Origin of the sequence: Providencia xihuensis, assembly GCF_041953405.1 — a bacterium.
In the GTDB taxonomy this organism is placed as follows: Bacteria; Pseudomonadota; Gammaproteobacteria; order Enterobacterales; family Enterobacteriaceae; genus Providencia; species Providencia vermicola.
The window spans coordinates 2,364,530-2,479,872 of record NZ_CP169565.1 but is presented as its reverse complement, the minus strand read 5'-3'; the positions used below and the strand labels follow the sequence as shown (position 1 = coordinate 2,479,872).

The following is a 115,343-nucleotide window of genomic DNA, read 5'->3' as shown; positions in this document are numbered from 1 at the left end:
CGCAGCTTCTCCACCTTCAGCTAACAGAGCTCGCCCTGCATCTGAATCGGCTGGAACAACAGCTTCCTCATTAAGAACTTGGCGTTTTGGCGCGTCTTTCTTATAGATATAAGCTGTTGCTAATGTATTACCACCATCATTCATTGCGATATTACGAACGACATAAAATGAAGCCGCATTCTTTTTGAGAGCTTGTTTCGCGATGGCTTCATATAAATCGGGTTGAGAAGGGTAAAAACCACTTACAGTGACAGTATCGAATGGTTCGTACTGTGCTGCATCGGTTTTCGACATTTCTTCAACACCACCGAATACTCGGCGTTTTGGTTCATCGACACTTGGTGCATCTTTGGCATAGACATCAGCAACAACACGCATGTTGCCGCTATCGCCTATATCGTCAAGGCTTTGAATGTAAAAGGCATACGCCCCCATTTTATCAGCCCTACGGGAGACGGCATCGGATGCTTCATAGATAGCATTAAAGCGCCCGGTGACTGTTATACGCTCATAAGGTTTTAATTCAGTAGCCTGTTTTGGCGTCAACTCAACAGCCGCCTGAGTAGCAGTTATACTAGTTAATGATAGCACCGCGGCTGCGATGACCGTAGTTTTCAGCTTCATACAAAATCCTTCCGCCTTGCGCAATTTATTATAAACGTGCTGAATCTTAGTTGTATCACATGTACGTGATTATTACACGTAACTGAACCTGTTGTCTCATGATTTTCTTTTTATAAGAAATAAATAATTATTGACTAGTCAAATTTACCAGATTTTTTAAAGTATCCAGTATTTTATTGACCTAAAACTAAGATTTTCACTGTGAATTCCATTTACTGTCTAAGAATCGCGATCAATTATGGATCAAGAAGCATATTTTCAGTAGGTTATTAGGACATTTAAAATCTGTTTATGCACAAAATAAGACTTTTCTCTGTGATAATGGTCATTATTTTAGCAAACACCTATAAACAACATTACATTAGGCTTTAAAAAGGGAACATTATGCGTATTGGTATACCAAGTGAACGACTTGCCAATGAAGCGCGTGTTGCTGCTACACCGTCAACAGTCACTCAACTTCTTAAGTTGGGTTTTTCTGTTTGTGTAGAACACAACGCTGGTCATTTAGCGAGTTTTGATGATACCGCCTATGAGCAAGCTGGGGCTGAGATTGTCGATCGTGACACCGCTTTTGCCGCGGATATTGTTTTTAAAGTCAACGCACCATTTGAAGATGAAATCCCGTTGTTAAAAGAAGGGGTGACACTGGTGAGTTTCATCTGGCCAGCACAGAATGCTGAGCTAATGGATGCTTTAAAAGCACGTAATATCAACGTGATGGCAATGGATGCTGTACCTCGTATTTCTCGTGCCCAATCATTAGATGCATTAAGTTCAATGGCCAATATCGCAGGGTATCGTGCCATTGTGGAAGCGGCTCATGAATTTGGTCGTTTCTTTACAGGGCAAATTACTGCCGCAGGTAAAGTACCGCCAGCGAAAGTCATGATCATCGGTGCAGGGGTTGCAGGGCTTGCGGCCATTGGTGCTGCGGGTAGTCTTGGTGCAATAGTGCGTGCATTCGACACTCGTCCAGAAGTGAAAGAGCAAGTTCAAAGCATGGGCGCTGAATTCCTTGAACTCGATTTCAAGGAAGAAGCGGGTAGCGGCGACGGTTATGCAAAAGTCATGTCTGAAGCCTTTATTAAGGCGGAGATGGAACTGTTTGCTGCTCAAGCAAAAGATGTTGATATCATTGTGACCACCGCATTGATTCCAGGTAAACCAGCACCAAAATTGATCACCAAAGAAATGGTCGAGTCGATGAAGCCAGGCAGTGTTATCGTGGATTTAGCTGCTCAAACTGGTGGCAACTGTGAATTAACACAAGCGGATAAGCTGGTTGTTACTGACAACGGCGTCAAAATTATTGGCTATACCGATTTACCAAGTCGCTTACCAACGCAATCTTCACAGTTATACGGTACTAATCTTGTTAACCTGATGAAATTGTTGTGTAAAGAGAAAGACGGCGAAATTAATATTGATTTCGACGATCTGGTTATTCGCGGTGTGACTGTCATCAAACAAGGTGAAATTACGTGGCCTGCACCACCAATTCAGGTATCTGCACAGCCGCAGGCGAAACCGAAAGCAGTGGAGAAAGTTAAAGCACCTGAGAAGAAAATGTCGCCAACGCTGAAATATGGTTTGATGGCGTTAGCGATTATTCTTTTTGGTTGGTTTGCAAATTCTGCACCAAAAGAATTTTTATCACACTTTACCGTATTCGCGCTTGCGTGTGTCGTAGGTTATTACGTGGTGTGGAACGTGACACATGCGTTGCATACACCACTGATGTCAGTGACCAATGCAATTTCAGGGATCATTGTTGTTGGTGCGTTACTGCAAATTGGCAGTGGCGGCTGGGTAAGCTTCTTATCCTTTATTGCCATATTGATCGCAAGTATCAATATTTTCGGTGGGTTCACTGTAACTCAGCGTATGTTAAAAATGTTTCGTAAAGGGTAAGGGGTAACTTATGTTGTCGAGTGGAATTGTGACAGCGGCGTACATTGTTGCTGCTATCCTATTTATTTTTAGTCTAGCGGGGCTATCACGCCATGAAAGTTCTCAACGAGGGAATACTTATGGCGTGATTGGTATGGCGATTGCACTTATCGCGACCATTTTGGGGCCACACAGTGCCAATGTAGGCTGGATGATCATTGCGATGGTTATTGGGGCCGTTATTGGTATCCGTTTAGCAAAAAAAGTTGAAATGACCGAAATGCCAGAGCTGGTTGCTATTTTGCATAGCTTCGTCGGTTTAGCGGCAGTACTAGTTGGTTTTAACAGCTTTATCGCAAGTGAAGGCCATGCTGATGCTGTGATGGAAAATATTCATTTAACTGAAGTTTTCCTCGGTATCTTCATTGGTGCGGTGACCTTTACGGGTTCAGTGGTGGCTTACGGTAAGTTATCAGGCAAAATGTCATCTAAACCAATGATGTTGCCAAACCGTCATAAACTCAACTTAGCTGCGCTGGTTGTTTCATTTATTTTATTAGTGATTTTCGTTAAGACGCAAAGCGTTGGCTTGCAAGTGTTCTTAATGTTAATCATGACGGTGATTGCATTAGCCTTTGGTTGGCACTTAGTGGCTTCTATTGGTGGTGCAGACATGCCAGTAGTCGTTTCAATGCTGAACTCCTATTCAGGTTGGGCAGCGGCAGCGGCAGGCTTCATGTTAAGTAATGACTTGCTGATTGTGACAGGGGCATTAGTGGGCTCATCGGGTGCTATCCTGTCTTACATTATGTGTAAGGCGATGAACCGTTCATTTTTCAGTGTGATAGCGGGGGGCTTTGGTACAGATGGCTCTTCAACAGGTACTGAAGAAGAAATGGGTGAGTACCGTGAAAGTACCGCCGAAGAAGTCGCTGAAATGTTGAAAAACTCAACTTCAGTGATCATCACACCAGGCTACGGTATGGCAGTAGCTCAAGCACAGTATCCTGTAGCAGATATTACAACCAAACTGCGCGAACGCGGTATCAATGTCCGTTTTGGTATTCACCCAGTTGCTGGGCGTTTACCAGGCCATATGAACGTGTTATTGGCTGAAGCAAAAGTCCCTTATGATATTGTATTAGAAATGGATGAAATTAATGATGATTTCTCTGACACTGATACGGTATTAGTTATTGGGGCGAATGATACGGTTAACCCTGCGGCGCAAGAGGATCCAAATAGTCCAATCGCTGGAATGCCAGTTTTGGAAGTTTGGAAAGCGAATAATGTGATTGTATTTAAACGTTCTATGAATACGGGATATGCAGGTGTGCAGAATCCATTATTCTTTAAAGAAAATACGCAAATGTTGTTTGGTGATGCGAAAGACAGCGTTGATGCTATCTTACGTGCGTTGTAATCACTGAATAATTAAATAAATATTGTGGGGTTATTGGCCTATGCCAGTAACCCCATTTTTTAATCATTTATTGGTGCAAAAGCGAGCGCAATTGGTTAAACCGCGTGCAAAGGTAAAGACCAATAAGAAAGCAAGCGTCGCAATCGTTAACATACTGGCCATGAGAACGCCACCATTGAAGTGATCCATCACATAGCCCCCAACTAAACTACCGATCGTAATTAAAATTAAAAACATAAAAGTAATTAAGGCGGAACCTTTTTCTGTTAGCTCAGGCACATGGACATGCATCCACATATTAATCGTGGCAGGAACCATACCCGCCGCTACACCCCATGAAAATACGAATATTACGCTCGTTGCCCAATTAAAATCTAAGGCAGATAATGCTAAAAATGCTAAAGCTAACAGTAATGCGCTGATGGCAAAATTATAGCGAACGTTATATTTCCCCACGTAACCCGCTAAAATGTTGCCTACGACACTGGCAAGGCCAAAAAATAGCAATAATGCAGAAATTTGCCCTTCAGCAAATCCCGCGGTTTGTTTGAAAAATACGGTAAAATAGTTATAAGCCGAAAAATGTGCTAAGAAAATCAACGTGAATATGATCAACCCTTTACGTGCAATAGGGTGTGACGGCATGAGTAATAATTCATTCCACTGCATGGATGAAGAAGGCTTCAATGAAGGTAACGAAAAATATTGCATCAATAGCGCTGCAATACCCGCAATAACTAGCGCGATGTATGGCATTCTCCAACCGTAGTTGTCAGATAACAACGCCCCTAAAGGAACTCCAATGACGGTCACTAATGTCACCGCAGAAAAGAAGATAGTTACAGAAGTGGTAATCGCCATATTTTTAGGAGCCAAACGGATCACAAGGCCAGCAGCAACCCCCCAGAAACCACCTAATGCGATTCCTAGTGCAAATCGGCCTAGTAGAACTAACCCAAAACTGGATGCAAACGCAGTAATTGCATTGGCGAATATCATCAGTGCAACTAAAAAGAGTAATACTTGGCGTCTATCAATATTTTTTGCATAAATTGGGACGAATAGTGCGGAAACCATCCCTGCAATTGACGTTACGGTAACTGTAAGGCCCGCTGTTCCTGTTGAAATTTGAAAATCGTGAGCGATGTCATTTAGCACACTAATGGCTAAAAATTCACCAGTCACAATAATGAAGCAGGCAAAAGTTGCAGATAAGAGTGAAAGCCAGTTACCATTGTGCGAAGAAAGATTAATTGTTGTCATGTGCTTTCCATGGAAAATTGAATAAAGTGTAAATATATAATTTTATAGTGACCGCTATAGAATTATTGCGCTATTCTTTATGCTAATTTAGATGCTGTCAATTGTTTTTATAGTGATCGTTATAAAATGTTTATGGTACACTGTATCGATGACTGGTGAAGTGAGAATATGAATCAGATAAAACGTGGGCGACCTAAAGGGTTTGACCAGCAAGACGCATTAGAAAAAGCCATGTTATTGTTCTGGCAAAATGGTTATGTGGCGACATCGATTAGTGATTTAACCCAAGCACTAGGCATCACTGCGCCCAGCCTTTATTGTGCTTTTGGTGATAAAGCATCATTGTTTAATCAATGCATTGAATATTATTTAACTAATGAAGCGTGCCCCATTTTGTCTATCGTGAAGCAAGCGAAAACAGCGAAAGTGGCGATTGAATTGTTGATGTATGAGAGCGCAAAGAAGCTTATTCAACCAGGTAAGCCCGCAGGTTGTATGTTAATTACTGCGACCATGAATGGTTCTAAGCAAATTGAAGATGTGCAATTGAGTGTGCAAGAAAAGCGCAAAAGCTATCAAGAAATTTTGTTGCAGCGTATGAAAAAAGGCATTGAAGATGGTGATGTTGCGCCTGATGCCCCTATTAGTGCCATTGTAGATTTTTATATTACGGTGATTGATGGTTTTACCATTCAAGCTTGTGATGGCATCGAGCTTGAAAGATTAAACCAAGTTATTTTTAATGCGATGCAAGCCTGGCCAATACTCAATACAAATTTACAGCAACAATAATAATGCTCTTAATAGAAAACCCCCAAAAGTATGGGGGTTAAATACTTAAGGTAATGGTTTAGTCATCATCAGCGGCATTAATAGGGCACACAAAACCATCAGGTTTTATTGCTAATAAGTCACATTTTAGTTTATCAATAACGTGTTCAGCGGTATTTCCTAAGAACGCTGCGGATAGGCCAGTACGGCCTAAAATGCCCAGTACAACGACACCCGCTTGTAATTCCTCACACATTTCTGGAATGATTTTCTCTGGTAATCCTTCGCGAACATGCGTGTATTTCTCATCGATACTGAATTTTTGTCTTAATTCTTTCATGGCAATTAGGTGCTGACCACGTAGCGCATTATTATAAAGGCTTGGGTCAAAATCAGGCAGCTCAATTGCAATATTCATCGGGGCGACAGGGTAGGCGCTGACAAGATGAATTTCTTGTTCCTTAATAATTCGTGTCGCTAAATCACGCGTTTTTTCCACTAACTTAATATTTAAGTCGTCATGGTAGGATTCTTCATTAGACAAGTTAACCGCAACCACCACCGACCCGTGATCAGGCCAAACTTTATCTTTTACCATCCAAACGGGAGATGGACATTTTCTGAGTAAATGCCAATCTAGAGGTGTGAAGATAATGGATTCAAAGTTATCGGTCTGATGAGCCATTTTTAATAACAAGTCGTGTTCACCGCTGATGACCTCTTGAATAATGGCCTCATAAGGCTTGTTATGCCAGATCACTTTTATTTCGATATCAATACCCGCTTCGAGGTAGAAGTGGGCTTGCTGTTTAATCCACGCCGCTTTTTGGCTGATGACACCTTTACGCATAGCGTTACGTTCTTCAGGAGAGAGCAGCGTTGTCATGTCATAAGACAAGTCATAGATGGGTAAAAACGCTTTTATCCGTCCACCATTACGCTGCACGATGTAGACAGCTCGTCTTAATGCAGGTTGATCATCCTGATTTGGGTCAATTGCAACTAGCAGGTTTTTATAGTTTGCCATATTGAAGTCCTCTCGATACACGGATATTTCCACATAGATAAACTAAGATATTGGCGTTAAATAGGCAAGAAATCTGGGGAAAAAAACGAAAACGGATCACCATTAATGTGATCCGTTTGGGGAAGCTAGCAAGTAATTGCTGAAACTTTACCTGCAATATCAGTCAATTTAGTCATATCTTCGATAGTGATATATTTGCCTTTTACGCTAAGCATGCCACTTTTTTGGAAGCGGCCTAATAGGCGACTAATTGTTTCGACGGTTAAACCGAGGTAATTACCGATATCACCACGAGTCATGGTTAATCTGAATTCTCTTGGTGAAAAACCACGTTCAGCAAAACGATGAGAGAGATTAAGAATAAATGCAGCTAAACGCTCTTCCGCATTTTTCTTGGATAATAAAAGGATCATTTCTTGATCGCCTTTAATCTCACCACTCATTAAGCGCATTATTTGTTGACGTAGATTCGGCATTTTGCCTGATAAATCGTCTAACGTTTCAAATGGAATTTCACAAACCATAGATGTTTCAAGTGCTTGTGCAAAACTTGGGTGCTGTGTATGAATAATAGCATCAAAACCGACGAGGTCGCCTGCTAAATGGAAACCTGTGATTTGCTCATCACCTTCTTCCGTTATGGTGTAGCTTTTTATCGTGCCTGAGCGGATGGCATATAAAGAACGTAATTCATCCCCAGCCTTAAATAATGCTTGGCCTTTTTGAATCGGTTTTTTACGCTCAATGATATTATCAAGTTGATCCAGTTCATGTTCATTCAGAGTAAAAGGAATGCAAAGTTGACTAATACTGCAGTCCTGACAATGAATTGCACAACCACCAGACTGGATGCGACGAACAACTCTTTTTTCTGGGATCATATTAAATGCTCAATCAAGTTAAAATTATTGATATGAGTCAATTTTAACATAAGATAAGGCGGCTGGTAAGTAGTAATATAGGACAGAATTGACTAATTAGACAAAATAGCCAGACAAGTAGGGGCCATCAAATTAGTTAATTTAGACATTAATGCTAAATTAACTCAGATTATTAAATATTATGTTTGATATAGATTAAATATTAGCACCTAAACAATAAAAAGCTGACTTACGTCATTATTAGAATTAATACTTAAAAATGCAATTTTAAAGCACGATTCATTAAACTAATTAGCATTAATTTAACACAAAAATAAATTTAAAAATATCAATTTTTCAAATTAACCTCTAAAAGGAGACCATGATGACACATGTTCAACAGCCTTTACCCACTACAATGACGGTTGTGAATATTATTGAACCAGGTGGCCCTGAAAAGTTGCAATTAATTGAAAAACCGCTGCCCAGAATTTCTGCAGGATATTTACTTGTTAAGGTTGAAGCTGCAGGGGTTAATCGCCCCGATATTTTTCAGCGAAAGGGTTCTTACCCACCTCCTGCCGATGCATCTCCAATTATGGGGTTAGAAATAGCAGGTACAGTTGTTGCAAAAGCAGACGATGTTGATAATTGGCAATTAGGTGACACACTTTGTGCATTAGTAGCAGGTGGAGGTTATGCAGAATATTGCTTAGTACATAAGGATATTGCATTGCCGCTAGGCAATTTGTCATTTATTGAAGGTGCCGCTATTCCTGAAAACTTTTTTACTGTTTGGGCAAATATGTGCCAGATTGGCCAACTTAAAAAAAATGAAACGGTGCTCATCCACGGGGGAACATCGGGTATTGGTAGTGTGGCCATTATGATAGCAAAAGCAATGGGGGCAACAGTGATCACCACCGTCGGTTCGGAAGAAAAAGCGAATGCTGCAAAAATATTAGGGGCAGATTGCATTATTAACTATCGAACTGATGATTTTGTCGAAGCCACGCAGAATTTCACGTTATCACGTGGTGTTAATATGGTAGTTGATATTATTGGTGGCGATTATGTGGAAAAAAACTATTTAGTTGCTGCAAAAGGTGGGCGAATAATTCAAATTGGCATGATGAAGGGAAACCCAGAACGACTTAATATGATGCCTCTTATGGTTAAACGGTTAACTCACACAGGTTCAACCATGCGTTCACGCTCTATTGATGAAAAAATACAGATAGCGACAGAACTAAAAGAACATATTTTGCCAATGTTGCAAAATGGTAAAATAAAACCAATTATTAACAAATTGTATCTGTTATCACAAATAAAAGAGGCTCATCAATATATGGAGTCGGGTGACCTGATTGGAAAAATAGTTTTAAAAAATAGCTAGTTGTGCATTTTCTTTATAAGGCTGACGGCTTTCTATCTGCGAATGGGAAGTCGTTGGGATTCATTTTCTCTATAACAAATGATTTACATTATCAAGCTTTTTCAGCGTAAATATCTCTTTACAGCTAAATAAATTTTGATTTTTTGTGCCTGCCCACAATTCCAAACAAAATCCTGACTAGTTTGTTAATAATTAAATAAAAATGAATTATATCTATAAGTAAGTTGGCCATTAACGGTTTGTTTATCAATAATTAATGCTTAAATGATATTTTTAAATGCATATCATTAATATATTGATATCTTTTATATGCATACAGCCCGTTATGCACTTTCCAATGATATTAAGTGAATTAACTTAAGTGCAATTAAGCGTTGCCTAATTGTAATTTGAAGGTGTAGTTAAATGAATAATTTTAATAATTCGAAAATGAATGTGGATGCACTTTTCTTAGGCCCAAAATCTGAAAATGCAGTCTTTTTTAAAGAGATGATGGAGTATTCTGTTACGGAACACATGCATTGGCGTTCAAGTTACCATCCTGAAGATCCTGACCATATTACGACTGTTGACCGCTATGCCCCTGAGTATAGAGATACATTGTATCGAACGGAGGGGATCCTTAATCAATTATCCTCAAAGTTAAAAAGTACATCTGTTCCTTGGTTTTCACCACGTTATATGGGGCATATGAATGCGGATACACTCATGGTTTCAAATCTCGCTTATGTGATGGCGATGATGTACAACCCCAATAATTGTGCTCAAGAGTCCTCTCCTACGACCACCGTACTGGAAATCGAAGCAGGATTAGACTTGTGCAACATGTTTGGTTATAGCGTGAATCAATCCTGGGGGCATATTACATCAGGCGGAACTGTTGCGAATTATGAAGGTCTGTGGGTTGCACGAAATCTTAAAAGTTTACCTATAGCCATTGCCCAACATGAAAAATCTCAGCATTTGTTAATTGGAAAATCAGAAAAAGAACTGCTCAATTTACCAGTCGCTGCCGTTTTAGAACTCATTGATGAATTAAAAAAGTTAAATACTTTTGAAGAGGTGAGAGAGCTAACAGCACGCGGTACAGGTGTATCATTACATACCTTGGGGAAATTGTTAGTCCCTCAATCTAAGCACTATTCATGGATGAAAGCGATGGATATTTTGGGGCTTGGTCAACAAAATATCGTGCAATTGCCCGTTGATACAAGCTATCGAACCGATGTGCAGAAAATGCGTGAAACCGTGTTCTCATTAATAGAGCAAGGAGAGCCAATTCTTGCCGTTGTTGCTGTTGTCGGTACAACAGAAACAGGTGCTATAGATGATGTAAAAGCCGTTATTGATTTGCGTCGTGAATGTGAAGAGCAATACGGAGTGTCTTTTTATGTGCATGTTGATGCAGCGTATGCAGGTTATGCGTGTGCGATGTTCCGTGATGAAGATAACCAGTTTATAGAATATGACGCACTTATTCATCGTTATCATCAGGAAGGTATTTTCCCTCAAGATGTTATTTGGCCAAAATTGGATGTGTATGAAAGCTTTAAAGCACTAAATCAAGCGGATTCAATTACAGTAGACCCTCATAAAGTAGGCTTTATTCCATATGGTGCAGGGGCTATTTGTATGAAGGATAAGCGTATTGTTGATTTGATTTCTTATCATGCAGCTTATGTATTTGAAGACGTTCAGGAAAAACATCATAAATTAGACAAGCAGCACAATGTTATTTTAGGCTCATCGATAATGGAAGGTTCAAAAGCAGGGGCGACAGCAGCCGCTGTTTGGGCTGCACACAGGTTAGTTCCGTTAAATCTTTTGGGGTATGGCAAAGTGCTTGCTGCGGGTATTACAACGGCTAACTGGATGATTGAAAAAATCAATCAGTGCAAGGCATTTAATATTGATGGGCGTAAGTTTACAATTTTTGCAATGCCAGATCCTGATTTTCACATGATTAACTTTATGTTCCGTGAATTAGGAAATCCCTCTTTAGAAAAGCAAAACCGCTTAAACAAACGGCTTTATGAACTGTGTTCTTATGCAGCAGGTCGCACCTATTCAAACGACTTTTTAACCTCGTCAACATCATTAACCTACGAAGAATATGGTGATAATCCATTGAATTTATGTCGAGATGCTAACTTTACTGACAGTGAATGGCATAACGTTCAGTCTGTGTATGTATTACGAGCAGCAGTAATGACTCATTGCTTACGTGATAAGCAGCATTTTGAAAATTACTGGGGTGCATTAATCGCAACGTTTGAAGAAAAATTACAACAACTCGTTGATGAAGAAAATAAAATAAATCACTCCAATTATAAATTAGCCTCTAATTAATTTGTTAGGATCTCAATATGAAAAATCGCACATTGGGTAGTATTTTTATTGTTGCAGGTACGACGATTGGTGCAGGGATGTTGGCAATGCCAATAGCGGCAGCGGGTAACGGATTTTTAGTTAGTTTAGGCATGTTATTAGCCTTATGGGCCTTGATGTGCTACACCGCACTTCTTTTGGTTGAAGTTTACCAGCATGAATCCTATGAAACAGGGATTGGTAGTGTCGCTCAGCGCTATTTAGGATCTGGGGGCAAATTTATTACTGGTTTTAGCATGATGTTTCTTATGTACGCCTTAACCGCGGCTTATGTGAGTGGGGCGGGTGAAATCATCACGTCAAATCTTAAAAGCAGTTTTGCGGTTGACATGGCGGATTGGATGGGAATACTCCTGTTTACGGTGATTGGTGGTGGGGTCGTCTGTTTTGGGACTTCGTCAGTAGACTTTATTAATCGTATATTATTCACTGCAAAAATTATTTTCTTAGTCATTATTTTGGCGTTAATGATGCCGCATGTAGAGCAACAAAATTTATTGGCTGCTCCAACGGAGAAAGTCCTGATTTTATCTGCGATCCCTGTCTTCTTTACATCGTTTGGTTTTCACGGCAGTGTCCCAAGTATTGTGAAATATATGGGGGGAGATGTTAAAAAACTGCGAGTTATCTTTATTATTGGTAGCGCCATTCCCCTTATTGCTTATATTTTATGGCAAATTGCGACGCTGGGGAGTATCGGAACAACGACGTTTGTGGGTATTTTGGCAGAAAATGTAGGGCTTAATGGCTTATTAGATGCGATTAAAGATGTGGCACAATCAGGTCGCACAGAGTTAGTTGCACAGATGTTTATGAGTTTGGCGCTAGCAACATCATTTTTAGGCGTCGCGTTAGGGCTATTTGATTTCTTAGCGGACTTATTTAAGCGACAAGATAACGCGGTAGGGCGTATACAAACAGGTTTGTTGACGTTTGGACCACCTTTAGTATTTGCGTTGTTTTATCCGAAAGGGTTTGTGATGGCACTGGGTTATGCCGCAATCGCCTTATCAATTCTTGCGTTATTATTACCAAGCGCAATGGCATTTAAGTCTCGCACATTAAATCAGCGTCGATACCAAGTATTAGGTGGCCCGATTGGATTGCTGGTCGTATTTTTATGTGGAATAGTCGTGATTGGTGTTCAGCTGGGTATTGTATTTAACGTATTACCCAATATTGGTTAATAAATTGGATAATACCGATCTAACCTGCAGTCAAACCTAATCGGTTTGTCAGCAGTCTTAAGCCAGTCTACGGACTGGCTTTTTTATGCTCAAAAGCGAGCAATTCAGATAATTTACAGCACAATAATGACTGCTTTAAGTTATATCAATGCGTATAATCTAACTAAGAATGATTATCATTAGCACGTTATGCACAAAAACAGATATATCTAAAGCTAGCATTTTTTGTAGAAGTGACTATTATATCCGATATATCGGTTTTGGCATCAAAACAAACACTGAGAATTTGAATGGCAAACGAACAACAACTTGATCCTTGCTTATGTAATGGTAAGAGTGTGAGTCGAATGTTTAACCCTAAACAGTTAAGAATATATATTCTACACTTACTGACTGAGGGAATAAATTACGGCTATGACCTGATCAAAAAAATTTCAGAGGAAACGGCAGGGTTTTATTGCCCAAGCCCTGGGGTTATTTATCCTACACTAACATTATTAGAAGAATTAGGTTTTATTACTGCGGGAACGGGTAAAGAGAATGACAAAGGTCGTAAGTGTTTTGTCATCACTCCAGAAGGGCGGTGCTTTTTATTATTAAAAGCTGAACTTTTGGCAGAAGTTCAACTAAAGTTAAATTATGCACAAGAGCTTAAAGCGGGAAACCAATTTGCTAATGAGATTGAATGTGCAGTGGATAAATTTAAATCACTTTTGAGGCACAAAATCGTTTTACAGCAATTAAGTAAAGACGAGTCAGCAAAAGTCGTTGAAATCATTAACCAAGCAGTTGAACGAATAGAAGAGGTCAACGCGGTATTAGTGACGGAAGGAAAATCAAATGGCTAAAACTAATGATATAATTCAAGCAAAAGAGCACTCATATATGACAGATAATCGTAAAGCGGCACAGGATAATACTTCTACATCTAACGAAGCCGAAAAAAGCACAAAGAAAGATGATAAATTTAAAGAAGTTGTCTGCCCAAATGTGCCTACATCTTATTTTAAGCGCGCAAAAAAACAAAAAATCAAATAATAAGATGAATGGTTTACAAAATCTTTATTCAACAGTGGACTGAATTGGTGGTTAACTACTACTAGATGAATGCATGCCATATTTTAAATAAATCTATTTTGATGTTTAAGAAAAGCCAAATGGCTTTAACTAAAAATATAATTATTTTGTAAACTCTGCATATCCTTTGATTGATATCTGCTCTATATTTTATTTGGATTAAAAAAAACCCTGACTACATCAGTAATCAGGGGGTAAGCTTACAACCCTAATTGGGCATGTATTTGTGCTATTTCATCAACCCATTGTTGTTGTAACAATGGTTTTTGGTGGCTTAATTTACGCTGCTTATCAGCTTCTAATTTTTCCTCTAACACCAATAGTTTTTCTAACAACTCATCTTCATGGGAGATGACCTTTGGGGGAGTATTTACAGTATGGCTGTGTTTAACAGGATCTGTATTACTGTGAGATAATAATTGCGCTTGTTGTTCAATTTTATGATAAATATCATCGATATTAAGGTATTCCTCTAATCGATTCTCATCAATAAACCAAAAACGTTGGCAGCTATTTTCAATTAGCCACCTGTCGTGACTAACGACTAATAATGCCCCTGAAAACTGGCTAATTTCTTCACTCAATGCCTCTTTTCCTTCTAAATCAAGGTGGTTAGTTGGTTCATCCAATAAAATAAGTTCATATTGTGCCAAGCTTAGACCAATAAAAAGCAGTCGTGCACGTTCGCCACCACTGAGTGTTCCCACGGTTTGTTGGTGACGTGCATAAGCAAATCCAGCGCCAATAAGTGCCATTTTACGCTGTTCATCCGTAATGGAGGCAAAAGGGCGTAGCGCATCCACGAGGCTATCATTATCATTTAGCTGCTCTAGCTGTTGGTCATAATATCCCGCACGAATTGTGGGATGAAACTTTAAGTGTTTGCTATAGCGTAAGTCCTGCTGATAATGTTGCCAAAGAAGACGCAATAAGGTTGATTTACCGCAACCATTTGCTCCCATAATGGCGATGCGATCACCACTTTTCACCTGATGAAACGCAGTTTTAAACAAATTTTCTCCCGCAGGCGTTGAAACTTCAGTTCCTTCGAGCTCGAGAACTCGGTCTGCAGGGATTGGTTTACCATTTAATGCCAATTTCCATTGATAACCTTCAGTGAGCTCTGTTTGAGTTTCTTTAAGTCTATCAATGTGTTTTTCCATTTGTTTCGCTTTGCGAGAAAGACCCTCGTTATCATAAACATGCCCCCAAATAGCCAAGCGTTTTGCGCTAGAGGCGATTCGGTCAATCTCTTTTTGCTCCGCCTGATTTCGTCTTTCATCGGTAATGTCTTTTTCAGCCATGGCACGGCGTGCCTCGCTACAAGGTAACCGATAAAAATGTAACGATTTATCACGTAAAACCCACGTACAGTTAGTGACTTTATCAAGTAAAGCTTGGTCGTGGGAAACCAGTACAAAACTGCCCCTCCAAGACTGCAGAAAATTACCTAACCAAATTAAGGTGGGCAAGTCCAAATGGTTACTGGGTTCATCTAGCAATAATAAGTCAGGCTGTTCAATTAAGGCTCGGCCTAACAAGAGACGAGTATGTTGGCCGCCACTCATTTCATTGGCTTTTTGTTCCCATTGCTGGGTAGTAAAACCTAATTCTGACAGTAATACTTCAGCCCGCCAGCGTTCAGTGACCTTGTCTTGTTCTGACATTTTTTGAACCAGTGCTTCAATTAGTGTCAGATGGGCAACATCTTCGGGTAAATGTTGTTCGATATACGCCGTGACACAGTGATTTGCGTAGGTAATGCTACCGCTGTTGGGGGATAGCTGGTGGGTAAGTAACTTTAATAGCGTACTTTTTCCACTGCCATTATGGCCAATTAAGCCGATGCGGTCGCCTTGTTGCAAGGTGAATGAAACATCATTTAATAGCGTGTGGGTAGAAATGTCGTAATTTAATGATTTTACAGATAATAAAGTGCTCATAGCTTACTCAAATTTTAGGCATGACAATGCCTTGGATAGTCATAACGACAACCCAGTAAGCTGAGGGAAGATCTCTTTGTGGCTTCGCTCAGGCGGGGTTATCGCAGTATAAAACTGTGAAAGCCTGAGCTCTGGCGATTACCAAAGAAGTGTGAGTATTCAATGAGATCACACAACAGCATAAATTAGCCTCCTTATTTTTCGTTAGGTTGAACAATGTACGAATCATAACAAACAGAGGGGAAGGATCAAAATCCAGAAATGCGTTTTTTCATAACGGTTATAGTAATAGGTAGGATTACAGGTATAAATATCGCTTATATCGTGTGAGTTCATATGAATTAAATTGCTAAGTGTTGGGCGTTCAAGATGTAAGGCATAAAATTGCCGTTCAAATAACAAGAGAGCCGCAAATGAACGTAGAAATAAAGCCAGCAACAATGCAAGATGCTACATTGATTTTAACGATGATAATTGAATTAGCAGAGTATGAAAAAGCTCGTCATGAAGTTAAGGCCAGTGTTGCTGATATCGAAAATTCACTATTTGGCGCAGATTCTAAAACAGAAGCCCTTATTTGTTATGTGGATGATAAACCTGCAGGGTATGCGGTTTTCTTTACTAGCTATTCAACTTGGTTAGGTAATAACGGTATTTACTTGGAAGATCTCTATGTATCTCCCGATTTTCGTGGCGCAGGTGCAGGAAAAAAACTGCTAAAACATATCGCTGTATTAGCCGTAGAAAGGAAGTGCCAACGTCTTGAATGGAGTGTTTTAGATTGGAATCAACCAGCAATTGATTTTTATAAAAGTATCGGCGCGCAACCACAAGATGAATGGGTTCGTTACCGTATGGATGAAAAAACAATTGCAGAGTTTGCACGTTAATCGCTAATAATTAAACGAATATAAAGTTTGTCTGAAAAAGCCAGTAAAATAAATTTACTGGCTTTGTTTTTATATTCTTTCATCTAAAGTTGTACAATTAATGCCTTCTGATGAATTTTGTTAATTTATTCAGATTTTTTGTGATGCAAGGCAACTATACTTAATCCAAATTTTGATAAACTTCCGTTAAATTAGATAGATAGCTGATAGTTGAATAGCAATGACACTGATTTAACCTATTTTAAAAATATAATTTTGTTTTTTCGTATTTGGCCGTATTTATTTCGCATATTAACAATTATATGGCTTTATTAATTTCACCAGGTTAATAAAAATAATTGTTGTTCATTGTTTTCTCATTTAATGGAAAAGGGATGGTATGAAAATAAATAAGCAAAAAATATCTTTTTACATCATTTTAATACTCATTATTGCAGCTGGTGGTTTTTACTACTGGAGCATAAATTCAGGTGGGTTACCCTCTGGTTTTGCGCAAAGTAATGGGCGCATAGAAGCGACAGAGATTGATATTGCGACTAAAACTGCAGGTCGAATTGAAACCATCAATGTAAGAGAAGGGGATTTTGTCAAAGAAGGGCAAGAATTAGCCCGTATGGATACTCGTGCGCTTCAAGAACAACTCCATGAAGTCCAAGCACAATTACGCCAAGCGATTAGTGCTGTCACCACCGCAGAGTCTGCGCTTGCTCAACGCAAAAGTGAAAAAGTAGCCGCTCAGGCAGTGGTACGCCAACGCGAAGCTGAACTTGATGCCGCACAAAAGCGTCTTAATCGTTCAAGAGCATTGGTGAGAACTAAAGCGGTTTCTCAGCAACAGGTTGATGATGATACCGCGCAAATGCAGGGCTCACGTGCAGCTTTAGAAGCATCAAAAGCCCAAGTTGCTGCAGCAACATCTGCGATTGACTCTGCAAGTGCTGGCATTGTTCAAGCTAAAAACCGAGTCGATGCAGCAACTGCTACAGAGCGCCGCATTATGGCTGACTTAGACGACAGTATTTTAAAAGCCCCTCGTAATGGGCGTATTCAATACCGTGTTGCAGAGCCTGGAGAAGTCCTTGGCGCTGGGGGGCGAGTATTGAATATGGTGGATTTAAGTGATGTATACATGACGTTCTTCTTGCCAACAGAAGATGCAGGAAAAGTGGCTCTGGGAAGCGATGTGCACATTATTCTTGATGCTGCACCTAATATTGTTATTCCTGCTAAAACGACCTTTGTTGCCAGTGTTGCCCAGTTCACACCCAAAACCGTTGAAACACAAAATGAACGCTTAAAACTGATGTTCCGCGTTCGTGCGCGTATCTCCCCTGAATTACTCGAACAACACCTTGAATATGTGAAAACAGGTCTACCAGGTAAAGCTTATGTCCGTTTGGACTCAAATGAATCTTGGCCTACTGAACTTGAGGTGAGATTACCACAATGACCAATAAACTGATGGATGATGTGATCATTGATATACAGCATGTCAGCCAGCATTATGGTGAAAATTGTGCATTGGATGACATTGTGCTGTCGATTCCAGCTCGCAAGATGGTTGGGTTGATAGGGCCTGATGGTGTGGGGAAATCCAGCTTGATTTCGTTGATAGCAGGGGCGCGGGCTATTCAACAAGGTAATGTGTTTGTACTTGATGGCGATATGAATGATGCTGAACACCGTCGCGCAGTATGCCCTCGAATTGCCTACATGCCGCAAGGGCTTGGTAAAAACCTCTACCATACCTTATCCGTGTATGAAAACGTCGACTTTTTCGGTCGTTTATTTGGCCAATCAAAGGCGGAAAGGGAATATCGTATTCAGGATCTACTTGAAAGTACGGGGTTAGCGCCGTTTAAAGACAGACCTGCGGGTAAATTATCAGGGGGCATGAAACAAAAACTTGGTTTATGTTGTGCATTAATCCATGATCCAGACTTGTTAATTCTTGATGAGCCTACCACAGGGGTTGACCCCTTATCCCGTGCTCAGTTTTGGGATCTCATTGATCGTATCCGTTTGCGTCAAACTAATATGAGTGTATTAGTGGCAACAGCCTATATGGAGGAAGCGGAGAGATTCGATTGGCTGGTGGCAATGGATGATGGAAAAGTATTAGCTACAGGGCATGCATCGGAATTAAAAGCCCAAACACGATGTGATGATCTAGAAGCGGCTTTCATTGAACTATTGCCTGAAGAAAAACGCAGTGGCCACAAGAAAGTGGTGATCCCTCCGAGAGACACTTCAAAAGATGATGTTATCGCAATTGAAGCGCAAGATTTAACGATGCGTTTTGGCAATTTCGTTGCTGTTGACCACGTGAATTTTAAGATCCCAAAAGGGGAAATATTCGGTTTTTTAGGTTCAAACGGTTGCGGTAAATCAACAACGATGAAAATGCTGACTGGGCTTTTGCAGGCGAGTGAAGGGCAGGCTTGGTTATTTGGGCAAGAAATTGACCCGAAGGATATCGAAACGCGTAAACGAGTTGGGTATATGTCACAGGCTTTTTCTCTGTATAGCGAACTGAGTGTGGAACAAAACTTAGTTTTACATGCAAAACTGTTTCATATTCCAGAAGACAAAATTGCTCGTCGTGTTGATGACATGTGCCAACGGTTTGAACTTGATGAAGTCAGGGATACGATGCCTGATGATTTACCATTAGGTATACGCCAGCGCTTATCTTTAGCGGTTGCGGTGATCCACGAACCCGAGATGCTAATACTGGATGAACCCACATCGGGTGTTGACCCTGTAGCCAGAGACATGTTCTGGAATTTAATGGTTGATCTATCAAGACGTGACGGTGTCACAATATTTATCTCTACGCACTTTATGAACGAAGCGGAGCGCTGTGACCGTATATCCTTAATGCACGCAGGTAAGGTACTTGACTGCGATACCCCAGTTAATCTCACCAAAAAGCGCGGTTTGGCGACACTCGAGGAAACCTTTATTGCATACTTACAAGATGCCGTGGGTGATGCAGGACAAGGAACCGAAACCGCACCTGAGTTCCATGTTGATCCAGAGCTAAAAGAGCAAGCCACAGAAGCCTTAAAAAAACGCTTTAGTTTACGTCGCTTATTCAGCTATTCCATCCGTGAAGGCATGGAGTTGCGACGAGACCCAGTGCGCTCCACACTTGCTTTGCTTGGTACGGTGATCTTGATGTTTATTATGGGCTACGGGATCAGTATGGACGTTGAAAACTTACGTTTTTCTGTGCTAGACCGTGACCAGACAGGCCTAAGCCAAGGTTATACGTTAAACCTTGCAGGTTCCCGTTATTTTATTGAACAGCCACCTCTTCAAGATTATGACGCACTTGAAGAAGGCATGCGCAGTGGTCAAATCACTGTCGCTATTGAAATACCCCCAAATTTTGCTCGTGATATTGCCCGTGGAAGTAATGTGAAAATCGGTGTTTGGATTGATGGTGCAATGCCAAATCGTGCAGAAACGGTTCGCGGTTATGTTCAAGCAATGCACCTTGCATGGTTAAGTACCATGGCGGCTAGGCAGCCTGTAGGGGTAGCGGGTATGCCTGCTATTGATATAGAAACACGGTATCGTTATAACCCTGACGTACGCAGTTTACCTGCGATTGTTCCTGCCGTTATCCCATTGTTATTAATGATGATTCCAGCAATGTTAAGTGCATTAAGTGTGGTGCGTGAAAAAGAGTTGGGTTCAATTATTAACCTTTATGTCACCCCGATCACCAAATTAGAGTTTTTACTGGGCAAACAGCTCCCCTACATTTTATTGGGGATGTTTAACTTTGTACTGCTTTGTATTTTGTCGGTGTATATTTTTGGTGTGGAATTTAAAGGCAGTTTTTTAACGTTGACCTTGGCTGCATTTTTGTACGTTAGTATTGCAACAGGGATTGGATTACTCATCTCTTGCTTCATGAAAAGCCAAATCGCGGCCATTTTTGGTACGTCGATCATCACATTAATTCCCGCAACACAGTTTTCTGGAATGATTGACCCAGTTTCATCATTAGAGGGAATTGGGCGTTGGGTGGGCATGGTTTATCCAACCTCACACTTTCTCACTATCACGAGAGGGACTTTCTCCAAAGGCCTTAACTTGTTTGATTTACAGGCATCATTTATCCCGTTGTTGATTACAGTTCCTCTTGTCATCGGGCTGAGTGTATTGTTCCTGAAAAAACAGGAGTCCTAATGATGATACGTAAAATTCAAAATATCTTTAATTTAGGTGTTAAGGAGTTACGAAGCTTAGGGCGTGACAAAGCAATGCTGGCTTTGATTGTTTTTGCTTTTACGGTTTCGATTTATTCATCCGCAACGGTGACACCAGGGTCTTTACATAACGCCCCGATAGCCATTGCAGACCAAGATAAGTCGCAGTTATCAAACCGGATTATTAATAGCTTCTATGCCCCTTATTTTTTACCGCCTGCGGATATTACGCCTGATCAAATAGATGGCTTGCTTAACCGAGGTTCATATACTTTTGCCTTGGATATTCCGCCTAATTTTCAACGGGATGTCTTAGCGGGTAGGAGCCCTGAAATTCAAGTGAATATTGACGCAACACGTATGAGCCAAGCATTTTTAGGGAATAGTTATATTCAAAATATTACCCTTGGTGAGGTCAATGAGTTCTTAGCGAAATACCGCAGTAATGCGAACTTGCCTGTTGATTTGGAAGTACGGATGCGCTTTAATCCTAACCTAACCCAATCGTGGTTTGGTTCCGTGATGGCAATTATTAACAATATCACTATGTTATCGATTGTTTTAACGGGGGCAGCGTTGATCCGTGAACGAGAGCATGGCACGGTTGAGCATCTAATGGTGATGCCATTGACGCCTTTTGAGATCATGATGTCTAAAATATGGTCAATGGGATTGGTGGTGCTGATTGCATCAGGAGTTTCATTGATGCTAGTAGTGAAGACACTGTTGCAAGTCCCAATCGAAGGCTCGATTTTGCTCTTTATGTGTGGCGTTGCTTTAAGTCTTTTTGCGACAACATCCATAGGTATTTTTATGGGGACAATCGCCCGTTCAATGCCACAGTTTGGGTTATTAATGATTTTAGTCTTATTGCCATTGAATATGCTTTCTGGTGGGATGACGGCGCGGGAAAGTATGCCACAATTAGTGCAAGATATTATGTTAACGATGCCGACCACCCACTTTGTGAGCCTTGCACAGGCTATCTTGTATCGCGGAGCAGGCTTCCAGATTGTTTGGTCACAGTTTGCTATTTTACTGGTTATTGGCAGTGTTTTCTTTGCACTCGCCTTAATTCGTTTTCGCAAAACCATTGCCACAATGGCGTAATAACGTCCTAAATTGCCTACCTAAAAAGAAAACGCTTGCTGAATGCCTCAGTAAGCGTTTTAATAATTTGCCTATCAATTATTAATAAATGATTAGATTATGCCTATCAAATCGATAGCGCGTACTGATTGGATTAAGTCGCTGTAAAACAGTAACTTAATAGGCAACCAAACAGGAGAACATCATATGTCATTAATTAATACTCAAATCAAACCTTTTACTAACCAAGCATTTAAAGATGGCAAATTCATCGAAGTTTCTGAAAAAGACGTTGCGGGTAAATGGAGTGTTTTCTTCTTTTATCCAGCTGACTTTACGTTTGTTTGCCCAACTGAACTGGGTGACGTTGCAGACCACTACGAAGAATTCCAAAAATTAGGTGTTGAAATTTTCTCTGTTTCTACCGACACACACTTTACACATAAAGCATGGCACGCAAGCTCAGACACTATTGGTAAAATCAAATATGCGATGATCGGCGACCCAACAGGCGCATTAACGCGTAACTTTGAAAACATGCGTGAAGCTGAAGGCTTAGCAGACCGTGGTACATTTGTCGTTGACCCTCAAGGTATTATCCAAGCGATTGAAATCACTGCTGAAGGTATTGGTCGTGATGCAGCAGACTTACTGCGTAAAGTGAAAGCGGCTCAGTACGTTGCAAGCCACCCAGGTGAAGTTTGTCCAGCTAAATGGAAAGAAGGTGATGCAACATTGTCTCCATCTTTAGATTTAGTCGGCAAAATCTAATTAATCTTTTGATTGAATATTAGATGACTCGAGTTACAGGCATTTAGTGCAATGATGCCTTGCCTGTAACTTGCAGTATGGCGGGTATATGTACCCGATTTTAGGATTAAAATTAAAGGGGATTACATGCTCGACAACAATTTACAGGCCCAATTAAAAGCCTATTTAGAACGTTTAACTAAACCCGTTGAATTAGTTGCCAATTTAGACGACAGCCAAAAATCAAACGAAATTAAGCAATTGCTCGATCAAATTGCCTCGTTGTCTGACAAAGTGAGTGTACGTGAAGAACGTAACAGTGCGATAAGAACGCCATCATTTTTAATTACTAACCCAGGTATTGATAGTGGTTTGCGTTTTGCAGGATCGCCACTGGGACACGAATTTACCTCTCTTGTGCTAGCACTATTGCAAATTGGTGGGCATCCATCGAAAGAAGCGCAAGAGTTATTGGAACAAGTAAAAGGCCTTGAAGGCGAGTTCCAATTCGAAACATATTATTCATTATCTTGCCATAACTGCCCTGACGTTGTTCAGGCATTGAATTTAATGGCAGTTTTAAACCCAAATATCAGCCATACCGCCATTGATGGTGCGCTTTTCCAACATGAAATTGATGAGCGTAACGTGATGGGCGTTCCAGCCGTTTACCTAAATGGCAAAGAATTTGGCCAAGGCCGTATGACATTGAGTGAAATTGTCAGCAAAGTTGATACTAACGCAGATGCACGTGCCGCTAAGTCATTGACTGAACGTGAACCTTTTGAAGTGTTAGTGATTGGTAGTGGTCCCGCGGGCGCATCAGCTGCAATTTACACAGCACGTAAAGGTATCCGCACAGGTGTTATCGGTGAGCGCTTTGGTGGCCAAGTGATGGATACCGTTGATATTGAAAACTATATTTCCGTTATCAAAACGGAAGGAGCCATTTTTGCTGGCGCATTGAAAAATCACGTTGATAGCTATGATGTTGATGTTATTGATGGTCAATCAGTGGCTAAACTGATCCCAGCCGCTGAAGAAGGTGGTTTACACCAAATCGAAACAGCATCTGGTGGTATTTTAAAATCACGCAGTATTATTATTTCGACAGGTGCGCGTTGGAGAAACATGGGCGTTCCTGGTGAACAAGAGTATCGCACCAAAGGGGTGACATTCTGCCCACACTGTGACGGTCCGTTGTTTAAGGGCAAACGCGTTGCAGTTATTGGTGGTGGTAACTCAGGTATTGAAGCTGCCATTGATTTAGCGGGTGTGGTTGAGCATGTCACTGTGCTTGAGTTTGCGCCAGAACTTAAAGCAGATTCTGTATTACAACAAAAAGCACGTAGCTTGAAGAATGTCGATATTATTGTAAATGCCCAAACCCTTGAAGTAAAAGGTGACGGTAGCAAAATGACTAGCCTTGAGTATAAAGACCGTACAGACGAAAGTGTGCATTCTTTAGAGGTTGCAGGTGCATTCGTACAAATCGGTTTATTGCCAAATACCAATTGGTTAGGTGATACAGTTGCAAGAAACCGTATGGGCGAGATTGAAATCGACGCACGTAATGAAACCAGTGTGAAAGGCATTTTCGCAGCAGGGGATTGTACAACAGTGCCTTACAAGCAAATTATCATCTCTGCTGGAGAAGGGGCAAAGGCCGCACTTAGCGCATTTGATTACCTAATCCGCACTAGTACCAGAACCGCTGAATAGATGTAATTTACTTTATATTCAGTGAGTTGTAGTCAAAAGGCACTCGGGGGCGAGTGCCTTTTTTTTGTGCATAATCTGTACAAAAAAGGCTCAAAAGTGCCTAAAAGTGTTCAAGTGTGGACAACTTGTGGACATGCAAAAGTTAAATTTGTATTGCTTTTCGTCGTCAAAATCATCCTAAAACGAACAATCTATTAAGCTAACTAATAAGCCGTTGAGCGCTGATATCACTTTAAGTGCTGGTGATGTGGGCGCTTATACCAAAGCAGAAACCGACACTAAAGTCGCCGATGCGAAAAAAACGGGTACAGATGCACAAGCTACCGCTAACGCAGCTAATACTGCAGCAACTAATAAAAGTCCAAAAAAGAGAAGTCGAGCAAAAAAGAGGGCGATTATATCGAGGGTGCCGAGGGTAACGTTTTTGTGATGCGGCAAACCTTTAAAAACGAACAATCCGCTAAGCGTGCCGCTGCGGCCAAGTGGTCAAAACTACAAAGGGGCGTGGCAGAATTTAATATTACGTTGGCCGAGGGGCGCGCAGACCTTTACCCTGAAATGCCCGTCACGGTAACTGGCTTTAAACCGACGATTGACAGTCACCAGTGGGTGATAAGCCGTGTTGTTCATCAAATCGATGGTCACGGCTTTATCACAAGTTTGGAGTTAGAAATAAGGATCAAAGATGTTGGTATTGAATGAGGAGTAAACTCATTAGAGGTTCGGTTAATATTATAAACTTATCCTTTTCAACTAGACTTACATCGTCATTGTTGACAAATATACATTTAGGGGGAGTTTTTTCAGGTCTAAAGAAATCAAATTCAATTCTTGTGGTTAATGATTTAATATCATCATAGTTACAAAAGATAGAATGCGTTGGTGTTTGAAATGCATTGAAAGCAGTCATTTGAATTTTATTCAGTGTTGCAGGAATAGGTGTGTCAGCATCATGCCATTTTTTTGCTGTTATTTCGATTTTGTTTTTATTAATGAAATGTATGGAGTCAAAGGTTTTATAAGCCAGAAGGTTAAGAATATTAGTGGTGAAGGATAAAAATATTAAATACAGTGAGAGATAAACAGTCTTTTTTATGATTCCAATGTTTGGGAGTAAAAGTATCACGTTTGGAATTGTATATAAGATAAGGCACAAGCTAACAAATGGTATGAAAGCATCTTCTAATTGCATTTCACCATCAAGGTTATTTACTAATGCAGAGATAGATAGTATAGACATAGGAATGATAAGCAGTGAAAACAATAATAGCATTATAAATCTATCACGATTTGTTATTCGGTTGTTGCCTTTTTTACTTCTAAAAATATCTTTAAATTCATTAGGGTGTGTCATGAAATAAGGTATTTTTGTTATTGTTTGGAAGGTCTTTTTTACTAAGCTGAATAATGCTTTTTGGGCTTTTTTGAAATTAAAAACAGTTTCGGTTAGTACAAATGAAAGGCAAAGAAAGTAAGGCACAGATGCTAAATGATATTTTTTCTCGCTAAAATAATTATAAACCATAATAAAAACAATTGTTAAAAATAAAATACTAATAGCTTTGTATAAAAGAATTTTGTAAAAATTTAATTTTATTTTTATGATTTTAACATTGTTCTTGTATCGTAATATTAGTAGCACCATTACTATAAATGTCATGAATGCCATGAGTGTCACATATTTGGGATGATCCACCGTTAAATAAATCATAGAAAATATTACAATTGGACTTATACATATTGATAATAAATAACTCCAAATAGATAATCTAAAGTTTTGCTTTATATTATTATCATTGGTTATTTCAATGGATAGATTAATAAATTTAAATGTTAAAAATGGAAGGCTATAAAATATAAACGTAAAAACAAACCAAGCGATAGAAATAAATATCAGATAAGGGAATAAGTAGCTCTCTTGTAATAAAAAAGAAAAGAAATTTTGAGCATTCAGTGTACTAAGATAAATAAATAATATTATGGGTGATATAAGGACAGATACGGATATCAATAATGTGATTTTAGAAGAATATGAACCTTTAGACATATAATAAAATCCTTTTAATTGATTTTTGTTATGAATAGATTAACCTAACTTAAGGCATACTCCAAACCCAAGGTTAAAAAATGGCGTTCAATTGTCCCCTGTGTGGTGCTGTGACCTATACCAAAACCAGTAAATCCATGAGCAGTGAAACCCGTAGAAGCTATCACCAATGTCAAAACATGCTGTGTGGCTGCTCTTTTACGACAATAACCTCAGTGGAGGTCTATCTAACAAAAACAATTCCACAAGAGTTACCAGAAGGTTTTGAGATCCCGATGGAAAAGTTACCTAAATCACATCGGGGAGAGAAACAGATGGAGATGTTTTGATCTATTCCATCTGAATTAACCAACTCAAAGAGTACATCAAGATTGCTTATTAACGTCATCGACTAACATTGATAGCTTTTTAAGCTATCAATGATTTTATCAAATATAAAATCTAACGAATTACTATAATCTGATGGCAAAGTTGCGCTATTAAAGCCAAGATTAGCTAAATGTTCGATAGATATAATTACCTGATTATTAGCTCATAGCATCACTAAAACAGCTATTTAAAACCTATCGTACATTTGCTGGTGTCATCTTTAACTACTTCCTCTTGTACGACCAGCTTTGATGTATGTCATAGCTCCGTTATTAAATTACAGAAATATTTTATTTCTTGGTGTAGGATTGATTTATTTTATTAGGTGACTAAAAGGCATTGGTTATGGAAAATCCAAAAGAATTAAACTCTATACTTCCTTCTGAATCAATATTAAAAAGTTTTTCTAGGCCGGTAAAATTCACAGAGTATGGACTTGGGCGAATAGAATACCTTGTGAGAAATAAACCAAATGATCTTTTTCAGATAGGCATTGCGGCTTGGGATCGTTTTTGTAATGTTAATCCTGACCAAGATAAATTTATATTTGGAAAGGAATGTCAGAGTAGCAATCCACTATTGTATAAAAAAGTATCCAGACACATAAAAGAAAAAGTTATTAAAGATATTTTATACGTGCATGGAGAAATTCAGGATCCAGAGCTAGAAGATAAAGAAACGGTTGAACTGATTTTAGCTCATACTTACCCTAACATTTTAATGATCGTTGATGTAAAACTGGTGAATCCTTATAAACCAGTAACCCCGCAGAAGTATGATTTCCAAGAATATCATGGCCTCGGGCTTTTTGCCGAACTTCTGGAAAATGCTATAGAGTATTGTAAGCAACAGGGTATTGCGGAAATATATCTTACTGCTGCCGATTTACCACTTAAAAAGCATTTTGAGAAATATGGATTTATCGTTCATGATACGTGGATGGGAAGAGCAGCTCTTGAGGTAGGGAAAGGCATACCTATGAGTATGTGCTTTTAATTTTGATTTACATTAATCTAATCCTATCCCCCCATTGAAAAATAAGCAAAAACAAAGCCTCTTATCAAAAGAGGCTTTATAAGTGTGGTCAATATGTGGACATCAACCATTGACTAAATCCATTTAAATCAATTGTTTAAATCACTTTTAGAACGCCGCACTTAGCGCATTTGATTACCTCATCCGCACTAGTACCAGAACCGCTGAATAGGTGTAATTTACTTTATATTCAGTGAGTTGTAGTCAAAAGGCACTCGGGGGCGAGTGCTTTTTTTTGTGTGTAAACTCTGAACATTGAAATATCAAACTAGGCTCCTCGTAAGTTCAACACCTATCAATAACCAGGCTTATCTCATCTTTTTTACTTATACCTTTTTAATCTAAATTATGTGATACAGATCTAAATACTGCACAAAGCCAGTCATATCCATGATCATGAATTTCATTCATGTTGTAGTGAAATTAAGTCGCTTTCACTCATTCAGCGGCTCTGGCATAAATGAATTAACGCTAACAAGTTAACTTATTTACAACATAAAGATTGATGAATGAGAAACAAAAACTTCTAAAAAATCAAGAAGTCAATTTAGTTTCCATCTTGGAATTTAGGGTGCGACAAGACGATGAACAAAAATTTTACATTTACGATTAAAAGTAGTCTTTTTGATGAAAATTATAATCCTTCTGAAAATACACGGATCACAACTAACTTTGCTAATTTAGCTAGAGGGAAAAATCGTCAAGAAAATTTGCGTAACACGCTTGCCATGATGAACAACCGTTTTAATACGTTAGCCTATTGGGATAACCCGAAAAGTGACCGATATGCAATTGAGCTTGAAATTATTTCTGTGGAAATGCGTGTTGAAAATAATGCCGATACCTTCCCTGTGATTGAGGTATTAAAAACAAACATCGTTGATAACAAGACGGGGCAACGTACAGAGGGAATTGTCGGTAATAATTTTTCTTCTTATGTCCGTGATTATGATTTCAGTGTTTTATTGTTAGATCACAATAAAGACCAAACAAACTTTAGTATTCCTGAAAAATTTGGCGATTTACATGGAAATATCTTTAAATGTTTTGTTAACTCGAACGAATACAAAGCACATTTTAATAAGCCGCCAGTTATTTGTTTAAGCGTCTCAAATAAAGATGTTTACCATCGCACGGGTAATCAGCACCCAGTATTAGGTATCGAATATCAGCAAAATGGAGCTTCATTAACGGATCAATATTTTAAAAAGATGGGATTACAAGTTCGTTATTTTATGCCACAAAACAGTGTTGCTCCATTAGCCTTTTATTTTACGGGAGATTTGCTGAGCGATTACAGCAATATTGAACTGATTAGTACGATCAGTACGATGGAAACATTCCAGAAAATTTATCGCCCAGAAATTTATAATGCAAATTCAGTTGCAGGGCAATGTTATCAACCGAGTTTAACGAACCAAGATTATTCGTTAACAAAAATTGTTTATGACCGCGAAGAACGTAGCCGATTGGCTATTGAACAGGGGAAATATACAGAAGAGCATTTTATTGAACCCTATAAGCATATTCTAGAACAATGGTCTGCTAGCTACGCACTTTGATTAATGATAAAAATTTAAGGTCAATTATTATGAAAACATTATTACCAACATCTACCGCTGGCAGTTTACCAAAACCTTCTTGGCTTGCTCAGCCTGAAACCCTTTGGTCGCCTTGGAAGTTAAAAAATGAAGAATTAATTGAAGGGAAACAAGATGCGCTGCGTTTATCCCTCGAAGATCAATTGCGTGCTGGGATTGATATTGTGAGTGATGGTGAGCAAACTCGCCAGCATTTTGTGACTACATTCATTGAACATCTCAGTGGCGTTGATTTTGAAAAGCGTGAAGTGGTTAAAATCCGTGATCGTTATGATGCGAGTGTTCCGACGGTAGTTGGGGCTGTTGAGCGTCAAAAACCAGTCTTTGTTGAAGATGCTAAATTTTTGCGCCAGTTAACGAAACAGCCGATTAAATGGGCATTACCAGGCCCAATGACTATGATTGATACGTTGTATGATAACCATTATAAAAGCCGTGAAAAACTGGCATGGGAATTTGCTAAGATCCTGAATCAGGAAGCAAAAGAGCTCGAAGCCGCAGGCGTTGATATTATTCAGTTTGATGAGCCTGCGTTTAATGTATTTTTTGATGAGGTGAACGATTGGGGGGTGGCGGCGCTGGAAAGGGCGATTGAAGGCCTGAAGTGTGAAACAGCAGTGCATATCTGTTATGGATACGGCATTAAAGCCAATACAGACTGGAAGAAAACGTTGGGTTCTGAATGGCGCCAATATGAAGAAGCATTCCCTAAGCTGCAGACTTCGAGTATCGATATTATTTCACTGGAGTGCCATAACTCCCATGTTCCAATGGATTTAATTGAGCTCATTCGTGGCAAAAAAGTGATGGTCGGGGCGATTGATGTGGCAAGTAATGTCATCGAAACGCCAGAAGAGGTCGCTAATACGTTGCGTAAAGCACTTCAATTTGTGGATGCAGATAAGCTTTATCCATCAACTAACTGCGGAATGGCACCACTGTCGCGCCAAGTTGCGACGGGTAAACTCAATGCCTTAAGTGCAGGGGCAGAGATTATCCGTAGAGAGCTGTTAAATAAGTAATCTATTCGAATAATAGCGAATCAAGAGAAACCCAGAATCAATATCTGGGTTTTTTGTTGCCTTAGATTTCTTATTTCAGTCTAACTTGAGGTATATTAGATGAATTATCATTAAATAATTTTTTGAAATAGGAATGTCGGCAATGGCTCTAATCCCTAAAAACTACGCACGTTTAGAAAGCGGCTACCGTGAAAAAGCCCTAAAAATTTACCCTTGGGTGTGTGGACGTTGTACTCGCGAGTTTGTATATTCTAATTTACGCGAGTTAACGGTTCACCATATCGACCATGATCATACCAATAACCCTGAAGATGGCAGCAATTGGGAGCTATTATGTTTATTTTGCCATGATCATGAGCATTCAAAATACACAGAAGCAGACATGTATGGCACCAATGTTGTGGCGGGGGAAGATGCACAAAATGATATCGAAGCGGCAACTTATAACCCATTTGCTGATTTGAAATCGATGTTAAACAAGAAAAAATAATAACAAGTCACCTATCGAAAAATAAGCTAGAGTCTTTAGCTTTATCTTATTTGCCTTTAACTAAGCCTCTGATAAAGAGGCGTTTTTGTTTTAGGCGAGCTGTTTTCAATGGATTAGAATCTTTCACTATTTGATTGCATATCAAAATAGAATTTAGTCATTAGCACAAAATGGTCAAGCAAGGGTTTGACTTTATCTCTCAATGCGGACTATATTTAATTCATTCAAATGAATTAAATATAAATAAGAGAGGAAACAGATGAATAACCTAACGATACCAAGTCCATTTTCGTTTGAAGAACGCGATAGACGATGGGGGATTGCGCGGAAAATCATGAAACTGCATGATCTTGAAGTCCTTATGGTTTATGGGGACAGGGAATCAGCGGCACCTGCACCGTTTTGTATTGATCACTATTTCACCAATGATCGTTTAGGGTCGGTTGTGATCTTCCATCAAGATAAAGCCCCACTGGTAGTCACATTCGCCCCCATGATGGTAGCTGATCATATGCAAGCACAAATGCGAGGTGATAGGCAGTGGATATCACCAGAGCAAATAGTTGTAGGGAAAACAGGGCGTAATATTGCGCAGGTATTTGTTGATTTAGGTGTGTCTGCAAATGCGAATGTTGGTGTAGTGGGGTTAGAGCCTTACCCGCCATTTTATTTCGATGGTGCAATGCCGTATAACACATTGACGGGAATAAAAGCGCGTTTACCTCAGTTAAATTTTGTCCCTGTTTACCGCTCGTTTTTTCAACTCGCCTCCGTGAAAAGTGCAGAAGAACTTGAGCATGTAAAATATGCTGCAATGATAGGTGAGGCAATGAGTGAAGCGATGCGTTCTACAGCTATTGTCGGTAATTCAGAGGCGGATATTGCGGCGGCAGTCACCGCGAAATGTTTATCTATGGGGGGATTCACTGCCGAAATTTTGATGGGTTCAGGACCTGAATATATTGGGTGGGGTCAGCCTGCGTGGCAATACCGTTCACAAACGCCACGAAAGATACAGCAAGGTGATATTGTGTTAACAGAAATATTTGCTCTGTATGGCATGTATGAAACACAGCACCAAGCTGCGGTTGCGGTGGGGAAAATTCATCCCAATATCGAAAAAGCGGCAGCTGTTGCAAGGGAATGCTATGAAATTGGTGTTGAGTACCTTAAAGAGGGGGTCACATTCGGTGAAGTGGTGGATGAAATGGAAAAACCGCTGTTAAAATCGAAGGGGTGGCATGTACATCCATTGATCCACAGTATTAATCCTTATGGGCCTATTGGCTTTGGCACAGCCCCTGGTATTGAGTCATTACCTATTGCCCAAAAATACCGTCAATTGGAACGGTTGCCAAATCCAGGGCGTGAATTAGTTTTGCAGGAAGGGATGACGTTTGCCTTTGAACCTAACTGCGCATTTGGCTATCATTTATGTAATCTCGGTGGCACAGTGGTTGTCGGTAAAGATAGGGGGATTGAACTGAATAATAATTCTACTTATCTTATGCGCGCGGACATATAATTTTAGGAATAACAGCAAGATATGAATGACACAAATAAAAACATACTTTCATCAGAGTTAACGAAAGAAAAGTTAATTAATGAAGGGATTAAACAATTTGCGATTCATGGCATCAATGGCGTTCGTACGCGACAATTGGCTGAAAGTGCGGGTGTTAACCAGTCTGCAATTCCCTATCATTTAGGGGGAAAGCTAGGTGTTTATTGCGCTGTTATTCAAAAAATTGCGAGCGATTTATCTCGGGAAAGTAATGTTCAGGCGTTTGATGCACAGCTTAAACTAGCTATGCAACAAACACCTATTGAGCAGGCGCAAGCAAATCAGTTAATTAGTTTATTGATAACAGGGTTAGGGAATGCGTTGTTATTACCAAAGCATGAATATTATTCCGTGCTTATTCTTCGTGAGCAACTTGAGCCTACAGAAAATTATGATGTTATTTATCGGGACTTTATCGAACCTTTCCATACACGTTTGTCAGGGCTGATCCAAACGATTAATCGCATTGATAAACAAACCGCGATTATCCGAGCTCATGTATTGATAGGACAAGTATTAGGTTTTGTTGTCGCGCGAAAACCTTTTCTTAAGCGACTCAATGCTCAGCAAATTGATGAACGTTTATTGAGTGATATATTGCAGCAAATCAGCTTGATGGCAATTCAAGCTTTAATGATAGGGAAATAGTGGCTTAGTATACTAAGCCACTTTTAGGCGACGTTCGGTGACTTCGCTAATATTCTATTCTTCAATTAGTGGATATCTTCGTGGCTGCGGTAAACTAACGATAGCTCAGGATGATTCCACAGACTGGCGGGCGTTACAGTAGTGCGTTCCCAAGGTATTTGACCAATAAACCAAAGTTTCCAAAAATTTAATTTTGCATTCGGATTCTTTGTTAATAATTCTTCAAACGTTTCAATTTCACCAATTTGTACAGATAAGGCAGATTGGTAAATATCAAAGACAAATTTAGAACAAAATTGCCTTGGCGACTCATAATTAAACCCCGTATGGTAAAACTTATTTAAACGGGCAGGGACTTGTGCAACCAAGGCATTTTTTTGCTCTTGTGTTAACGAGTTGGCGAAACGGCGCACACTATAACGCTTATCTGAAGAACGAGCGATAAAACGTGAAAGTGTCGTGGTTGTGGATAAAGGCACACGGCTTTCGGCAATTAAATAATCTTCACCATCGTGCCCGATGATCATACCGACATGGTTGCTCCAACATAAAGAGGCTGAAGCAATTTGACGAAATAACTCGGTACCAATACTGGTAAAAACAATATCACCCACTTCATATTCATAGGGGTAGTTTGTTTGCATCATTACAATACCTCAATATAAATGAAAGAATATCATTAAGGTATAGTTATAAAGCTTAGCAAAAATCTGACTATCAGATAAAAGCGTAAAATCTTCTTTGTTTAGCTTGGGTATATCTTATTCATCTGCTCACTTAGTAACTTCACATTGTGCACAATATCAGTTTCAGTATGTGCTGCATAACCAAATAAAATGGCGTTTTGCTTGGTACTTTTAATGCAATATCGTGATAAAGGTTGTGCACCAAAACCTAATAAGCGGCACTGTTCAAGTATAAGATTAATATCGTACCCAGCCTTTATCCAACATACAGTGTGTATTCCTGAATCTGTCATTTGTACTTCAAATAAATGAGGGAGGTACAGGTTAATCGCATTGAAAAACGCGTTCTGCCTATCATGGCATATTTTGCGTATTTTACGCACATGGCGAGCATAGTGGCCCTCTTGAATAAACTGGGCTAGAGAGGCTTGCTCTAGGTATCCACAATGGCTATCACTGTAGTATTTCATCATGGTAAATGCTTCACTCAGAACTTCTGGCACAATTAAAAAACCTAAGCGAAACCCTGGGTACATCATTTTTGAAAATGTGCCAGCATAAATGACTCTTTGCTGGTTGTCTAAGCCTTGTAATGCTTGAATTGGCTTAGATAAAAAACGGAACTCGCTGTTATAGTCATCTTCAAAAATCCATGCATTATTATGTTGTGCCCAATCAAGCAATGCTAAACGGCGGGATAGACTTAATGTAGTGCCTAAAGGAAATTGATGGGAAGGAGCGGTATAAACTAATTTGGCATCTCCATGGTGTTTCGCACCATAAGCGATATCCATGCCTTCGGAATCGGATGGTATCGGTGAAACTTCAGCCCCTGCTGCAGTTAAAATAGCGCGAGCGCTGTCATAGCCTGGGTCATCAAGCCAAACTTTATCACCTTGTTGTAACAGTACTTTCGCAGCTAAGTTAATTGCCTGTTGTGTTCCATTGACAATGATAATTTGTTTCTCTTTGCAGTGAACGCCGCGAGTGGAGTGAACATAATCCACCAGCAATTTCTTAAGGGGCGTAAACCCATCTGGATGATTGAAAAAAGGGATAGTTTGTTTCGATTTACGCCAAACACGGCCTAATAATCTTCCCCATAGTTCATGAGGAAACTGATCAACACAACCAATACCAATATTAAACATTTGGCGCGATTTTGTATTTGGTCGTGATTGATTCCACAAACTTGTCAATATTGCGACTTTAGGATTAAGATTAAGTGCATTATATTCAGGCTGCTTAATTGTTTGTGAAGTCGATGCTGTACGAACTAATTCGTCAGGAATATTTGCTGACACATAAGTGCCAGAGCCTTTTTTGGAATACAAATAGCCTTCATCAATTAACCTCTCAAAGCCTGCAATGACTGAGTTACGCGAAATAAACATCATCTCAGCTAAAGCCCTTGAGGACGGTAGTTTCACACCTGAAGCTATACGACCATCTAAGATTGCATTGCGGATCGTGTGATACACATTTTCTTTTATATATCCCTTATCAAGTAGGAGCAATGGAAACTGAGCTTGTTGTTTACGTCGCATAAGTGGATCCTAAATAAATAACAAAAGTGTATCTTATACAGCACCAGATGGGATTGTACTATAACCACATTATGTAATATATCTACAAATGGAAGGGTTATTATGAATAAAGCTACATTACCAGTTACGATTGAGTTTGTTGCCCCAGAACATTATCCAGAATGGTTAGTGTATTGGTTGGAATACCAAAAGTTCTATCAAGTTGAATTAAGTGAAGAGGTAACATTAAAAGCTTGGGAGCGTTTTTTTGACGATAATGAGCCTATGCACTGCGCAGTCGCTCTTGAAGATGGCAAAGTGGTTGGTTTCGTCAACTATTTATTTCATCGTTCAACATGGGCAAAAAATGACTTTTGCTATTTAGAAGATTTGTATGTCACGCCAGAAATGAGAGGGCGTCACGTTGGTAAGCAGCTTATTGAATTTGTTCAAGTGCAAGCACAAGATAAACAATGTGGTCGCTTATATTGGCATACACAAGAAACTAATTTACGCGGGCAAAAACTGTATAACTGGGTGGCAGAGAAACCAGGGGTGATTGAATATAGAATGCCATTGTAATCAATGTAGTAGCATATCCTACATTTCAGTGACTGACTGACCCGTTGTTTGATAACAACGGGCTTTTTAGTGGAGTGGGATTAAGTGCAAAAAATATGTTTAACTTGCAAGTTGGGAGCGAACTTCCATTAAAGCAAAACCTAAAAGATTTAATCCTTTCCACGTGAGTGGATTTTCGATATTTTCTGCATCTTCGGCAAGGCCTATTCCCCATATCTTATCAACAGGGCTGGCTTCAACTAATACGCGCTCGTTGGTTGAAAGTAAAAATGTTTTAAGTTGTTCGTTTTGGCTAAACTTGGCCATATTCGCGGCAACAATAATTTCGAAACGTTTATCATTCCAAACATCTTGTTTAAATCCACGAACCTCGCGACCAAACGCTTTTGCTGCTCCTGGGTTAGGCGCATGAATGATTTTTCCTAACGTTTCAATATCACCAAATAAACGTGCTTTTTCTGCCATCATAAAATGCTCTGCACTTGCGAATCGGTGCCCATCGACAATAAACGGTGAAGGGTACCACTGACTAAAGCAGCTTTTCGTGACTTGATTTTGTTTGGTTTGGTGCCCCCAGAAAAAAACATATTTGAATTTTTTCCCTGAGCGGTAATGCTTACAAAGGCTTTTAATATCCATAGGTTAAGTTTAATTATATAAGAATAATATTCTTAGCATACGGAGAAAAAAGGAATTGAGCTATCAGAAAAGCCTGCTTATGTTGATAAGCAGGCGGGGTAATTAGAGAACTTTGCTTAAAAACTCTGCAGTACGAGGGTTTTTAGGTGCTGAAAATAGTTGTTCAGGAGGACCTTCTTCTTGAATGATGCCTTGGTCAATAAACATAACGCGATCCGCAACCTCACGGGCAAAGCCCATTTCATGTGTGACAATAACCATCGTCATACCTTCAGTTGCTAACGTTTTCATAACAGACAATACTTCACCAACTAACTCGGGATCCAGTGCTGAAGTCGGTTCATCAAATAATAAAATAGACGGCTGCATTGCTAATGCTCGTGCAATGGCAACACGTTGTTGCTGCCCACCAGAAAGGCTTGCAGGCCACGCATCAATTTTATCTAATAGGCCAACTTTGACTAAAAGCTGCTCAGCTTGTTTTAACGCTTGCTCTTTTTTTAAACCTTTAACGAGTGTCGGAGCCATCATCAAATTTTCAAGCACTGTCATATGTGGAAATAAATTAAAGCGTTGAAAAACCATACCAACATTTTCACGCATTTTATTGAGATCTGTTTTTGGGTCATGAACATCAAATCCATTGACTTTGATTTCACCGCCGTCAGGGCGTTCCAGTGCGTTTAAACAACGTAAAAAAGTACTTTTCCCTGAGCCAGAAGGACCAATAACACAGATAACTTCTTGCGGATGGATCTCACAAGAGATTCCGCGTAAAACATGGGTATCCCCAAATTTTTTTTGTAAATCATTAACGTAAATCACTTCTGCCCAACCTTCTTTCCATATATTGCACTAACTGAGCGAGTATAAATGTCAGCATCCAATAAATTATTGATATTGTTAAGTAGGGTTCCCAGTATGTGGCATATGCCCCAGAAACAGTTCGCGCAGCATAGGCGAGATCGGCCAAACCAATTGCGGAAGCAAGTGATGAATCTTTGACAATAGCAATCGCGTTATTACCTAAAGGAGGTAGAATTCGGCGGAAAGCTTGCGGAAGAATGACCTTACGCATTGTTTTTGCCCAACTCATTCCTAACGCCCGCGAGGCTTCCATTTGCCCTTTATCAATTGATTGAATGCCTGCACGAAAAATCTCAGAAACATAAGCCCCTGAATTTAAAGTAATAGCAATGACACAAGATAAAAATGCACCATAGTCAGAACGTAGCATTTTGGCGGTATCAACGGACATTAACCCTGATGTAACGAACAACCCATCACGCGGATTAATAAATAATGGAACCAATGCAAAATGAACAACCATTATTTGTACAAATAATGGTGTACCACGAAAGGCGCTAACATAAAAACGCACGGGCCATTGTACGAAATAGCGTAAAATGGGTTTCCAAATCCCTTGTTCCGCTTTGGCCGTTCTCCCCAGCCCAAGCGTGAGCCCCCACAAAGAGCCTAAAATAACGCAAATAATGGTGGCCTTTATGGTCATTAATGCGCCTTCAGCAAATAGTGGGGCGTACTCTTCAATTATTTCCCAACGAAACGCAGACATCTTAATTTCACCCTGATTTATAACGAGAAAAAGCCACCTAAAGATGGCTTTAAATTAAATAAAGCTATTGTTTTGGTAATTGCGGAACATTTGCATCAAACCATTTTTGGTAGATTTGGTTATAAGTGCCATTTTCAAGGATGGTATTTAAACCATTATTAATCTTTTGTTGTAATTCACTATTTCCCTTAGCAACCGCAATACCGAAATATTGTTTTTCAAAATGGTTATCGTAGATTAATTTAAATTTTTTCTCTGGGTGAGTTTTGATGTAATACTTAATGACACCAACGTCACCAACTGCTGCGTCAATGCCGTCTTCATACAGTTCTTGCAACAATAAAGGTGTATTATCGAAACGTTTAATTGATGTGCTGTTTTTACCAATTACATCGGAGACCACAATATCCCCTGTACTGGAATTAACAACACCAACGTTTAAATCTTTTAAGCTATTTAAATCGGTAACATTGGAAGACTCACCGATCACGATAGCTTGTTCAGCAGGAAAATAAGGATTGGAAAAATCAACCATATTTTTGCGTTTGTCTGTGATAGTTATCCCTGAAATTAAAATATCTCTATCCCCTGAGGATAAAGTGGCAAAAATACCTTCCCATGGTGTGTTAACCAGTTTGACGTCAAAACCTTCTGCATCAGCAATGGCTTTAATAATATCAATATCAAAACCTTCCAATTGTTTTTGGCTATTTTCAAACTCAAATGGTCGATATGTTCCACCAGCACCTACGGTATAACTGTCTTTTGCGTAAACATTCCCTGCGAATGCAGCCAGTGTCATACAACCAGCAAAAACGAGCTTTTTAAACATTTTAAACCTCTTTAATTATGCATTTATAGTGAATAAAAATACATAAAATTAATCAGGCAAGCAAATAGTATTTCAAAATTAAGGTTGGATAATGTCATTTGCTGATTTACTGATGCACGGTCGACCTTGAATCTGGCTAAAATACGAACAAAAGAGTAAAGGGGAGATACGCTGTATGATATTTTTGTTAAACCAATCATAAAATCGGAAGGATATGGTTAATGAGGGCTTTTTTTACCTATCCGTTACAAAAAATTAACGTTAAACTCTGGAGTAACTTCTTATAATGGACTGATATAAAAAGATAAATCATAATGAGTAAAATATTGTTAGTGCTCTGGCCACTATTTGCATTGATTGCGATAGGCTTTATATTAAGACGTACTCGGTTATTTTCGCCTGATTTTTGGCCTGGAGCCGAAAAACTCAACTATTTTATTTTATTTCCCGCCTTATTAATTAATAGCTTAGCAAGTGCTCCTTTAAATAATCCTAAGTTAGCTTATTTAGGTAGTGCGATCCTCTGCATTTTAGCGATAAGTTCATTATTAGTGCTGATAAGTAAATATTTATGCAAAATAACTGTCCCTCGATTTGGTGCGCATATTCAAGGGATCACGCGTTTTAATACTTATTTAGGCTTAGCTATTGTGGCCGATTTATTTGGTAAAGAGGGGGTTGCCGTTGCCGCAGTTATTATGGCAATTTTAGTGCCAAGCTGTAATGTTATCGCGGTGCTGGCGTTATCTTCAGGGAAAAAAGTGTCAGTAAAACAACTCTTATTACCCATCATTAAAAACCCGTTAATACTCTCTTGTGTTATCGGAATTTTGTTAAATTTATCGCCTGTGGGGCTACCTTTTGGTTCTGAACAATTATTAAAATTACTCGCAGCAGCAAGTTTACCATTGGGATTGATTTGTATTGGTGGTGCGCTGCAAACAACAACACTGCGTAAAGAATTCAAACCAATCATACTATCAACATTATTACGCTTGCTTGCTATGCCTGTATTAACGTTAATAATGGCTAAATTGTTTTCTTTGCCAAACTTAGAAACGATTTTATTGGTGATATTTTTTGCCATCCCTACTGCACCAACGGCCTATATTTTGACTCGTCAGTTGAATGGTGATAGCCAATTAATGGCTGGGATCATTACATTGCAAACTATTATCGCCGTGTTCACCTTGCCTATAGTTTTATCATTCGTCATGCATTAATGGTGATATGTTTTGCAACTGTCACATTGATACTCTATGTTATCGGGAGATTACTTCATCTGATTAGGAGTTGTGTGTGTCTTTGGAAAAATGCCAGAAAAATGAAAACTTATCTATTGAAGATGTTTTGGATAAACTTTCGTTGTTATATTCAAATGCCATTCAATCATTAAGAGATGCCATTGCTGTTTATGTCACAAAAGGGCAGATACCAAATACAGACGAGAGAGAAAATGGGTTATTTGCTTACCCTGAGCTTTGTGTGACGTGGGAAGGAAAAATTGATCACTGTGAAAAAACCCGTGCCTATGCACGCTTTGTAAAAAAAGGAAATTATTCCATCACTGTGACTCAACCAGAGTTATTTCGCCATTATTTAACGGAACAACTTTCTATTTTACAGCAAGATTATGATGTATCTTTTGCAGTTCGTCCGTCTAAGACGGAAATTCCATATCCGTTTGTAATTGATGGCTCGGATTTAGTCCTTGATAGAAGTATGAGTGGTAGCCTTGCCGCTCATTTTCCGATAACAGATTTAGCCCATATCAGTGATGATATTACCGATGGCTTATATACCGTTTCGGAAGAAATGCCTTTATCGCATTTCGATGCGTTACGTGTAGACTTTTCACTTGCACGCCTTAAACATTATACTGGTACGCCACCAGAGCATGTGCAACCGTATATATTATTTACCAATTATAACCGTTATGTGGATGAGTTTGTCAGTTGGGCTTGTGAGCAAATCCGTGATCCTGAGAGCCGTTATATTGCGTTGTCTTGTGTTGGTAATAACTACCTGACGGTTGAAAATGCGGATCCACAAATTGCTATTTCAGACATGACGTGGAAAAAATTCCAAATGCCTGCATATCATCTGATTGCACGAGATGGCTCAGGAATAACATTAGTGAATATTGGTGTTGGCCCATCAAATGCAAAAAACATTTGTGATCACTTAGCGGTATTAAGACCACACGCATGGTTAATGATTGGTCATTGTGGAGGGTTAAGGGAAAGCCAAAATATTGGTGATTACGTTCTTGCGCATGCTTATTTACGTGATGACCATATTTTGGATGATGTATTACCGCCAGATATTCCTATTCCGAGCATCGCAGAAGTTCAACGAGCACTTTATGATGCGACTAAACAAGTCAGTAATATGCCTGGCGAATTGGTTAAGCAACGTTTACGTACTGGAACTGTGGTGACGACAGACGATAGAAACTGGGAGCTGCGTTTCTTTGCTACAGCAAGGCGCTTTAGTCTGAGCCGTGCAGTTGCTGTTGATATGGAAAGCGCAACCATAGCTGCACAAGGTTATCGTTTTAGAGTACCTTATGGTACGCTTTTGTGTGTGTCAGATAAGCCATTACATGGGGAAATTAAATTACCAGGCCAAGCGAATAGCTTTTATGAAGGGGCTATCTCAGAACACTTACAAATAGGTATTCGTGCTATTGATTTATTACATCAAGAAGGGGATAAATTACATTCTCGGAAGTTAAGAACCTTTGATGAACCCCCATTTAGATAGCAAGGAGATGCAATCTATGGCTTTAATACCTGAAATAGAAACAGAAAGACTGATTTTATCGAAACACCAAGTCAGTGATTTCCCCGCGTTGACAAAACTGTGGGCGACAGAATCCATGGTACGCTATATCGGCGGTATGCCGTCAACCGAACGAGAATCATGGATGAGAATGCTAGCCTATGGTGGGTTATGGCCATTGTTGGGTTTTGGTTACTGGGCGGTAAGGGAAAAAGCAACAGGGCAGTATGTTGGTGACCTTGGGTTTGCGGACTTTCATCGAATGGTTGAGCCGCAAATAAAAGGAATTCCCGAAGCAGGTTGGGTCATTGCACCAGAATTTCAAGGCAAAGGCTATGCAACCGAGGCGATGCAAGCGGCGCTGAGTTGGTTAAAAGCGCAAAATAAGTATCAGCAAACGATTTGTTTTATTGAGCCGAGAAACTTACCGTCATTACGCGTTGCCGAGAAATTAGGCTATGTTATTGATCGTGAAATATTTATGAATGGCAATATTACTGTGCTATTACGGCAGAAGCTAACGCCTACAATGTTATAATATTAACGGGTTATCGTTCTATGCATGATGAATTAGATATTTCACAAGTGAGTCAACTGTCAGGTTTAGCGGCCTCAACGCTTCGTTACTACGAAGAGAAGGGGTTAATTAAACCGATTGGCAGAAAAGGCTTAAAGCGTATTTATCATGGCAAAGATGTGATAACCCGTTTATCTCTGATAAGTTTAGGGCAGCAGGCTAAGTTTACACTCGATGAAATTGCGGCAATGCTTAATCACCAAGATGGCCCCAATATAGAGAGAGCCAGCCTGATGGCTAAAGCTGAAGAAATTGAACAGACGATCCAAAATTTATTGGCGTTAAAAGATGGCATTATTCATATAGCTAATTGCCCAGAAGAGAACCATTTTTTATGTCCAAACTTTCAAAAAATCCTGAATAACAGCCTAAAATTAAACCATATCAAGCATAAATAACCCATCAATTATCCCATATTTGATATTAATTAATCCCAAATTCAATCATAGAATGGGATAGAATAACCCTTTACACTCTTAAAATTGTGTTAATGATTTTAAGGTCTGTATGTCTACTCATTTTTTGGCTTTTGAAAAACCGATAGTTGAACTTAATGACAAAATAGAAGCACTGGTTGCCTTCAAGCAACAGGGGCATCCTAGCGAAATTAAGCTTGAAGAAGAAATCAAACTGTTAGAAAAAAAGTCTCACTCATTGACGAAAACCATTTTTTCTTCTCTTGGTGCATGGGAAATCGTACAGTTAGCAAGGCACCCATTAAGACCATATCCCCTTGATTATATTTCTTTAATTTTTACTGAGTTTCAGGAGTTGGCGGGAGATCGCGCATTTGCTGATGATAAAGCGCTGGTGGGAGGCTTGGCGCGTATTGCAGGGCGTCCTGTCATGGTTTTAGGCCAACAAAAAGGACGAACAACCAAAGAGAAAGTGATGCGTAATTTTGGTATGCCATCACCTGAAGGTTACCGTAAAGCGTTACGCTTAATGCAAATGGCGGAACGTTTTAAATTACCTGTTATTACACTGATAGACTCAGCGGGTGCGTACCCTGGCGTAGGCGCTGAAGAGCGTGGACAGGCCGAGGCTATCGCAAAGAATATATTAGAAATGTCCCGCTTAAAAACGCCAATTATTTGTGTTGTCACGGGGGAAGGTTGTTCGGGTGGCGCGCTAGGAATTGGTGTTGGTGACAGAATTAATATGCTTGAATACAGTACGTATGCTGCAATTTCCCCCGAAGGTTGTGCATCAATTTTGTGGAAAGACGCTCAAAAAGCGCAAGTTGCGGCTGAAGTTATGGGAATGACTGCCTCTCGATTAAAAGAATTAGGCATTATCGATACGATTATTCCTGAGCCATTAGGGGGGGCGCACCGAAACTATCAGTTAGCAGCTGAACATTTAAAACAGCAATTGATAGCAGATTTAGCTGCACTAACTCGACTCGATACGGATGCTTTATTATCAGAGCGTTACCAAAAAATCATGGCATTTGGTTACTGCTAGTGTTATTAGTTTAGGCCAATCATGTTGAATGAAAAGGAAGTATGCACGGTGGTTGACCTAAATTTATTAAAGGTTTTTATTGCGGTTGTAACGCAAGGTAACTTTATTAATGCTGCAAAGCAGCTTTCGATGCCATCATCCAATGTGAGTCGACAAATTAAGCAATTAGAAGAACAGCTAAATTGCCGTTTGATTGAGCGAACAACAAGGCAGATGCGATTAACGGAAGCGGGTAACATTCTGTTTGAGCAAAGCCAAAAATTAGTGGGTGAACTGGATGATATTGTCCAACAAATTAGTCACCCTCAAGGGATTACAGGTACCTTACGCCTTACTATTCCGAGTGAAGCAGGCAGTGTATTATTAGCAGATTTATTAGCAAAGTTTGCATTACTGCATCCGCAACTCAATATCTATTGTGACACACAATTAATGCCCCGAGACGTCATTAGTGATGACATTGATTTATTACTGACTTTTCACCGTGGAGAGCTTGAGGATAGCAGCTACCACTCAAGATTAGTGAAATCTTGGCAAAGTGTGGTCGTCGCATCCCCTGAGCTGATTCATAAATTTGGTAAACCGAAAACCATCGCTGATTTAGTGAAGTTACCTTGTATTTCAAGCCTTAGTGCCTTACAAGGTCAGCCTTGGATTTTTATTGATTCTCAAGGCAAGCAACGCACAGCGATGATAAATAGCCCATATCGGGTGAATAGTGGGGTACTCGCTCATGCAGCCGCGGTGAGTGGTGTTGGTTTTGCTATTTTATCGTTAGAAGCTTGTCATCAACAAATTCAATCGGGTCAATTAGACATTGTTCAATTGGAAGGGCTAAACCCTGCACCTATCGAGTTAAGAGCAGTCTACGCAAGCCGAAGTGTGCTATCCCCAAAAATAGACCTATTTTTAAACTATTTGCTACAAAATATTTAATCTGAACGCTATAGATGATGGTGTTAATAGGGCAAGGCTATTTGGTATTTACCTCATGTGCTTTAGGCAAATACCAGAGCAGAGTAAAATATGTGTTATTTATCGCCACGTAAGCGTGTGGTTAGGCCTTTAAGGAAATAACGCAGAAGTTGATCCCCACATTCACGGTAGTTTTTATGTCCAGGTTTACGGAAAACAGCATTAAGCTCAGGTTTTGATACTCGAAAGTCTGCCAATTGGTAAATTTCAATCATATCAGTATCTTTTAGTTCGAAAGCGACCCGTAGTTTTTTGAGAATAATATTGTTATTTAGACGGCTTTCTATTTCTGGTGCAGGGCGGTCTTCATCTTTACCACGACGATGATAAATTAAGCCATTTAAAAAGTGCGCGGTTACGTTATCGTTACATTCAACATATTCAGGCTCACTATCTTTTTTGAGCCAGCATACCATTTCTTCTTTCGTCACGTCTAAATCTGCAAGTTTTACGATTTTGACCATTTGAGCATCGCTCAAGTCCAACATATAGCGAACACTGCGTAAAACATAATTATTAAGCATGGTTGTTTATTATCCATTATTGATAGAATTAATTGGCGCAATTGAAAAGCCAATGGATCACAGACTTTCATAAAGAAAGGGAGCAATTGAATAGGGTCGTATTGCGACGAAGTCGGCTATTATGCGGGATTAGTGGAATAAAGCAAAGTGTTGTCACCTGACTTTACTCCTATTGAACGGTATTAACCCATGAAATAAATCAGAGAATAAAAAAATACAAGGGTCAATCCTACAGTTAACAGCATATTTTTCAGCAATGATGCGATGACAACACAGAATACAGCACCCCACAAATATGGGTTATCGGGAAAGTCCCTGAGCTCATGGTTTTCTAATAAAATAACAGGTGCGCAAATCGCCGTTAACAAGCAAGGTGCTGAGTAACCTAATGCTTGGCGAACAATCAAAGGTAACCGAAGTGGTAGCTGCGGGATTAAAAATACATAACGCAATGTAAAAATAACGGCGGTTAGCGTGATAATCAAAAGCCAGATCATTTTTCCTCCTTCAATACGCGCGAAACGATGACCGAGACAAACATTCCACCGACACCTGCAATGACAATCGCGCTACTGATGGAGTACATGGATAAGGTTATGGCTACGACGAGTGAGAAAATGACGCCACATAGCGTGCTGATTTTTTTCGTCAAAGGTACAACAATCGCAAGGAGTGTCGCTACAACAGAGAAATCAAGGTGTAAGCGACTTAGGTCTCCAACAATATTCGCCATTGCAATGCCACAAAGGCTGGTGATTAACCAAACAAGATAAAAGCTAAACCCTGCGCCAAATAGGTAAGGGAAACTCAAACTTTGACGTTTCGCCGCGCTGATTGCAAACAGCTCATCGGTGAGAAGAAAGCCAATACTGAGCCTTTGAGGGGTTGTAAAATCTTTCACTTGAGGACGTAACGTCAGCCCATACAGTAAATGTTGAGATGTAATAAAGAACACCGAAATCACAATCGTGATAAAACCGGTGCCTGAATTGAGTAATCCGAGGGTGACTAGTTGGGCTGCACCTGCAAAAACCATCGCTGACATTGCAACACTTTGCCAAAAATCTAACCCTGTTTCTACGGCCATTGAGCCCGCGAGTACTCCCCAAGGGATCACAGCAAGGTTAAGAGGTGCGGAATGAGCCGCGCCATCCATCATGGCTTTTTGCCAGCTGCGACTTTGCTTTGAATCCATGTTAACTAATACCTGTTGAAATAATGCTTATGTAACGTGCCATTCATATTAAGGATATGAATTGGCGGCAGATAGAATAAAATTGCTCTTTTTAAGTAATTAGATGACGCACAAAATTACCTGGTGTGACGCCTAATGACTGTTTAAAGTGGCGTGTAAAATGGCTTTGATCAGAAAAACCACATAAATTCGAAACATCAGCAGGGGTGTTTCCCGCTAATAACAGTTTTTTGGCTTTATGTAGACGCGCTTGAACCAAAAAAACATGGGGCGTTGTGCCTGTTTGCAGCTTAAATTGTCTTAGAAAATGCCATTGACTGAATCCCGCTATTTGGGCTAATTCAGCTAAAGAATGTTCTTGCTCACAGGTATTTATCATCAATTCGCAAATTTGTTCTATACGCTGTTTTGCAGGGGTAATTTTAGCTAACTCGGTTTTAGTCTGGTTATAGCGTAACGTTAACCAACTTAATGTAGAGAGCAGTAAGGTTTCTTTAAACAGTAAGTTTCCAGGTTGCAATAACAAGCTGAAAAGTAACCGTAACTGAGCAGCCAGTCCTGTATCTTGCACGACCGCACAAGGAAACCAAGGCACTAGTCCTTGATTTTCAATTTTTAAGTCGGTGGTGAGCTGCGAAAACATGTCAGGGGTAGGGTAGATTGCCTGATATGACCAACCATTTTCCATTGCAGACGAACCCGTGTGTATTTCATCTGCATTGACCAAAATGATATCGCCTTTTGGTGCGTAATGGTTTTCACCTGTACGAAAGAATTGCTGAGCACCATCTTCAATAACGCCAATACAGAAACCTTCGTGGCTATGGCGAGAAAATTTTTGTTGATGATATCGAGCATTTATCATTTCAAGGCCATTGAGCTCTTGCAAATGAAAGTAGTTAGCGCTTTCCATGTGATCCCTAAAGCTGATTAAATATAAAGTACTTCTTGTTTTAATTATCCGAGATTCGTTAATTAAATGTGAGCGTAATATATTTATTACAATAGCCAAAAAAACATCTAGGCTAAATTAATATTGTTATCTATAGCCATTTTCAGGGTATTAATACGTTTCTATGTTATAACGCGAAATGAGAATCAAATCACTATCAACATTCCCAAGTTAAAACCTCCATGTAATTCCAATTTAACATTAATATATGGTATATAATCCTGATTGGTGAGGTGTTTTTAGTTTGCTTCTGGTTTAATGGTTGCAATTGAACTATAACTCTAAAATTAAGGTGTGAAACTTATTAATTCAACTGGATTGATTATTTATATTGAAATATAAACCTATATTTTGATGTGTTAAGCAGTGATATCTTTTATAAAAAAATAAAACCTGTATCATAATCTCTATCAGAAATTAATGTGAATTTTTTGTTATAACTTTTATTGAGTTAGCGGGTTTCCTATGCTTGAAAATCTCGGTATTACAAACTTATGGACTTATCTTATCGGTGTTATTTTTATTACACTGGTACCAGGCCCTAATTCTTTATTTGTTTTAACTAGCAGTGCAAAATATGGCGTAAAAAATGGTTACAAAGCAGCGCTAGGGGTATTTACAGGGGATGCAATACTGATATTCCTATCTTTCCTAGGGGTTGCTTCATTGGTCAAAACATCGCCAATCTTTTTTAGTGTAATTAAATACGCAGGTGCGGCTTATTTATTTTATTTAGGAATAAAAACACTTTACAGCGTATTACACAAAAAAGAAGGTGTGCATGATGTTGATAGTATTATTTTAGAGACGAAAGGAACTTATAAAAAAGCGGTCTTTTTAAGTCTTCTAAACCCTAAAATGATCATTTTCTATGTGTCATTTTTTATACAATTTATTGACCCTGCATACCCAAATGCAGGTGTGCCATTCTTCGTCCTTGGTGTGATTTTAGAAATGTGCAGTATGATTTATTTATCATTGTTGATTTTCGGCGCAGTAGCCGTGACGAATATGGTAAAACACAATAAGAAACTGTCAAAATTCTCCAATAGCTGTATTGGGGCAGTGTTCTTAATGTTTGGGGCTAAATTAGCGTTAACAGCCTAAAAGAGAACGTACTGAAATATCACCCTGTGATTCAATAGCCAGCTAAATGTGCTGGCTATTTTGTGTCTAATACCTTAGCGTTTCATAATGGTGACAAGCTCATCATTGACTTTACGCTGTTCCACATCTTGCCACCCCATTTTTCGATAAAGACCCTGCATATCAGGTGTATATAGGTAAAGACTTTCACTTGTGGATTTTCGATAGTGCTGATAAAGCGTTTCAATCAGCTGGGTGCCAATCCTTTTTCCTCTGGCTGATGGCACAGTTAAGACTTCCCCTAGCCACCAAGTCGCCTGCTGAATATCTGGGAGCTCGCGAAGGATCGTGCTAGCGGTTGCAAGTAGCTGGCCATTACTGTCTACGAAACAAGACAAAATTTGCGGATTAGCCGCTTGGCTGCGCTCGTGCAGCCTGTGTTTTATCTGTGCTGTGTCGGCCCATGGTGATAAACTCGCCCACTCTTGGTGTAATGCATCACTAATTTGTTCAATTAATTGAATATTTTGCTTAGTAACAATCACAAAATGCATATTTTCTAGTTCTCATGTAAAAGTAAATCAGGTAACAGCATGTCTAATTGTTCGAAAAGTCGACTATAAATATCCCTGACAACCGCATTTTTATTGACGTTATACTCTTTGACATAGTTGGCATCGACTACAGCGGCTAATTTAGCGTTTGCATATTTTTCGCTATCGTCGGGGTGCTCAATTAACCAATTACGAAACAATAAGTGGCGTAAATGTTCAGGACAATCTGGTGCAAAAACGTGTAAGTTCACTTGTGGATCTTGTAATTTAAGCATTCGATGCTGGTACCAAGAGGGCTCCCGCACAGTAAGTTCAAATCCAAGTTCTTCAAGGGTTGGAACATAACTTTTTTCGTCTTCGGGGGTTGCTACAATCAAGTCAATGTCGATAACAGGCTTAGCCGCTAAGCCAGGAACGGCTGTTGAACCTACATGAGCAATCTTAAGCGCTTTATCACGTAGAGCATCACAAATATATTTTTGCTGTTGCCGATAGATTTCTGGCCACTTCAGGTCATAAGGAACAACTTGAATTAGACGAGGAACAGGCTTTCCTTTCACCCAAGGGTTTTCAGTTAGGTCACCTTCACTAAAGTGCATAATCTGCCGTTTATAATCTGCTAAAGAAAGGGCCACTGTTCGCTCCTATATAATTCATATGTAGCAGCAAATAATAAAGTAAATTTTTATTGCGATCGCGCTTTGTGTGCCTACAGATACAGCCAATTTTAACTCGCGAATTTTTTCGAGGCGGCAACGCAAAAAATAATGCCACAAGTTGATGTAATCATTAAAGAATTGACGGTCTCATCAAGCAGCCAAGCTAAAAGTAGTAAGCCAATAAAGGGTTGTAATAGTTGTAATTGCCCCACACCTGCAATACCTCCTTCTGCAAGTCCTCGATACCAAAAAAAGAACCCTAATAACATGCTAAAGAAAGAGACGTATACTAAACCTAGCCAAGCCTTTGTTGATACGTTTGCAAGGTTAGTTGGCCATAAAATCACACATAGCACTAGCTTGAAAATATAGAAAAAATAATCCGAATAACGACATGGAACACACCAGCGCTTACAACAGCGATTATTTGTGATTGGTTAATGAAAGGTGAAGTTGCAAAAATTGAACGTAATAAGCGGCAAGATGCAAGAAATAGGCAAAAAATTGTCCAACAAGTATTTGGCGATTTTCCCTATATTGCTCATCCTAATAGCTATTTTATTTGGGTACCATTACCTGAAGGTTTGCGTTCCGAATCGGTTATTCGTCAACTCAATAAACGTAATATTGCGGTGAGTCGTGCTGAGTCTTATTCGACATCAAACGCTGTGCCACAGGCCATACGTGTGGCTGTGAGTACGGTTTCTTATGATGAGCTAGCCGCTGCATTAGATACTATCAAGTCAGTAATATTGTATATGGTAGATCTGGAATAGAGCACAAAAAAATTAATACTTTTTATTATGTTAGCGTTTAATTAAGATATTCAATTAACATTAAAAGAGGGCAATTATGTTAAAACACCTCGTCGAGATTGCGAAACGATATGCGAAGCCAGCGACATTTAATGGGTACATCGAAAGTGGGCATGTTGCTGCTGCATTAGAAACCGATGATGGCAATATTTATAGTGGCGTGAGCATCGATTCCGCATGTTCACTGGGGTTCTGCGCAGAGCATGCTGCCGTTGCAGATATGCTAAAAGAAGGGCGTTCAGTGATTAAGGCGATTGTTGCTGTTGATGCATCAGGTTGTATCGTGCCACCTTGTGGCCGCTGTCGTGAGTTACTTAGTCAGCTATCAGATAAAAACAAAGAGACAATCGTTGGTGTTGATGATAATACCCAAGTGACCCTTGCTGAACTCATGCCATATGACTGGAAAACATCACGTTGTTGAACACCGAGAAGAGTCATCATCAAATGAATAATGAGATTAAACACTTTACTGCAACGGCAATGATCCGTAATGAAAAAGGGGAGTTTTTACTGCATGAACACCCTAAACTAGGTTTTTGGTTACCGCCTGGGGGGCATATTGAAGAAAATGAAGAACCGCAAGATGCGTTATATCGCGAAGTATTAGAAGAAACGGGGCTTCATTGCAATATTATTAGTTGTGGATATCCCTTTAAGACCTCAGTTGTTGCTTCATCTCATACGCAATCATTATCATTACCGATGGCCATTCTCAAGGAATTTATCGCGGATAAGAAAAAAGGTGACCATTGGCATATCGATATGGTGTATTTATGTGAATTAATTTCACCTGAGCAGCCACCTTTTTCACCGTTTAGTTGGGTGCCTTTTCAACAACTCGCGCAATTAAATATGCCTAAAGATGTTATTGAACTGGCACAAATGGCAAATGAATATTATCAGGGGCTCAATAAGGCTTAATTGATATTGAAAAAGAGCAAAGAAAAACCAAGTAAGACTAGCAAGGTGCCAATGGTTTTATCCATGACTGATTGATAACTCAATACTTTATTACGTACTGAAGGGGTGGCAAAAAATAGTGCGATTAAGCTAAACCAAACTAAGTGCACCAATGAAATAAACCCCCCATAACCTAAGTTGAGCCAAACAGAGTTTCCGACTTGGATAACTTGACTATAAACGGAAACAACAAAAAACATGGTTTTGGGGTTTAGGGCATTGGTTAAAAAGCCTGTTTTAAATGCATTAAATTTAGATATTGGCTGTGTGTTGGCGCTATCAGTGGTTATTTTTGTTTTGTTGGTGAATGACTTAAAGCCGATATAAACCAAATAACAAACACCGATTAACTTAACGGCTAAAAATAATGCACTTGAGCTCATAATAATTAGCGTAATACCAAAAATTGTATAAAATACATGCACTTGAACGCCAATTGCAATGCCAAAAGCACATAATAATCCTGTCTTTATGCCGTAGGTATAACTTTGCCGAGTTACCATCGCAAAATCAGGCCCTGGACTGATCACGGCAAGGATTGTTATTGTTGCTACTGCAAGGATTTCATTCATTTAAGTTTCCTAAAGAGTTATAAAAACTAACAGTTACAACCATGAATATGGTTGTAATAATCTATTTAATGTTTTTATTATCAATATATTGAATAAAGTTAAAAAGCGATTTATCCTGACTGAAATCTGTCACTTTTCGTTACCAATATGAAATTGCCGCCGTTATCGACCTTACGCTTCTTTGATGCCGCAGCTAAAGCGGGTAGCTTTGTTAAAGCTGCACAAGAATTAAATGTCACTCACAGTGCTATCAGTCGCCAAATCCGCCTATTGGAAGAACACCTTGGTGTGGCGTTATTTGAGCGGCGAAATCGTGCTGTTTTCTTAACAGCTGCAGGCCAACTTCTTTTACAGACGACCAGTAGCTTATTTGAGCAGTTAAGCGCGACAGTTGAGCAAATCAAGACAAATGCCACGCCTGACGTAGTGAGTGTGTCTTGTGAACCAACGATTGCCATGAAGTGGCTAATTCCTCGTTTAACTGATTTTTATCAACGGTATCCCCATATCACTGTTCACCTTGTTGCTGCTGGTGGCTCTATTGATTTTGCGAAGACCCATGTTGACCTTGCTTTAAGGCGCAATGATTTTGTATGGGGAGGACAAATATACGCTACCAAGGTATGTTCAGAGCAAATGGGGATAGTACGACTACCTGAAAAAGAGGCTGTTAGTTTGTTACCAAACCGCCCGCTATTAACAAGTGCATCACGCCCTGAAGCGTGGGTAACATGGCAAAAAAATAGCGGCGTAGATTTAACAGGCTATAAATATGTGACCTATGAACATTTTTACCTGTGTATTCAAGCCGCTTTATCAGGACAGGGGACTGCGTTAGTGTCTTTTCTTATGGTTACAGATGAAATTCAATCAGGGCAACTTCAAGCTCCTGAGGGCTTTATTCCTGACGGATCTGCTTATTACTTGCTCTCGCCAAAACCTATTGCAGCAGATGGCGCAGTGACAGTCTTTGTGAATTGGTTAATTGAGCAAATCAATATAAGCATCGGTTGTATTAATAATTTATAGATATTCCATCAAAAAACTAATGATTGCTCATTATTACAGCGAACCTCACTGTAATATAAAGATTTTATGACATAACTTTTGCCGTGCATGCTATATTTCTCCGTTAGGTATGGTGTATTACGTTGGAGCAGATAATGAGCAAAGTACGGGTAGGTGTAATTTTTGGTGGAAAATCGACAGAGCATGAAGTTTCTCTGCAATCAGCTAAAAATATTATTAACGGCCTTGATCGTCAGAAGTTTGACGTGTGCCTTTTGGGTATAAACAAAGAAGGTCAATGGCATGAATATAATGAAGCGGATTTTCTTATTCATGGGGATGATCCATCCCGTATTGCACTCAATACACCGAAACGTAGTATTGCACTTGTTCCAGGTAGGACGCATGAACAATTTATCTCCCTAGAAGACGCAAAACCATTGCCACAAATTGATGTTATTTTCCCTATTGTTCACGGTAATTTAGGCGAAGATGGGTCATTGCAAGGTTTATTGCGCATGGCAAATTTGCCGTTTGTAGGGCCAGGTGTTTTAGGTTCGTCGGCCTGTATGGATAAAGACGTAACTAAAAGATTACTCAGAGATGCAGGCTTAAATATTGCCCCGTTTATTACTGTACTGCAAAATAAACGCACAACAATAAAGTATGAAGTAACAGTGGCACAGCTAGGTTTACCGCTATTCATTAAACCCGCAAACCAAGGTTCATCGGTTGGCATCAGCAAAGTCAGTAACGAGTCAGAGTTTGAAGCAGCATTAGATTTTGCATTCCTGTTTGATACTAAAGTGCTTATTGAAAGCGCAGTAAAAGGGCGTGAAATTGAGTGTGCGGTATTGGGTAATGACGACCCACTCGCTAGCCCTTGTGGTGAAATAGTGTTACACGATAGTTTTTACGCATACCATACCAAGTATATTGATGAGAATGGCGCATCTGTCGTAGCCCCAGCTCAGTTAGAAAATGCGGTGAGTGATAAAATTCGCGAGATTGCTTTAGCCGCATACCAAGCATTAAATTGTAGTGGTATGTCCCGTGTTGATGTCTTTTTAACGGAAAATAATGACGTTGTTATCAACGAGATCAATACATTGCCTGGTTTTACAAATATCAGTATGTATCCGAAACTTTGGCAGCAAGGTGGTATGACGTATCAGCAATTAATTAGCCGTTTAATTGAATTAGGGATTGAAAAATTCCAACAAACGGCGATGCTAAAAACTGCGTGTGATGAAATTTAATCGCTAAGGTAAGGTATTCTCGGTAGCTTTTATGGCTACCGAGATGTGTTAACAGAACCTGAGTTATTTCAGCTGTTTGTCCTCAATTTGCGCTTTCATTTGTTGTAAAAACAAACGCGTTTCCTTTGGTGATGTGAGCCGAACAAATTGAATATGGCACAAGTTGATATTCGCCATATGTTTTAGGTTTCTTTCCTTATTTGGATAGTAAGTCTTTAGTAGCCATAGAATAATTGAGTCTCGGCTGAAAAAGGCTTTTCCCCAACGTTCTTTATTGCCAGTATTTTCCCATAGCTCTTGTCCTGAACGAATGCGCGATAATGTACGAGTAATTGACTGATAAAGGGTTCGCGGCAATGAATAATCAAGCCAAATCACCATATCGACATCTTTCCATTTGATAGGTTGAGTCCGTGTATAGTTTCCGTCAAGTACCCACCCAGAAGGCGCGTTATTCAAAGAAATGCTGAGCCTTTCTGCCAATGCTTCATCTGAGGAACCTTGCCAATTTGCGAGCCAATATAAACTATCTAATTCAATGGCAGGGACATTTAACAATAATGCTAGCTGTTGGCAAAGGGTGCTTTTACCGCTGCCGCTGGTACCGATAATATTAATCTTCATAGGATGTTGATGTCAGATATATTTGTGATAAATACGCAAAGAGAGCTGACTTAATGCTACAGACAACCGCCACCCACAGCGGATGAGTAAGTTATCCGCAACGGCTGTCGCACAAAAAATTTCGGGGTATTGTTGTTTATCAATGAACAACTCAAGTTGTTCAAATAAATACTGTCCGAGTCCCTGATTTCGTTTTTCTGGGATAACAAAAGCGGCACCGACCCATGGAAATGGCGTGTTATCAGGTAAAAATTTGTCATTTTTCAAGGCAATAAAACCACAAGGTTTATTTGCCTCAAAGGCGATAATCCCCATACCCGTTCCTTCACGATGGCGATAAGTGGCGATATCTTGCCAAACATCACCTTTTCCTAGTGGACCATAGTGGGAAGGCCACTCCTGAAGGAACCATTGTGCAATTAATGGCTCCAATTCAGGCATATCGTGTAAATAACACCAGTGACGTAGGTTATTTACACCAGACATAATTGATATAGCGGAATAAGGGCTCAAAACCAAACTTTTTATACAAATCAAACCCCGCTTCAGAGGCATCAAGGAAGCAGTGTTCAACACCTTGCTGACGGCAAAATGCTAACGCGTAATCAATGAGCTGTGATGCGTAGCCATTACCTTGGTGGCTGGGTTCTGTACCAATGTCATCGAAACGAGCAAGCGTTCCTTCAATTGTTACGGTCATAGACGTAGCGGGCTCGCCATCGACAAGTAACACTAGGTGAAATTGTGGAGCGCCTTGTTGTAGGGCATCTTCGTGATAACGCACATACTCTTTAATGACTTGGTCGTGCTCTTCCGACAGGTAAAATGCAGAAACTAGCGGCTTTGCCCACAATGACAAATCGTGATTAGCTAAGACAATATCCACTTGGTTATCAGGTAGTTCAACCTTATTTTGTTTCGCTAGAGTTAATGCCATGGCAGTCGTTACGCTGTCACGTTTGTAACCTAATGATTCAGCTTCGTTAACCACCTGAGGGAGCATTTCTTCAGGGATCACTAAAGTGTGATTTTTCTTTTGCGACACAAACAGATTGTGTGCTTGCATAAATGCGTGACTGGTGGAGTCAGGTTGCAAATAGATAAAGTTAAACGCTGGCGAATTAAGCGGCGTTAAATAGCAAATGGTGTGTTGTGCAATCTGGATACTATGTTCACAAATAGATGTCCAAAACGTTTTTTCAATCGATTGATAATGTCTTAAATAGTACAACGGAATATTCATTTGTCAGTTACCTGATGCAAAACGAGTTAATCGATATGGGCCAAGTGCAGTGTGTTCTATTCCATGCAAAATTTCATCTTGAGCCAATTGGCATATCAACGGCGCTAGTGTAATCGCAGCGTGCATACTGATAATATATAAACCTTCGAAATCAGCAACTTTTCCGGCAATTGGCATCTCATCTTTTGGCATGGGTCTCATTCCGATGAAAGTTTTTTCAAGATTTAACGTATCACTACCTATAAATGAATTTTTGATAACGGTTAGGGCGTTTTGTGCGATACAGTCTGCGCTATGTTCTGGGCGATCACTCAGGTAATCCTCAGCACACAGTATTTTACCTGTAGAAGCAGGACGTAACTCCATTTCAGGAGTTGAAATAATATGCTGCACTAACGGTTTTTCATCTGGCGCATTAATGTGCACAATAATTGACGGTGAAGCACTCACAGGTAACTTAACCCCAATTGAGCCAATGAGCGCAGTGGCATCAATACCCGCTGTTATCACCGTTTGGTCGGCTAAAAATGTACCATGCTCTGTGATCACACCTAAAATACGCTGACCTTCTTGAACAAGTGAGAGTACTTCATGTTGGGGTAAATAGATTATACCTTGATCAATGGCTAACTTTAGCAAGGTTTGAGTCGCATAAACAGGGTCAACGCTCCCTTCATCAGGGCAAAAAGCAGCAAGCGTCGGGAGTGTACATAAATTCGGCTCCATCTTTTGTAATGCATTTTTATTTAGTGCTTTGACGTTAAAATGATTTTTCTGATGCTCATCAATAAAAGATGCTGTCGCTGTTTCGTTATCTTGCCAACTAATTGCACCGGACCACTGGATGTTTAGCTGGCCCTGTGTGTGCTCGTCAAGAGAGCGCCATTGCGCAAGTGCTTGCTTGCGAAGTTGACTGTAAGCGTCAGGGCGGCCATAAGACACATTAAGCCAAGCAAAGGCGTGTTGGGTAACACCTTGGCTTGCGTGTTTTTTGTCTAATAAGATAATGCGTTGATTTGTATGTTTTGATAAATACCATGCTAAGGTGGTGCCGACAAAGCCCGCACCCACGATAATAATTGTATTTTTAGTTGTCGAATCCATGGGTTACCTGTGTCAAAGTATTAATTACAATAGCTATCTTAATGTGTTATTGCATTTATATACACAAAACATTGTTAGCTAGCGCATTATTATTCCCATAGTAAATATGGTAGTAACGACGTCAGAGGAAAAAATGAAGTATATTTTTGAGCAAGTGAATGTTTTTTCAGCCATTAAACTGGATGGTAACCCATTAGCCGTTGTTGTTGGGGCGGATAACCTAACAGATGCACAAATGAATAAATTCGCAAAATGGACCAATTTAAGCGAAACCGTTTTTCTATTGCAGCCAACAAAACCCGAAGCAGATTATCGTGTGAGAATTTTTACGGTAGAAGGTGAGTTACCGTTTGCAGGGCACCCGACTTTAGGGAGTTGTTTTGTGTGGCAGCAAACCTATGGGCAGCAGCAGAAAACATCGATAGTTCAAGAATGCAAAGCAGGGTTAATCGCAATTAAAATGGTGGATGGCCGGTTGGCATTTAAGGCACCACCGCTCATCCGTAGTGGTGAAATTGCTCAAAATGAAAAAATAAAGGTATTTAAAGGGTTGGGGATCACCGAAGATGATGTTGTTGACAGTAATTGGGTAGATAACGGCCCAGGTTGGATGGGGATTCAGCTTAAGTCAGTGGACACACTCTTAAATATTAAGCCTGATTATTTTCAACTGAAGGGCTATGATATCGGCTTGTGTGCGATTTACCCTGAAGGTAAAGATAAACAGCTCGAAGTCAGAGTTTTTTGTGGTACCAGTTCAGTAGAAGACCCCGTGACAGGAAGCTTTAACGCGGGTGCGGCACAATGGTTAATCCCTCAAGGAAAACTCCCAAAACAGTATACTGTTGGCCAAGGGCAGTGTGTTTATGGCGAAGGGCGAGTGTATGTGAGTGCAGATGATGACGGAATTTGGATTGCTGGTGATGTAATTAACTGCATCAGTGGGACGATTGAACTCTAATTATTTGGTTATCATAAGGTTGCCATTCATTAGCAACCTTATGATATTCATTAGACTAAACGCGGATAAAACGGGTAACAAATGCAATAAATACTAATAATACAGAAATCATTAAAAGGGCAGTCGCTAGTGTTAATTGGAATGCGACAAAGCCAATTACTGCAGGTCCCGCTAAGATCCCTAAGTAACCCAATGTCGAAATCGCAGGTACAGCCAAGGCTTCTGGCATCGTGTTTTGTTTACCCGCTGCAGAAAACATCACAGGAACGATATTCGATGAACCAGCTCCCACTAAAGCAAAACCAATAATTGCAAGGGTTAAATAAGGGGAAATAACTGCGATTACGAAACCAAGGCAAGCTAGGAGTGCACCTAGAAAGACTACACGAGCTGAACCGACCCGCATCACTATTTTGTCACCCAGTAACCGGCCAATCGTCATTGTTGTAGCAAAAGCAGCAAAACCCAAACCACCTAAGGTCTCTTTAAGACCATGGTGTTCGATTAAAAATACGCCCCCCCAATCTAGCACAGCCCCTTCGGCAAGGAACACAGCAAAACAGACGATACCAATCACCAATACAATCCCTTTAGGGATAGCAATAAGCGGGCCTGTTGGGGCATTCGCATACGTAATTAAGCCGTTATAACAGATGGCTAATAAAACTAACGCAATAACAGAAACAAAAATAGACGCTAAAGTCGCGGATACCCCTAAGAGCAGAACTAAGCTCATAGTACCTGCACCCGCAATCCCCCCGACACTGTAGAATCCATGAAAGCCCGACATAATAGGCTTATCTGAGGACTTTTCCACAATGACGGCTTGCACATTCATCGCACAATCGGTCAAGCCAATAAAAATACCGAATAATAATAAGCCTGCCACCAGAAAAATGATGCTAGAAAGTGACGATAAAACAGGAAAAAGCAAACAAAAACCAATAGTTGCGATAACCATCAAGCGGCGACAACCATATTTGGCGGCTAATGCCCCTGTCACTGGCATGGCAACAAGTGCACCACCACCAAAGCAAAGTAGTAACATGCCAAGTGTTGCATCATTTGCTCCTGTATTGACTTTGACATAGGGGACGATAGCCGCCCATGCTGCGGTAACAAAACCAGCGATAAAAAAGATAATGCGCGTGGAAATTTGCTCCCTTTTCGCAGATGCTAAGTGAACAGTGGTATTAACATGTTGAGTAGATTGCATTTTTTATAATACTTTTTTAAATGATAAATTAACTACCTGAATTTAGGATAGTCAGAACGCGCTCATGAAGGATTGGGCAACCCGTTGCGACGACAGCCCCGCCAGATTCTGCACGTTTTCCCTCAAGTGTGGTAACGACTCCACCCGCACGCTCTATAATAGGGATTAATGGAACAATATCATAAGGTTCCAGTGCGAATTCAACACAAATATCAATTCTTCCTGCTGCAAGCATTGCCATCCCATAGCACTCTCCACCATAGCGGGTCATTAAAACACGTTCATCGAGCGCCTTAAAGTGAATATCAGGTCGAGATAATATTGGTTCTGGGGACGTCGTATGTAATATAGCCTGTTCTAATTTAACGTTTTTTCGAGTAGCTAAACGAGAATGTCCATGCGGGCTACTCGTCCAACTGCCATGTCTATCTGCCCAAAAGCGTTCCCCAATATAAGGTTGGCTCATCATGCCCATCACGGCTTTTCCCTGTTCAGTCAGGCCGATTAAGTTAGCCCAAAGTGGAATACCACATAAAAAAGGGCGAGTACCGTCTATCGGGTCGAGTACCCATTGAATGTCACCATCCCCTGAAATTCCATACTCTTCACCCATGATAGAGTGATTTGGATAGGTTTTAGTGATGTGTTCGCGCATGGCTTTCTCAGCCAACTTGTCTGCTTGCGTGACAGGGTCAAAACGATAATTAGCCTTTGTCTTGTTTTCAACCACACTGAGCTCATTAGTGCGGTAATAATCGAGAGAGATTTTCCCCGCAATATTTGCGAGTTCATGTAAAAAGAAGCTGTCAGGTAGCGGTAAGTTGTTCATATCTTCTTCCTTATTACGTTGTAAAGAGGGATTGACATAATTTTGTGCTCGATTATGATCACTTTAAAATAATTAAGAGGTACTATATGCTCGATTATGCAGCTTTTCCAGAGCAAAGACAAAATAAAATTCGCCAATTGTTACGTGAGCAAGGGCGAGTAATTTGTACTATCCTTGCCCGTAATATGCAGGTTTCTGAACATACAATTCGTAGGGATTTAAATGAATTAGCTCAAGAAGGCGTTTGTCGTCGAGTACATGGCGGAGCGGTGAGTATGCTTGATGAATTAGGCTCGTTCGAGCAAAGAATCGAGCAAAATCAAGCGGAGAAAATTAAAATTGCACAGGCCTGTAGCTTGTTAATTAAACAAGGGGCGTGTGTATTTATTGATACAGGCTCAACGAATCTAGAAATTGCACGCAATTTACCCGCGCATATTGCGTTTACCGTGGTGACAAACTCTCCCGCCATTGCAATTGAATCAATGAAAAGGCCGCTTTGCGAAGTGATTTTAATTGGTGGGAAATTAAATCGTGAAATTGGTGCCAGCATTGATACATCGGCAGTTAACCAAATTGCTCATATTCATTTTGACCAATGTTTTATTGGTGGCTGCGCTTTAGATCCACAGATGGGGGTGACTATTTTTGACTATGAGGAAGCTGAGTTAAAAAAAACACTCATTGAGCGTAGTAACCAAGTCATTATGGGGGTTACTGCAGATAAGTTACCAGGTGTTGCCCGCTACACAATTGCAAACTGCGATCAAATATCTATTTTGGTAATGGATAAGAATTTGAACTCAAATATCGTTGAATTATTTGCAGAGACTTCACTAAAAATAGCGATGACAGATTAACAAGTGGAGCATGATAAGAACCAACCTAATAACCTTATTTTATATAATGGCGAATAAAAATAACTCATGGTTTCCCTATGACAATTAAACTGACTGTACTTTTAACTTCTTTTTGTTCATTTAGTGTACTTGCTGCACCTAGCTCATATCAAAAACAAACCTTACTCAATGATGGTAAAGAAATTCATTATTACGTTATTCAAAAAGGTGATAACAAATCGCAAGATTTGCTAGTTTTATTGCAGGGTTCAGATTGCAAAAGCGTGGTAAATAACCCCAATATGGTTAAAAACTTTGGTGCAGTTTTTCCCAGAAACGATATTTTATTAGTTGAGAAAACAGGGTTGAATAGTTTAGTCGGCGCAGACGGTGAAGAAGCGTCAGAAGAAGATTGCCCTGTAGAATATATGTCTCAAGATTCTCCTATTGAGCGAGCGGATAATTATGTGGCGGTATTAAAACAACTCAAAAAAGATTATCAACATATTATCTTATTAGGGGGTAGTGAAGGGGCGTTAGTCACGCATTTAATTGCAGCTAAAGGCGATTTTATTTCGGCATCCATTGCGCTAAATGTGGGTGGGCAATATTTTATCGATGATGTGCTTTATAGCATTAAAAATAATACGCCAAAGGAAGATGTCGCTAATTCATTAGAGGGCTTTAATCAATTTGCGCAGGCGGCAAAGCATAAACAATTAAATGATGACCAGTTTGTCAGTGGTCATGGGCCACGCTGGTGGTATGAAATGCTGACGATTGATAACTTGAAATTAGTGCAGGCAATTAAAACGCCGCATTTGGTTATTCAAACTATGGCAGACACGAATGTCGATGCTTACAGCACAGAAAGAATGATGAGCCAAACGAATAACCCATCAGTTAATTTTAAAAAATATGAAAAACTCGATCACTTCTTTAAGGATAATAAAGGGCAATTGCACACAGAGATGATTGTGAAAGATATTCAAAATTGGTACAGCAATGCTGGATTAAAATAGATAACGAAATATAAGGTTTGTATCTGTGGATATACTGGGTTTTATAGTGACGTTGCTTCCAATCATTGTTTCCCCAGGGGCAAGCTTTGCAATTGCGCTGAATAGTACATTAACTCAAGGAATGAAAGGGCTACTTGTTCCAATCATTGGGACTGGGTTAGGGATATTGACTCATGGCTTATTAGTTGGTATTGGTCTATCAAAAATTCTAGCCTCTTATCCATGGGCAATGCGTTCAATCGGTATTTTAGGAACATTATATTTAGTTTATTTGTCTATCACATTAATTAACACAGGTTTAAAAGTAGGTAAAAGTGCAGCAAATAATGTGATAAGGACAGTTACGGTTAAAGATGCGTATTTAGCCAATCTACTTAATCCCAAGGCAATTGTTTTATATTTAGTGGTGGTATCAAACTTTGTTGGCACAGACCCTTCTCTAATCAGTTTTCTGGTTTTATCTAGTATACATGTATTGATGATGGCGGCTTGGTTGGCGGTATCATGTGGAAGCCTTATTATCTTTTCCTCATCAATTCAAATTAATACACTGAGAAAATATATTAATATTGGTGGTGGTATATTGCTGTTACTGATTACACTCACGCCGTATTTATTTTAAATAGCATGTACCTTTATGGCTCAGGTACACGCTAAATATTTATTCCGCAATAAAACTTAAGTAGCTAAAAATAGGCTCAAAACCCAGTTTTTTGTAGATTGAAAGCCCGTCTGATGATGCCTCTAATACGCACTGTTCAAGACCTTGCTGGTTGCAAACTGCTAATGCGTGTTTGATAAGTATTGTCGCAAATCCTTTTCCCTGAAATTGAATATCAGTGCCAATATCATCCAACCGTGCAGTTTTATCATTTACTGTTAAAGTTAAGGTAGATACAGGTTGCTCACCAGAAAATAAGACAAAATGCATCATATTGGTTTGTTTGTCTAATGCCCTTTGGTGGTAACGAATATATTCATTAATGACGATGTCGTCCTCTTCCTCATCATCGGAATCTGCAGGAAATGCGGTAATCAACGGCTGTGCCCAATCACTCAACCGTTCATTACATTGCTCAATTCGGTAGCCAGTCTCAATTGATGGTGGCTCCTTAAATAAAGACAGTGCGGACTTTGGTAAAATCATTGCTGTAGACTCGCCATCTGCAATGAAACCTCGCTTCTTAATTTCTTGCTCAAATTGGGTCAGTTCGTCTTGATGAACAACTAATATATAAGGTTTAGATTGTTGCTTAAATGTATTTTCTGCCTTTTCAAATTCGCTAAGATTAGTACCTTGATGCAGGTATATAAAATTGAAAATAGGTAAATTGAGTTCAGAAAAATAGCTAATAGTATTTTCACTAATCTTTAAAGTGTCGGAACAAATAGCAGACCAAAAATGTTCTTCTTGTTGGTAAAATAAGGTTTCGTTATTATTCATTATTGATATCCAGTTTGTTTTTAATTATGTTCAGACATAATTGTATAGAAAGCCTTGCTCCAACAGTAGAGTAAAGGCAAGCCACAGCACGAAAACAACCATTTGGTTGCATTTTGGCGATGTTATAAGAAAATGTGTTTTCAATAGGTCTTTTAATAAAATTTAGGGAAAAATTATGAATGATGCACCAGATACAATTACGTTTTTTGAGCGATTACTGCCATTGGTGGTATCTGGAAAAAAGGTAATCACAATCCGTGATAAAAGTGAAAGCCATTACGTACCAAACACAACCGTTAAGGTATATGCGCTTGAGACAGGGAAATATTATACCGAAATTGAAATACTCTCTGTTGAGCCTATTTTCTACGATGATATTTCTGAGTACCATGCAGAACAAGAAGCAATGACATTAGATACATTGAAAAAGCTCATTAAAGAAATTTATCCGACAGAGCAATCTTTATATGTGATTACCTATCGGTTATTAAATTAACCATACGTTTTTTTAGCAATTTGAATAAAAGCCTTTGTCGCGGGTGACAGTTGGCTTTTATCATTAACAGCAAAGGCGATATTGCGTTTAACTGGCGGGTCTAGTGGCTTTACAACAATATTTTGAATGTAATCTGGAATTGCAAGCTGTGCAACAATTGAAACAGCATCACCGCGAGCAACTAAAGCAAATGTACTAAGTAATTGCCGCGTTTTAAATTGGATTCTTGGTGTCAGCTTTTGTGCATGAAATAAATCTAACACGAGTTTCCCAGACCCTGCCTGCGTTAAATTAAAAGGGTATTTGCACAATTCTTTCAATGAAATACTTGGTAGGTTTGTCAATGGATGATTTTGAGGGAGAATAGCCACCATTTGGTCGTCTTTTACTTTAAAAGTATCAAACCGTTCATCAGGTAACACAACTACACCGATATCAATACGCTTTTCTTGTAACCACTGAGCGACAGTTTCGTCATCACCTTCATCAACCACAATATTAATCAGCGGGTATTTTTGGCGAAATTGGGCTAAAAGTGGTGGCAATAAGTTTAATGATGCTCCAGGGCCAAAAGAACCAATCCGTAAAACACCTGCTTGTAAACCATTGGATGCAAGAGCTTCTTGTTTTATAGCTTCTTGGATATTTAGCATATGGAGAGAATGCAATAACAGTGTTTTACCTATTTCAGTTAATGTTGTTTGATTTTGCTCACGAGTGAATAGCATAACATTGAGATCTTTCTCTAAGGATTTTATCGCGTGAGAAACGGCGGACTGGGAAATATTTAGTTTCATTGCCGCTAAAGTAAAACTTCTTAATTCAGCTACGATGGTAAAGATTTCAAGTTGCGTTAATGTCATGAGTAAACACTCATTAGTTTATGATGTTAGATTAGGGTTAGCTTATCAGTGGGAAAGAAATTAACAAGATTTATCTTTATCGCTGAGAGAACAAAATGCAAAACACAGTAACGATAGCAAAAAAGCGCTCACTAAATATTATTGTCATTCAAATGGTGTTTGTTTCAGTTATTTGGGGAGGTACATTTATTGCGGGTAGAGTTATCCAACCTGAGATCTCCCCTTTATTGTCTGCAACATTACGTTTTCTTTTTGCTAGCCTTTCATTAATTTTAGTTTTGTTTATTGGCCGTATTGGTTGGAAACGCATTTCAGTGAAGCAATTTTGCCAAATTATAGTGTTGGGGGCGAGTGGGGTATTTATTTATCAAATTTTATTTTTCTATGGGTTACAAATTATTTCTGCGTCACGAGCCGCTTTATTAGTCGCAATTAACCCTGCAATGATTGCATTAATTTCATTTATTCTATGGAAAGAGAAAATTTCAATTAAAAAAGGCATTGGAATCAGTTTTTGCGTAATAGGTGCAATTATCTTATTGTCTGATAAAACACCAGACTCAGATGGGGTTGTGGTCAGTAGCGGTGATTTAGCTATTTTAGGTTGTGTGATTAGCTGGGGGATATATACCGTCGCAGGTAAAAACGTTATCCAAGAAATAGGGGCATTACATACTGTGACTTATGCGGTTTTGTTTGGCACTATCTTATTAGTCCTTACATCTGTTTATACACAAGAAATGAATTTTGGGGCGCTGTCTTTGTTATCTGTGGGCGACTTAATCAGTTTAAGTTATTTAGGTGTCTTAGGGTCGGCTATTGCTTATGTATGGTATTACCAAGGTGTTGCACAACTAGGGGCTGCGGGAGCAGGATCATTCATTGCGCTTAATCCGTTAAGTGCTGTTATTATTGGTACGCTTTTTCTTAATGAAAAAATGAGTTCAATGATTATCATTGGTGGGGTATTCATCATACTGGGGATAATGATAACGAATAAGAAACAGTAAAAACTGAGTTGCTCGCCAGTATGTGTAGAGCAATTGATTTTATATTCTAAACTAAAGAGTTTTGTACATAATGTACTCAAGGGTTTGTTGGGATTTACTTTTAAATAAAATTTCCTTGAAGATTTGCAGCCCATTCGATTGGTATAACTGGATTGCCCGAGAATTACTGGCAAGCACATCTAACCAGAGTGCGTTAGAGCCTTTATTTATGGCTATATTTTCAATCATTTTGAAGGTTAATTTCCCATAACCTTTTCCTGTCGCTGAGGGTAAAAAATAGAGTTTATTTAATAACGTTCCAACGACTTGAGTATCGGGTATTTTTTCTTGATGTGTGAGCTTCACTAACCCTATAGGAAACTCGGATTCAATAACATACCACTCTATGTTTGTCTGGCTAATATCATGGATGATTTTATCAGCACTGTATTCCTGATTTAAGTATTCAAATAACTCATCTTTATTATTCCAGAGCACCGCAAAATGGTGCATATAGCTTTGCATACCAATTTCATGGAGGGTTAATGTATCTTGTTCACTGGCTAATTTGAGTGTGATAGGCATTGGTGTCATTGCGCTGTCTCTATGTCTACTAGGTGGATTGATATCCATTAATAAAAATGAGCTTATCAGAGGATTTTTGATACAAAGAATATAATGAAAATATTAGGTAAAAGAAAAGGGCAAAAATGCCCTTGGGGATAAACTGGAGCGATTAAATTGTTTGGCTAATATCTGCATAAGCAAACAAGGCTTGTGCACCGCCAGTATGAACAAACAACACAGGTGTTTTTTCGGCTGAGTTTTCTAAATAGTCAATTAAACCCGCCATAGCTTTTCCAGTATATACAGGGTCCAGTAATATGCCTTCTTGCTGAGCAAGAAGTGCAATCGCTGCAAGACCTTGCTGGTTAGGCATCCCGTACATGGGAGCAAAAAAGCTATCCCATAAAATGACGTCAGGCACTTGATTCAAGGCTAATAGCTGGGCTAATTCATTCTGTAGCTTTTCAACTTTAGGGGCTTGGTCTTGCTGCTTTCTTGAGACTGTCACTCCAATGACTTGGCTTCGAGGTAACAATTCTTTTAATCCAATAGCAAGACCTGCATGTGTGCCAGCACTACCTGAGGCAACGATGACTTTATCAAACTCAATGTTTTCTGGTTTCTGCCCAGCAATTTCTACTGCACATTGAATATAACCTAATGCGCCTAAAGCATTAGAGCCACCAACAGGCACAATATAGGCATCACGAAGTGACTGTGATGTAATGAGTTCTTCCATTTGGGCTTGTGGATCAGTTAATTCATCGCACATAACACAGCGCGCACCAAATAAATCCGTCAATAACTTATTACCATTATGCAGGAAATTTGTGTCATTGCTTTGAATTGGATTTTCTAATAAGGCCACACATTCCAAACCATACATAGCAGCAACTGCCGCGGTTTGTCTAACGTGGTTTGATTGAATTGCACCCGCAGTAACAATAATCTTTGCATTTTTTGCTAGTGCATCTGCCATAAGAAATTCAAGCTTACGTAATTTATTCCCACCCATAGCGAGAGGGGTCATGTCATCACGCTTAATATAAATTTCACGGCCAAACCTTTTCGACAAGTTATCAAGACGATGAAGTGGTGTTGAGGTTTTTAATAAATCAACTTTTTCAAATTGGCGTAGTGTTTGTTGAATTGACATCTAAATTTCCGTGTAATTAGTGGGTAAAACCAAGATAAAGGTAAATAGCAAGCACGACACTGGCCGTCACTAATGCATAAGGCATTTGTGTGCGAATATGTTCAATATGCTCACAATCTGTTGCCATCGAAGCCACAATAGCATCTGCAGAAATAGGCGACGTCATATCACCAAATATTGAGCCTGAAATCGCAGCGCCAATCATATACTCTACAGGCATTCCTACTGATAAGCCTAATTGCACACCAATTGGGATCATAATTGCAAATGTTCCCCACGATGTACCTGTTGCTAACGACATAATTGCGCTAATAATAAAAATAAAGCCAATGGAAAAACCAGGTGCCATTACCCCTTGGGTAACTTCAGCAATATAAGCACCTGTATTGAGTTCAGCAGAAACATCGCCCATTAAGAATGCCAAAATCATAATAGAGCTTATTTTTAGCATGTTGGCATAACCAATAAATAACTCTTTAAAAAAACTATCGATATTTAATAGACGACGACCAATGAACCAACAAAATGACACAGTAGTACCAAACATTACTCCCCAGTAAACAGAGGTTGAGCCACTACCTTTACTGAAATCGCCATCACCAGTGATATAAAGAGCGATAGGCACCATTAATACAGTGGATAAAATAGGAATAAAGAAATTTAGCGAAGAGTGAGCATTTGGATGATTGATAATCTCTTCTTCATTGTCTTGAACATTAGATGTTGAAATATTTCCAGCAATAAACGCTTGTTGATACTTGTCTTCCGCTTTTTTCATCGGTCCCCATGAAAAATTCGTGAAGACATAGATTAAAATCGTACCGAGGGATAACCAAGCCATCAGGTTATAACCAATAGAGGTAATTAAAATATCAAAAGGCTCACCTGTAATTAACCCTTGTGAAATTTGTACGCCAATTAATCCCATGATAACGGCTCCCCAGCCATTAATAATGGCGGAAGAACAAACCGAAACGCATGCAGTTTGAATTAGATAAGACATTTTTTCTGGTGCGACGCCATATTGACGTGCCAAATTTTTGGTAGAAGCACCTGCAACTAATTGGTTAATGGAGCTTTCAATAAATATGAGGGAGGTAATCACAATAGCCAGTAATTGTGTTGCTGTACGGTTTTTGATTAACCGAGTTTTATTTGTCAATAATTGAACGAGGGCTCTAACACCCCCAGTAACAACAACCAACCGCATAATTCCACCAATCATCACCATAAAAACAATAGTGCGAGTATTTCCTGCGGATGAAAAGGTGTTAATAATACCATCAACGGTGCCTTTAACACCTAAAAGAACGTTGTGATCATTAATAACCGTAAAACCTACAAGTATTCCTAACATTAGGGAAAGCATTACTTGGCGGGTGAGTATTGCCAATATAATTGTCACAATAGGGGTGATTACTGTCCAAATACCATAGTCGTGCATGTGTTTACCTGTTAATCCTATATAAAAATTTAAATTTTTGACTTTATAATTATCGAAAAATCATAGCATTAATTGGTAAAGGGTAGAATATGTTTGTGCGTTTAGAAATGTGTTGTGACAGTAAAAAAGAATAAGGCATTCAGTAAGATGGCCTTATTCTCTTAAACATTACAGTAATGAAAGCCATTCTTGTTTTGTAAGTCGGCTTATTTCTTCAGTTTTTGTTTCGCCAATTAACTTAATAAATTGAGGTGCCAAGGTTTTGTAATATTTAAAACCACATTTTTCTTGTGCAATTTTTGATTGATCATTGCCTTGAAAATAGCCACACCATAGATTATCTAATTTTAGGTCTATGAATCCATGGCGAATAATTTCTTTAATAGATTCAGGTATCAATCCTTTACCCCAAAATGGTACGCCGATCCAATAGCTGACTTCAGCATCATTATCCCCTATAGGGAAATTACTTTCATGGCTTAAAGATAATCCGATTAGGCCAATTGCGCGCTTGTCTTCTTTTAAAGTAACGGCATAAACTTCATCGCGCATGAAAATCTCTTTAATAATCATACGACTTTCTTCAACGCTTTGATGTGCAGGCCAACCAGCAACTGGGCCTATTCTTTCGTCTTTTGCATAAAAATATAGATCTTCAGCATCCGTTTCTTGCCATGGACGTAAAATCAGTCGTTCTGTATAAAGTACCATCTGTTTTCCTCTTAATGATGGAATTAATTAATGCGTGTATTTTAGGTATTAATGAGTAATATTTAAGAGGTAAAGTTGCCCATTTTAGGTACTTATGACAACCATTGTGGACTGAGGCACTGTTTGCTAAGAGGGACAAACGTGATGTTAAGCATACAAACATGTTTGATTAATATTCCAGAAGCGCTCCGCATTGGCGTGACCAATATGGATAAAATGCAGAAAAAACAATTATCTTCATCATACGTAACAGTTTGCATTTGTTTGCAAGGCTGCGCGATTTTTAATATTAATTTTAGACAGTACCGAGTACAAAAAAATGACCTGATTGTTTTATATGATGATACCTTTGCCATGCTACAAGCAAAATCACGATGTTTTAACCTTGAATATTTGTTAATTGATAAAAAACTTGCCACCTCTATTGCTTATTCGCTGCCTCAACAGTTATTTGCATTTTTTAATGACTATCCTATTATTCAAATCCCTATAGAAAAGCATGAGTTGTTTGATTATTGGAAAAAAATCATGTTTTCAATAGCGATTGAACGTGGAGAATATTGGCAATTACAATTGAAAAACCATTTGCAAAATTTGTTTTTGGAAATCAGTAATGGTGCTAAAACGATTTTAGTTAAACCTGAAAAACGAAATAGACAAGAGCAACTTTGTTGGCGTTTTTGGGGCTTAATCACACGGCATTGTAAACAGCATAAAGAGGTTAAATTTTATGCTGAAAGATTATCGATAACCCCATTTTATTTATCAAAAATTAGCCAAAGCTTTTTTAATGATCCACCAAAGGCGTTGATAGATAGACAAGTTATTTTAGAAATAAAAGCATTACTCGAGATTGGCAAATTATCAATAAAGGAAATAGCAGATGAAGTTAATTTCGAAGATACCTCGTATTTATGTCGTTACTTTAAACGGCATACAGGAATAACGCTGACAGAATTTAAAAAAGGAGTAAGGTTTAAAACGGGGAAAAGCTAGAGAGGCTCTATTTTGGTTGAATATTTCTTTATAAAATCAATAAAACACCGTAGGCGAGGTGATACCGCTTGGTTTCGGTAATAAACGGCATTAATGGGTTGGCGAATAACTACGGTTTCTTTTTCTAAAACTTGCACCAATTGACCACTGGCAAATGCGTCCATGGTTACAAAATCGGCAGAGCATAAAATTCCAGCACCTTGCATTGCGAGGTGGAATAAGACTTCACCACTTGTCCCTGCAATATTGGGTTTAATTTTAAGTAAATCTTCATTTGCATTTTTTACGGGCCAAATATTCAGTGAGTCGGGTTGAGTAAAGCCCAGTAAACAGTGTTTTTTTAATTCGTTGCTATTTTGTGGCACACCATACTTTGCTAAATAAGCAGGGCTGGCTACTAATCGCTTTTGACTAAAACCTAATAAGGTGGCATTGAGTGATGAGTCTTTTAGTACGCCAATGCGAAAAGCCACATCAATTCGATTTTCTAATAAATTAGTGACACCTTCATAATTATGAATTTCAAGTTCAACTTGTGGGTAACGCTCATGGAATAACGGGATCAGCGGGGCAATTACATGTGTCAAAAAAGGGGTTGAGGCATCAATACGTAGCTTACCGGAAGGGATGGCTTGGCGGACAGATAGCATTTCTTCTGCCTCGTGAGCGAGATCAATAATCTCTCGCGCTTTTTGCAAAAATGCGGTGCCTTCATCACTGAGCTTGATCTAACGTGTTGTTCGGTAAAGTAACGTTGTATCCATTTTTTTTTCAAGCCTAAGTAATGCCCGGCTTACCGTTGAAATGGTCATGTTTAATTGTTCGGCAGCTGAAGTAATAGAACCAGAGTCAACGACACTGATAAAAGCTTGAAGTTCTTCAAAGGTTATTTTCATTATTGCATTTCCAGCAAAAGTTATTTTCACCTTAGCGTCTTTTTCATTGGCTTTCAATATGGAAAAATTCAGCCCATTAATAAATGTTAATAATTTATTTCAATAAGGCTGAAAAAATGAGAATTAACACTGCACTGTTGGCACTAGCAGTAGGCGCTTTTGCTATTGGAGCAACTGAATTTTCCCCAATGGGAATGTTACCTTATATTGCTGATAATATTCAGGTTGATATTCCATCCGTTGGGTCAATAGTTGTTATTTATGCCCTTGGTGTGATGATAGGTGCTCCAATCATGACATTATTACTGGTGAAGAGAAAACCGAAAGTGGCATTGGTATTCTTAATGTCTATTTTTACGGTAGGAAATTTACTTTCAGCAATGTCTCCCGATTTGGTGACCTTATCAATTTCACGTTTTATTACTAGCTTAAACCATGGTGCATTTTTTGGGTTAGGGGCCATTGTGGCCGCGAGTGTTGTTCCACCGAGTAAGCAAGCTAGTGCAATTGCAGCCATGTTTATGGGATTAACTATTGCCAATATTGGTGGTGTTCCGCTCATGACCAAATTAACCCAAGTCGTGGGATGGCGGGAGGCATTTTATTTAATCGCCGCACTTGGATTATTAACCATTGCGAGTTTAATTTGGGCTTTACCCAACAACCTTCAAGGGCGAGACGTTAACGTTAAAAACGAATTACGTATTTTACGACGACCACAAGTGATGTTAGGCATGTTATCGACAGTATTAGGAGCAAGTGCAATGTTTACCCTATATACCTATATTACTCCGATGCTGATGGATTTCATCGATGCTTCCGATCAAATGATTACCATCATGTTAGTGATTATCGGTGCGGGTTTCACAATGGGTAACTATTTAGGTGGTTTATTTGCAGATAAATCATTATTCGGCACGCTGATCATCTTTTTCTTAATGTTAGCGTTAAGTATGGCAATATTCCCATTCATAGCGACTAATGCTGTTGGTGCAGGGTTAGGTTTATTGTTCTGGAGTATTTTTAGTTTTGGTATTGTCCCACCAATACAAATTTTAGTGATGAATGCAGCTACAGGTGCACAGGCGTTAGCTTCCTCCGTTAATATTGGTGCATTTAACTTAGGCAATGCGATTGGTGCAGCGATTGGTGGGGCGGTATTATCCTATGGCTATAGTTATTCAATGATTAGTTTTATGGGTACTTTCGTTGCTGTTTTAGGTATTGTTGTCATTCTTGTTATTTTTCGCAAAAAATCTGATACGAAAGTTGAGACTGAGATTGTTTGTGGCTAATCGAAAAGCAATAAACGGAAAGTCGAAATATAAGGTCTTTCTTTAATGTAGAAGAAAATCTTCAACAAATAAGAAAGGCCAAACATGAATTCAGATAAAATTTTTAGCAAAGTTGCCTATTCAAATTTATTTGCTCAAATGTCAGAGCAAATTGCTTTAGCGGTAACACCTCTTGTTGCTGTACTGATACTAAACGCCTCTGCCAGTGACACAGCTTGGCTACAAATGTTGCAGACATTGCCTTTTCTTATTGTGTCACCATTTATTGGTATTGTTGCCGATCGACATAGTGCTCGCAACCTAATGATATGCTCTGAAGCGATACGTATTGCCGTTTTAGGAATGATTTTTGCGTTATTATTTTCAAAGCTGCTTTCATTCGCATTATTAATTTTGTTTGGATTTATTGGCGCTGTTGGTACGGTAATCTACAGTGTTGCTACTTCAGCCTATATTCCAGCCGTGATCCCTAAAGACCACCTAATTAATGCGAATCGATGGATTGAACTTGCTCGAAGTTTATCTTATACGGCGGGACCTGCGCTAGGTGGTGTACTGGTTGGTTATATTGGTGCGTCATCTGCCTACAGTTTCGCCATTATTTTATCGGTGATTGCTTTAATTTTAATTTTTCAATTGCCCAAAGAGCACAAGAAAACGCTAGTTTCAACATCACTATTAAAACAATTAAAAGAAGGTGCTGACTATATTTTCCATAATCCGTATTTAAAGCCTATTTTATTGACGGCATTATTTTTTAATACAGCCTGGTTTATTATTCAGGGAGTTTTTACGGCATATGCAGTGACAGTATTACAACTTTCAGCACAGCAAATTGGTATTGCGATTTCAGTTTACGGAATAGGAATGATTGTTGGCGCACTTGGTCTACGCCACTTATCTTTGCAGTTTAGCTATGGGACTTTGGTAATATTTGGGCCTGTTTGTGGTTTATTCGGTGCGACAACCTTGCTATTTACTGTCTGGAATTCATCATTTTACTTAGTTTGCTTTGCTTATTTTTTATTTGGTGCTGGACCAATTATTTGGACGATATCCACAGTTTCATTACGCCAGTCGGTGACCCCCAATTTGCTGATTGGGCGCGTTTCTGCATTGATGTTAACGACTTCATTTGGTGCTAGGCCATTGGGGTCAGCCATAGCCGCAATTATTGCTACATTATCGGGTGTAGAATATTGTTTATGGGCAGCTGTTTTTTTCTTTGCTATCCAATTAGGGATTATTAGTCAGTCACCTGTTCGGGCATTAAAAGCCATGCCTGCAATAAGCAGCTGATGTCATAATTAAAAAGCAAGCTGCGGAGATTCTTTATGTGGTTTATCCGTCATAATGACGTTATTAAATTAGGAAAGGACATTATCATGACGATTAAAAACATATGGAAAACACCAGAACAGCGCTGGCAAGCAGTTGTTGAAAGAAATAAAACAGCGGATGGCCATTTTGTTTATGGTGTAAAAACGTCACTTATTTACAACCATCCATCTGCGGCTGGGCGCTTGCCTAAACGAGAAAATATTGAATTTTTTGATAATGAAGCCCAAGCGATTGCACAAGGTTATCGCCAAGGAAAACGACATCGTACAGAGGCAACGCAATTAACACAATTTTATAAACAGAAAATAGAAAAAGCTTGCCGTTATATTGAGCAAAATAGCCAGTCGTTAACGCTGGCCGAATTGGCAGATTATGTCGGGATCAGTCGTTACCATTTTCATCGATTATTTAAATCACAAACGGGGTTAACGCCAAAAGCTTATGCGGACGCTTTTCGGCATAAAAAATTGCAGGCTCAACTGCAAGAACAAGAGCGTATTACTGATGCAATTTATGATGCAGGGTATCAATCAAATAGCCGTTTTTATGAAACATCAACACAGCGATTAGGCATGACGCCACGAGCTTGGAAATCAGGTGGAAATGGTAGCAAAATTTATTTTGCACTTGCTTTATGTTCATTAGGAACAGTATTGGTTGCACAAAGTCTGATCGGCGTATGTGCAATTTTACTTGGGGACGATCCTGAAAAGTTACTTAATGATTTACAAGATAAATTTCCAAATGCTGAATTAATCGGTGGTGATATCAACTTCGAACAAGTTATTGCTGACGTTGTTGGTTTTATTGAAGCACCAGAGATTGGTTTTAATTTGCCGCTTGATATTCAAGGAACTGTATTCCAACAGCGTGTATGGCAAGCCTTGCGTGATATTCCTGTTGGAAAAACGGTTAGCTACAGTGATATAGCAAAAAAAATAGGGAACCCTAAAGCGGTTAGAGCAGTCGCGAGCGCATGTGGGGCAAATATGCTAGCGGTGGCTATTCCTTGCCACCGAGTGGTGAGAAATAATGGCGAACTATCAGGTTATCGCTGGGGTATCGATCGTAAACAGGCCTTATTATTAAAAGAGGCACAAGGTAGTTTAACCAAAATCAGCGAGTAACTCGATTAAAGTGCAAAGTTAATAATCGAGTTTATTAAGGAGCACCTTAATAAATTATTCATAATCGATATTAATATTTTCTTATTCTCTCATTTAGTTTTTCATAACAGAGATAAATATAATCTTTATTTATTAAAATGTGAGGCCCCCATTTTATATCCTTTAAAAATCAATTTGATAACAAGATTCTTTACATGGTGGATGGCTGATTTATATTTTTTGCCCTTTATATTTTTCATATCTTTTCTTTTTGATAAACATATTTAGTTTTTTAAATAACCATAATATTGGCTGTAATAAGATAAACTTTTGGTATGGTTTACCCCTTACGTTTTTTTCATATTCCATAAGTAATCCTAATGTTCTGCTCATTTTTATTAAGAATTACATGGAGGAAAAATATAAAAAAGTGACAGATATGATTTTTTGCAAAATACAGATCAAAAGCACTAATTTTTGTATTACATTATTCATACGGGGAAAATGAAAAGGGTTTTGCTGTGTTACTGTACAAACAAATTGCACAAATGTTGCAAGAAAAAATTAAGCGCGGAGAGTTTCTTAGTGGTGAAAAGCTGCCATCAGTGAGGGACATTGGGAGAGCTCATGATGTCAGTATTACCACGGCGCAACTTGCTTATCGTGAACTTGAAAGGCTGCAGCTCATTTATGCAGTACCTAAATCTGGGTACTTTGTGATCCCCGAAAAAACGGAGTCTTTATTACCGAAAGTAGCGAATTATATTCAAAAACCTGTTCAGATCGCACAATGGAATCCGACCATGGATTTTTTACGTGTTGCTGAACGAGAAGGTGTAACATCTTTGTCTTGTGCCGTGCCAAATATTGAAGATAAAAGTTTAGATCCATTGTGGCAAGAAATGACAATGGTAACACGTAGAAAGCAATCACTGACACTTGAATATGATAATTTACAAGGGCTTGCTGCATTAAGAGAACAAATTTATTTAATTTCAGATGATCGCCACCTTTTTACGCCTGATGATGTTGTCACGACAACAAGTGGCCATCAATCGTTATCTATTGCCTTGCAAGCTTGCACACAAGGGAATGATGTTGTTGCAGTCGAGTCGCCAACTTTTCCAGGGCTATTACAGACATTGTATGGTTTAGGAAGAAAAATAATTGAAATTCCTATTGATCCTGAAACAGGTATAAACCTTGAAAGGCTAGAAGAGGCTTTTGAGTGTTGGAATGTGAAAGCAGTGGTGGTGACACCAACGTGTAATAACCCGATGGGTTGTATTATGCCTGATAGTAACAAGCGGCGTTTACTCGAAATTGTTGAAAAATATCAAGGAACCATCATTGAAAATGATTGTTTAGCGAGTTTGGCGTATCAATACCCACGGCCGTCAACGATTCAATCACTGGATCGAAATGGGCATGTAATTTTATGTAGTTCATTTTCGAAAACGGTTGCTCCAGGAACACGTACTGGTTGGATAATTCCAGGTAAATATAAAGAAAAAGTTTTGCATTTAAAATACTTATCCCATTGTTCTGGTGAAATTTTTATGCAACAAGTGATGGCTAATTTCCTAAAGGAAGGGCATTATTTTTTGCATTTACGCCGAATGCGTCAACATTATAGTGAGCTTCAGTGCCAATATAAGGAATTAGTGGAAACACATTTCCCTGCAAATACCCGAATATCGAGGCCACAAGGCGGTTTTTCACTTTGGGTGGAACATTTACCCGTAGATAACCGTAAATTACGGGATATTTTGCATCGCAATAAAGTCACAGTATTAACAGGAGAACATTTTTCTACAGGTGACTGCTTTTCTAACCATTTGAGGGTGAATTATGCGCTACCTTTGATCGCGAGGAGGCGAAATGCGATTAAAATTTTGGGTGAGGCATTAAAGGTCACAAGTGTATAATTTGGTGCTCCCCCCCTATGACTTAAACTTATGTAAGATAGGGGGGTAATAAACGATTAATCAGCTAGCAATTTGTGTTTTACGGTTTTTAGTGATTAACATATAAATCAGATATAAAAGCGTAAAACCAGCTGTATACCCTGTAAAGGCCATCCAGAAAGTTTTCCAGTCGACAACGCCATTAATGGTATTGAGCTCAATAACCCAGCCACATAATACCGCCCCTAAGAATGTACCAAACCCATTAACGAGTGTGGTGAAAACGCCCTGAGCAGTGGAGCGAAATTCTGGGGCAATTTCTTTTTCCAAAAATAATGCGCCAGCGATATTAAAGAAATCAAATGCACAACCATATACAATCATAGATAAGAAGAGGGCCAGTGTGCCTATTGCCGTGAAATCACCATAAGCAAATAAACCTAATCGTAAAATCCATGCAATCATGCTAAGAAGTAAGATAGTTTCGATTTTGAATCTTTTTAATAAAATAGGCAGCAATAAGATAAAAATAATTTCAGAAAATTGTGAAATAGACAAGAAGATAGTGGGGTATTCAGAGAAAATAGAGCCTCTGGCTTCGGGGGCTAATGCCATATCCTGTAAAAATGGAACACCAAATGTGTTGGTTATTTGTAATACAGAGCCTAATAGCATGGCAAAGAATAAAAAAACTGCCACTCTTCCTTTTTTAAAAAGCAAGATAATATTATGACAACTAAAGTTAGATGTCTCAGCTTTTTTAGTATTGATACTATTAGTAGTAATGAAAAATATAGAAAATAGACCTAGAGCAACTGAGGCGGCAGCCCCTACATATAACTGGTAATAACTCATTTCTAGTTTTAATAAACTAATTGTCCACATTGCGACAATAAATCCGACAGTTCCATAAACTCTGATTTTTGGAAAATGAATCTCTGAATCTAATTTTCGTGTACCTAACATTTCAAACACAATACTATTACAAATTGAAATGGTTGGCATGTAAAACATTAAATGAATTAATGTAGCAATAAATAAAAGAGTGATTGTATCACTATGCGCCATGACGATTAAAAAAATTGCAGAAAGAAAATGAGTAGAAACATAAACTAACTTTCTATTATTAATTTTATCGGCAATAAACCCGATGATAATGGGTGAACATAACGCAGATATTCCTAATGTACTGAATATTAATCCTATTTCACCGCCCTTTAAATGAAGTGTATTAAAAAGGTATGAGGCAAACGTGACAAGCCATGAGCCCCAGATAAAGAATTGCAAGAAAGAAACTATTTTTAATCGAGTTGTAATACTCATGCCTGCACACCTTGATTTAACCTAAACATATTTAAATGCAATTGTTAATTTAACTGATTGATGTCATTTTTTTCATAATCAACAATAGATGCGTTTATCTGATTATTGTTTTTGCATTATAAGATAGTGTATTGCTCAGTTTATTGATGTAAAGATGGCTATTTATGAATTAGTTAGGCAGATGGTCGATTTTTAATCGCTATTAATACTTAACTTGTTACATCTAAGTCGTACAATTGTGTCTGTGAACGAAAGATAAAATATAGAATCTATTAAGAATAGTTTATTAATGCTCAATGTTTTAATCTGCTATTGCAATAAAATCAATTTTAGTGTTTAATCAGTAAACATTTCTATTACTTTCTCCCCTCTGTTTTCCTTGGTTTCTTTTATTCCCCCAGATATTCAATTTCAGTGTTACACCTCTTACCTATTAAAATATTTTTCATTCATCGAATCATCATCTAATAATCCCACAATGGCTCTTTTCTGAAGCCTAACTTATTTTTTAACTTAAAATCTTAAAAGAGTATGCTATGACTTCACATCGTTGTTTACTATTTGTATTAGCAATATCGGTATACCTTGTTGGTGCAACTGAATTTATGCTTTCCGCAATAATGTTTCCATTAGCGAATGCTTTTAATGTACAAGCATTACAGATTTCATGGTTAATATCCGCTTATGCATTCTCATATGCGCTAGCTGCGCCTGTTGTCGGGTTCTTTTCGGATAAAATGGATAAGCGCAAAATGTTACTCGTTGCGATGTTATTTATCTCAATTGATAGTATTGCAATAACGTTTGCTCCTAATCTCTTGATAGCTCTTATTTTACGTTTTTTTGGTGGCGTTGCTTCCGCTGCCTTAGTGCCGATTACGTTTGCTTTTATTTCTGATGTCATCGATGAAAACAAACAGGCCATTGCAATGGGATATGTCATGCTGGGAATGACGCTTGGTATTATTACAGGGCCAATTCTTGCAGGGGTAATGACACAGTATTTTTCATGGAGAATGCCATTTATATTTATGGCAGTCGGAGGGCTTTTGGTGTTGTTTATTTCCATTAAGGTTTTGCCGTCTGTTGCTTCGTCAACGGTAAAACAAGGCTCATTCAATATTTTTAAGCAGGGAATGATCAGTAAATTTATTATTGCTAAAGGAATTTGGAATGGTATTACTGTTTGCCTATTTCTACTGGCAGGTGAAATATTACGAATCAGGTATCAATTTAACAGTGCGATGACTGGTAGTTTAATGGGATTATTTGGAATTGGTTTAATAATAGGTAATAGTATTGTTGCAAAAGTCGTTTCATACAAGGTTTCCGAACTATCACTGGTGCTAGCAATAATTAGACTTTTATTCATGATTATTCTTCTCTTTATTAGTGATTGGTTAACATTAATAGGTGATTGTTTTTGTTTGTTTGGATTTGGCGTACTATTAGGTTTAATTTCACCTATCAGCACTTCGTTACTTGCCAGACTAAATGTGAAAAATAAAGGTTTGGTATTATCAATTTCAGAAAGCTTTAATAATATTGTGTTGTTATTGGCTATCCCACTTTTTTCTTGGTTGATTTCTGAAGGCCGTGTTTTAACGTCTACCATATTGATTAGTCTATTATTTAGTATAGTAATATTTTTTATTACAAGAGTAAAAGTAGCAATGAGATAGCAGTATCCTTGCTGATAAGCAGCAAGGATACTGATTAGGCTACATGATCCAACTGGTTTTGCCGCAATCTCATTCCATTTAACATGGATAGCCAAGCTAAAAAAGTAATTATCATCAAGATAATAAAGATAAAATAAGCGGGTAATTCAGTTAAAATTACGCCAGTCATCATTGGGTTAAAAGCACCACCTAATAAACCTAACGATTGAGCTGAAAAATAACTTGCTTTCATACCTTCAGGGGCAATGCTATCAATCAACATGTATTCACCTGGAGCATAAATCAGTTCTCCTAAAGTGAAAAGAAAAGCACCAATAGCCCAAATATAGAGATTTTCTGCTGCAAACATGAAAGTGGCTAAACCCAGTAAGAAAAATAAACTTCCTAACGTCATTAACTTTTTCAAATTGTCTGGGGTGATCCGTTTTCCGACAGTGTATTGCAACGTTACCACAACGACCGCATTCACAGGGAGTATGACGCCGATAACGACTTGTGCAAAATCGCTATTTGCTACCGTAATAACATATTGAGAAATCCAAGTGGTAAACGTCCCAAAAACTAATGACCCTAAGAATGTTGATAAAATAAACCAAGCAAGTACACGGTCATGTAGCATTACAGCTGGGTTCCATGGTCGTTTACTGCCATCCTGATGCTGTGCAGGTTTTATACTTTGAACAAATCGCTGAATGAAAAATATCGGAAAGGCTGCCGAGATAGCGGCCAAATAAAATGGCAAATTGATACTGTACATTAACAGCCAAGTTCCAATAGGCGGACCGATCGTCCATCCGATATTGATAAAAGTATAATTTAAGGAAAAGACTTTAGCTTTTAACGATAAGGTCAGAGTATCTGCAAAATAAGCTTTAAGAACAGTAGAAAAAACAGAATAAGAACAATTGATCAAGGAGAAAAATATGATCACTAAAATGGCATTATTGGAGAGGGGAATAGCAATGAATCCGCCAATAAATGCAACTACAGCAAGTAGCATACACCGTTTTTTGTCAACCCTATCGGCGAGCATACCAAAAGCCATGCTAAATAGCACACCAACAACCATCGCCAATGACATAGCTACCCCAACAGTATCAATTGCCATTTGATACTCTCGGGTTAGGTAAATGGCCATAAATGGTAGTGTTGCCCCACGGCCAATGGTCAGAAGTAAAGACGATGCAAGTAACGCACTGTTAGATATACTGAATTTCGCTGACATAACACACGACCTAGGATTTTTATTATTGTTAACTGTTTGTTTCAACTAAAAGATATTGTAATAAAATACATAAAATCAGTGCGATGAGAAACGGACAATAATGCGCTAAATAGAAAACAATATTTTGAGGAGATCAATCTGCCATTATCGATTAAATATATTGTAATATGAAATCAGTTAAACCGTATTAAACGTTATATGCTGAGAATAAATCGCACTAAAGTCGGGGGAATAATTTAGGTAGGCTCTTCTTGTTTTTAAATAGAAAGATGTATAACTACACCTCTCTATTTAATCAACGGGCATTAAACTTACAGTGCCGCAGTATAGACACGACGACTTACATCAAGGGTGATGTCTTGGTGCTCGCCTAATTCAACCATATTATGTGCTTCTAAACTTTTTACTAGGGGCTCAATAACATCGGATGAAAGCTGATAATCACTAAAATGTGTGCCTACATTCATGGCTTCGAAAAACTGACGGGTTAACTCAATCGATTTTAATGCTTTCTCTTGGTCGTTCCCGTTTGTGATCCCCCACACTCGTTCAGCGTATTGTGCCAATTTTGTTTGTTTTTGTGGCAATTTCTCAAGCAACATTGATGGCAGCACGATTGCGAGTGTTTGTGCGTGATCTAAACCATAAAGCACAGTAATTTCATGGCCTAACATGTGAGTAGACCAATCTTGTGGAACACCGACACCAATTAAGCCATTGAGTGCTAACGTCGCTGTCCACATTAAATTTGCACGGATGTCATAATCTCTTGGGGTTTCGAGCGCTTTAGGGCCAATGTCTATGAGCGTTCTCAATAAACCTTCTGCGAAAGAATCTTGAACATAGGCATTCACAGGATAGGTTAAATACTGTTCAATAACATGAACGAATGCATCAACTACACCATTACTAATTTGGCGAGGTGGGAGTGTGTAGGTTTTCACTGGGTCAAGAATTGAAAACTGTGGAAAAACCTTATCACTCATAAAGGCTAACTTAGACTGTAATTCTTCACGTGTAATTACGGAGCCTTTATTCATTTCTGAGCCAGTTGCGGGGAGGGTTAATACAGTCCCAAAGGGTAATGCAGTTTGAATTGTTGTACCGCCCTTTGTAACAACTTCCCATTTGTCACCAGGATAGTTAACTGCCGCAGCAACAAATTTTACGCCATCAATCACTGAGCCGCCGCCAACAGCGAGTAAAAAATCAAAGCCTTCCTTTTCTATTTTATCAACCGCTTTGATGAGAGTTTCATAGCGCGGATTAGCTTCTATCCCACCAAAAAGTGAAAAATGTCTTGAACCTAAAGCGCGTTCAACCTCATCTAATGTGCCCGTTTTACGTGCGCTTTCACCGCCAAATAAAATGAGAACTTTTGCACTTTCAGGGATCAATCTGCCTAATTCACTTATCTTTCCATCCCCAAAAACGATGCGTGTCGGGTTATAAAACTCAAAGTTATTCATATATAAGCCTTAATAGAAAAATTTCTTGGTTAAACGGCAAAAAAAGTTACCGTACTTGATAGATTAACAAGAAATAGTATAACTTCTAATAATATTAGAGTTTATCAATTTGATGGCTTTGGTATATTATTTTTTATTTAAGTAATTACATTGTTATAATATTTACTCCTGAAAGTAAAGAAAAGACACATTAATAAATTATTGTTTGCTATCTTTAAGATTCCACAACTAAATAAAAGGAATTAAGATGAAAGTATTAGTAGGGGAGCAATTAGAGGAAACGTTAAATATAGAATCATGGGTTAACCTAATGGACGAGGTTAATCAATTAAAATCAATAACTATAGGTAGGATATAAGAAAATAATGGTTCTCAATATGAATATAATGTTTTGTACGCCAAGCAAAGTTAAATAAACTTATTAGGTGGTGATGACGTATTGATAAGCAATGGCGCTAATGGATTATTAGTGGATGAAAAGAGAGAGAATGTATTTATTATCAACGGTGACTTACTAGGTTGGAATTCGATTTATAGTTTGGGTGGGGAAAATACGATTTATCTCGTGAATTTTAAGCATACGTTATCAGAGAAGCACCAGATCATATCAGCAACACAACACGTTATCACTACGAGTCAGAAAAAGGGCGAACAATAAAAATATTTCAATGCCTGAATACACAAGCGCCCAAAATTGTTCATCAACAATGGGACAATGATAGTTGGTCAGATAACGTATTGCAAAAATTAGAGTATTTAGTGAGCACACTCGCTTCTATCCGTATGCAAGATGAGACACTCAGTACCACGAGTGGTGATTTAAATAATACTTTAGCGACGTGGGAACCCGTAAAACTAGTCAAAAATCATCTGATTTAGACCATAATATTTTAAATTAATTAGTATTTTGGGTATTTAAGCAAGTTTTTTGGCTTGAATCATCTTTGGAGACAGTAAGTTGCAGTAAACTTACTGTCTGTTTAATGCTAACATTTTCCTATGAATTTAATGTATGCATTTTTTAAGATAATTTTTTGCCATGTAAGGGGGGCCAAGTGATAAAACGTTTTATGAATCTAGAGCTTCCTCCTGAACCCATAATTAATAGCAATTGCGTGAGAAAACGCCTCAAAAATAGCATTTGTGATAACTGTTCTACCAGCTGTCCAGTGAATGCTATCTCGTTTAGTCACATGGATGCGAAAATTGATAATGATCTTTGTTTCCAGTGTGGTAACTGTCTTTTCTCCTGTCCTGTTGATGCTATTGAAAATATTTCGCCTCACGAACGTACATATCAACAGGATTATTTAGTAGTTAACTATGATGAGCCTGTCGCAATGACGGAAGAACTGATTGTTTGGCATAAACAATTTCAAATTCGGGGTATTCAAATAGCGGAACCCTTGGTTGATAAATGGTTACCAACGATAGCGGCTCTCAATCTTAAGTTAAAAACATTACAAGAGCCTATTTGGCAGCTACGTATTGAGCAACCTCTTGCAGTAGATAGTGGGCGCCGGATGATGCTCTTTCGTCAAAAGTTAGACCAGAAACCCCTGAGTAAAGGGCAGGTGAAAACAGGGCTTAATGCACGGAAACAATTTTATCCAGAAGATAGCTGGTTCAAGATAGAACTTGAAAACGAAAGCTGTATTTTATGTGGGGCGTGCGCGAAAGTATGTGATGAAAACGCGATACAAATTGGCGATAACCAATTCATTTTAGATGAAAAGCGTTGCACAGGCTGTATGAGTTGCCAAGTGGTATGTTTTCCAAAATCGATTCAAGTTTATGAGCACACAGCTAAGCATAGCGAGCCTACCGTATTTCATTACTATGATGCCAAATGTCATACTTGCCATTTACCCTTTTTTTCGTGGGAAGAGGATGTGCAAACTTGCCCAATATGCTCGCAGCATAAAAAGCAGGGGTGGTTATAGAAAAGGTGCTATCAAAGAGCACCTTTTTTAGTTAATTTGCTGAACCTAAATGCTCAACTACTAGTTTTGCAATCTGTGGGTTAATGGCTGGGGGTGTCTCATGACCCATACCTTCAATAATGGCGATTTTTGCGTTCGAAATGTTATCTGCGATATCTTGACCCGCTTCAACGGGGAATAACGGGTCAATTGATCCGTGAATAACTAACGTAGGAACATTAATGTGGCTCAGATGTGGACGCATATCACCAGTCACCGCGACAGCAACAATTTGGCGTTTAGTACCTTCAGGTGAATAGTTTCGAGCAAGGGCTTGTTGCACATAATCGCGGTAATATTCCTCATCAAATGGGCAACAACTTGAGCTAATACGGCGATAAAAGGCAAGTTGCCCAGCCAGATAAGCCTCAAAATCTTCTTTGGGGTTTGCGCCTGAGCTCATCAACATTTGCATCACATCAGGGGCACTTTGCGGTAAGTTGGGGTTCCCTGTTGAAGACATAATCGGGGACAAAGTGATTGTGCGTTCAGGGTATTTCGCCGCAAATAATTGAGCGATCATTCCGCCCATTGAACGACCAATTATATGCGTTTTATCAATTGATAAGCTATCTAATAAATGCACAATATCGTCCACCATATCGAATAACGTATATGCGATATCGAATGGTTGTCCTGTTTGCATTTTTTGAATCAATTCCCCTAGGTTGATTGGAGGGAAATTATCCATATGAGGAGATAAACCCGCATCACGGTTATCAATTCGGATAATATAAAAACCTGCGCTAGCGATTTGTTGGCAAAAATCTGTTGTCCAACTAATGTTGTGGCCGCCTAGACCTGGCACGAGTACAACGGCAGGGTTCTCAGGAGCGCCAAATGCATCATGAAAAAGTGAAATAGGTTGCTTGGTTGTCATTTTTTTTCCGCTGAATTGAATGTTGTGCTATTTATGCCGCCATAGTGTAGCAAATACGAGCCCCAAAAATGGATAAAGGTTGCTAAGAAAGCGAATGTAGCAGCATTGCTGTAATTTTGCAGAAAATAACACAGTTTATTATCTAACAGATATAAATCGGCTAAATATTAGCACGATAAGTGAAAAAAGAAGTAAAAACAATGCAGTAAGTATGTTTGTATTTAATGAGTAGGTGGAAACAATAAGGCTACCTAATGCTGACCCAAAAGCAATTCCTCCATTGAAGAATGCGATATACAAGGCGCTCGTAATCTCAATTCGCGAAATGCTATATCCGATCATCCAATTCATTAAGGATACAGAGACTCCACCGTATGCCACTCTCCAAAGTGCGATGATAAAATAGCCCCAAAAAACGTTTAATGGCAAATATACAAATAAAATTAGGCTGATAATTATTAAACTAATTATCCCAAAAATAGATAGCTTTATATTTCGGCTAGAGGCCATCCCGAAGATAAAATTGCCTAAAATTCCTGTAATACCATAAAGAAGCAAAGCAAAACTGATTTGATGGTTGTCTAAATTTAAATTGGGTTCAGCGGTGCAAAGTTATATGCCGAAAGGGCGGCTTGTGTTGAATGATACGGAAGCGATTTTAAATGCGGCATTACAGGGGCATGGCATTTGCCAATTGGGTGCTTTCTTGGTGGGTGAGCAAATTGCGCAAGGAAATTTACGTCCTATTTTAACCGAGTTTTCGAAGCCAGAGGCACCGATTTGTGCGTTATATCCAACAAAACGCTATTTGCCACCGAAAGTGCGTCAGTTTTTACAGTTTTTTGACGAGTATTGGCAAGGACGTGCAATTTGGGAGGAAAAGGATAAACGATAAGGTGATTTTTCAGCCTATTCTGTAAAGCAATTAAAAATCATTGGGATATGATAGCTACCAAGCAATTCGTTGCTTAAAGATAATTTTTAACTATAGATTTTTAGGTTTTATATGATTTATTTTATTTCAGATACCCATTTTTGCCACTCTAATATTATCAACCTGTGTGATCGTCCTTTCAAAAGCACTAGCCACATGAATGATACGTTGATTCATAACTGGAATGCTTATGTAACAGACCATGATGAAATCTACATCTTGGGGGATTTTTTATACAAAGGTAATGGGACGGATGCGAATAAAATTTTGCGCAGGTTATCGGGCAAAAAATACCTTATTCGTGGTAACCATGACAAGTTTTTAGATGATCCAGAGTTTGATTCATCACTCTTTGAATGGGTGAAGAGTTATTACGAGTTGGATTATCAAAAACAAAAATTTGTTTTATTTCACTATCCTATCTTAGAATGGCAAGGTTTTTTTCGTGATGCAATCCATTTATATGGACATGTGCATAATTCAGGAAAAGACCCAGAACAACGTAAACGCTTAGATATTTTAGGGCCTCGAGCGATGAATGTTGGCGTTGATGTAAATAATTTTTTCCCTATTAGTATTAAAACTATTCTAAAACGTGCAAATGGTTAATTATTTAATAATAAACAAGTCTATTTTTTAGCATACAAATAAACAGAAGCACGTGAAACACCAAGATGCTGTGCAACTGTTTCCATGGATTTTTTGACGTCAAGCAAGCCTTCGCTACGTAAAATTTCTATGAGGTTTTTTCGTTCTTCCGCTTTTAATGTCCGCGGTGTTGCGGCAAGTGTCGCGGCATATTGATCGATTCGATGACGAATAGCTTCTGATCCATTGGGCTCAATATGTTCTTTGATTGGGCTATTTCCAACTTCAATAAATTGCGACAATACACTTTGCATCCCCCGAAATAACGTCATATCTAAATTTAGGCACAAAGCAGCAACATATTCACCATTCTCATTTTTGATACCAATAGATGTGCTTTTAACGGGGCGTCCATCGGAAAATTGATTGGTATAATTGGCGACAATATTAGGAAAATCAGCAGATTCAATGCGTGCTAAGCCGAGTTCTGTGGTAGGCTCGCCTACTTGACGACCAGACAAATTATTATGAATCGATAAAATTGAATGTTCGGGGTTTTTTAGGTCATGAACGACAACCTCACAAAATGGTGCAAAAGTTTCGCTCAGCCCTTTGGCGATTGTTTCGATTTGCGCCAATAATGTATTTTCCTTGGTGCTAGACATAAAACCCCCTTATCTAAAAGCGTTAATTTATTAATTTTAACCCATTTTTTATCTCGCTAATAGATAAAGGGTGGAGAGTTACTGTGAAACTAATTCAGCAAAGCGATTGATATCGACATTACCACCACTGACAATAATACCGACTCGTTTACCTTGGAATTGGTCTTTCTGCGCTAATGCAGCAGCATAGGATAGACAACCCGTTGGTTCAACAACCACTTTCAGGCGCTCTGCATAAAATTTCATTCTGTCAATAAGTTGCTCATCGGTAACAGTAAAAATATCATCGACATTATTTTTAATAATTTCAAATGTATACTGCCCCAAATGTTGGGTCTGCGCGCCATCAGCGATGGTTTTTGGTGTATCGATATGGACAATTTTACCTTGGCGGAAAGATTGCTGTGCATCGTTACCCGCTAACGGCTCGACACCATAAACTTGACAGTTAGGGGACAATTGGCGAGCAGCAAGTGCACAGCCAGATAGCAAGCCGCCACCACCTAAGCAAACAAATAAGGCTTCCAATTCACCCACCTCTTGGAACAGTTCCATAGCGGATGTGCCTTGTCCTGCAATAATATGGGGGTGGTCATAAGGTGGAATGATGGTTAAACCCTGTTGTTCTGCGAGTTGCTTGCATAATGCTTCGCGGTCTTGCGTGTACCTATCGAAATGCACAACATTGGCGCCATAACCTTGGGTTGCCGCAACTTTAACAGCAGGTGCGTCGTTTGGCATGAGAATTGTTGCTGGTATATTCAGTAATTGGGCTGCAAGGGCGATACCTTGTGCGTGGTTACCGGATGAAAAGGCAATTACCCCCGCTTTTTTCTGCTCTGGTGTAAATTGGGCAAGTGCATTGAATGCGCCACGAAATTTAAATGCCCCCATCCGTTGGAAATTTTCGCATTTAAAAAATAGCTCACCACCAAATTCTTTATTGGCGGTTGTTGAGGTGAGTACAGGGGTTTTGTGTGCAAACCCCGCGATGCGCTTAGCTGCTGCTTCAACATCTCGATAAGTTGGTAAAGTTAAACCCGTCATTTTATGCCTCGTTGAAATTTTTTGAATTAGCCTAAAACCGCAGTTGCTTCAATTTCGAGCGCCGCGTTAAAGTGAAGTTCAGAAACACCTGCAACAGCGCGAGCAGGGCGAAAGTCACCTATCCACGCTGCATAAATTTGATTAAATTCCTGCCAATCATTCATATCAGCTATATAAACACGCACTTGGACTAAATTTGCTTTTGTTATATTGGCGGCTGACAAGCAAGCGTCAAGATTTTTTAATACTAATTTAGCCTGAACGTTAAAGGGGGTATCAGTGATTGCTTGCCCTGAAACATCGACGGGTAATTGACCCGAAATAAATATAAACCCATTAGCGCCCACACAATGGGAATAGTGGCCTCGTGGCGGGAGCAGAGTAGGGGCATTGATATATTGAATTGACTGGCTCATAGCAACCTCGAACTTGACAAAAAAGCACATATTAGATTTTTAGTCTAATATTGTATTATATGTACAGTCAATCTGTTTTTGAAGAAAAAAACATCAATGCTTGATGCTAATATGAGAAAAAATGCAGAACAGTTTGCAGTTAAGGTTTTTGCGGATTGTTAGCTGTGGTGTTGATCATGAATATTCTTGCTTGGTAATTCGCCACTCATTTATTCAATAAAAGCGAATTTTTTAGTGAAAGAAATTGCAAAGATTAGAATGAGTAAAATTAAAAATCGTTCACAATGAAAGGGAGTTATCTTAAATAAAAGTGATTAAGAATAATCAAATTGTGACGAGAGAAATAAAATGGTAAGAAGTTGTTATATAAAAACTTTTAGGGATACGACATGGCGAAGTTTACGTTTGATATACTTTCTATTTTTGGGAAAAAAAGCAGTAAAGTGGCTGAACAATATGTTCAAGAAGCGGTTTTACCGTTATCCGTCTTGGATGATTCTTTGCCCAAAATGGTGGTTGAATATGTACTGGAAGGAACATCGCCAGAAGTCTTGGTAAAATTAAGCCAACTGGATACCGAAAAAGCCGTTATTTTATTAGACAAACCAGGCACTGTGGATTGGTGGTGGGGAGGTAATAATTTTAATACGGGCCAATATAATAAAGTGATCCGTCAAGGGAGTAATGCCCGCCATAAACTGTATTCCAAAGTCGGCGATGGTGTGAGTGCAGAGCAAGTTGCGCGATTTGCCAAAGTATTAGCCGCTGCCTGCCAAGATATTAATATTAAAGTGCTGACATCCGAATTACCGTCATGGGTAAGTTATTTAGTCGGCGATGCATTTTCCAAAACCTTCGACAATTCTCGTGATGAAAAATTAGATCACCGTAAGCATTGGAATGTGGAATTGTTGTCTGAGATGATTAGCAAAGAAACAGATAAGCCCGCTAACTCAGTGTTGTATATTATCTTCGATAGACAACATTTGTCGGATTACCACTATGAGAACTTAAACCGGTTATTTGTTCTCCCAGGCTTTAAAGAATATTTAATTGCACAGCAAGGTTTTATTAAGCAGACATTGATTGGTAATTTGTCTGCCGCAGGGCAAGTGCAGCTAATCAATGTCCTGAAAAAAGATAAAGCACTATATTCGGTGTTTGCAGATTGTTTAGTGACATTTGCAACCAGTTCATTAAAAACCGTACGCAGTGCCGCAGAGCCTACACTGTCTATTCTACCTGATGAATCAGTCAAACTATATTTGACCAAAGTGCTAACAGAAGGAACACCAAAGCAGCGTACGCAAGCCGCGGATTTATTTGCCCGAATTGGTAAAGATAGAGAAGTTCTCGAAGCTGCATTGCAAACGGAAACCAACAAAACGGTATTGAAAAGTATTGAAAGTGCCATTTCACGTTTTTCGGTGATGGATAGCGCCAGTGAAATTGAGGAAACTGCGCTGCCAGCGCTTGTTGAACTTGAAGACACCCCACTACCAGAGAGTGCAAAAGATATCTTAATCAATAACTTCAATGAGATGCTGCAAAAAGCCAAAGAAAATGCAGAGAATGAAATTGAAGAGAATAAAAAGCAAAAGCACACGTACAACTGGGCACAGCGTCATTATAAAGAATTCCAAAAACTGGATGCGAAAACCTGCGCAAAAATTATTGATAAGTTGAACTCAGGCAAAGAGGTGATTACTAACCATGAATACAATGTGGTGAAATTCAAAGAGCGTATTAATAATCTCCCAGAGTTTACGTTATTTCATGCATTACGTCTGATTAGTCATAACCGCACGGGAATGGATCATTTTTCTCATTATTACCTGACCCGTGAAGTTCCACCACGTATTATTGGCCAAATTGAATTACGTCAATTAGAACAGGTATTAACTCATTGCCATTATCAACAGGCTCACCGTCTAATTGCAGATTTCTGTTTGCGTTCATACAATGATGGCTTGAAACTGTTTAATCAACCGCAGCAAGTTTGGCCGTTCTTTACGCAATACCCTGATTTTATCGCTGAAGCATTAGGGTTAATTCCGCAGCAAGCAAAACAACGCTACTACCAAGAATATGATGCTTCAAGTGGTATAGAAGTATTAGCGATGTTACCAACTATTCCTGCTCGCTTTATTCCACGTATTATGGAACTCGCGTTAGGAGAGAATAAAACGCATCGTTTAAGTGCGCAAAAATTACTCGAAACATTGCCGAATATTCATGTTAATGCAGCAGAAGGTTTAGACTCAGGTAAACAAGAAATTCGTGTGACTGCCATTGAGTGGCTAGCGCGCCTTAAACACCCTGATTCTTTAAAACCTCTATATGCATTATTGAAAAAAGAAAAACGTGAAATTGTGCGTGCTGCACTATTAACGGCGTTGGAACAATTTGGGGAAGACATTTCCAGTTATTTATCACCAAAAGTCCTATTAGCCGAAGCACAAAAAGGGCTTAAGGGTAAAGCGCCAGCAAGCATGTCTTGGTTTAATTTAGACTCTTTACCTGCACTGACTTGGCAAAATAATAAACCTGTCGATGGGGAAATTATTCGCTGGTGGGTTATTTTAGCTGTGAAATTAAAAATGCCAGCAGGTAATGGTTTATTACAGCGTTATATCAGTTTGTTATCAGTGGATAGCCAGCGTAAGCTTGGAAGCTTTATGCTCAATAGCTTTATTGCTCAAGATACCGCAGGCCCATCGCTAGAAATGGCAATGGCAGAAGCAGAACGAGATGCACCACAGCGTTTAACCAACTACCAAGATTGGGTAAAACGTTGGCCAGAGTATTACAGTCAGTATGAAAATTACACCCTTGAGCAGTGTATTAATGACATTAAGAATGAAGTGCTTCGCCGTTACTTAGGGTCAGCGATTACCGATAAAGGCATGCTAGCGCTCATTTGTGGTATTGAAGGGCACATTGCAGTCACCGCGTTACGTAATTATATGCGTGATCATTATCAGCGTCGCGCACAGATTGAAGCCATGATTGATGCGGTAGCAACCAGCAATGACCCGCTCATTATTCAATTATTACTCTCACTTTCACGCCGTTATCGTACCGCTTCTGTACAAGAAAAAGCACGTGGTTTAGTGGCTCAAATAGCGGAGCGTAATGGCTGGAGTGCCGATGAACTTGCCGACCGGACTATTCCAACAGCAGGAATGGATGAAACAGGGGTACTTGCCCTTGAGTATGGCGAGCGTACTTTTACTGCAAAACTAGATCCCCAACAAAAATTGGTGTTGTTTAACCCTGAAGGCAAAGAGATCAAAGCATTACCAGCCGCCCGTAAAACGGATAATGAAGAGCTGATTAAAGAATCGAAAAAATTACTGGGTTCCAGTAAAAAGGAACTTAAGCAAGTTATTGATCTACAAACTGCACGCTTATACGAAGCAATGTGTGCGGAACGTTTGTGGACCACACAAGACTGGCAAGAATATATCCAAGCTCATCCGATTATGCGCGGTTTGATTGAAAGGCTTGTCTGGATGGAAATAGATAACGATAAGGTTATCAATGTATTCCGTCCTTCAGATGATGGTAGTCTGCTTAACCTTGAGGATGATGAAATCGAGTTAAGCGCAGGGTCATCAATTAAACTGGCTCATGCTGCGTTGATTTCGGAAGATGAAAGAAAAGGTTGGTTGGTCCATTTTAAAGATTACAAAGTGAAATTTTTGTTCTCGCAAATGGAACATAAAATCCCTGAATTAGACCTCGCACTCACTGAAATCGAAGATCGCAAAGGTTGGCTGACAGATACCTATACGTTACGTGGTGTGCTTACCAAAATGGGGTATCAGCGTGGCCAAGCGGAGGATGGCGGTAGCTTTATGCATTACTCGAAACACTATGCTAGCCTAGGTTTCTATGTCTACATTGAGTTTAGTGGAAGCTATGTACCAGAAGAAAATATTCCTGCGGTCTTGTACTCCTTAAGCTTTGAAAGTGGGCAACAAAGCTCATGGAATCGCAGTTACATAGAGTTAAAAGATATCCCGCCAATTTTATTAGCTGAAAGCTATGCGGATTACTTAAAAGTGGCTGACGCCTGTGCAGGATTTGACCCTGAGTGGGAAAAGAAAACACCTTGGTAATTAGGGTTTAATAGGATAACTCGATGAGTAACAAAGAAACAATAAAAGGGCATGTTCTGCGTGAAAGCGCAGAAATTCGTTTTGCTGATGAACTGGAAAAACTCACACAAGCCGATAGCCATAACCCAAAACCACAAGGTTGGCTACGTTCACCACGCGCGGTTAGGCAGTTTATTTTAGGTGATGAAGCTCTGGGTATTACGCCGAAGTTTTTTGGGGATGATGCTTTAGTTGACCGCGCAATAGTGACCTTGTTAGGTAAACAGGGTCTGATGTTAGTCGGAGAACCAGGAACAGCAAAATCCATGTTATCCGAATTATTAGCTGCAGCAATCAGCGGTGATTCGGGCTTAACTATTCAGGGAACAGCTGGAACAACCGAAGATCACATTAAATACTCATGGAACTATGCGTTGCTATTGGCAGAAGGGCCTACGGAAAAAGCGTTGGTTAGCTCGCCACTTTATCAAGGCATGCTGGAAGGAAAAATTGTGCGTTTTGAAGAGATCACCCGCTGCCCACCAGAAATACAAGATGTATTGGTCAGCTTAATGTCTGAAAAACAGATGATGATCCCCGAAATGAAAGACAATGCGAGGATCAGTGCTAAGCAAGGCTTTAATTTAATTGGTACAGCCAACTTACGTGACCGTGGCGTGCATGAAATGTCATCGGCATTAAAACGTCGCTTTAACTTCGAAACGGTGAGGCCGATTCAAGACCCTGCGTTTGAAATTGAGCTAATTAATAAACAGCTTACCAGCGAACTAGGCGAGCTAAATGGCTTGGTGACTGTGCCTGCGAATGTGATTGAATTATTAGTCACCACTTTCCAAGAGCTACGTTCAGGCAATACCAAGGATGGCGGCAATATCAAAACCCCAGATGCGGTGATGTCGACAGCAGAAGCGGTGAATATCGCTTATGCGTGTGCGTTAGAAGCCCATTATTTGGGAGACGGAACGTTAAGTGCTGGTGCAGTCGCTCGTCAGCTAATTGGGGTTGTACTCAAAGATAATGCAGATGATATCAAGCGGATGCGTTATTACATTGATAATGTCGCACGAGAAAGAGCCAAACAGAGCCCCGAATGGAAAGCATTCTTTGAAGCTTCCCGTCAGTTTTGGCAATAGGATTGTTAACGTGTAATGCATGGCGAGGTCTTTGGCTTCGCCCATATTTATCAATCAGGGAATATTACGGTGAGTTTGCCTTCCATACCTTTACCCGAACGACTCGAACAAGCATTGATGAGCTGGCAACAGCTTGAATCAGAAAAGATTTATTTTGCTCCCGTTCGCCATCACAGTCCAGCTTGTGCCTACAGCACGGCCTCATTGATTGAGCAGATTAACCCTGATTATGTACTGATTGAAGGACCTGATAGTTTTAATGGGTTGATTTCAGGGTTGCTGCATCAAGACACACAACCGCCCGTCGCTATTATGGTGCAAACGGAAATTAAAGCAGGCGCATTAAAGGATGGAAGTGACGCTGTCACTCGGTCGGCTTATTTCCCATTTTGCGAATATTCCCCAGAATGGCAAGCACTTAAGCAAGGCTCACGATATAAAGCACAATTACAGTTTATTGATTTACCTTGGGCTGCGCAGGTGAATATTGATGAAACTGATGAAGGGCAAAGTCAAAGCCTGCAAAAAGAGCGTTATTTAGCACATAGCTTATTTATTGCACAGCTAGCAAAAAAAAGTGGTTGCCGTGACCATGATGAGCTTTGGGAACAACTATTTGAATTACGTACTTTTGAGCAGCTCACTGATTGGTCTGCATTTTTTAAAGACAGTTTCATCTGGTGTGGGTTAGCTCGTTTAGATTATGAGCCTGAAGTCCTTGAATCTGAAGGCTCTACACAGCGTGAATCCCATATGCAAGCTCATATTCAAAGCATTAAAACGAAGCAGCCAAACGCCAAAATTGTTATCGTGACTGGCGGATTTCATACCCTCGCGTTAATTGAAGGTTTAGCTGAACGGGCAACTCAACAATTTGCACTCACGGCGATAGCTCAAAAGCAGTTTGTAAAACAACAAAAAACCGCTGAAAACGAGAGTGCATGGTTAATACGTTATAGTGACGATAAGCTTGATGCACTAAACGGTTATGCATCAGGTATGCCATCCCCCGCGTTTTACCAAAAAGTATGGGAAACACTATTGCAACAGCGCCAAGACCGTGAAAATGGTCGAGTTCGCCCAACTCAGGTGTATCGGAATAAATTGGGGATCGCGTATCTGGCAAAGGTGGCGACTATTTTGCGCGAAAAGCAATTTGATGCGGCTCCTGGTTTTTTATCGGTAAAACTGGCCGCGGAACAAAGCATTCGCTTAGCGGCCTTTCGTGGGCATGCAGGGACAGGGCGCTATGATTTATTGGATGGACTACAAAGTGCATTTATTAAAGGCAGCCTTGATGAGAGCCAAGATGAACTTTGGCATGAAATTAAAACCTGCTTTTCAGGTTTTCGCCTAGGCCAAATCCCCAAAGGCACAACAACGCCGCCGTTGGTGGCACAAACCTATGAGATGGCAAAGGGGTTTCGCTTTAAGCTTGATGACACATTAAGCAAAATCAGTCGGTTAGATGTGTATCGTAATAAACAACATCGCCTACGTAGTCGCTTTTTACATTTATTGGCTTTTTTAGATATTCATTTTGCAAAACACCTTTCTGGCCCAAATTTTATGTCAGGAAACCAAATGGATGTGTTATTTGAAGAGTGGCAATATGCCTGGACGCCAAATGTGGAAGGCGAGTTAATTGCATTATCAGAAAAAGGGACTCAGCTTAAAACGATCGCATTGAATCGTTTATTTGAAATGGAAAAAAACCTTGAGCAACAAGGGGTCAGTCGTTCAAGCCAGAGTGCTGTGACATTATTAATGCAAGCGGCGTTCATTGGCTTACATCAACGCATTCCTACACTATTTTCATTGTTAGATAGTTATATTCAGCAAGATACAAAATTCGAATCATTAGTAGCTTGTGGCCATAAGTTAGTACATTTATGGCGAGGAAGACAGTTCTTTGATATCGAAGAGAATTTTACGATTGAAGCTCGTTTGGATGCTTTATTGCAGCAAGTTTTTTATTGCTTTGAGCAAATTACTCAAGGGGATGAGCAGCAGCAAGAAATGTATTTTAATGCGCTACTTTCATGCCGCGAACTGGTGACATTTATGCCTGAAATTAATAAAAATCACGATTATTATCACGATTTTTATCACCAGTTGGCTCGCTGTAAAGACCAATTAAACCATGTCCCTTTATTAAAAGGGGCCGTGGATGCTCTGCGTTATTTGGGTGCAAAAACCGATGAAGAGACATTAGTTAACGAGATCCAAAGTGCGTTTAGTGCAGGAAGTGACCCAGAAATCGCTATTGGCTATTTTATTGGCGTAATGCGCGCTGCCCCTGAATTAATTTTACGTATTCCACTCTTAATCGACTCTTTGAATGATTTACTCAGTAAATGGGATGAAAGTCGATTTATTCAGGTGCTGCCAGATTTGCGCTTTGCATTTAGCCAACTGACGCCAAAACAAAATGCACAAATGGCACAGCATATCGCGCAAAACTTATCAATCGAAGCACAAGATTTGACGCTGCACCAAACAGAATTTAATGAGAAACAAATGCTGCAAGCGTTGCAATTAGAACAACGACTACAAAATCAGCTTGTTGAGCTTGGTCTACAACGTTGGTTCACTCACACGTCGGAGGCGAAATAACGATGAGCAAAAAAGAGATGCCATTGACGCCAGAACAACTGCAACTTGCTAAACGCTGGCGTTTAGTATTAGGCCAATATGCGGATAACGCGCTGGGGCAAGCGGCATTCAGTGCGGAAGAGTTAAAAATCGAGCGCTCATTGGATTTTTTATATCGCCGTGAATATCAACGGCGTGGACTGCGACAAGAAGGTGGTCGTCACGGTTCTTTAGATGCATCGCAACTTACCGCAGTGAATTGGTTAAACCAAGCGCGGAAGTTATTCCCAAATAGTACGTTTGAGCGCATGCAATCACAGGCGCTTGAGCGTTATGAAATCAGTAGCTTACTTAAAAACCCTGACGCATTGAATGCCATGGAACCCACGAAGGCATTAGCAAAAACGCTAATGAGTTTACGGGGAAAAATGAACGAAGATACGCGTGATGCAGTGAAAAATATCATTCGCAAAGTCGTGGATGATATTCTCAGCCAAATGCGTAATCAGTTCCGCCAAGCATTAACTGGGCGGAGGAACCGTTTTCGCCGTTCGTTAATTCCAAATAGCCGTAATTTCGATTGGCGTGCGACTATTGCTGCAAATTTAAAAAATTATGATCGGCAAAACCAACGGTTAGTCATCAAAACCCCGTATTTCAACTCGCGTCAACAGCAGCACTTGCCGTGGGATGTAATTTTGTGTGTTGACCAAAGTGGTTCGATGGCCAGTTCAATTATGTATGCGGCAGTCTGTGCCAGTATTTTAGCCGCATTGCCAACAGTCAGGGTTTCACTCGTGGTTTTTGATACGCAAGTTGTTGATTTAAGCCATTTAGCCCATGACCCTGTTGAGGTTTTAATGACGGTACAATTGGGCGGTGGAACCGATATTGCCAAAGCGATGCAGTACTGTGAAAGTTTGATCCGTAACCCTAAACGTACGGTTATCAGTTTGATAAGCGACTTTGAGGAAGGCGGGGCACTAAATCATCTACTTAACTGCACACAGCGCCTACACGGTCAGCAAGTGAAACTTTTAGGCTTAGCCGCGTTAGATGACGATGCATTGCCTGTTTATGATCCTGAAATTGCCCAAAAATTGGCTGATAGAGGCATGCATGTCGCGGCATTAACCCCTGAGCACTTTGCTCAGTGGCTGGCGGAGGTGATGCAATGAGTTGGCAAACCATTTATTACCAATATGATGACGATGCGTTAGCGGTGTTTGCAAACGTGGGGTTATTACGCAGAGCGCGCAAAGATTTAGAGAACCAAAAGGTTAATCCTAGTGATCTGATTGCTGGGCAGTTTGACAGTGATGGGCAAGCGGTGAAGTTAGATGCACAAGGTGTACAAAAAGCGACCTGTAATTGCAGTGCATCAGGTTGTTGTAAGCATATTTTGGCCGCAGTTCTTTGGGTTCAGAATAATGTGCCAGATGAAAATATTCAGGGTATTGAAGATAAGGGGATGCTTAGTGAGCCAGAACCATTATTGCCTGAATTACTCGTATTAGAACCGATGTCATTAATTAAACTCGCTTCTAAGCCAGATTGCCGCTTAGCTATCCGCTTGTTAGATGAGTGGCAGGAGCGTGAACTCATTTTTGATGATCAATGCAACCAGTTAAGAGTGATATTAGCCGAATATGATGAGCCAATCATTTACCTGAAAGGTAGTGGTTTTCAGGGGATGATCTCCTCGGTCCCCGAAAAACAGAAAAAAGCGGTTCACCTTGCGGTGATTGCTAAACTATTGATGCAAAATGGTGTAGTTTGGCAATGGCCTGATGATTTAGCCCCTGCGCCTGATACTGCACTGTCATTAACTGATGATGATAAAATCGTTATCGCCACCATTGGGCAATTTATCCAAGATTTGTTGCGCCAAGGTTTGTCGCACATTAGCCAAAGTAGCGCCACGCAATTGCATCTGTTGAATATGTCGGCGAAAGCGGAAGGTTTACCTCGGTTAGCCAATTATTTGAAAAGGCTGAGCCAGCAGGTGAAACTGCTAGCAGGTAAGCATTTTACGATGGATGAAGGGCAAGTTTTGCGGTTAATCGCCGAAATTGCTGCCTATTTGCAGCAACTTTCAACGGCAGATGCAACACAGCTTGCAGTGCTTAAAGGTTTGCAGCGCCGCCAATACACTGACAAAATATCGGTACTTGATTTAACGCCAATTGATGCGAATTGGTGGCAAACCCAAAACGGCGCAATTGGTGCGACGTTTAGTTTTTGGGATAACCAAGAGAAAAAAATCATTCAATGTACACAAGGGCGTGCAAATAATCTGGACCCGATGTTCAACCGTTCAAGCCTCTGGCAAACGTTATCCATTTGGAAGCAAACTGCCGATAATTTGATGCGAACACCGTTTAAATTACATGATCCGCGGCTTTCGGACGAAGGTAAATTATCGGCCAGTGGTGACAGTTTTGCTGAAAAAAATAACCAAAAGCTGTTAGCAAACGATGATTACCAAACGCTTCAAAGAGAGTTGGGGTTTACCCACTGGCAAGAGGCTAGTGAATTTCTTTCAAACTTATCCAGCGAAAATGTTTATCAACCCGTTATCTTACACCTCGCTGATTATGAACAGTTATATTGGAATGAGACTGAACAATGTATTTTGTGGGCGATATCTGATAGTGAAAAAAATAGGGCGTTTTTGCGATTAAATTGGGAAGGGAATGAAAACCATAAAATCGAAGAGTTACGCTTTATTACCAAGGAAAAATGGCCTATTGCCGCAGTGAGTGCTCTGGTCAATCATACTTCACAAGGTATTCAGTTAGTGCCTAAAACATTATGGTTGAAGAAAGAGCAAGGTATTGAACTGTTTTACCTTGATTTTGAATCAATCCCTCGCAAAAAACAACGTTCAGGTTTTTTTAGTAAGATAATGGAATACATGGAGAAAAAGCAGCAAACGAGCAATACTTTTGTGCCTGAAACAACGCTCGCAAGCCAATTGATTCGTCCAATTTTGTCAATACTGGAAACCCAGGCTTGTACGGGAAGGCAGCAGTTTTCTTCATCCCAACAAGCTGAAATTGGTTATGTCATACATGTCCTTGAGGATTTGGGCACGTTATGGTTAGCCAACCAGGTCAAATTGTTAACTGCTTCAGGGGAGATCCCCCCCGAAAACGTATTACGATTAGTGTACCTATGCGATAAATTTGAGCGCTTGCAAATGCCGTTACCGTTTCAATTTGTTTAAGATTCAAATGTTGCGAGAAATGTCCGTAATAGTTGGTTGAGCGCCTGTTGCTCTTCCAACGTTAATTTAGCGACTAGCCTTGCTTGGTTTTGCGTGTGAGCTTCAATGACTTGATTAATCAGATTCAGTCCTTCCTCAGTCAGTGACACTAAAAAGCCACGGCCATCATCTGGGTTAGTGTGGCGGGAGACTAACCCCGCTTTTTCCAGTTGATCAATGCGATTTGTCATAGTTCCTGACGTGACCATTAGCGTAGTTAGCATGTCCCCTGGGCTCAGGGTGTAAGGCGCACCAGAACGCCGCAAAGTGGCCAGCACATCAAAACTTGACCGATTAAGGCCAAATTCAGCGAAGACTTTTTCCATTTCACGAGTGAGATGATAGGCAACATTGCCTAACCGACCAATTAACCCCATTGGGCTAATATCAAGGTCTGGGCGCTCACGCTCCCATTGTTCAGTGATTTTATCGATTCTATCCATAGGTAAATAATGGGCGTTATTTATCTTGACGTCAAGGTAAATAAAAATTATCTTGATCTCAAGATAAATATTGAGAGTCATACTATGAATCGCTATGTTGTTTTAGGTTTAACAGCGTTAGCCCCTATTGTGTGGGGAAGCACTTATCTCGTTACAACCGAAATGCTACCTTCGGGCTTGCCGTTAACGTTGGCTGTTTTGCGTGCATTACCCGCAGGATTATTACTGATACTCTTTTTGCGCCAGTTGCCATCAGGGATTTGGTGGTTGCGTGTCGCCATTTTAGGGGCGTTGAATTTCTCACTGTTTTGGTGGTTATTATTTATTGCGGCTTATCGTCTGCCAGGCGGGGTTGCTGCAACCGTTGGCGCTGTGCAGCCGTTAATTGTGTTATTTTTAAGTCACTGGTTATTGAGTAACCGCTTATCAAGTGTTTCTGTCATTGCCTCACTCAGCGGTATTGTTGGTGTGGCGATTTTGCTGTTAACACCAACGGCTACCTTAGATTGGGTAGGGGTGATGGCTGGGTTGGCAGGGGTATTTTCAATGGCCGCTGGCACTGTATTAAGTCGACGTTGGCAACCTTCCGTAAGTGCATTGACCTTTACATCATGGCAATTAACCGCAGGTGGTTTGATTTTATTACCTTTTGCCTTGATCTTTGAGCCTGCATTACCCGCATTAACATCCGTGAATATTGTCGGTCTTAGCTATTTAACCTTAATTGGTGGGGCGTTAACATACGCGTTATGGTTCCGCGGATTGGCGTTATTAGGGCCGAGTTCAGTCGCATCCTTAGGTTTCCTTAGCCCTGTTAGTGCTGTGGTCTTAGGATGGTTTTACCTAGATCAGCAGCTGAGCACTTTACAATTTATTGGCATGATAGTGATCTTAGGGAGTGTTTGGGTGAGTCAGCGTGCAGAAGCACGTAAAGTACGGTGAAGTGGCATTTAATTGTGTATTATGCAAATTACCCTAGTTAAATTAATGAGATAAGCGCTTATGTTGTTTTCTGATGACGAAAACATGATTGAGATAGCCCCTGATGCCTTCTTGCTAAAAGGTTTCTTACTGGGGAATAGTAAGGTGTTATTACAATCATTAAATAATATTTTTTCGCTATCCCCATTAAGAAATATGGAAACCCCAGGAGGGTATCGCATGTCAGTCGCGATGAGCAACTGTGGTGAGTGGGGTTGGGTGACTGACAAAACAGGCTATCGCTATACTAATAGTGACCCTGTCACTAATAAGCCCTGGCAGCCGATGCCTGGGATCTTTCGTCAATTAGCACAAGACGCAGCAGAAAGAGCGGGTTTTCTGGGGTTTGAACCCGATGCATGCTTGATTAACCGTTATGCAGTTGGGGCTAAAATGTCGCTTCATCAAGATAAAGATGAAGCGAATTTTTCACAGCCGATTGTTTCGTTTTCATTAGGGTTGCCCTGCATATTTGATTTTGGCGGAGCCATACGTGAAGCGCCTAAAATAGCGCTGACACTGGAACATGGGGATGTTCTGGTTTGGGGAGGGAAGTCGCGTTTAAATTACCATGGTGTTCGAACCATCAAAGCGGGTGAACACCCATTGTTGGGGCCATACCGCTTTAATCTGACATTTCGCCGTTCGCAAAAATAACGCGTTTTTTACGTTGAGTTTGTTTACGTAATTTATACGTCAGGGCGAGTTCAATGCATATCCGTAAATCATTTTCTGGGGTTGGTTCATTGATTGGAGTGATAATTCCTCTGTTGCCTGAAAATTTGAGCATTGGAAATAACCCTCGGCACTCGTCAATTAATGTGGTCTGGCAATGTACAAATAATGCGACTTCATTTTTACTAAATTGATCAATGCGTACTGTCGTTCCTGATTGGCTGTGTGTTGCCAGGTAGTTAACTTGCCACCATTTTAACGGTTTCTTCTAATACAACTATGCTTGGGTGTTGCTGGGCAACGTCTACAATTAATGTTCGAAGTTGGATAAGTTTTGTTTTGATATCAGTGGAATAAGTATCAAAGCGTATTTGAACAAAATCAGGAATAGAATTATTCATTTTATGCATTAATTAATTGAGTGGTTGAAACAAATCTAATGCTTTTGAAGTAAACAAACCTTAAATAACTTTCTATTTGCCTTTTGCACAATCAAACCGCAGTTTGATTATATTGCATCCAATTTAGTGAGAGAAAATTTCCTTGAATAATAAATTAGTTACCCATATAACTATTGCCTAAGAATTTATATGACAGGGTATTGGTAGGTGAATTAATGTACAGCTTTACAAATGATTATAATGAAATTGCACATCCTGAAGTGATGAAAGCATTGAATGATTTAGCAGGGAAACGTTTTACAGGTTATGGTACAGATGGTCTATGTAAGAAAGTGGCAGATCAAATTAAACAACGTATTGGCCAGCCGAATGCAGATATCCATTTCTTTAATGGTGGGACGATCACCAATTTAACGACGATTTCTCATATTTTACGTCCACATCAAGCCGTTATTTCTGTTGTTGGTGGCCATATTGATGTTCACGAAACAGGGGCTATTGAAGCGTCAGGGCATAAAGTCATTACGGTAGAGTCTGCTTCGGGTAAGCTTACGCCTGTTCATATTAAAAAGGTGCTGGCCGAGCATCCAGATGAACATTCGGTTCAACCCAAATTAGTTTACATCAGTAACTCTACTGAAATCGGTACGGTGTATCGCAAAGCCGAATTGGTTGCTTTGCGTGAAATCTGTGACGCCCACGGTCTATTGCTATTTATGGATGGCGCACGTTTAGCCTCCGGTTTGATGTCCACCGTGAGTGACTTAACCATTGAAGATATCGCACAACTAACGGATGTTTTCTATATTGGTGGAACAAAAATTGGCGCACTGACTGGGGAAATATTAGTGCTTTTAAACCCAGCAATAAAAACCGATTTTCGCTATAGCATTAAGCAAAAAGGCGGCTTGCAAGCCAAAGGCTGGTTATTAGCTGCGCAGTTTGAAGCATTATTTAATGATGACCTTTATTTCCAGTTAGGCCAACACATTAATGATACAGCAAACCAGCTTGCCGATTTCTTTACAGAAAAAGGATTCGGCTTTTTAGCGCCAGTGGAATCAAACCAAGTCTTCGTGATTTTACCTAATTCGCTGAGTGACAAGGTATTGAGTCATTATGTGGTCAGTAAAGTTTGTGAACCAACGGCAGATACAACGTGCTTACGTTTTTGTACATCTTGGTCAACAACGTCACAAGATATTGAAAAGCTAAAACAAACTTTCAATTCGTTAATCTAATTTTCCTTAGATATATTGCCCGCATGAATTTGTGGGCAAATTTTTCCGATTTCTCGCATATCGTTTTCACAATTAAAACGGCACTATCCTGATATCTATTTAATTGTTCTGGTCGCGAGTATGCCTTGGACGTTTTCCCATCCTGCGGTGGTTTTTCCCATTAAACAGGCCAAATATTTTCGCTGGTTAAGTCTGCCTGCGCTTATTTTAGGTAGCTTGAGCCCAGATTTATACTATTCGTTAACGTGGTACCACGCTGCGTCACTGGCGCATGACTCTATTGGGTGGTTTTATACTGGGTTACCGCTATGTATATTGGTTTATTGTTTAACGCAAAAAATGGCACCAGCACTGAATAGAATAAGCCCTTTTATTATTCACACTATAAATGCACCATCTGTTCGACAAGGGGTAATTTTTGTTATTTCCTTGTATATCGGGGCATTAACCCATATTGTTTGGGACAGTTTTACGCATGAATCTGGGGCATTTGTCCGAGAAATTTCATTTTTGCAAATGAAATTATTTGCGATGTCTGACAGCCAAGAAATTGCTTTTTATAAATTATTACAGCACGTTGGCTCGGTGGGCGGCTTAGCCTACCTGTGTTATCAATACTTTCAATTTCATCGTACGCTGCCCCATGAAATTAAAATCGAAAACAATAAAAAGCTAAAGCGATTAATCGTGCTTGGTGGCCTTGCATGTATATCGACGCTACCTTTGGCCTATTGGTTAACGCCGAAGGCAAATGGTTTTAATTTCAATCGTTTTGTTTATTTAGAGTTAACACTAACGGTTCCTGTGTTCTTGATCATCGTATTGATCTTTGCATTTAGGCTCAATGTCTTATATCAACAAAACAGGGTAGATAGCGATTAGTTTTTTCGTAACCCATCAATCATTTTATCAATCGCATGAATGCTTTGCTGTAGGCGTTCTTGGCTATTGGCTTGAGAAATCCAATAAGCCGATTCGGCAAGTCCACCATTGATTAAAAAGGCAAGGGCGCGAGTATTAACATTGCCAATGATTTGCTTGCTCATTAATTCCTGTAACAAGAGGTCGACTTGCTCAGTACATTTAAGGTTTGATTTTGCAATGTCTTCAGCAATAACGGATTTGGCATCTCGTAAGATAATCTGTTGATAGTCAGTTTCTAACGCCATTTCTAAATAGGCATGACAGCGTAGGCGGAAGTTATTCCAAAGGTCAGTGGAATCGGCAGAAATTTTTTGTAATCGGCCATTCATTTGGTTATCAATTTGTTCGACAACAGCTGCAAATAAGCCTTTTTTATCGCCAAAATGATGATAAAGGGCACCTCGCGTTAAATCAACGCTTGCTGCAATTTCATCCATGGACGTTGCGGCAAACCCCAAACGGCTAAAATGTTCTCGTGCCGTGGTTAATAAAAGCTCGCGAGTCTCTTCCATTTGAGCTTGAGTTCTTCTTGCCATAAAACCTCTTACAAACACTGAATATAGTTATTTACATACACTATGTATGATTATATCATCATTATACATACTCGTTGTATGTATAATGAATTTATCACATGGAGCTTACATGCTAAGTCGCTATCAAGAACTCTTTCAAGCTGAAGGAAGCCAACGCTTTGTTATTGCAGGGTTACTGGCTCGTCTAGCGTTACCGATGATGGGCATTGGGATTATCACTATGCTGGCACAATTAAGGGATAGCTATACTTTAGCAGGGCTAATTTCGGCAACGTTTGTACTTACTTATGCATTATTATCACCACAAATTTCCCGATTAGTTGATAAACTTGGACAGTATCGCGTGTTACCTGTGGTCACGCTTATTAGTTTATCTGGGGTTTTGTTGCTCGTCACAACAACATGGTTTGCATTGCCCGATGCTGGGTTATTTATTGGTGCATTTTTAGCAGGTGCTATGCCCAGCATGTCTGCCATGATTAGGGCACGGTGGACGGAATTGTATAAAGGTCAGCCCATTTTACAAACGGCTTATTCCCTTGAAACTGTTTTTGATGATGCGACATTTATTGCAGGGCCTCCACTGTCTGTGGGATTGACGGTTATTTTGTTTCCACAAGCGGGCTTATTAGTTGCCGCTGTTTTATTATTGTTGGGTGTGATACTCCTTGTACAACAACGTAGTACGGAACCCAATGTTACCGTACATGAAACCTTATCACCGAAGCAAAAGCCGATTTTGTCGATGATAAGCTTACAACTGCTGATCGCATTAATGATTGCATTAGGGATCATTGTTGGGTCAGTGGACATCTTAAGTGTCACACTCGCGCAGATACAACAACAACCTGCTGCGGCAAGCGTAGTCTTGTCAGCTTATGCAATTGGTTCTTGTGCAATGGGGCTCGTTTTCGGGGCGCTCAATCTAAAAATATCGTTACCGCGTTTACTGGTTATTAGCGGGTTAATGACATTCTTATCTATTGTACCGATGTGGTGGGTGAGCGGCGTTTATTCCCTCGCATTTGTGGTGTTTATTTCAGGTTTATTCTTTGCACCAACAATGATTATTGCGATGTCATTAGTGGAAAATATCGTTCCACCAAATCGATTAACGGAAGGGATGACTTGGTTACTCGCCGGACTAAACATTGGTGTGGCTATTGGAGCCATGATGACGGGGAAAATGGTTGATACTTATGGGCTGAACGCGGGGTTTCTCGTGGCAATTGTTGGGGGCACTTTGGTCGTGTTATCCACCGCATTAAGTTACGTCCAACTCAATGCGCAACAAAAAATGACGAAAAAGTGCGAAACCGAGTGCCTATAGTACTAAAAGTTTAATAAAATAAGTATAAACAATAAGAGGTTATAAAATGCACAAGCCAATATTTAGGCAAGCAACACTTGGTGATGTCGATACGTGTTTCGCGATTGAAATTGAATCGTATGAAGGCGACGAGGCAGCGACAAAAGAAAAAATCGCAACACGTATAACACAGTATCCTCAAGGTTTTTTATGCATGGAAGTGGCTGGCGAAATCGTTGGCTTCATAAATGCAGGCTGCGCGTGGGATGTGGTGATGTCCGATGAAGAATTTAAAGAGCTTATCGGCCATGATGCACAGGCTCCGAATGTGGTCATTATGTCTGTTGTGGTTCACCCAAACCATCAAGGAAAGGGCTATTCATCCATGTTGATGAGCGAATTTATTGCATTAATGCGAAAAAATAACAAAGAAACTATTCATCTAATGTGCAAAGAACGTCATGTGGATCTGTACAAGCATTTTGGCTACCAATATGTCAAACCTTCTGAGTCAGATCACGGTGGAATGACATGGCATGAAATGGTCATGGTGCTTTAGCTATCAAATGAAAACCAAGTTTATTTCAGATTAATTGTTAATATTATCAGTGATAAGCTTGGTTGATGTAACTTTAAATTAAACCCTACCAAAATCACTTCAGTACTGTTTCTTGCCGTTATCGTGTTATGATATCTCCATAATATACCGCTAAGTTTTGGATAAAATAATGGAAATATGGGTTGATGCGGATGCGTGTCCTAAGGTTATCAAAGAAGTTTTATATCGCGCAGCTGACAGAGAAAATGTGCAAATTACATTTGTTGCCAACCAACGCTTGTCGGTTCCGCCATCTCGTTTTTTAAAAACCTTACAAGTCCCTGCGGGCTTTGATGTCGCAGATAATGAAATCGTTCACCGTGCCCAAAAAGGGGATTTAGTGATTACTGCGGATATTCCCCTTGCTGCCGAAGTGATGGAAAAGGGGGCTGCTGCATTGAACCCTCGGGGTGAGCGTTACAGCGAGGCGACTATTCGCGAACGCCTGAATATTCGTGATTTTATGGATACGATGCGGGCAAGTGGTGTACAAACAGGCGGCCCTGCAAGCTTAAATCAACGGGATCGCCAACAATTTGCAAATGAATTAGATAAATGGTTATTGCAACGAAAAAAATCGTTAAGCTAATCATATTTGATATCGACTAAATACCCTGATTTTGCGCAGTAAATCTGTATTTTAAAATAGAGTTGATAATAATTTCGTGTCTATAATAGAAAACCCTAAATTTTCGAAGACAAAATTATGGATCCGTTACATAGCATTATTATCACTCTATTTTTATTTATACTGACGTTTTTTAATCCTGGTGCCAATTTATTTATTGTTGTCCAAACCACACTTAGTTCAGGAAAAAAGGCAGGGCTCACTTGCGGTTATGGCGTCGTTTTAGGCAACGCTATCTATTCAGGGTTAGGATTATTTGGGCTTGTGACCTTAATGTCTGAATTTGGTGCTTTGTTTTCGTTAATTAAAATACTTGGCGGATTATATTTACTGTATTACGCGATTAGCGTTTTTAAAAATAAAACCCAACTAAATTTATCCACTGAGAATATGACTGAATACTTCCCTAAAGGTGTGTATTTTCGCCGTGGCTTAATTTCTGATCTTTCGAACCCGCAAACGGTGTTGTTCTTCATGAGCATTTTCTCAACCACTATTTCCCCCTCAACGCCGCTATGGGCAAAATTGGTGATCTGGCTGGGGATCGTGTTGGCTTCATTGATATGGCGAATTATTCTCTGCCAAACATTTTCTCTTTCATCTGTTAGACGGCGCTATTCCCGTATTCATAAAGTGGTTGGGAAAGTGGTCGGGTTGATTTTAGGTACATTAGCAACAAGACTTATCTATCAAGGTGTTACAGAACTAATCATTAAAAAGTAGAGGGGATTAGGCTTCATTTGACTTTGCCTGATAATTGCATTTGCAATCATTGCAAGTGCAATTAAATAAGGCAAAGCGCTAATTTTACTTCGAGCCGCTTTATTTCCATTGATAAAAGCGTGTTTTGCAGGAAATAGTGATTTATTTTGGTATGTCAGCTCATCCGTGTGTTTTGTGATGGGGATGCTGTATTTAGTTGGTGTGGTTTTTATCTAATCGAGAAAGACAAAAAGAGGCTTAAGCCTCTTTTTGCTAACTCTGGAGTATATTGCCATTTTCTATGGCAACGTGGTATTCCGCCAACGCTGCCGCTTCTTTCGGTTCATGAGTGACTAATAAAATAGTGACACCATCGCGTTTTAATTGATTCACTTGCGACCAAAGTTGCTCTCTTGTTTGCCAATCTAAGCTGGAAAACGGTTCATCTAATAAGAGCAAAGATGGCGATGAAATCATCGCGCGAGCAAGTGCAACCCGTTGTTGTTCACCTCCTGATATTTCATGGGGGTAACGCTTGGCCAAGTGAGCAATATTCATCTTATCTAACAAAGCGATAATGTGTTGCTTATCTCTGGGGATTTTAGCCGCGTACTGGGCTAAACGGAGATTGTTCATTACGTTCAACCACGGAAATAAATACAAACGCTGATTGAGATAACGGCAAGGGCGCTGCCATATGGGCAATTTATTCAATATGTTACCTTGGTAATAAATATCGCCTTGATAATGTTGGTAACCTGCAATGCAATTGAGCAGCGTGGTTTTCCCGCTACCAGAAGGGCCACAAATCGCGGTACAGCATCCCTCTCTAAGTGACAGTGTCACGTCTTTTAAAATCCCTGCATGAATATTCTCAAGATTTAGCATGGGTTTTCCGCCTTTTTAAACGGTGAAGTGCTAGCAACAGCACAACCGCTAATGCCATTAAAATTAGAGCACACCCGAGCGCGAGTGAAAAATCACCGCTGGCAATATTCAAATAAATTGCCATGGGCAAAGTTTCTGTTTTAAAGCGAGTTGCGCCAGCCAACATTAAGGTGGCTCCGAATTCCCCCAAAGCCCGTGAGTAGGCCAATATGCCGCCACTCATTAGCCCTTGCCAACAAAGAGGGATCTCAACCAAGATTAATGTTTTTGCAGGAGATAACCCCAAATTTAACCCTGTTCTGACAAAAGCAGGGTCAATAGCGGCAAATGCCCCTTGTGCAGAACGATATAGCACCGCGCTTGCCACATAAGTTTGCGCAATGATTACGCCAAGTGGGGAAAATAACCAACGGCTTAGTTCTGGGAAAATCACAGAAAAAGGCCCTTGGCTACCCAAAAGTAGCAATAAGCCTATCCCAATGACTAACGGTGGAGTGACGAGGGGCAAGTCAAACAGTGCATCTACCGCACGTTTACCGAAAAATTCGCTGCGTGTCATCACCCAAGCCGCAGGAATGGCAATTAAGAATGCGAAAAATAATGACGTCAAGGATGTAGCAAGGGACATTAAAATCGCGAAATGAAACTCAGGCTCAGCAATTAATTGTGAAAGTAGGGATGGAGTGAGCTGAAACAACAGCGCCGTCAATGATCCGACAATCAAGAGTAATAAGAGCAATAGGGGCACAAGTGCCCACTTCATGATAGGGTACATATTGATAATTATTTTTTCGCGGTAACAGGTAAAAAACCATAATCTGTAAAGGCTTTGATACCTTCAGGCGCAGCAAAATACTCAGCAAGTAATTTAGCCTCTTTTGGCGCAGCGCTAGTGCTTAGTACTGTAATAGTGGCGATTTCTTCAGGGCTACCTTCTGGGGATGGCAACACAAGCAGTTTATCTTGGTTCTTCATCGCATCAGCTCGGCCAATAATTGCGGCATCCACTTCGCCATTTAGCAAATACATGGACAGGTGCTTAATCGTTGCGGCGCGAACAATGACTTTATCGCGTAATTGGTCGCCATAACCGCTGGCATCAAGTAACAGTTCACCACTGCGGCCTAAAGCGATAGCTTTCGGATCGCCCATACCTAGCCGCAAATTACTTTTGGCGAGATCTTCAATACTGGCTATTCCTTGAGCTTTGTCTTTTCGTACGGCAACAACTGGGATATGGCGTACGATAGGGTATGCATCTGTTGCTAAAGATTTGGCTTGCAGTTTTTCAACATAATCTTCAGAACCTGGGAAAAACAAATCCCCTTGCTGAGTTAACTCAAAGCGCGTCAAAATTTGCCCCGAACCGCCATATTCAACAGTGACAGTATTGCCTGTTTCTTTTTCGAATTTTTCGACCACTTTTTCAATCGGTGGGCGCAATCCTGCTCCTGCGTACATGTGTAGCTGAGCAGCCATCGCTTGGGGTAATGTAAAGCAGATAAATAAAGAAGAGAGTAATAGTCGGCGCATGAGTACCTCGTTATCGTTATATAAAAAAACACATAATGAGGAATCAGGTTAAATTACGCAAGGCGCAACTGCGTAAGTTTTGATATTCATTAAGCTATTTGAGAATTTAATGATGAGTTGGCTTATCAGTCGAATGAACTTAAAGCCAAATCTGATTTGCTGGAGAGATAATTTGAAAGGGTTTCACACTCCCTGTTATAGAGAGAGTGGAAGCTAAAATTAGCGCTCTTCTAACACCTAACTGTAGAAGGCTGACAAGCCAAGAGGAATTTAATTAATGCGTGCGGTTTTACGTTGAATGTAAATCAACCACACAATGGCAAGAACAGCACACGCTAACCATGGTAACAACATGATATTTAAGGTTTGCCAACCTAGGTAATTTAATAGCCCGCCAGCAGCTAACGAACAGGCAAGGCTAACCATAAAGATACTCATGTCATTAGTTGCTTGCGCTTTAGCCTTTTCTTCTGGCGTGTAAGTTGAAGTCAAAAGTGCTGTGCCACTGATATACATAAAATTCCAACCAGTTCCCAATAAAATCAATGCACTAGCGAATGATGCAAAAGAAACACCTGAGAGTGCAAATAGAATATGCCCAATAAACATGGCAATACCCGCAAACATGATCTTAAGCACACCGAATCGCGTGATAAGGCTACCAGTAATAAAAGAGGGTAAAAACATACTTAATACATGAAGTTGCATTACGGTCGTGGTTGCACCTAATGAATGCTGATGGCTCATCATTGCAATCGGCATTGCTGTCATCGCAAGTACCATTACGCCGTAGCTGGTCATCCCAATAAATACTGCGACCAAATAGGTAGGTTGTAAAACGAGGGTTTTCCATGAGCGAGTTGATATAGGGGCGTGAGCCACCGTTTTTGGCTCAGCCATTGGGATATCTAATTTGCATAAAACGGCGATAGCACCGAGGGAAATTACCGCTAATAATAGAAAGGTACCTAAATATTGTGCATCAAAAAAACTGGCGCCAGAACGGGCGAGTAAAGGCCCTAAAAGCGCAGCGACTACGCCACCAGTCATCACTAACGAAATTGCTTTTGGGCGATACAAATTATCGGCTACTTCACTGGCTGCAAATCGATAAAATTGCGCAAAAGCTTGGTAACCACCAATTAAAATCGTTCCAAAGCTAAGAACATATAATGATTGGATGACTATTCCATATGCTGCAATTAGCCCACCTATTATCCCTAAGAGTGCACCGACCAAAAAACCATTTCGTCGCCCAATTTTGGCCATCCAAAGAGACGCGGGAAACATCATCGTGGCCGTTCCCAAAAACATACCTGCAATGGGTAATGTAGCTAATGTTGGAGATGAAGCCATCTGGGCTCCCGCAAGGGCTCCGATGGTCATCACCATGACAGAGACAATTTGAAATAATGCTTGGGCACTCGCTAGCAGCCACACTTGTTGGTACATTTTTTTGGGGTGCATAAAATATGGCCTTAGAAATTAATTAGAGGGCAGAATATGTTTGAGCTTTTGAATTACCAAGTTTATGTCTTGTTGGGTTACGCCAAGGCCAAGACTAAAGCGGATAGCACCAAGACCATAACTAGAGTCAACGTTCATCGCCGAGAGCACAGGTGAAAGGGTGGCTTGACCTTCGTGGCAGGCAGACCCTGTCGACGCAGCAACACCCGATAATTTACCTAGAAGATCAGCGCCTTGTTGGTGTTTGAAACCCACATTTAATGTGTTTGGCAAACGGTGGGTTTCATGGCCGTTTAGTAAAACCTGGTCACCATAAAGGTCAACAAGTTGCTGCCAAAAATTGTCGCGTAATTGTCTTATGTCAGCGTTTTTATTTTGTGTTTGTGCAATTTCGCATGCAAGGCCAAGCGCCGTGGCAAGTAACAAGCTTTCTGTACCAGCACGAAGGCCATTTTCATGCCCAGCACCGTGGTTAATGGGTTCTAACATCGTGCCGCGGCGTACATATAAAGCACCAATCCCTTTCGGGGCATAGACTTCATGTCCAGCAATACTTAACAAATCTACATTCAGCTGATTAACATCGATTGCGACTTTTCCAATGGATTGTGCCGCATCAGTGTGAAAGCAAATGTTGTTTTGTTTAGCAATATAACCAATTTCTTCAATGGGTTGGATAGTACCTGTTTCATTGTTGGCGTGCATAATACTAATGAATGTCGTGTTAGGCGTGATTGCATTACTCACATCTAGCGGCGACACACGACCAAATTGATCAACAGGAAGATAAGTGACTGTTGCACCTAATTTCTCAAGAAATGCGAGAGGGCTTAAAATTGATGGATGTTCAGTGATTTGCGTAATTATATGTGGATTAGGATGGCGTGATAACTGATTAAAAAAATGCCCTTTGAGTGCGAGATTATTTGATTCAGTTCCGCCACTGGTAAAAATAATTTCATCGGTATGTGCACCTATTAACGATGCAACTTGTGCACGGGCATGTTCCAAACGCGATTTTGCATTATCGCTAGCCCAATGCTGGCTTGAAGGGTTGCCATACAGTGAATTCAATAGCGGCTGCATTGAGGCTTGAACTTCAGGGTGAATCGGTGTGCTTGCATTAAAATCAAAATAGAGAGATGGCATAGTTAACCCAATTAAGTAATTAGAATGTTAATAACTTATCACTAGTCATGACCCAAGTAGAGAGATCTTGCATGGTTGCTTTCTGCACCCCTACAAAATAAGGCTCATTTTTATAAATACCGCAGCGAGTTTGGCAAGTACCACACACTTTGACAGAAGCACCTTGGGTGATTAAGTCTTTTAAATTTTGGCTAAGATCTTGGTCGTAGTCTGTCGGTGGTTTGCAGATATCACGGGCAAGATCCACTGAGTCATTCATTAAAAAAATGCGGATTTCACATCCATCTGATAATAACTGTTTTGCTAAACGCAAAGCATTCCATGTGACATCGGTTCCATCGTAGGGTTCACGGTTTAATATTATTAAGGCTTTCATGGTATTTTACCTGTATTTAGATTATAGTAACAATCGAAACATTCAATTAATATCGATAATGATTGATCGTAAAGTTGCCTATGTCAATATGTTAAACGGAAATTTGCGGTGTAGGGGAAAGCGATAAGATAAGGTACAATTCAATGCAGATGAGCATGACAGGCGAAAAGAAGTGGGATTTTCGGAGGAAAATATGGCCAATATCGACCCTAAACAGCGTATTTATGTCAATTTGGCAGAAATAGCGCAAAGTATCAGCCATCCAAGCCGATTAGAACTTTTAGAGTACTTAGCACAAGGAAAAAGAAGTGTTGAGGAACTTGCTACACTTTGTGGTATTGAATTTGCCAACGCTTCCCGTCATTTACAAACATTACGTCGTGCGCGGTTAGTTGAAACGGAACGTAAAGGAAAACATGTTTATTACTCAATTGTGAACCAAGATTCGGTGATAGAACTCCTTAATGCTTTAGGCATTGTTGGTAAGCAAAACAATGCTGAAATTAAGCAAATCATGGCAGATTATTTTGAAGCAAGAGACAAACTAACACCAATTTCTCGTGAGGATTTGCTGGCTCA

At 39.6% G+C, this 115,343-nt stretch carries 110 protein-coding genes and 3 pseudogenes (2 of these 113 running past the window's edge); 64 read left to right on the top strand and 49 right to left on the bottom strand.

Annotated elements, in window-relative coordinates; genetic code table 11:
- On the bottom strand, positions 1–624 hold the 5' portion of the coding sequence (gene ydgH, locus ACE2AL_RS11040) for a DUF1471 family protein YdgH (RefSeq protein ID WP_206084228.1). It extends 327 nt beyond the left edge of the window; the window shows 624 of its 951 coding nt (coding positions 1–624); it begins with the start codon at positions 622–624; the stop codon falls past the left edge of the window.
- A gap of 384 nt (positions 625–1,008) precedes the next feature.
- Here ydgH and pntA point away from each other — a divergent pair, with 384 nt between their 5' ends.
- Both pntA and pntB read left to right on the top strand, forming a co-directional pair.
- On the top strand, positions 1,009–2,538 hold the full coding sequence (gene pntA / locus ACE2AL_RS11035) for a Re/Si-specific NAD(P)(+) transhydrogenase subunit alpha (protein ID WP_206084229.1): 1,530 nt from the start codon (positions 1,009–1,011) through the stop codon (positions 2,536–2,538).
- A gap of 13 nt (positions 2,539–2,551) precedes the next feature.
- On the top strand, positions 2,552–3,940 hold the full coding sequence (gene pntB / locus ACE2AL_RS11030) for a Re/Si-specific NAD(P)(+) transhydrogenase subunit beta (protein ID WP_225819499.1): 1,389 nt from the start codon (positions 2,552–2,554) through the stop codon (positions 3,938–3,940).
- 63 nt (positions 3,941–4,003) lie between these two features.
- Here pntB and ACE2AL_RS11025 read toward each other — a convergent pair whose 3' ends face one another.
- Positions 4,004–5,203 carry an MFS transporter gene (locus tag ACE2AL_RS11025; RefSeq protein ID WP_206084230.1) on the bottom strand — a complete coding sequence of 400 codons (1,200 nt, stop codon included), beginning with the start codon at positions 5,201–5,203 and terminating at the stop codon, positions 4,004–4,006.
- A 168-nt stretch (positions 5,204–5,371) separates the two neighbouring features.
- On the opposite strand from ACE2AL_RS11025, the gene ACE2AL_RS11020 reads away from it, so the two are divergent.
- Positions 5,372–5,995 (top strand): TetR/AcrR family transcriptional regulator, encoded by a 624-nt coding sequence (locus ACE2AL_RS11020; protein WP_206084231.1) that lies wholly within the window; start codon positions 5,372–5,374, stop codon positions 5,993–5,995.
- A gap of 58 nt (positions 5,996–6,053) precedes the next feature.
- Here ACE2AL_RS11020 and uspE read toward each other — a convergent pair whose 3' ends face one another.
- Both uspE and ACE2AL_RS11010 read right to left on the bottom strand, forming a co-directional pair.
- Positions 6,054–7,001 carry a universal stress protein UspE gene (gene uspE / locus ACE2AL_RS11015; RefSeq protein ID WP_206084232.1) on the bottom strand — a complete coding sequence of 316 codons (948 nt, stop codon included), beginning with the start codon at positions 6,999–7,001 and terminating at the stop codon, positions 6,054–6,056.
- 125 nt (positions 7,002–7,126) lie between these two features.
- Entirely contained in the window at positions 7,127–7,882 is a 756-nt protein-coding gene (locus tag ACE2AL_RS11010) for an FNR family transcription factor (protein WP_068443675.1), read from the bottom strand.
- A gap of 364 nt (positions 7,883–8,246) precedes the next feature.
- On the opposite strand from ACE2AL_RS11010, the gene ACE2AL_RS11005 reads away from it, so the two are divergent.
- The 5 genes from ACE2AL_RS11005 to ACE2AL_RS10985 all read left to right on the top strand — a co-directional run bounded on the left by ACE2AL_RS11005 (position 8,247) and on the right by ACE2AL_RS10985 (position 13,870).
- Positions 8,247–9,257: an NAD(P)H-quinone oxidoreductase gene (locus ACE2AL_RS11005; RefSeq protein ID WP_371007147.1), complete on the top strand. Its 1,011-nt coding sequence runs from the start codon at positions 8,247–8,249 to the stop codon at positions 9,255–9,257.
- Between the two features lie 405 nt (positions 9,258–9,662).
- On the top strand, positions 9,663–11,606 hold the full coding sequence (locus ACE2AL_RS11000; RefSeq protein WP_375083496.1) for a pyridoxal phosphate-dependent decarboxylase family protein: 1,944 nt from the start codon (positions 9,663–9,665) through the stop codon (positions 11,604–11,606).
- A gap of 77 nt (positions 11,607–11,683) precedes the next feature.
- Positions 11,684–12,832: a tyrosine transporter TyrP gene (gene tyrP, locus ACE2AL_RS10995; protein WP_318826048.1), complete on the top strand. Its 1,149-nt coding sequence runs from the start codon at positions 11,684–11,686 to the stop codon at positions 12,830–12,832.
- 290 nt (positions 12,833–13,122) lie between these two features.
- Positions 13,123–13,680, top strand: a complete 558-nt coding sequence (locus tag ACE2AL_RS10990) for a PadR family transcriptional regulator (protein ID WP_206084235.1) — start codon at positions 13,123–13,125, stop codon at positions 13,678–13,680.
- The gene (locus tag ACE2AL_RS10985) at positions 13,673–13,870 is read left to right on the top strand and encodes a DEAD/DEAH box helicase (protein WP_206084236.1); all 198 of its coding nucleotides are present in this window, start codon (positions 13,673–13,675) and stop codon (positions 13,868–13,870) included. Before ACE2AL_RS10990 ends, ACE2AL_RS10985 begins: the two co-directional genes overlap by 8 nt.
- A 239-nt stretch (positions 13,871–14,109) precedes the next feature.
- Here the strand turns inward: ACE2AL_RS10985 and ACE2AL_RS10980 are convergent, their stop codons facing one another.
- Positions 14,110–15,852, bottom strand: coding sequence for an ABC-F family ATP-binding cassette domain-containing protein (locus tag ACE2AL_RS10980; RefSeq protein WP_206084238.1), 1,743 nt, complete (start codon positions 15,850–15,852; stop codon positions 14,110–14,112).
- A gap of 413 nt (positions 15,853–16,265) precedes the next feature.
- On the opposite strand from ACE2AL_RS10980, the gene ACE2AL_RS10975 reads away from it, so the two are divergent.
- From ACE2AL_RS10975 to ACE2AL_RS10945, 7 genes and pseudogenes are all read left to right on the top strand, one after another.
- Positions 16,266–16,742 (top strand): GNAT family N-acetyltransferase, encoded by a 477-nt coding sequence (locus ACE2AL_RS10975; RefSeq protein ID WP_206084239.1) that lies wholly within the window; start codon positions 16,266–16,268, stop codon positions 16,740–16,742.
- Between the two features lie 379 nt (positions 16,743–17,121).
- Positions 17,122–18,192, top strand: a complete 1,071-nt coding sequence (locus tag ACE2AL_RS10970; RefSeq protein WP_206084241.1) for an HlyD family secretion protein — start codon at positions 17,122–17,124, stop codon at positions 18,190–18,192.
- Entirely contained in the window at positions 18,189–20,945 is a 2,757-nt protein-coding gene (rbbA, locus tag ACE2AL_RS10965; RefSeq protein WP_206084247.1) for a ribosome-associated ATPase/putative transporter RbbA, read from the top strand. The genes ACE2AL_RS10970 and rbbA overlap by 4 nt, the downstream gene beginning before the upstream one ends.
- 5 nt (positions 20,946–20,950) lie before the next feature.
- A complete protein-coding gene (locus tag ACE2AL_RS10960) occupies positions 20,951–22,075 on the top strand; it encodes an ABC transporter permease (protein ID WP_206084442.1) in 1,125 nt (374 codons plus the stop codon).
- Positions 22,076–22,261: 186 nt separating this feature from the next.
- Positions 22,262–22,825 (top strand): alkyl hydroperoxide reductase subunit C, encoded by a 564-nt coding sequence (gene ahpC, locus ACE2AL_RS10955; protein ID WP_206084249.1) that lies wholly within the window; start codon positions 22,262–22,264, stop codon positions 22,823–22,825.
- 126 nt (positions 22,826–22,951) lie between these two features.
- Positions 22,952–24,526 (top strand): alkyl hydroperoxide reductase subunit F, encoded by a 1,575-nt coding sequence (gene ahpF, locus ACE2AL_RS10950; RefSeq protein WP_206084251.1) that lies wholly within the window; start codon positions 22,952–22,954, stop codon positions 24,524–24,526.
- Positions 24,527–24,883: 357 nt separating this feature from the next.
- Positions 24,884–25,228: pseudogene (locus ACE2AL_RS10945) on the top strand (phage late control D family protein); the annotation flags it as partial.
- Here the strand turns inward: ACE2AL_RS10945 and ACE2AL_RS10940 are convergent.
- On the bottom strand, positions 25,206–26,573 hold the full coding sequence (locus tag ACE2AL_RS10940) for a hypothetical protein (RefSeq protein WP_272538452.1): 1,368 nt from the start codon (positions 26,571–26,573) through the stop codon (positions 25,206–25,208). The pseudogene ACE2AL_RS10945 and the gene ACE2AL_RS10940 overlap by 23 nt on opposite strands.
- Before the next feature lie 80 nt (positions 26,574–26,653).
- On the opposite strand from ACE2AL_RS10940, the gene ACE2AL_RS10935 reads away from it, so the two are divergent.
- From ACE2AL_RS10935 to ACE2AL_RS10905, 7 genes are all read left to right on the top strand, one after another.
- Positions 26,654–26,902 carry an ogr/Delta-like zinc finger family protein gene (locus ACE2AL_RS10935; protein WP_272538451.1) on the top strand — a complete coding sequence of 83 codons (249 nt, stop codon included), beginning with the start codon at positions 26,654–26,656 and terminating at the stop codon, positions 26,900–26,902.
- Positions 26,903–27,287: 385 nt separating this feature from the next.
- Positions 27,288–27,938 (top strand): hypothetical protein, encoded by a 651-nt coding sequence (locus ACE2AL_RS10930; protein ID WP_375083495.1) that lies wholly within the window; start codon positions 27,288–27,290, stop codon positions 27,936–27,938.
- 623 nt (positions 27,939–28,561) lie between these two features.
- Entirely contained in the window at positions 28,562–29,539 is a 978-nt protein-coding gene (locus tag ACE2AL_RS10925) for a DUF1852 domain-containing protein (RefSeq protein ID WP_272573633.1), read from the top strand.
- A 29-nt stretch (positions 29,540–29,568) separates the two neighbouring features.
- Complete coding sequence (locus tag ACE2AL_RS10920) at positions 29,569–30,600, top strand: methionine synthase (RefSeq protein WP_206084255.1); 1,032 nt, start codon at positions 29,569–29,571, stop codon at positions 30,598–30,600.
- 142 nt (positions 30,601–30,742) lie between these two features.
- Positions 30,743–31,090 carry a YajD family HNH nuclease gene (gene yajD, locus ACE2AL_RS10915; protein ID WP_206084257.1) on the top strand — a complete coding sequence of 116 codons (348 nt, stop codon included), beginning with the start codon at positions 30,743–30,745 and terminating at the stop codon, positions 31,088–31,090.
- A gap of 259 nt (positions 31,091–31,349) precedes the next feature.
- On the top strand, positions 31,350–32,615 hold the full coding sequence (locus tag ACE2AL_RS10910) for a Xaa-Pro peptidase family protein (protein WP_206084259.1): 1,266 nt from the start codon (positions 31,350–31,352) through the stop codon (positions 32,613–32,615).
- Positions 32,616–32,636: 21 nt separating this feature from the next.
- Complete coding sequence (locus tag ACE2AL_RS10905; RefSeq protein WP_272538449.1) at positions 32,637–33,302, top strand: CerR family C-terminal domain-containing protein; 666 nt, start codon at positions 32,637–32,639, stop codon at positions 33,300–33,302.
- A 65-nt stretch (positions 33,303–33,367) separates the two neighbouring features.
- On the opposite strand, the gene ACE2AL_RS10900 is transcribed toward ACE2AL_RS10905, so the two are convergent.
- Both ACE2AL_RS10900 and ACE2AL_RS10895 read right to left on the bottom strand, forming a co-directional pair.
- Entirely contained in the window at positions 33,368–33,946 is a 579-nt protein-coding gene (locus tag ACE2AL_RS10900; RefSeq protein WP_206084444.1) for a YebB family permuted papain-like enzyme, read from the bottom strand.
- A 101-nt stretch (positions 33,947–34,047) separates the two neighbouring features.
- A complete protein-coding gene (locus ACE2AL_RS10895) occupies positions 34,048–35,535 on the bottom strand; it encodes a PLP-dependent aminotransferase family protein (protein ID WP_206084263.1) in 1,488 nt (495 codons plus the stop codon).
- 102 nt (positions 35,536–35,637) lie between these two features.
- Between ACE2AL_RS10895 and ACE2AL_RS10890 the strand changes: the two genes are divergently transcribed.
- Positions 35,638–36,096: a GNAT family N-acetyltransferase gene (locus ACE2AL_RS10890; RefSeq protein WP_206084264.1), complete on the top strand. Its 459-nt coding sequence runs from the start codon at positions 35,638–35,640 to the stop codon at positions 36,094–36,096.
- A gap of 99 nt (positions 36,097–36,195) precedes the next feature.
- Here the strand turns inward: ACE2AL_RS10890 and ACE2AL_RS10885 are convergent, their stop codons facing one another.
- The 4 genes from ACE2AL_RS10885 to ACE2AL_RS10870 all read right to left on the bottom strand — a co-directional run bounded on the left by ACE2AL_RS10885 (position 36,196) and on the right by ACE2AL_RS10870 (position 39,143).
- A complete protein-coding gene (locus tag ACE2AL_RS10885) occupies positions 36,196–36,735 on the bottom strand; it encodes an NADAR family protein (protein ID WP_375083494.1) in 540 nt (179 codons plus the stop codon).
- A 102-nt stretch (positions 36,736–36,837) separates the two neighbouring features.
- The gene (locus tag ACE2AL_RS10880) at positions 36,838–37,560 is read right to left on the bottom strand and encodes an amino acid ABC transporter ATP-binding protein (RefSeq protein WP_206084273.1); all 723 of its coding nucleotides are present in this window, start codon (positions 37,558–37,560) and stop codon (positions 36,838–36,840) included.
- Entirely contained in the window at positions 37,547–38,311 is a 765-nt protein-coding gene (locus ACE2AL_RS10875; protein WP_206084275.1) for an amino acid ABC transporter permease, read from the bottom strand. Before ACE2AL_RS10875 ends, ACE2AL_RS10880 begins: the two co-directional genes overlap by 14 nt.
- Positions 38,312–38,375: 64 nt before the next feature.
- Positions 38,376–39,143 (bottom strand): basic amino acid ABC transporter substrate-binding protein, encoded by a 768-nt coding sequence (locus ACE2AL_RS10870; protein WP_206084277.1) that lies wholly within the window; start codon positions 39,141–39,143, stop codon positions 38,376–38,378.
- Positions 39,144–39,457: 314 nt separating this feature from the next.
- Between ACE2AL_RS10870 and ACE2AL_RS10865 the strand changes: the two genes are divergently transcribed.
- From ACE2AL_RS10865 to ACE2AL_RS10840, 6 genes are all read left to right on the top strand, one after another.
- A complete protein-coding gene (locus tag ACE2AL_RS10865) occupies positions 39,458–40,366 on the top strand; it encodes an AEC family transporter (protein WP_272680926.1) in 909 nt (302 codons plus the stop codon).
- Positions 40,367–40,448: 82 nt separating this feature from the next.
- On the top strand, positions 40,449–41,909 hold the full coding sequence (locus ACE2AL_RS10860; RefSeq protein ID WP_371007212.1) for an AMP nucleosidase: 1,461 nt from the start codon (positions 40,449–40,451) through the stop codon (positions 41,907–41,909).
- On the top strand, positions 41,890–42,465 hold the full coding sequence (locus tag ACE2AL_RS10855; protein WP_206084283.1) for a GNAT family N-acetyltransferase: 576 nt from the start codon (positions 41,890–41,892) through the stop codon (positions 42,463–42,465). Before ACE2AL_RS10860 ends, ACE2AL_RS10855 begins: the two co-directional genes overlap by 20 nt.
- A 20-nt stretch (positions 42,466–42,485) precedes the next feature.
- Complete coding sequence (locus ACE2AL_RS10850; RefSeq protein WP_375083493.1) at positions 42,486–42,902, top strand: helix-turn-helix domain-containing protein; 417 nt, start codon at positions 42,486–42,488, stop codon at positions 42,900–42,902.
- Between the two features lie 109 nt (positions 42,903–43,011).
- On the top strand, positions 43,012–43,971 hold the full coding sequence (gene accA / locus ACE2AL_RS10845; RefSeq protein WP_206084287.1) for an acetyl-CoA carboxylase carboxyl transferase subunit alpha: 960 nt from the start codon (positions 43,012–43,014) through the stop codon (positions 43,969–43,971).
- 21 nt (positions 43,972–43,992) lie between these two features.
- Complete coding sequence (locus tag ACE2AL_RS10840) at positions 43,993–44,907, top strand: LysR family transcriptional regulator (protein ID WP_272573631.1); 915 nt, start codon at positions 43,993–43,995, stop codon at positions 44,905–44,907.
- 95 nt (positions 44,908–45,002) lie between these two features.
- Here the strand turns inward: ACE2AL_RS10840 and ACE2AL_RS10835 are convergent, their stop codons facing one another.
- The 4 genes from ACE2AL_RS10835 to ACE2AL_RS10820 form a co-directional block, all read right to left on the bottom strand.
- The gene (locus tag ACE2AL_RS10835) at positions 45,003–45,470 is read right to left on the bottom strand and encodes a DUF1456 family protein (protein WP_206084291.1); all 468 of its coding nucleotides are present in this window, start codon (positions 45,468–45,470) and stop codon (positions 45,003–45,005) included.
- Positions 45,471–45,652: 182 nt separating this feature from the next.
- Positions 45,653–45,967: an AzlD domain-containing protein gene (locus ACE2AL_RS10830; RefSeq protein ID WP_206084293.1), complete on the bottom strand. Its 315-nt coding sequence runs from the start codon at positions 45,965–45,967 to the stop codon at positions 45,653–45,655.
- Positions 45,964–46,665 carry an AzlC family ABC transporter permease gene (locus ACE2AL_RS10825; protein WP_206084295.1) on the bottom strand — a complete coding sequence of 234 codons (702 nt, stop codon included), beginning with the start codon at positions 46,663–46,665 and terminating at the stop codon, positions 45,964–45,966. The genes ACE2AL_RS10830 and ACE2AL_RS10825 overlap by 4 nt, the downstream gene beginning before the upstream one ends.
- A gap of 91 nt (positions 46,666–46,756) precedes the next feature.
- Entirely contained in the window at positions 46,757–47,578 is an 822-nt protein-coding gene (locus ACE2AL_RS10820; RefSeq protein WP_206084296.1) for an AraC family transcriptional regulator, read from the bottom strand.
- A gap of 504 nt (positions 47,579–48,082) precedes the next feature.
- Between ACE2AL_RS10820 and leuE the strand changes: the two genes are divergently transcribed.
- Positions 48,083–48,724 (top strand): leucine efflux protein LeuE, encoded by a 642-nt coding sequence (gene leuE / locus ACE2AL_RS10815; RefSeq protein ID WP_272516286.1) that lies wholly within the window; start codon positions 48,083–48,085, stop codon positions 48,722–48,724.
- A 74-nt stretch (positions 48,725–48,798) separates the two neighbouring features.
- Here leuE and ACE2AL_RS10810 read toward each other — a convergent pair whose 3' ends face one another.
- The 3 genes and pseudogenes from ACE2AL_RS10810 to ACE2AL_RS10800 all read right to left on the bottom strand — a co-directional run.
- On the bottom strand, positions 48,799–49,257 hold the full coding sequence (locus ACE2AL_RS10810; protein ID WP_272538447.1) for a GNAT family N-acetyltransferase: 459 nt from the start codon (positions 49,255–49,257) through the stop codon (positions 48,799–48,801).
- Positions 49,258–49,262: 5 nt separating this feature from the next.
- Entirely contained in the window at positions 49,263–49,892 is a 630-nt protein-coding gene (locus tag ACE2AL_RS10805) for a GrpB family protein (RefSeq protein ID WP_375083492.1), read from the bottom strand.
- Positions 49,893–49,984: 92 nt separating this feature from the next.
- Positions 49,985–50,230, bottom strand: a pseudogene (locus ACE2AL_RS10800) (EamA family transporter); the annotation flags it as partial.
- Between the two features lie 126 nt (positions 50,231–50,356).
- Between ACE2AL_RS10800 and ACE2AL_RS10795 the strand changes: the two are divergent.
- The 3 genes from ACE2AL_RS10795 (at position 50,357) to ACE2AL_RS10785 (ending at position 51,655) form a co-directional block, all read left to right on the top strand.
- Positions 50,357–50,692 carry a hypothetical protein gene (locus tag ACE2AL_RS10795; RefSeq protein WP_206084302.1) on the top strand — a complete coding sequence of 112 codons (336 nt, stop codon included), beginning with the start codon at positions 50,357–50,359 and terminating at the stop codon, positions 50,690–50,692.
- 76 nt (positions 50,693–50,768) lie between these two features.
- A complete protein-coding gene (locus ACE2AL_RS10790) occupies positions 50,769–51,155 on the top strand; it encodes a cytidine deaminase (protein ID WP_206084304.1) in 387 nt (128 codons plus the stop codon).
- Between the two features lie 23 nt (positions 51,156–51,178).
- Positions 51,179–51,655, top strand: a complete 477-nt coding sequence (locus ACE2AL_RS10785) for an NUDIX hydrolase (RefSeq protein ID WP_206084306.1) — start codon at positions 51,179–51,181, stop codon at positions 51,653–51,655.
- Here the strand turns inward: ACE2AL_RS10785 and ACE2AL_RS10780 are convergent.
- Positions 51,652–52,266 (bottom strand): LysE family translocator, encoded by a 615-nt coding sequence (locus ACE2AL_RS10780; protein ID WP_375083491.1) that lies wholly within the window; start codon positions 52,264–52,266, stop codon positions 51,652–51,654. The two genes, ACE2AL_RS10785 and ACE2AL_RS10780, sit on opposite strands and share 4 nt — an antisense overlap.
- A gap of 147 nt (positions 52,267–52,413) precedes the next feature.
- Between ACE2AL_RS10780 and ACE2AL_RS10775 the strand changes: the two genes are divergently transcribed.
- Together ACE2AL_RS10775 and ddlA are read left to right on the top strand one after the other, a co-directional pair.
- Positions 52,414–53,295: a LysR family transcriptional regulator gene (locus ACE2AL_RS10775; RefSeq protein WP_272573625.1), complete on the top strand. Its 882-nt coding sequence runs from the start codon at positions 52,414–52,416 to the stop codon at positions 53,293–53,295.
- A gap of 134 nt (positions 53,296–53,429) precedes the next feature.
- The gene (gene ddlA / locus ACE2AL_RS10770; RefSeq protein WP_375083490.1) at positions 53,430–54,533 is read left to right on the top strand and encodes a D-alanine--D-alanine ligase; all 1,104 of its coding nucleotides are present in this window, start codon (positions 53,430–53,432) and stop codon (positions 54,531–54,533) included.
- 63 nt (positions 54,534–54,596) lie between these two features.
- Here ddlA and ACE2AL_RS10765 read toward each other — a convergent pair whose 3' ends face one another.
- The 4 genes from ACE2AL_RS10765 to ACE2AL_RS10750 are packed head-to-tail and all read right to left on the bottom strand — an operon-like array spanning position 54,597 to position 57,504.
- A complete protein-coding gene (locus ACE2AL_RS10765) occupies positions 54,597–55,157 on the bottom strand; it encodes an adenylate kinase (protein ID WP_206084315.1) in 561 nt (186 codons plus the stop codon).
- Between the two features lie 12 nt (positions 55,158–55,169).
- On the bottom strand, positions 55,170–55,643 hold the full coding sequence (locus ACE2AL_RS10760) for a GNAT family N-acetyltransferase (protein WP_375083489.1): 474 nt from the start codon (positions 55,641–55,643) through the stop codon (positions 55,170–55,172).
- A complete protein-coding gene (locus ACE2AL_RS10755; protein WP_206084318.1) occupies positions 55,627–56,400 on the bottom strand; it encodes a GNAT family N-acetyltransferase in 774 nt (257 codons plus the stop codon). The genes ACE2AL_RS10760 and ACE2AL_RS10755 overlap by 17 nt, the downstream gene beginning before the upstream one ends.
- 3 nt (positions 56,401–56,403) lie before the next feature.
- Positions 56,404–57,504, bottom strand: coding sequence for an NAD(P)/FAD-dependent oxidoreductase (locus ACE2AL_RS10750; RefSeq protein WP_371007164.1), 1,101 nt, complete (start codon positions 57,502–57,504; stop codon positions 56,404–56,406).
- Between the two features lie 133 nt (positions 57,505–57,637).
- Between ACE2AL_RS10750 and ACE2AL_RS10745 the strand changes: the two genes are divergently transcribed.
- Positions 57,638–58,465, top strand: a complete 828-nt coding sequence (locus tag ACE2AL_RS10745) for a PhzF family phenazine biosynthesis protein (protein WP_375083488.1) — start codon at positions 57,638–57,640, stop codon at positions 58,463–58,465.
- A 55-nt stretch (positions 58,466–58,520) separates the two neighbouring features.
- Here ACE2AL_RS10745 and ACE2AL_RS10740 read toward each other — a convergent pair whose 3' ends face one another.
- Together ACE2AL_RS10740 and hisN are read right to left on the bottom strand one after the other, a co-directional pair.
- Positions 58,521–59,681 carry an MFS transporter gene (locus tag ACE2AL_RS10740; protein ID WP_206084330.1) on the bottom strand — a complete coding sequence of 387 codons (1,161 nt, stop codon included), beginning with the start codon at positions 59,679–59,681 and terminating at the stop codon, positions 58,521–58,523.
- A gap of 28 nt (positions 59,682–59,709) precedes the next feature.
- Entirely contained in the window at positions 59,710–60,510 is an 801-nt protein-coding gene (gene hisN, locus ACE2AL_RS10735) for a histidinol-phosphatase (RefSeq protein ID WP_206084332.1), read from the bottom strand.
- An 86-nt stretch (positions 60,511–60,596) separates the two neighbouring features.
- Between hisN and ACE2AL_RS10730 the strand changes: the two genes are divergently transcribed.
- From ACE2AL_RS10730 to ACE2AL_RS10720, 3 genes are all read left to right on the top strand, one after another.
- The gene (locus tag ACE2AL_RS10730; RefSeq protein WP_375083487.1) at positions 60,597–61,370 is read left to right on the top strand and encodes a DeoR/GlpR family DNA-binding transcription regulator; all 774 of its coding nucleotides are present in this window, start codon (positions 60,597–60,599) and stop codon (positions 61,368–61,370) included.
- 77 nt (positions 61,371–61,447) lie between these two features.
- Positions 61,448–62,371, top strand: a complete 924-nt coding sequence (locus ACE2AL_RS10725) for a S9 family peptidase (protein ID WP_206084336.1) — start codon at positions 61,448–61,450, stop codon at positions 62,369–62,371.
- Positions 62,372–62,396: 25 nt separating this feature from the next.
- On the top strand, positions 62,397–62,993 hold the full coding sequence (locus ACE2AL_RS10720) for a LysE family translocator (protein ID WP_272538438.1): 597 nt from the start codon (positions 62,397–62,399) through the stop codon (positions 62,991–62,993).
- Between the two features lie 39 nt (positions 62,994–63,032).
- Here the strand turns inward: ACE2AL_RS10720 and ACE2AL_RS10715 are convergent, their stop codons facing one another.
- Complete coding sequence (locus tag ACE2AL_RS10715; RefSeq protein WP_206084340.1) at positions 63,033–63,815, bottom strand: GNAT family N-acetyltransferase; 783 nt, start codon at positions 63,813–63,815, stop codon at positions 63,033–63,035.
- Positions 63,816–63,990: 175 nt separating this feature from the next.
- On the opposite strand from ACE2AL_RS10715, the gene yqfB reads away from it, so the two are divergent.
- Positions 63,991–64,311: a N(4)-acetylcytidine aminohydrolase gene (gene yqfB, locus ACE2AL_RS10710; RefSeq protein WP_206084342.1), complete on the top strand. Its 321-nt coding sequence runs from the start codon at positions 63,991–63,993 to the stop codon at positions 64,309–64,311.
- On the opposite strand, the gene ACE2AL_RS10705 is transcribed toward yqfB, so the two are convergent.
- A complete protein-coding gene (locus ACE2AL_RS10705; RefSeq protein WP_375083486.1) occupies positions 64,308–65,174 on the bottom strand; it encodes a LysR family transcriptional regulator in 867 nt (288 codons plus the stop codon). The two genes, yqfB and ACE2AL_RS10705, sit on opposite strands and share 4 nt — an antisense overlap.
- 95 nt (positions 65,175–65,269) lie before the next feature.
- Between ACE2AL_RS10705 and ACE2AL_RS10700 the strand changes: the two genes are divergently transcribed.
- On the top strand, positions 65,270–66,184 hold the full coding sequence (locus ACE2AL_RS10700) for a DMT family transporter (protein ID WP_375083485.1): 915 nt from the start codon (positions 65,270–65,272) through the stop codon (positions 66,182–66,184).
- A gap of 51 nt (positions 66,185–66,235) precedes the next feature.
- Here ACE2AL_RS10700 and ACE2AL_RS10695 read toward each other — a convergent pair whose 3' ends face one another.
- The 4 genes from ACE2AL_RS10695 to ACE2AL_RS10680 form a co-directional block, all read right to left on the bottom strand.
- Complete coding sequence (locus ACE2AL_RS10695) at positions 66,236–66,757, bottom strand: GNAT family N-acetyltransferase (RefSeq protein WP_272573616.1); 522 nt, start codon at positions 66,755–66,757, stop codon at positions 66,236–66,238.
- Between the two features lie 142 nt (positions 66,758–66,899).
- Positions 66,900–67,886: a D-cysteine desulfhydrase gene (locus tag ACE2AL_RS10690; protein WP_206084348.1), complete on the bottom strand. Its 987-nt coding sequence runs from the start codon at positions 67,884–67,886 to the stop codon at positions 66,900–66,902.
- A 16-nt stretch (positions 67,887–67,902) separates the two neighbouring features.
- Positions 67,903–69,330, bottom strand: coding sequence for a Na+/H+ antiporter NhaC family protein (locus ACE2AL_RS10685; protein ID WP_206084355.1), 1,428 nt, complete (start codon positions 69,328–69,330; stop codon positions 67,903–67,905).
- 168 nt (positions 69,331–69,498) lie between these two features.
- Entirely contained in the window at positions 69,499–70,041 is a 543-nt protein-coding gene (locus ACE2AL_RS10680) for a GNAT family N-acetyltransferase (RefSeq protein WP_272538433.1), read from the bottom strand.
- A 144-nt stretch (positions 70,042–70,185) separates the two neighbouring features.
- Between ACE2AL_RS10680 and ACE2AL_RS10675 the strand changes: the two genes are divergently transcribed.
- Positions 70,186–71,037 (top strand): AraC family transcriptional regulator, encoded by an 852-nt coding sequence (locus ACE2AL_RS10675; RefSeq protein WP_206084359.1) that lies wholly within the window; start codon positions 70,186–70,188, stop codon positions 71,035–71,037.
- Here ACE2AL_RS10675 and ACE2AL_RS10670 read toward each other — a convergent pair.
- A pseudogene (locus ACE2AL_RS10670) lies at positions 71,034–71,933 on the bottom strand (LysR substrate-binding domain-containing protein). The gene ACE2AL_RS10675 and the pseudogene ACE2AL_RS10670 sit on opposite strands and share 4 nt — an antisense overlap.
- A 116-nt stretch (positions 71,934–72,049) precedes the next feature.
- Between ACE2AL_RS10670 and ACE2AL_RS10665 the strand changes: the two are divergent.
- The 4 genes from ACE2AL_RS10665 to ACE2AL_RS10650 all read left to right on the top strand — a co-directional run bounded on the left by ACE2AL_RS10665 (position 72,050) and on the right by ACE2AL_RS10650 (position 77,603).
- Entirely contained in the window at positions 72,050–73,228 is a 1,179-nt protein-coding gene (locus ACE2AL_RS10665; protein ID WP_206084363.1) for an MFS transporter, read from the top strand.
- 84 nt (positions 73,229–73,312) lie between these two features.
- A complete protein-coding gene (locus tag ACE2AL_RS10660) occupies positions 73,313–74,527 on the top strand; it encodes an MFS transporter (RefSeq protein ID WP_272538431.1) in 1,215 nt (404 codons plus the stop codon).
- 86 nt (positions 74,528–74,613) lie between these two features.
- Entirely contained in the window at positions 74,614–75,696 is a 1,083-nt protein-coding gene (ada, locus tag ACE2AL_RS10655; RefSeq protein WP_272573612.1) for a bifunctional DNA-binding transcriptional regulator/O6-methylguanine-DNA methyltransferase Ada, read from the top strand.
- A 500-nt stretch (positions 75,697–76,196) separates the two neighbouring features.
- The gene (locus ACE2AL_RS10650) at positions 76,197–77,603 is read left to right on the top strand and encodes a PLP-dependent aminotransferase family protein (protein ID WP_375083484.1); all 1,407 of its coding nucleotides are present in this window, start codon (positions 76,197–76,199) and stop codon (positions 77,601–77,603) included.
- 60 nt (positions 77,604–77,663) lie between these two features.
- Here the strand turns inward: ACE2AL_RS10650 and ACE2AL_RS10645 are convergent, their stop codons facing one another.
- The gene (locus ACE2AL_RS10645) at positions 77,664–78,905 is read right to left on the bottom strand and encodes an MFS transporter (RefSeq protein WP_206084371.1); all 1,242 of its coding nucleotides are present in this window, start codon (positions 78,903–78,905) and stop codon (positions 77,664–77,666) included.
- A gap of 536 nt (positions 78,906–79,441) precedes the next feature.
- On the opposite strand from ACE2AL_RS10645, the gene ACE2AL_RS10640 reads away from it, so the two are divergent.
- On the top strand, positions 79,442–80,587 hold the full coding sequence (locus tag ACE2AL_RS10640; RefSeq protein WP_272538429.1) for an MFS transporter: 1,146 nt from the start codon (positions 79,442–79,444) through the stop codon (positions 80,585–80,587).
- Positions 80,588–80,621: 34 nt separating this feature from the next.
- Here the strand turns inward: ACE2AL_RS10640 and ydeE are convergent, their stop codons facing one another.
- On the bottom strand, positions 80,622–81,812 hold the full coding sequence (ydeE, locus tag ACE2AL_RS10635) for an efflux MFS transporter YdeE (RefSeq protein WP_272538428.1): 1,191 nt from the start codon (positions 81,810–81,812) through the stop codon (positions 80,622–80,624).
- 311 nt (positions 81,813–82,123) lie between these two features.
- Positions 82,124–83,281 (bottom strand): iron-containing alcohol dehydrogenase, encoded by a 1,158-nt coding sequence (locus ACE2AL_RS10630; RefSeq protein WP_206086002.1) that lies wholly within the window; start codon positions 83,279–83,281, stop codon positions 82,124–82,126.
- Positions 83,282–84,351: 1,070 nt separating this feature from the next.
- On the opposite strand from ACE2AL_RS10630, the gene ACE2AL_RS10625 reads away from it, so the two are divergent.
- Positions 84,352–85,224, top strand: a complete 873-nt coding sequence (locus tag ACE2AL_RS10625) for a 4Fe-4S binding protein (RefSeq protein WP_306803690.1) — start codon at positions 84,352–84,354, stop codon at positions 85,222–85,224.
- A 31-nt stretch (positions 85,225–85,255) separates the two neighbouring features.
- On the opposite strand, the gene ACE2AL_RS10620 is transcribed toward ACE2AL_RS10625, so the two are convergent.
- Entirely contained in the window at positions 85,256–86,143 is an 888-nt protein-coding gene (locus ACE2AL_RS10620) for an alpha/beta fold hydrolase (protein WP_206086003.1), read from the bottom strand.
- Between the two features lie 604 nt (positions 86,144–86,747).
- On the opposite strand from ACE2AL_RS10620, the gene ACE2AL_RS10615 reads away from it, so the two are divergent.
- Together ACE2AL_RS10615 and ACE2AL_RS10610 are read left to right on the top strand one after the other, a co-directional pair.
- The gene (locus tag ACE2AL_RS10615; protein ID WP_272538426.1) at positions 86,748–87,038 is read left to right on the top strand and encodes a LysR substrate-binding domain-containing protein; all 291 of its coding nucleotides are present in this window, start codon (positions 86,748–86,750) and stop codon (positions 87,036–87,038) included.
- Between the two features lie 111 nt (positions 87,039–87,149).
- Entirely contained in the window at positions 87,150–87,686 is a 537-nt protein-coding gene (locus ACE2AL_RS10610; RefSeq protein ID WP_371007175.1) for a metallophosphoesterase family protein, read from the top strand.
- A 20-nt stretch (positions 87,687–87,706) separates the two neighbouring features.
- On the opposite strand, the gene ACE2AL_RS10605 is transcribed toward ACE2AL_RS10610, so the two are convergent.
- The 3 genes from ACE2AL_RS10605 to ACE2AL_RS10595 form a co-directional block, all read right to left on the bottom strand.
- The gene (locus ACE2AL_RS10605; protein ID WP_206086006.1) at positions 87,707–88,330 is read right to left on the bottom strand and encodes a transcriptional regulator; all 624 of its coding nucleotides are present in this window, start codon (positions 88,328–88,330) and stop codon (positions 87,707–87,709) included.
- A gap of 78 nt (positions 88,331–88,408) precedes the next feature.
- A complete protein-coding gene (locus ACE2AL_RS10600) occupies positions 88,409–89,377 on the bottom strand; it encodes a threo-3-hydroxy-L-aspartate ammonia-lyase (RefSeq protein ID WP_206086007.1) in 969 nt (322 codons plus the stop codon).
- A gap of 26 nt (positions 89,378–89,403) precedes the next feature.
- Positions 89,404–89,793 (bottom strand): RidA family protein, encoded by a 390-nt coding sequence (locus ACE2AL_RS10595; protein ID WP_375083483.1) that lies wholly within the window; start codon positions 89,791–89,793, stop codon positions 89,404–89,406.
- Positions 89,794–90,182: 389 nt separating this feature from the next.
- Here ACE2AL_RS10595 and ACE2AL_RS10590 point away from each other — a divergent pair, with 389 nt between their 5' ends.
- The 5 genes from ACE2AL_RS10590 (at position 90,183) to ACE2AL_RS10570 (ending at position 100,874) form a co-directional block, all read left to right on the top strand.
- Positions 90,183–93,917 (top strand): DUF4132 domain-containing protein, encoded by a 3,735-nt coding sequence (locus tag ACE2AL_RS10590; protein WP_375083482.1) that lies wholly within the window; start codon positions 90,183–90,185, stop codon positions 93,915–93,917.
- Positions 93,918–93,940: 23 nt separating this feature from the next.
- Positions 93,941–95,050 (top strand): AAA family ATPase, encoded by a 1,110-nt coding sequence (locus tag ACE2AL_RS10585; protein WP_206086010.1) that lies wholly within the window; start codon positions 93,941–93,943, stop codon positions 95,048–95,050.
- A gap of 69 nt (positions 95,051–95,119) precedes the next feature.
- Positions 95,120–97,666, top strand: a complete 2,547-nt coding sequence (locus ACE2AL_RS10580) for a DUF5682 family protein (protein ID WP_375084306.1) — start codon at positions 95,120–95,122, stop codon at positions 97,664–97,666.
- Between the two features lie 2 nt (positions 97,667–97,668).
- Entirely contained in the window at positions 97,669–98,823 is a 1,155-nt protein-coding gene (locus tag ACE2AL_RS10575) for a VWA domain-containing protein (RefSeq protein ID WP_272538423.1), read from the top strand.
- On the top strand, positions 98,820–100,874 hold the full coding sequence (locus tag ACE2AL_RS10570; RefSeq protein ID WP_375083481.1) for an SWIM zinc finger family protein: 2,055 nt from the start codon (positions 98,820–98,822) through the stop codon (positions 100,872–100,874). Before ACE2AL_RS10575 ends, ACE2AL_RS10570 begins: the two co-directional genes overlap by 4 nt.
- Here ACE2AL_RS10570 and ACE2AL_RS10565 read toward each other — a convergent pair.
- Positions 100,871–101,356 carry a MarR family winged helix-turn-helix transcriptional regulator gene (locus ACE2AL_RS10565; RefSeq protein ID WP_206086200.1) on the bottom strand — a complete coding sequence of 162 codons (486 nt, stop codon included), beginning with the start codon at positions 101,354–101,356 and terminating at the stop codon, positions 100,871–100,873. The two genes, ACE2AL_RS10570 and ACE2AL_RS10565, sit on opposite strands and share 4 nt — an antisense overlap.
- Positions 101,357–101,440: 84 nt before the next feature.
- Between ACE2AL_RS10565 and ACE2AL_RS10560 the strand changes: the two genes are divergently transcribed.
- Positions 101,441–102,298, top strand: a complete 858-nt coding sequence (locus ACE2AL_RS10560) for an EamA family transporter (protein ID WP_375083480.1) — start codon at positions 101,441–101,443, stop codon at positions 102,296–102,298.
- 60 nt (positions 102,299–102,358) lie between these two features.
- Positions 102,359–102,994 (top strand): DNA oxidative demethylase AlkB, encoded by a 636-nt coding sequence (gene alkB, locus ACE2AL_RS10555; protein ID WP_375083479.1) that lies wholly within the window; start codon positions 102,359–102,361, stop codon positions 102,992–102,994.
- Here the strand turns inward: alkB and ACE2AL_RS10550 are convergent.
- Positions 102,963–103,127: a hypothetical protein gene (locus ACE2AL_RS10550; RefSeq protein ID WP_272538419.1), complete on the bottom strand. Its 165-nt coding sequence runs from the start codon at positions 103,125–103,127 to the stop codon at positions 102,963–102,965. The two genes, alkB and ACE2AL_RS10550, sit on opposite strands and share 32 nt — an antisense overlap.
- A gap of 501 nt (positions 103,128–103,628) precedes the next feature.
- Between ACE2AL_RS10550 and ACE2AL_RS10545 the strand changes: the two genes are divergently transcribed.
- Both ACE2AL_RS10545 and ACE2AL_RS10540 read left to right on the top strand, forming a co-directional pair.
- Positions 103,629–104,654 (top strand): low specificity L-threonine aldolase, encoded by a 1,026-nt coding sequence (locus ACE2AL_RS10545; RefSeq protein WP_206086016.1) that lies wholly within the window; start codon positions 103,629–103,631, stop codon positions 104,652–104,654.
- A 120-nt stretch (positions 104,655–104,774) separates the two neighbouring features.
- The gene (locus ACE2AL_RS10540; protein WP_375083478.1) at positions 104,775–105,536 is read left to right on the top strand and encodes a DUF4184 family protein; all 762 of its coding nucleotides are present in this window, start codon (positions 104,775–104,777) and stop codon (positions 105,534–105,536) included.
- On the opposite strand, the gene ACE2AL_RS10535 is transcribed toward ACE2AL_RS10540, so the two are convergent.
- On the bottom strand, positions 105,533–106,114 hold the full coding sequence (locus tag ACE2AL_RS10535; protein WP_206086018.1) for a TetR/AcrR family transcriptional regulator: 582 nt from the start codon (positions 106,112–106,114) through the stop codon (positions 105,533–105,535). The two genes, ACE2AL_RS10540 and ACE2AL_RS10535, sit on opposite strands and share 4 nt — an antisense overlap.
- A gap of 109 nt (positions 106,115–106,223) precedes the next feature.
- Here ACE2AL_RS10535 and ACE2AL_RS10530 point away from each other — a divergent pair, with 109 nt between their 5' ends.
- The 4 genes from ACE2AL_RS10530 (at position 106,224) to ACE2AL_RS10515 (ending at position 109,372) form a co-directional block, all read left to right on the top strand.
- Positions 106,224–107,444: an MFS transporter gene (locus tag ACE2AL_RS10530; protein WP_272573603.1), complete on the top strand. Its 1,221-nt coding sequence runs from the start codon at positions 106,224–106,226 to the stop codon at positions 107,442–107,444.
- A gap of 46 nt (positions 107,445–107,490) precedes the next feature.
- Positions 107,491–107,982 (top strand): GNAT family N-acetyltransferase, encoded by a 492-nt coding sequence (locus ACE2AL_RS10525; RefSeq protein WP_375083477.1) that lies wholly within the window; start codon positions 107,491–107,493, stop codon positions 107,980–107,982.
- Positions 107,983–108,151: 169 nt separating this feature from the next.
- Entirely contained in the window at positions 108,152–108,610 is a 459-nt protein-coding gene (locus ACE2AL_RS10520; RefSeq protein ID WP_206086021.1) for a YaiI/YqxD family protein, read from the top strand.
- A 117-nt stretch (positions 108,611–108,727) separates the two neighbouring features.
- Positions 108,728–109,372, top strand: coding sequence for a LysE family transporter (locus ACE2AL_RS10515; protein WP_272538415.1), 645 nt, complete (start codon positions 108,728–108,730; stop codon positions 109,370–109,372).
- A gap of 252 nt (positions 109,373–109,624) precedes the next feature.
- Here the strand turns inward: ACE2AL_RS10515 and ACE2AL_RS10510 are convergent, their stop codons facing one another.
- The 6 genes from ACE2AL_RS10510 to ACE2AL_RS10485 all read right to left on the bottom strand — a co-directional run bounded on the left by ACE2AL_RS10510 (position 109,625) and on the right by ACE2AL_RS10485 (position 114,764).
- On the bottom strand, positions 109,625–110,239 hold the full coding sequence (locus ACE2AL_RS10510; RefSeq protein ID WP_272573601.1) for an ATP-binding cassette domain-containing protein: 615 nt from the start codon (positions 110,237–110,239) through the stop codon (positions 109,625–109,627).
- Positions 110,226–111,005: an ABC transporter permease gene (locus ACE2AL_RS10505; protein ID WP_241016889.1), complete on the bottom strand. Its 780-nt coding sequence runs from the start codon at positions 111,003–111,005 to the stop codon at positions 110,226–110,228. The genes ACE2AL_RS10510 and ACE2AL_RS10505 overlap by 14 nt, the downstream gene beginning before the upstream one ends.
- A gap of 17 nt (positions 111,006–111,022) precedes the next feature.
- Positions 111,023–111,772, bottom strand: coding sequence for a molybdate ABC transporter substrate-binding protein (gene modA / locus ACE2AL_RS10500; protein WP_375083476.1), 750 nt, complete (start codon positions 111,770–111,772; stop codon positions 111,023–111,025).
- A gap of 270 nt (positions 111,773–112,042) precedes the next feature.
- A complete protein-coding gene (locus tag ACE2AL_RS10495; protein ID WP_206086026.1) occupies positions 112,043–113,239 on the bottom strand; it encodes an MFS transporter in 1,197 nt (398 codons plus the stop codon).
- An 18-nt stretch (positions 113,240–113,257) separates the two neighbouring features.
- Positions 113,258–114,388 (bottom strand): cysteine desulfurase family protein, encoded by a 1,131-nt coding sequence (locus ACE2AL_RS10490; RefSeq protein ID WP_375083475.1) that lies wholly within the window; start codon positions 114,386–114,388, stop codon positions 113,258–113,260.
- Between the two features lie 19 nt (positions 114,389–114,407).
- A complete protein-coding gene (locus tag ACE2AL_RS10485) occupies positions 114,408–114,764 on the bottom strand; it encodes a DsrE/DsrF/TusD sulfur relay family protein (protein WP_272538410.1) in 357 nt (118 codons plus the stop codon).
- 193 nt (positions 114,765–114,957) lie between these two features.
- Here ACE2AL_RS10485 and ACE2AL_RS10480 point away from each other — a divergent pair, with 193 nt between their 5' ends.
- Positions 114,958–115,343 carry the 5' portion of an ArsR/SmtB family transcription factor gene (locus tag ACE2AL_RS10480; protein WP_375083474.1) on the top strand. The gene runs 280 nt beyond the window's last position, so the window shows 386 of its 666 coding nt (coding positions 1–386); it begins with the start codon at positions 114,958–114,960; its stop codon lies off the right edge, out of view.

Excerpts from the sequence above, each read along its gene's own strand:
- pntA (WP_206084229.1), top strand. The coding sequence starts at position 1,009 with ATGCGTATTGGTATACCAAGTGAACGACTTGCCAATGAAGCGCGTGTT.
- ACE2AL_RS11025 (WP_206084230.1), bottom strand. The coding sequence starts at position 5,203 with ATGACAACAATTAATCTTTCTTCGCACAATGGTAACTGGCTTTCACTC.
- ACE2AL_RS11020 (WP_206084231.1), top strand. The coding sequence starts at position 5,372 with ATGAATCAGATAAAACGTGGGCGACCTAAAGGGTTTGACCAGCAAGAC.
- uspE (WP_206084232.1), bottom strand. The coding sequence starts at position 7,001 with ATGGCAAACTATAAAAACCTGCTAGTTGCAATTGACCCAAATCAGGAT.
- ACE2AL_RS11010 (WP_068443675.1), bottom strand. The coding sequence starts at position 7,882 with ATGATCCCAGAAAAAAGAGTTGTTCGTCGCATCCAGTCTGGTGGTTGT.
- ACE2AL_RS11005 (WP_371007147.1), top strand. The coding sequence starts at position 8,247 with ATGACACATGTTCAACAGCCTTTACCCACTACAATGACGGTTGTGAAT.
- ACE2AL_RS11000 (WP_375083496.1), top strand. The coding sequence starts at position 9,663 with ATGAATAATTTTAATAATTCGAAAATGAATGTGGATGCACTTTTCTTA.
- tyrP (WP_318826048.1), top strand. The coding sequence starts at position 11,684 with ATGTTGGCAATGCCAATAGCGGCAGCGGGTAACGGATTTTTAGTTAGT.
- ACE2AL_RS10990 (WP_206084235.1), top strand. The coding sequence starts at position 13,123 with ATGGCAAACGAACAACAACTTGATCCTTGCTTATGTAATGGTAAGAGT.
- ACE2AL_RS10985 (WP_206084236.1), top strand. The coding sequence starts at position 13,673 with ATGGCTAAAACTAATGATATAATTCAAGCAAAAGAGCACTCATATATG.
- ACE2AL_RS10980 (WP_206084238.1), bottom strand. The coding sequence starts at position 15,852 with ATGAGCACTTTATTATCTGTAAAATCATTAAATTACGACATTTCTACC.
- ACE2AL_RS10975 (WP_206084239.1), top strand. The coding sequence starts at position 16,266 with ATGAACGTAGAAATAAAGCCAGCAACAATGCAAGATGCTACATTGATT.
- ACE2AL_RS10970 (WP_206084241.1), top strand. The coding sequence starts at position 17,122 with ATGAAAATAAATAAGCAAAAAATATCTTTTTACATCATTTTAATACTC.
- rbbA (WP_206084247.1), top strand. The coding sequence starts at position 18,189 with ATGACCAATAAACTGATGGATGATGTGATCATTGATATACAGCATGTC.
- ahpC (WP_206084249.1), top strand. The coding sequence starts at position 22,262 with ATGTCATTAATTAATACTCAAATCAAACCTTTTACTAACCAAGCATTT.
- ahpF (WP_206084251.1), top strand. The coding sequence starts at position 22,952 with ATGCTCGACAACAATTTACAGGCCCAATTAAAAGCCTATTTAGAACGT.
- ACE2AL_RS10940 (WP_272538452.1), bottom strand. The coding sequence starts at position 26,573 with ATGTCTAAAGGTTCATATTCTTCTAAAATCACATTATTGATATCCGTA.
- ACE2AL_RS10935 (WP_272538451.1), top strand. The coding sequence starts at position 26,654 with ATGGCGTTCAATTGTCCCCTGTGTGGTGCTGTGACCTATACCAAAACC.
- ACE2AL_RS10930 (WP_375083495.1), top strand. The coding sequence starts at position 27,288 with ATGGAAAATCCAAAAGAATTAAACTCTATACTTCCTTCTGAATCAATA.
- ACE2AL_RS10925 (WP_272573633.1), top strand. The coding sequence starts at position 28,562 with ATGAACAAAAATTTTACATTTACGATTAAAAGTAGTCTTTTTGATGAA.
- ACE2AL_RS10920 (WP_206084255.1), top strand. The coding sequence starts at position 29,569 with ATGAAAACATTATTACCAACATCTACCGCTGGCAGTTTACCAAAACCT.
- yajD (WP_206084257.1), top strand. The coding sequence starts at position 30,743 with ATGGCTCTAATCCCTAAAAACTACGCACGTTTAGAAAGCGGCTACCGT.
- ACE2AL_RS10910 (WP_206084259.1), top strand. The coding sequence starts at position 31,350 with ATGAATAACCTAACGATACCAAGTCCATTTTCGTTTGAAGAACGCGAT.
- ACE2AL_RS10905 (WP_272538449.1), top strand. The coding sequence starts at position 32,637 with ATGAATGACACAAATAAAAACATACTTTCATCAGAGTTAACGAAAGAA.
- ACE2AL_RS10900 (WP_206084444.1), bottom strand. The coding sequence starts at position 33,946 with ATGCAAACAAACTACCCCTATGAATATGAAGTGGGTGATATTGTTTTT.
- ACE2AL_RS10895 (WP_206084263.1), bottom strand. The coding sequence starts at position 35,535 with ATGCGACGTAAACAACAAGCTCAGTTTCCATTGCTCCTACTTGATAAG.
- ACE2AL_RS10890 (WP_206084264.1), top strand. The coding sequence starts at position 35,638 with ATGAATAAAGCTACATTACCAGTTACGATTGAGTTTGTTGCCCCAGAA.
- ACE2AL_RS10885 (WP_375083494.1), bottom strand. The coding sequence starts at position 36,735 with ATGGATATTAAAAGCCTTTGTAAGCATTACCGCTCAGGGAAAAAATTC.
- ACE2AL_RS10875 (WP_206084275.1), bottom strand. The coding sequence starts at position 38,311 with ATGTCTGCGTTTCGTTGGGAAATAATTGAAGAGTACGCCCCACTATTT.
- ACE2AL_RS10870 (WP_206084277.1), bottom strand. The coding sequence starts at position 39,143 with ATGTTTAAAAAGCTCGTTTTTGCTGGTTGTATGACACTGGCTGCATTC.
- ACE2AL_RS10865 (WP_272680926.1), top strand. The coding sequence starts at position 39,458 with ATGAGTAAAATATTGTTAGTGCTCTGGCCACTATTTGCATTGATTGCG.
- ACE2AL_RS10855 (WP_206084283.1), top strand. The coding sequence starts at position 41,890 with ATGAACCCCCATTTAGATAGCAAGGAGATGCAATCTATGGCTTTAATA.
- ACE2AL_RS10850 (WP_375083493.1), top strand. The coding sequence starts at position 42,486 with ATGCATGATGAATTAGATATTTCACAAGTGAGTCAACTGTCAGGTTTA.
- accA (WP_206084287.1), top strand. The coding sequence starts at position 43,012 with ATGTCTACTCATTTTTTGGCTTTTGAAAAACCGATAGTTGAACTTAAT.
- ACE2AL_RS10840 (WP_272573631.1), top strand. The coding sequence starts at position 43,993 with ATGTTGAATGAAAAGGAAGTATGCACGGTGGTTGACCTAAATTTATTA.
- ACE2AL_RS10835 (WP_206084291.1), bottom strand. The coding sequence starts at position 45,470 with ATGCTTAATAATTATGTTTTACGCAGTGTTCGCTATATGTTGGACTTG.
- ACE2AL_RS10830 (WP_206084293.1), bottom strand. The coding sequence starts at position 45,967 with ATGATCTGGCTTTTGATTATCACGCTAACCGCCGTTATTTTTACATTG.
- ACE2AL_RS10825 (WP_206084295.1), bottom strand. The coding sequence starts at position 46,665 with ATGGATTCAAAGCAAAGTCGCAGCTGGCAAAAAGCCATGATGGATGGC.
- ACE2AL_RS10820 (WP_206084296.1), bottom strand. The coding sequence starts at position 47,578 with ATGGAAAGCGCTAACTACTTTCATTTGCAAGAGCTCAATGGCCTTGAA.
- leuE (WP_272516286.1), top strand. The coding sequence starts at position 48,083 with ATGCTTGAAAATCTCGGTATTACAAACTTATGGACTTATCTTATCGGT.
- ACE2AL_RS10810 (WP_272538447.1), bottom strand. The coding sequence starts at position 49,257 with ATGCATTTTGTGATTGTTACTAAGCAAAATATTCAATTAATTGAACAA.
- ACE2AL_RS10795 (WP_206084302.1), top strand. The coding sequence starts at position 50,357 with ATGAAAGGTGAAGTTGCAAAAATTGAACGTAATAAGCGGCAAGATGCA.
- ACE2AL_RS10790 (WP_206084304.1), top strand. The coding sequence starts at position 50,769 with ATGTTAAAACACCTCGTCGAGATTGCGAAACGATATGCGAAGCCAGCG.
- ACE2AL_RS10785 (WP_206084306.1), top strand. The coding sequence starts at position 51,179 with ATGAATAATGAGATTAAACACTTTACTGCAACGGCAATGATCCGTAAT.
- ACE2AL_RS10780 (WP_375083491.1), bottom strand. The coding sequence starts at position 52,266 with ATGAATGAAATCCTTGCAGTAGCAACAATAACAATCCTTGCCGTGATC.
- ACE2AL_RS10775 (WP_272573625.1), top strand. The coding sequence starts at position 52,414 with ATGAAATTGCCGCCGTTATCGACCTTACGCTTCTTTGATGCCGCAGCT.
- ddlA (WP_375083490.1), top strand. The coding sequence starts at position 53,430 with ATGAGCAAAGTACGGGTAGGTGTAATTTTTGGTGGAAAATCGACAGAG.
- ACE2AL_RS10765 (WP_206084315.1), bottom strand. The coding sequence starts at position 55,157 with ATGAAGATTAATATTATCGGTACCAGCGGCAGCGGTAAAAGCACCCTT.
- ACE2AL_RS10760 (WP_375083489.1), bottom strand. The coding sequence starts at position 55,643 with ATGTCTGGTGTAAATAACCTACGTCACTGGTGTTATTTACACGATATG.
- ACE2AL_RS10755 (WP_206084318.1), bottom strand. The coding sequence starts at position 56,400 with ATGAATATTCCGTTGTACTATTTAAGACATTATCAATCGATTGAAAAA.
- ACE2AL_RS10750 (WP_371007164.1), bottom strand. The coding sequence starts at position 57,504 with ATGGATTCGACAACTAAAAATACAATTATTATCGTGGGTGCGGGCTTT.
- ACE2AL_RS10745 (WP_375083488.1), top strand. The coding sequence starts at position 57,638 with ATGAAGTATATTTTTGAGCAAGTGAATGTTTTTTCAGCCATTAAACTG.
- ACE2AL_RS10740 (WP_206084330.1), bottom strand. The coding sequence starts at position 59,681 with ATGCAATCTACTCAACATGTTAATACCACTGTTCACTTAGCATCTGCG.
- hisN (WP_206084332.1), bottom strand. The coding sequence starts at position 60,510 with ATGAACAACTTACCGCTACCTGACAGCTTCTTTTTACATGAACTCGCA.
- ACE2AL_RS10730 (WP_375083487.1), top strand. The coding sequence starts at position 60,597 with ATGCTCGATTATGCAGCTTTTCCAGAGCAAAGACAAAATAAAATTCGC.
- ACE2AL_RS10725 (WP_206084336.1), top strand. The coding sequence starts at position 61,448 with ATGACAATTAAACTGACTGTACTTTTAACTTCTTTTTGTTCATTTAGT.
- ACE2AL_RS10715 (WP_206084340.1), bottom strand. The coding sequence starts at position 63,815 with ATGAATAATAACGAAACCTTATTTTACCAACAAGAAGAACATTTTTGG.
- yqfB (WP_206084342.1), top strand. The coding sequence starts at position 63,991 with ATGAATGATGCACCAGATACAATTACGTTTTTTGAGCGATTACTGCCA.
- ACE2AL_RS10705 (WP_375083486.1), bottom strand. The coding sequence starts at position 65,174 with ATGACATTAACGCAACTTGAAATCTTTACCATCGTAGCTGAATTAAGA.
- ACE2AL_RS10700 (WP_375083485.1), top strand. The coding sequence starts at position 65,270 with ATGCAAAACACAGTAACGATAGCAAAAAAGCGCTCACTAAATATTATT.
- ACE2AL_RS10695 (WP_272573616.1), bottom strand. The coding sequence starts at position 66,757 with ATGACACCAATGCCTATCACACTCAAATTAGCCAGTGAACAAGATACA.
- ACE2AL_RS10690 (WP_206084348.1), bottom strand. The coding sequence starts at position 67,886 with ATGTCAATTCAACAAACACTACGCCAATTTGAAAAAGTTGATTTATTA.
- ACE2AL_RS10685 (WP_206084355.1), bottom strand. The coding sequence starts at position 69,330 with ATGCACGACTATGGTATTTGGACAGTAATCACCCCTATTGTGACAATT.
- ACE2AL_RS10680 (WP_272538433.1), bottom strand. The coding sequence starts at position 70,041 with ATGGTACTTTATACAGAACGACTGATTTTACGTCCATGGCAAGAAACG.
- ACE2AL_RS10675 (WP_206084359.1), top strand. The coding sequence starts at position 70,186 with ATGTTAAGCATACAAACATGTTTGATTAATATTCCAGAAGCGCTCCGC.
- ACE2AL_RS10665 (WP_206084363.1), top strand. The coding sequence starts at position 72,050 with ATGAGAATTAACACTGCACTGTTGGCACTAGCAGTAGGCGCTTTTGCT.
- ACE2AL_RS10660 (WP_272538431.1), top strand. The coding sequence starts at position 73,313 with ATGAATTCAGATAAAATTTTTAGCAAAGTTGCCTATTCAAATTTATTT.
- ada (WP_272573612.1), top strand. The coding sequence starts at position 74,614 with ATGACGATTAAAAACATATGGAAAACACCAGAACAGCGCTGGCAAGCA.
- ACE2AL_RS10645 (WP_206084371.1), bottom strand. The coding sequence starts at position 78,905 with ATGAGTATTACAACTCGATTAAAAATAGTTTCTTTCTTGCAATTCTTT.
- ACE2AL_RS10640 (WP_272538429.1), top strand. The coding sequence starts at position 79,442 with ATGACTTCACATCGTTGTTTACTATTTGTATTAGCAATATCGGTATAC.
- ydeE (WP_272538428.1), bottom strand. The coding sequence starts at position 81,812 with ATGTCAGCGAAATTCAGTATATCTAACAGTGCGTTACTTGCATCGTCT.
- ACE2AL_RS10630 (WP_206086002.1), bottom strand. The coding sequence starts at position 83,281 with ATGAATAACTTTGAGTTTTATAACCCGACACGCATCGTTTTTGGGGAT.
- ACE2AL_RS10625 (WP_306803690.1), top strand. The coding sequence starts at position 84,352 with ATGAATCTAGAGCTTCCTCCTGAACCCATAATTAATAGCAATTGCGTG.
- ACE2AL_RS10620 (WP_206086003.1), bottom strand. The coding sequence starts at position 86,143 with ATGACAACCAAGCAACCTATTTCACTTTTTCATGATGCATTTGGCGCT.
- ACE2AL_RS10610 (WP_371007175.1), top strand. The coding sequence starts at position 87,150 with ATGATTTATTTTATTTCAGATACCCATTTTTGCCACTCTAATATTATC.
- ACE2AL_RS10605 (WP_206086006.1), bottom strand. The coding sequence starts at position 88,330 with ATGTCTAGCACCAAGGAAAATACATTATTGGCGCAAATCGAAACAATC.
- ACE2AL_RS10600 (WP_206086007.1), bottom strand. The coding sequence starts at position 89,377 with ATGACGGGTTTAACTTTACCAACTTATCGAGATGTTGAAGCAGCAGCT.
- ACE2AL_RS10595 (WP_375083483.1), bottom strand. The coding sequence starts at position 89,793 with ATGAGCCAGTCAATTCAATATATCAATGCCCCTACTCTGCTCCCGCCA.
- ACE2AL_RS10590 (WP_375083482.1), top strand. The coding sequence starts at position 90,183 with ATGGCGAAGTTTACGTTTGATATACTTTCTATTTTTGGGAAAAAAAGC.
- ACE2AL_RS10585 (WP_206086010.1), top strand. The coding sequence starts at position 93,941 with ATGAGTAACAAAGAAACAATAAAAGGGCATGTTCTGCGTGAAAGCGCA.
- ACE2AL_RS10575 (WP_272538423.1), top strand. The coding sequence starts at position 97,669 with ATGAGCAAAAAAGAGATGCCATTGACGCCAGAACAACTGCAACTTGCT.
- ACE2AL_RS10570 (WP_375083481.1), top strand. The coding sequence starts at position 98,820 with ATGAGTTGGCAAACCATTTATTACCAATATGATGACGATGCGTTAGCG.
- ACE2AL_RS10565 (WP_206086200.1), bottom strand. The coding sequence starts at position 101,356 with ATGGATAGAATCGATAAAATCACTGAACAATGGGAGCGTGAGCGCCCA.
- ACE2AL_RS10560 (WP_375083480.1), top strand. The coding sequence starts at position 101,441 with ATGAATCGCTATGTTGTTTTAGGTTTAACAGCGTTAGCCCCTATTGTG.
- alkB (WP_375083479.1), top strand. The coding sequence starts at position 102,359 with ATGTTGTTTTCTGATGACGAAAACATGATTGAGATAGCCCCTGATGCC.
- ACE2AL_RS10550 (WP_272538419.1), bottom strand. The coding sequence starts at position 103,127 with ATGCTCAAATTTTCAGGCAACAGAGGAATTATCACTCCAATCAATGAA.
- ACE2AL_RS10545 (WP_206086016.1), top strand. The coding sequence starts at position 103,629 with ATGTACAGCTTTACAAATGATTATAATGAAATTGCACATCCTGAAGTG.
- ACE2AL_RS10540 (WP_375083478.1), top strand. The coding sequence starts at position 104,775 with ATGCCTTGGACGTTTTCCCATCCTGCGGTGGTTTTTCCCATTAAACAG.
- ACE2AL_RS10535 (WP_206086018.1), bottom strand. The coding sequence starts at position 106,114 with ATGGCAAGAAGAACTCAAGCTCAAATGGAAGAGACTCGCGAGCTTTTA.
- ACE2AL_RS10530 (WP_272573603.1), top strand. The coding sequence starts at position 106,224 with ATGCTAAGTCGCTATCAAGAACTCTTTCAAGCTGAAGGAAGCCAACGC.
- ACE2AL_RS10525 (WP_375083477.1), top strand. The coding sequence starts at position 107,491 with ATGCACAAGCCAATATTTAGGCAAGCAACACTTGGTGATGTCGATACG.
- ACE2AL_RS10520 (WP_206086021.1), top strand. The coding sequence starts at position 108,152 with ATGGAAATATGGGTTGATGCGGATGCGTGTCCTAAGGTTATCAAAGAA.
- ACE2AL_RS10515 (WP_272538415.1), top strand. The coding sequence starts at position 108,728 with ATGGATCCGTTACATAGCATTATTATCACTCTATTTTTATTTATACTG.
- ACE2AL_RS10510 (WP_272573601.1), bottom strand. The coding sequence starts at position 110,239 with ATGCTAAATCTTGAGAATATTCATGCAGGGATTTTAAAAGACGTGACA.
- modA (WP_375083476.1), bottom strand. The coding sequence starts at position 111,772 with ATGCGCCGACTATTACTCTCTTCTTTATTTATCTGCTTTACATTACCC.
- ACE2AL_RS10495 (WP_206086026.1), bottom strand. The coding sequence starts at position 113,239 with ATGCACCCCAAAAAAATGTACCAACAAGTGTGGCTGCTAGCGAGTGCC.
- ACE2AL_RS10490 (WP_375083475.1), bottom strand. The coding sequence starts at position 114,388 with ATGCCATCTCTCTATTTTGATTTTAATGCAAGCACACCGATTCACCCT.
- ACE2AL_RS10485 (WP_272538410.1), bottom strand. The coding sequence starts at position 114,764 with ATGAAAGCCTTAATAATATTAAACCGTGAACCCTACGATGGAACCGAT.